Raw genomic sequence first — 115,343 nt, 5'->3', positions numbered from 1 at the left:
CGCAAAATAGCTTCCTATGCTTAAATCCTTTCGCTCCGGCGCACTGCCTTTGCGCCAAGTGCTTCCAAGTTCCTCTCCGAAGTCCTTTTCACCGACTTTTTTCATATCAGGGGTAAATCCCAGCATTCCATATATATCGGTTCCTTCTTTTTTTTCAAGCGGCGGGAGAGGCGCCCCGTTTTCCGTTCTTTCATCCGATATATGCTGGTCAGGCACGATTTCATCTACATCCGCTGGATAGCTGTAACCGGGCAAAATCGGTTCATAGACGAGTCTGGGCGACTGTTCATCATCAATGACGTCATACATGAGCCGTAAAGACATGGTATTGACATAATGGGAAATGACCTTCTCTTTCTCTACGAATTCCTTTGGGATGTCGGCTTTGTTCCCTTGTCCGTAATATAAAAAATGGACAATCTGTCCGCTGCGGGTGATATCTATTAAAAATCCTGAATTAGGAAGCGAGAGGCCCAGCTGTTTTTTTGTATAAACAAACCGGATGTGATGCCCTCGTTCTTCCTTGGCTTGAAAATGAAATTTCATAAATGTGGCCGGATGGTGGGCTGCGGCAAACTGAAGAGCTGTCAGCTTCAGCTCGGCATCTGGGAGCTTTTTGTCCTGCTCGAGGCCGGCGGCTGTTGAAAATGTGAGCAAAGCACCGTCGTTCGAGAGTTCCACGATAATTTGCTTTTCCGGATCTTCGGGGTCCTTCCAAATGAAGTATGCATGCCCCTTCTTCTTTTGTTTTTGAGCATAATCTTCGATCTCAAGCTCATAATGCGGCGGTACATTTCCGATCTCTTGCGCCTTCTTTTTCAGCTGTTTGTTTACCAATGAAGTCATCCTTTCAAAGAGTCTACGACAAAGAGAACCTTGTTTATTATATAAAAAGACCCTTCTTCTTTTAAAGTGAAGAAAGGTCCTTTTCTATTAAGGAAACTGGGTTTCCATATCCTTTCTATTACTTTTTTCACACACCAGCCAGTACACACGCTGAAAATGTGTGACTTTTGACTGTTTTACAATGCACTTATGACAGCCTCACCAGTATGGGCATCAATCAATCTCGGATATACCGGGTTGTAGACGAGCCGGTAGCTGTTTTCTTCATCTTCTTCGTATTCTCTCTTCCAGCCAAGCTCGACTTTAAAATGGCGCCAAAAGATAGACTTGGCTTGTTCCGGTGAAATGGATGGAACAGGGTCAATCGCTTGGAGCACTTCAGGGTCAATGTCCGGTCCCATGTAAACGGTAATAAGTCCTGTCTGGCGGCTGACGCAGATTTTGACCTGCCCAAACCGAAGCGGAACTCCGTTACAGTGCACGTCAAACGTAAAGACGGCTGACGAGCTTTCTTCATCCTGTTCAGCGTATTTGATCTTAAAATATTGATCAGCATTCGGAAACAACGCAAACAGAAAACGAATGGCGATTTTTTCGCACTCTTCCTCGCTTACGGTATACGGCCCTTTTTCGTCTATAAACGACATAACACCTTCAAGTTTTCCGGTTTCTTTGTTATGGATGGTTTTCAGCATTTGGTGAATCCGTCCTCTTAACCAGCTGTCCATGCTTTTATCCGCCGGTTGATACACAGGATTATCCGGATTCCGCCAGACGATCCCGATTCTCCCATCCCCTAGATCCGTTTCCCGCTCTTTGACTAAGCCTTTTTCGACCCCGATCATGCTGCCAGGATCGGCCTTTTCGTGAATGCCCTCGAATAAAGGGAGAGGAAAGCTTTCCCGCTCCCTGTAATCGTCATTATCAAATTCTTTTTCTTCTCGAACCAAATCAGCAGGCACAGCAATGCCCGCGTTTTCAAACTCATACACCAAATGCGGCTGATCGTCTCCGTTTTTGTAGACAGAGCGATGAAGGATCTCAAACAGGAGAGTGACATCTACATCTTTCTTGAAATAAGCCAGTGCTTCTTTTTCATCTGCGACCTGTTCCGGCTTGATTATATTGCACGCTTTCCCGTAATACCGAAAATACACCACCTCCCCTGATAAGGAGACATCAGCCATAAATCCGCTCATAGGAAGCGGCAGCCCGTCTTCCATTTGAACATATGAAAACCTTACTTTATCATCATACGCCTCATCATTTTCTTCACGGACAAATGCAGACGGAGTTTCAGGATAATGAGAGTTCACGAACTGAATCAAGATATCCTCTATTTGGTCTTCGGACAGCTTCTCATCGCTTTCAAGCTCAATATCACGAGAAAGCCCTTCCAGCTGTCCGTCCGGTCCAAGCTCTACGATGATCCCTTTGTGTTCATCCTGCGGATCTATCCAGCAAAAATACGACCTTTTCCGTTCATCACCATAATCTTCAATTTCCAGCTTTAAGTGTGTCGGCACACGGCCGATTTCCAGTGCTTTTTGTTTCAATTCCTCTTTTTTCACCAAGGCGGCCCCCTTCTTCGTTCGAATGTCACCCTTCGACTGATCACAAAGTAATAGTCTAATATACACAAATTTCTGTGTTTTCCAGTTTTACCAGAACATTTTTCACCAAAAATAGTATGATGAACCTATTCAATATAAAAGCTAATAATCTTAAAATTAATTCCGTTGCAACTTTTTATAGGTCATCAATCGCAAAGAAGGACGGAGTTTCCATAAATCTGGGTAAAACCGTGAGAAAAGAACCGATTTTTTTGGCTGGATGATGTCAATCCATTCAAAAAAATCCAATTCTCGAAGACAAAAGACTCCCCTTTCCTAAAACCATTTGAGGAGGAAAAATGAATGTTTCAGAAAAAAACGTACGCTGTTTTCCTTGTTCTCCTGCTGATGCTGTTTACAGCTGCTTGTTCCGGAAGTAAAACAAGCGCGGAGAAGAAAAATTCAGAAACAGAAAAAAGCGCAGATATAGCTCAAGTTAAGATCAAAGATGTCTCTTATACACTTCCGTCTCAGTATGATAAGTCAACTTCAGATGATCAGCTCGTGTTAAAGGTAAATGTCGCTGTGAAAAACACAGGGAAAGAACCGCTTAATGTAGACAATATGGATTTCACTTTGTATCAGGGTGATACCAAAATGTCTGACACAGATCCTGAAGACTATAACGAAAAGCTGCAGGGCAGCACGATTAACACTGACAAATCCGTTGAAGGAAATCTTTTCTTCGTTGTAGATAAAGGCGAAAAATACGAGCTGAATTATACGCCGGAATCTTACGGTGATAAGAAGCCAAAATCAGTTACATTCAAAATTGATGGAAAAGACAAAAAAATCCTTGCGACAGCAGATCAGCTCCAAGACTCTGCGAAAGCTTTATCGGCATATATAGATGTCCTTCTTTTCGGTAAAGATAACAAAGATTTCGAAAAAATCACCGGCGCTAACAAAAATGAGATTGTGAACGACTTTAACGAGTCAGCAAAAGACGGCTACCTCTCAGCATCAGGCCTTTCAAGCACATATGCGGACAGCAAAGCGCTTGATAATATCGTGAACGGCATTAAAGCGGGATTAAGCAAAAACTCATCGATTCAAGCGAAAACAACTTCAATCTCTAAAGACGAGGCAATTGTTGAAGCCACAGTTAAACCTGTAGATGCATCTTCTCTTTCAGACCGTATCGAAGACAAAGTGAAAGACTACTACAGTAAAAACTCTAGTGCTAGCTATGAAGAGGCAGTGAAATACGCGCTTCAAGTCTATCCAGAAGAGTTCAAAAAGCTTGGCCCGGCTTCAAGTGAAAAAACAGTTGAAGTGAAAATGAAGAAAAATGACATCGACCAGTGGCAGCTTGATATGGACGATTACAGAGCAGCAGAATTAGTTGAAGCATTCATTAAAGAATAAACATCAAAAGGAAATAGCCCCAGGGCTATTTCCTTTTTTATTTAAAAATCCTGCTGATGAACTCTGCTTCATCATCCGTCAGTTCAACATCTAAGGTTTTTAGGTTAGCCTTCAGCTGTTCCGGGCGCTTAGCACCTGGAATGATGGCGTCTACAGCCGGTCTCGTTAACAGCCAAGCCAAGGCGACATGAGCCGTTTCCGCATTCTTTTCCTCAGCTACCGCTTTGAGCTTGTCCACTTTTTTCAGGTTTTGAATAAAGGTTTCTCCCTGGAATTGCGGGTTGTTCTTTCGATTGTCGTCAAAGGCATCATCTTTTGTAAACTTTCCGGTCAGCAGCCCGGATGCGAGCGGGAAGTACGGAATAAAGGAAATCCCGTGTTTTTCACAGTATGGGAGCAGCTCCTTCTCAGCATCACGCTGAATTAAAGAGTATTCTGACTGAAAGACCTCCAAATAGCCGTCCGCATTAAATTCCTGCAATTGCTGATAATTGAGGTTCGAAGCCCCGATCGCTTTGATTTTCCCTTCATCCTTCAGTTCCTTCAGCGTGCCCGCGACTTCCGCAAGAGGTGTCTTGCCATCCGGAAAATGAACATAATACAGATCGATGTAATCTGTCTTCAGCCGCTTCAGGCTCTTTTCTACCTCGCCGCGAAGAAAATCGCGGCTGTTGTCTAATTCAATGCGGCCGTTTACTTCTTTATGGGCTCCTTTAGAGGCGATAATGAGCTGATCCCGGACACCGTGTTCATGAACGACCTCACCGATTAATTCTTCGGATCGCCCCAATCCATATATAAAGGCGGTATCGATAAAGTTCACGCCGCCGTCCAGTGCCGTGCGAACCAAGTCCTTGCCAGTTTCATCATTCAGATTCGGAAACAGATTATGCCCGCCGACCGCATTTGCGCCGAATCCGATCCGTTTCACCTGTAAATTCGTTTGCCCAAGTGCACGTGTTTGATCCATTGTCCCTTCTCCTTCCGAAAAGATTTGATGAAAAATAGCGCAGGTTCCACTTTCTGTATTAGATATCCTTTTTCTATTTTCCTTCTTTTTTCAGCATACACAAAAAGGAGAAAGTGTATTTCTGCTTTTGCAAGTTTATTTTGGCAGAACCCATTTGTCTTTTAAGAAGCAGGCTCTGGCCAGTAAAAAGAAAATGGCGATGAGCACGACGATGGTTCCGCACGTGTATAGAATGGCAGCCGGATTTATCATCCCGAATAACAGCTGTTTAAATAAGGCGTGCAGGTTTAGGAATGGGATGAAAAAGTAGGATAGATCGATTTGATTCGGCGCCTTATTGAAGATGAAAAACATCGGGAATATAGGCAGAAAGACGACAAGAGACATATAGCTCTGCGCTTCTTTTACCGTGCCGGAAATGATGCTGATCATAAGCTCCATTGCGGCGATCAGCATTGCAGAAAGCACGATGATCAAAGCTGAAGCTCCGATAATGACCCATAAGTGATCTCCCAGCTGAAAGGCTGTTCTTAACTTTTCCGTAAATAAGACGGTGCACAGAATCAGAAAGATCAGTGACAATACGCCAGAGGCTATCCCGAAGGTAGAAACCGCAAGCCACTTGCCGACTAACACTTTGTTTCTGCTGACCGGGGTTAACAGCAGCGCTTCTATGGATTTCCGGTCCTTTTCTCCGGCAATAATATCAAGAGCGATCGGCATGGCACCGGAAACGATTGATGTTAAAAGCAACATCGGAAGAATGGCGGAAAGCATGATCGCGGAAACGCCTTGCTCTTCATCTGCTTCTTTTTGCTGAACCGAAAACGGCTGGATCACCGAGTGGTCAATATGTTTACTCGTTAAACGTTCTTGCACAATTTCATTTTTGTACTGCTCTAAGGCAGATTGCACAAGCTGCATAGCATTTGATGAACCTTGATCGACCGAGCTGCCGTAAACGTCAACCTCAAAAGATGTCATACTGGTGATATAAGAATCAAACTCTTTCGGGACGTTCAGATACACATCCGCTTTGCCGTCATCGACCGCCTGTTCAGGTTTTGCGAATGTCTTTACACTGATTTCGTCAATCGCATTCAGCTTATGTTCCAGCTCAGACGGCAGGGACTGGCCGACAGCGATCGTGTACTGCTCCCCTTTGCCCGAAAGCATGCTTTCGTAGAAAAACACAAGGCCCAGCATCGTAATCATCGGAACCAAGATCGTCAGTAAAATTGTTTTTCTGTCCCGTAATGCATCGATCATCTCTTTTTTATAAATCTGTCCTACCATTTATGAAACCCCCCTGACCAGCTTAGACATAAAGATGTAGTTCAAATCGTCGCTGCGTTCGCTCTCGTATAGTGTTTCAAGTGCTCCTCTGTAAATGACCTCTCCGCTGTGCATCATAATGACACTGTCACAGAGCGCCTGCACCTCCTCCATAATGTGGCTGGAGAACAGGATGGTTTTGTGTTCTCTTTTCAGCTGCTGAATAAATTCACGAAAGATATTGCTTGACGTAATATCTAGTCCTGTCGTCGGCTCATCAAATAAAATGATATCCGGATCGTGAATCAGCGCCCTGGCAATGGCGACTTTCTGCCTCATTCCTTTTGAAAACCCGCCCACTCTCCGGTCCATATAATCACGCATGCCGAACCGTTTTGATAAATCTTCTATTCTCGCTTTGATTTCGTGGCGGTTCAGCCCGTACAGCCGGCCAAAGTACTGTAAATTTTCTTTTGCAGTCATCCGGTCATAGAGTCCTGTTTCTCCCCCGAATAAGACGCCGATTCGTTTCTTGACCTCCGCCGGCTGCTTGGCCGTGTCAAAGCCGTCTACTGCGATCGTGCCCTGTGTCGGTTCAAGCAGGGTCGCGATCATTCTCAGCATCGTTGTTTTGCCGGCTCCGTTTTCTCCGAGAATGCCGACGACTTCTCCTTTTTGAATCGTTAAGCTTACATCACGCACAGCTTTGACTACTTTTTTCTTATCTGTAAACCTGCGGCTGCAATCCGTCAGTGTAATCATGTCACAATCTCCCTTTTTGTTATTTCTAGTAATGACTATATACGAAAAGCTGGATTTGTTGGATAAAGTTGTCGCGAAGAGTTCTTTTTATGTCGCGAAATGGGATAAAATAAAGGTGATTCTATTTAACTAGGGGAATGATAATGGTAAAAGTCGGACTAGTCGATGATTATCGAGTAGATTTAGAGAAGCTGGAAGCAATCGTGTCCAGAATGCAGGATGTCGAAATTGTCTTTGCCACCGATTCGGCGGAGGAAGCTTACAGCCGGGTGAAGAACGGGGACATTGATCTTCTGCTTGCCGATATTGAGATGCCTCACATGTCAGGCTACGAGCTGGCGGATTTAATCAGATCTCATTCGCTGGATGTGGATGTGATTTTCGTCACCGGCAACAGCGGCTATGCGGTTCACGCATTTGATCTGAACGTCCACGACTATATTATGAAGCCGTACCACGCCGATCGTCTCAGCTCTTCCTTCGAACGTTATTTCAAAAAGAAAACGGAAACGAGCTTGAACGGGCGGATTTTGATTAAACAAAAATCTAAAATGCATGTGCTGCAAAAGAAGGATATCATTTTCGCCGAACGCACAGGACGGTCGACGACGATTGTGACAACAGCTGAAGAAGTGCAAACGTATCAAACATTAAACGATATTAAAGGCGATCTGCCGGAGAAGGATTTTCTTCGTTCGCACCGCTCCTTTATTATCAACATTCATTACATTAAGCATTTTTCCGCTTATACGAAGCATTCGTTTACGGTTTCGTTTGAGGGAACATCTAAAAAAGCGATGATTACCAAGCAGCAGCTTGATTATTTTCAAAACTATTATTTTTGAGGAGCGCAGGTTGTGATAACTCTGTTTCAATGTCTTTATTTGTTTTTATTCAGTTTCCTATTTTATCAGTCGGCTGCCATTATATCGCACAGCACAGCCGTTTCTTGGCTCGCCGCTGCTTTAGGCGCGGCGGCAGCGGTTTTATACATATGGAAAACGAAGCCTATGCGGGATCGCTGTCCGCTTCAGCTCTATTCATGTATCGCCGTGATTCACATTCTGTCGGCGGCGTTTTTGCTGATCGCCCCCTCTGGATTGGCACTGCTGCTTGTGATTGTGATATTCGCAACGTGTGAATGGCTCCGCATCGGGCTGTGCCGCTCGCTGACAAAGCTTTTTGAACAAATCGATCGGCTGACTCAGGCTGAACAGCACGCCAATCGAATGCTGATGGATGTCAGGAGCCGGAATCACGATACAATGAAGCATATCACAGCGCTCAGCTCGGCGCAGTCAGAGCCGGACACACAAACATACATAAAACATTGGGCGGGCCAGTACAGTCAATATGACCGGTTTTTGAAAGGAGAGAGTGCGTACATCGCAGGGGTGCTGTATGACTTTCTGGAAAAAGCAAACGCTTCGAATGTGAACGTTTCACTGCATTTGCATACACCGCTTTCTTCCCTCCCTTTCTCTCCCGCTGATCAGGTCAGCCTGGCCGGCAACATATTAGAAAATGCGCTCGACAGCGCTGCAGAGGCCCCTGAGAAAGCGGAGATCAAGCTGGAGACAACACTGCGAAGCGGGCTTTATGTGCTGATTTGTGAAAATACAACACCCGGCATGGAACCGAAAGTGCTCGATACACTGTATCAGTCATTCGGCCATACGACGAAAAGCGGCACTCATGAAGGAATCGGCACTTATGTGATCCAAAAGCTGGTGAACCAAGCTTTTGGCAAGCTTGATTTCACATATCGCCACCCTGTCTTCCGTTTAGAAATCAAAATTCCGTTCCAAAAATAAAAAACCTTGAAAAGCTTGGCTTTTCAAGGTTTTTTGTTCGTCATTAAGATGTTAATGATTGTGCAAAGCGATCCGCTTCATCTTGAAGCGTGCTTTCAATTTCTTTGTAGCGGCTTGAAATCGTTGATGCGCTTACGCCGTATTTTTTCGCCAGTTTGGCTTGGGAAACGGTTGCGCCGTTAAGTGAGATTGCATTCACATAATATTCAACTGCCGCCGCAAAAGCTTCCGGCTTTCTGATGACAGGTGATTTTTTCTCGCAGAACGATTTCCAAATGTCAATGACTGCCGGAATCAGCTCATTCGGATATCCATCTCCGCTCATGCCTTTTTCGATCGCCGCCGCTGTTTCTTTCTCCATGTCGTTTGCCCACTCAACGCTGCTTTCTTGAACAGGCTCCGCTTGCTGCGGCTGTTCATCTTTTTCAGCTAACAGCGCAAAAAGTACGTTGTTGAACTCCTGCTTCATGAAGTCCTCCGGCGTTTTGCCGTTTTTCACTGCAGCATCCGCATATGTCTTCACCTTGCTGATCAGCTCTTCCGTTCTCTTCACTGGGAAGATTGTGAACTGCATGAAGAATTCCGCTTTTTCCGCTTCGTGAATCGGATAGCCGAGAATCAAGCTTCCCACTGGAGGGAGGTCTTGACTTGTGACGTCCATTTCCACGTCGAATTGTTTTTTCGTAATGACATCTTCAAAATGAATAACTGCTTCTTTCATATCCTTCAGCAGCAATAAAGCAGGCGTCATGCTCTTCCAAGATTCAACGATCTCACGTGTTTTCGGGCGGGTGATCGAATCGCCTTTTTTCTGAAGGTACTCTTCAAAGATCGTTTTGTCACCAGCGAGCGGGTGAAAGAAGATTCCCCAGATTCCTAAATTAAATACACTGATGTCCTTTGTCTGCCTGTCCATAGAAGAAAGAAAATCATGCTGGTTGATAAAACCTGAAATGCTTTCTCTATGTACTGTGAAGGCATACTCCACTAAGTCTTCCTGAATTTGTTTTGCTTCTTTTGCCGCTAATTCTGTCGGGAAGTCGACAACTTTATTTCCGCAGCATTTTTTATATTTCTTACCGCTGCCGCATGGGCAAGGGGCATTTCTTTTCACTTTTCCCACAATAAACCCTCCGAATTCTGTTGTAACTTTTCTATTTTAACAAAAATAACTTCTGAGGGCTTGGTTTCGGGCTAAAAAAGAATTTGGTAATGTGACAGCCTGGTTCATTATGTAAATTTACCTATGACTTTTTCATCAACTTTTGTGATTTAAGACTTATAACCTATTCCCACTTTAGGCCCTTCTTTTTTACAATCGTTAGGTGTTTATCTAAAATTTTTAAGGAAGTGTTTATGTTGGAACTAGCTGGTTTTATGCTGCGTGCCTGCGCTCTTGTGCTTGACGTGATCATTGCGGCCGCAGTGATTTTAGCATCCGGATTTATGTTTGGCGACGGGTCCGCTGGCGTCATCGTTGTCGCCATATTGATGCTGCTTGTGTATCCTTTGCTGATGCCGCTGACAAATTGGAAGGGTACGCTGGGCAAAAAAATCATCGGGCTGCAAATCGTGAGAGATGAAACACACGAGAAAATCTCCCTCCCTCAGGCCATTGTCCGTTACCTGATAGCGTGGGTGCATGTGTTTTCCCGCCTGATCTATTTAACAGCCGCATTTACGAAGAAAAAACAAACCGTTCATGATATGGCTGCGAAAACAATTGTGCTGAAAGCAGAATAACCTTGAAGAATAGGATTCTTCAAGGTTATGTTTCTCATTAGTTCGTATTTTGTCCGCCGCCGTTCAGCCCTTCTTTAATCAGGCTGTTGACTTGGCTGCTGTACAGAAGGCCGATATGTCCGACACCGTTGATACGAACATTTTTTGCCCCTTCTAAATTAGACAGATAGTTCATAACAATCATGTCCGCCGAGCTGTAAATGGACGTATATAAAATCTTTTGATTTGGGTCCGTTCCCGGAAGCGCCTTGTTTGAAACGAGACGGTTCGCGCCGCCAAGCGTTACGACGTTTTCAATTTTATTACCGCCGTCCAGTTTTTTTATGTAATAAAGCGTGTTGGCGCCCCCCATGCTGTGAGCGACAATGTCCACTTTTTTCGCACCGGTTTCATCTAATACCTTTTGCACAAAACGTGATAATACTGGGCCGTTGTTTAGGTTATTGCCTGTCTTGTCCCAAAAATCTACAGCATACAGCTTGTCCCGTGACCAGCCTTGTGATGCCAAATACGTTTTAATACCGGCAAAGTTAAAAGAAGCTCCGCCAATTCCGTGAACCATCACCACCGGATTATGTTCAGCGGCTTTCGCTGACGGCTGCATCGCAAACATGGATGTAACTGACAGCGCAACAATTGTTACAAGTGCAATGATCTTACCTCTTAAAAGTTTCATATTTTCCTCCTTTTTTTGTAACAAATTCTTAAATTATAATACTTTGCCAAATTAATTAAGTAAAGGGTAAATTTGACTTATTTTTAAAGAAATTTTAAGGTTGAGAGAACATTTCAGCTGTTTATGATCCCGAAAACGCACAAAAAGAAGGCTTTTCCGCCTTCTTTTCTTTAATATTCATTAAAATAGTCTTGGATTTTTTTAGGATCATCTGTTTTGGTGAGCGCGAGCATTAACAATATCCGGGCTTTTTGCGGATTTAAGGAGTTTGAAGCCAAAAGGCCGTTTTTCACATAGTCGCCGTTCGGTGTGACGACACCATTTCCCGTACGGGTTGAGCGAACCACTGTGACGCCTTTTTTGACCGCACTGACTGCACCTTTTTCGGCTGCGTCAGATAACGATCCGTTGCCTGATCCTGCGAAGACTATGCCTTTTGCTCCGGCTTTCACAGCCGCATCAAACAGATAGCTTCCGTCATTTTGGTAGCCGTACAGAATGTCTACTTGCGGCAGTTTATCAAGACCGGAAATCGAGAACTCCGTATCCTTTGTATGCTTGCGTGTCATTTCATTATGAAAATAAATGTCATCGGCAATCGTTCCGATGTATCCCATTTCTTCTGATTTAAAGGTGTCTGTTGCGGTTGTATTGGTTTTTGTAACGTACCGTGCTGAAGCAATGCGGTCATTGAGAACGACGAGCGTCCCTTTCCCTTTTGCATCAGGTGCGCCTGCCACTTTAACTGCGTTATACAAGTTGGACGGGCCGTCAGCACTGATGGCTGTGGATGGCCTCATCGAACCGGCAACAACAACCGGTTTATCGCTTTTTACAATGAGGTTCAGAAAATAAGCCGTTTCTTCTAATGTATCTGTTCCGTGGGTCACGACAATACCGTCAACATCATCTGAAGAAAGCAGTTTGTTGACTCGGTTTCCGAGCTTCAGCAATGTTTTGTTATCAATGTTTGTGCTTCCGACGTTAACCACTTGCTCGCCGCTGACATTCGCAATGTCCTTCATCTCTGGCACCGCTTTGATCAGAGACTCAACGCCGACGACACCTGCTTTGTATTCAGTTGTAGAGGTTTTTGATTTATCGGCTCCGGCAATCGTACCTCCTGTCGCCAGTATTTTGATATTTGGAAGGTCATTTTTTTTGGAAGCAGCAGCTGAAGAAACTTTTTGTGTCTGCGGTTTTTCTTTTGGGGATTCTTTTGCTTCAGGAGATTGTAAGCATCCGGTAAAAGCAAGCAATAGTGCGGTAAAAAGGGTCAGTAAGAGGAATCGTTGTATTTTCATGTTTTCTCTCCTTTTGTTTGGTAACGTCTTTACACCTTTTAATAATTGAATATTTCATTTATTCAGTCAAAATGTGCGTCAGGTTATCTCTCAGCTTTTTTATATGCTCATTTTATTTTCTTATTCGAGTTCCTTTATCTTGACATTCGATGGGTGAATCATGATAATAGACCAGTCACTATATTTTATGATCGCAATCAGTAAGGTGGGAATGTTATGAGCTATGGAGATTCTCGTGAGAAAATCCTTTCTGCAGCTACCCGGCTTTTTCAGCTGCAAGGGTATTACGGCACGGGACTGAACCAGATTATTAAAGAAAGCGGTGCACCTAAAGGCTCTCTTTACTACCACTTTCCCGGGGGTAAAGAACAGCTGGCAATTGAAGCCGTGAATGAAATGAAGGAATACATCCGCCAGAAAATCACAGACTGCATGGACGTGAGTACTGATCCCGCAGAAGGCATTCAAGCCTTTCTGAAGGAGCTCTCCTGTCAATTCTCATGCACAGAGGACATCGAAGGCCTGCCCGTCGGCTTGCTTGCGGCAGAGACATCATTAAAAAGCGAGCCTTTGCGAAAAGCCTGTGATGAAGCCTACAAAGCGTGGTCCCTTGTGTTTGAGGAAAAATTGCAGCTGTCGGGTTACAGCGAGAGCCATGCCAAGGAATCAAGCATCATCATTAACGCGATGATTGAAGGCGGCATTCTTTTATCATTAACGGCAAAAGACAGCACACCGCTTCTTCATATCTCCAGCCGCATTCCCGCTCTGTTGAAGAAATAAAAAAAGAGACATACTACTACAAGCTGAGTGAATACATTCAGATGAACGAGAGGAGAAATAGATTTGGAAACAGCAGCTAAAGCATCTCAGCAATATAAAGTGATGCCAATTATGATATCTTTGCTGACAGCCGGTTTTATCGGTATGTTCAGTGAAACAGCGCTGAATATCGCGTTAACCGATCTTATGAAGGAATTGAACATTACAGCGGCAACCGTTCAATGGTTAACAACAGGCTATTTGCTTGTGCTCGGTATTCTTGTTCCTGTTTCAGGTCTGCTATTGCAGTGGTTTACAACTAGACAGCTTTTTACTGTGTCACTGATTTTTTCAATCATAGGCACCTTGATTGCGGCGCTTGCGCCTAGCTTCTCATTTTTATTAGCGGCGAGAATCGTTCAGGCACTTGGAACAGGACTCTTATTACCGCTCATGTTTAATACGATTTTGGTGATTTTCCCGCCCCATAAACGGGGAGCGGCCATGGGAACAATCGGACTTGTCATTATGTTTGCGCCGGCAATCGGCCCTACATTTTCCGGGTTGGTTCTTGAGCACCTTAACTGGCACTGGATTTTCTGGATCTCTCTTCCGTTCCTTGTGCTTGCGCTCATTTTCGGTATCCTGTACATGCAAAATGTGTCTGACATCACAAAACCGAAAATTGATGTCCTGTCTATTATTCTGTCGACGATCGGCTTCGGCGGCATTGTGTTTGGATTCAGCAATGCGGGTGAAGGCTCTGGCGGATGGTCCAGCCCGACTGTGATCGTTTCACTTATTGTCGGTGTTATCGCCCTTATTCTATTTTCAATCCGTCAGCTGACGATGAAGCAGCCGATGATGAACCTGCGTGCATTCAGATACCCGATGTTTATTTTGGGCGTCATTATGGTCTTTATTTGCATGATGGTCATCCTGTCATCCATGCTGCTTCTGCCGATGTATCTGCAAGGCGGCTTAGTCTTAACAGCATTTGCCTCAGGACTTATTCTCTTGCCGGGCGGTATTTTAAACGGATTTATGTCACCTGTCACAGGCCGTCTGTTTGATAAATACGGACCGAAGTGGCTTGTTATTCCGGGATTTTTGATTGTGACTATTGTTCTGTGGCTCTTCTCAAATCTCACGACAGCTTCAACAGCAGTGCTGATTATCGTGCTGCATACCTGCTTGATGATTGGGATCTCCATGATTATGATGCCTGCTCAGACAAACGGTTTAAACCAGCTTCCGCGTGAGTTTTATCCGGACGGCACTGCCATTATGAACACACTTCAGCAAATGGCGGGCGCGATCGGGACAGCGGTTGCGGTCAGCATCATGGCTGCCGGTCAGCATGACTACATGAGCAGCGTAAAAAATCCAGCCGATCCGGCAGTCATTCCGCAAGCATTGACAGCTGGCGTTCAGCATGCATTTGTCTTTGCGATGATTGTTGCGATTATCGGTTTAATTGCCGCTTTCTTTTTGAAGCGAGTAAAGGTTGATCATCAATAAGAAAACCCCCTGATCTTGAGGTCAGGGGGTTTTTTATACCTATATCGGACAACACACTCAAGCAAGACGCGAGCGGCGCCGAAGGAGGTGAACATCTATTTTTAGGCGATCGCTTTTAACGCGCGGATAAAATCGCCGCCATTTCATCAATCACATAACGCAGTTCGCCCTTCGTATTATAAAAGTGAGGAGCGAGACGGATGACATTGTCCCGCGGAGCGCAAATCACGTTTTTCTTCTTTAGTAACGCCGCCGTTTCAGATGCCCGTTCATCCCGAATGGAAACCATGCCCGGCTGCTGTACCGATGGCGCCCCCGCAAGCTCCAGCCCTTTTTCAGCTGCATATTGAAACGCATCGGCACTCACTGCTTTTATATGATCGCGGATACGGGACATTCCGATATGATTCAGCAGCGATAAAGCCGCAGCCGCTGCATACACGCTTATAAAAGCAGGGGTTCCTGTTTGAAAACGCCTCGCGCCTTCTGCATAAGACGACGCCCCAAACCCGTTTTCCCGCCCGAACCAAGCAGATGCTTTGGGCTTCAGCTCGTTCGCCAGCTCTTTTCTCACATAAAGAAACGCCATGCCCGGTATGCCGAGCATATACTTTCTGGTGCCTGCCGCCAGCATATCTATGCCCCATTCTTTCACATCAATAGGAATATGCCCGGCAGATTGATAAGCATCCACAAATAACATCGATCCCTTTCTCTTGGTGATGGCAGCGATGGCTTTTATATCCTCAATGCAGCCGTCACGGTAATGAACGTGCGGAACACAGGTCAGCACCGTCTCTTCCGTGATATATGTTTCATATTGTTCGAGCGGCTGCTCACCGTCTATTGAAGGGATCACAGATACATTATAATCAGATTGCGCCTGCCAAATATGAGACACCGCCGGAAAATCCATCTCCGTGTATACAAGATGTTTCTTTTTAACAGCAGACAAGGATGATGCCACGGAAATCATCGCATCAGAAACTGACGGCACAATCGCAATCTCATCCGGCTCAGCCCCTACCAGTCTCGCAAACTCGTTTCTGGCACTCTCTGTCTTTTCAATCGCTTCATTCCAGTTCGTCCCCCTATGCAGCAAGCTGTCATGATAATCTTGTATCGCCTTTGACACCGGCTCTGCCAACGCGCTCTGTGAGCAGCTGGCAAGCATGATGCGGCTCTGCACGGTTGGGAATAGATGTCGGTATTGCTGCGGCAATTGTTCCATTCTGATTCACTCCTTTTTATTATTTTGATGAAAAATCCAGAAATAAACAATAGAATAATAAAAGGAGATGGTAACCATGAGAAAAAAAGTGCTTTTCACAGGTTTTGATCCTTTTGATCAGGAAACTGTCAATCCATCGTGGGAAGCGGTGAAACGGCTGAATGGCTTTGAAACGGATCAGGTGATCATCGCTTCGGCACAAATCCCGACTGTGTTCAGAACCGCTCTCGACACTTTGCGGCAAGCGATTCATAAACATCAGCCGGACATCGTGATCTGCGTCGGGCAAGCCGGCGGCCGGATGCAGGTGACACCGGAACGGGTCGCGATCAATCTTGCAGACGCGCGTATCCCGGATAATGAGGGAAACCAGCCGATTGATGAGGAGATTTCTCCCGGCGGGCCTGCCGCTTACTGGACAGGGCTTCCGATTAAACGCATCACATATCAAATGAAGGAAAACGGTATTCCGGCGGCTGTTTCCTTTACGGCCGGCACATTTGTATGCAACTATCTGTTCTACGGGTTAATGGATCACATCCACCGTACGTCTCCGCACATTCACGGCGGGTTTATCCACATTCCGTACATTCCGGAACAAACAATCGACAAAACAGCGCCGAGCCTCAGCCTCGACATGATCGTCAAAGCATTGAGGATCGCCGCTGTTACGGCCGCACAATATGATCAGGATACGAAGTCACCCGGCGGCGCGCTGCACTAAGCGGCGGCCGCTTCACTGGTCAGTCTCTTTTTGTATACAAACGCTGATAGTGTGACACTCACTTCGAACAGGACAAGCAGCGGAATCATCACGAGAAAATCAGAAATAAAATCTGGCGGGGTAATCAATATGGACACCACGATCAGCAGAAAATAGGACAGCTTTCTCGCTTTGGCCAGCCGGTATGGATTTAAGATGCCTAACCTTGTCAAAAACATCACCACAAGGGGCATTTCAAACAGAAAACCGAACGGCAGGCTCAAATTCACCATAAACCTGAAATAGCGGTCAGCGGTAAACATCGTTTCAAAATGGCCGGCAGACAAATGTGTCAAAAAGCCGAGAACGATCGGAAACAACACAAAATATCCGAACGAGATGCCGGCCAGAAACAGGGCGAATAATCCCGGTATGTACATCAGTGTCACGTTGCGCTCCGTTTTTGTCAGCGCCGGCGCTACAAAACGCCAAAGCTGATAGGCGGCAACGGGGATGGAGGCGGCAATCGCACAAATGCCGGCAAGCATCATATATACCCAGAGAATTTCACTCGGTCCGAGAACAGCTAATTTTCCGTCAAAATCTCTGATCAGCCAATCATAAATGTCCTCCACAAACAAAAAAGCCGTAATTAAAAACAGAAGAAAAGCCGCAAGTGTGAAGATGATCCGACGGCGAAGCTCTTCTAAATGTCCAATCAGATGAGTTTCTTTTTTATCCATTCAAAAAAGCCCTCCCTTTCATGAGAAAAAGAGGCAGACCATGCGTCTGCCTCATCAGCACTCAGCCTGCGTTTTTGTCCTGCTTGACCGCTGACAGCTCAGCTGATTTTTCTTCTTTTTCATCACCAGACACAAGTGATTTTGTGGCGCTTTTGAATTCCAGCAGAGTCCGACCGGCGGCTCGCCCGATTTCCGGAAGCTTTGAAGGGCCAAAAATAATGAGGGCGATGACAAAGATCAGAATCAAGCCTGGTATTCCAATGTTTGAAAACATTATGTTTCACTCCTTAATGCGTGATTTTTGCCCGTTTTTTGATCATTTGTTTTTCATGGGCTTTGTTGTGCTCAAAGAAACGATCCTCTTCGACTTCATTGGATTGTTTCACTCCGCCTTGAACCATTGTCGAGGATACCTTTCTCAATCCGGTTTGGTCTTTTTGATAAACGAATGAAGCCCGTGTGGAAATGGCTGCTCCCGGCTCTGTCACAAATGGCATTACCCGATAATCAGCTTTCCACTGGTGAGGCGTTACTGTACAGCGGACATATCCGCGGTAATCGTTAAAGAACTTGATATGTGGATTTTCCTTTAAAATTTGATCGGTATCCGCCCGCTTATCCGCTCCGTTTCCTCCGGATGTGATGGAGGTGCCGACAAATTCAGCCCCGAAAATTTTTGAGCTTGTTTTATTAAAATCAACATGCAGATTCGATGCCCAGCTTGCGTGTACATCTCCTGTCAGCACGACAACATTATTTAAATTTTTGCTGTTAATGTAATTGACGACCCGTTCGCGCTGAGCCGGATAACCGTCCCATGAATCCATGCTGTAGATCGGGCTTGAGCTTGTCCCGAAATTCCACTTTGCAAAGAAGATTTGCTGTGCCAGCACATTCCAATATGCAGTCGAGCTGCTCAAATTGTTAAAAAGCCACTGCTCCTGTTCTTTTCCTAACAAGGTCCGATTCGGATTGAGCGATTCATCAGAAGGCGGCTTATTGCCGTCGTTATTGGCTTGGTCATCTCTGTACTGGCGTGTATCCAGCACATTAAATGATGCCAAATTTCCATACGTAAAGTGGCGGTACAGCTGCATATCCGGGCCATTCGGCAGAGAGGAGATGCGGAGCGGCATATGCTCATAATAAGCCTGATACGCCGCCGCACGGCGCAATACAAACGCGTCAACCGACTGCCCTTTTTCCGGGATTTTATTGGCATAGTTATTTTCAACTTCATGGTCATCCCACGTGACAACCCAAGGAAACGCCGCATGTGCCGCTTTTAAATTAGCGTCTGAACGGTATTGGGCATGGCGGTTTCGATAGTCCTGCAGCGTAATGATTTCTGCGCTGTTGTGCGTGCGGACATTGCCCGTTTTCGATACATATTCATTCGGCCCGTACTCATATATGTAATCACCGAGATGGAAGACAAGATCAAGCTTTTCCTTCGCCATATGCTTGTAGGCTGTATAATAGCCATGCTCATATTGCTGGCAGGAAGCGAAGGCAAAGGTCATTTTCGGCACATTGGCACCTGGGGCGGGCAGTGTTTTTGTTTTTCCGACAGGACTTAGCTCATGTCCGGTTTTGAATCGGTAATAGTACACTTTGTTCGGCTCAAGCCCGTCCGCTTCCACGTGGACAGAATGGGCGAGGCTCGGTTTGGCCATTTCTGTGCCCTTTCTTACGATCTTGCGGAAGTGCTCATCCTTTGCCACTTCCCATTTGACAGGCACAGCCTGGTTCGGCATCCCCCCGCCGTTCAGCGGATCTGGCGCCAAACGCGTCCAGAGCACGACGCTGTCAGAAAGCGGATCTCCTGAAGCGACGCCGAGCGTAAACGGATAACTAGAGAACTTAGGCGCAGCATTTACTTCAAATGCTCCTACCGACTGAGCAATGGTTAATCCAAGAGAAAGCCCCGCAATTTTTCCAGCCCCCTGAATAAATTTGCGGCGGTCAAACGTATTATTCTGAAAGCTTTCGTCTTTCAATTTCTGTACCCATTCGTCAAAACGACTGTCATTTGCCATTCCAGATCCCCTCTCTTCTCATTGATCGCTTTCATTATAGGAAACCATTGTTAATTAGCTGTGAAGAAGTGTGAAGGGATTGTAAGCACTGAACATGGGAAACAGGACTTCATTCACAGCCCTTTCGCCGAAACATGCCGACAGCTGGCAAAACGGCGTGTTTTCTGCATATCCTGTCGTTTGCAAGCCGCCCTTTTTACCCATTTTTCTTCACATGATCTTAAAAAAACAAAAACACCGAGCGATTTTGCAAAATCACTCAGTGTTCGGAAAAGCTGTCTGTTATTTAGAAAACAATCTGCTGAAAAAGCCCTTCTTTTCCGGTTTTGCAGCTTCAGGCTCTTGTTCTATTAAAATTCCTTTTTCCTTCACTTCTTGCAGCCAAAATGGAAATTCAGTAAGCAACGCATCATAAAGCTCATCATCAGAGATGCGTTCAATGTCTTCGATATGCAGGAAGTTTGCGTTATCAACAACACGCCCTTCTAGCGTATCCAGTTTATTAAGAAAATCGAAGTTGCCGTTTCCGATGCCGACAAACTGCCAAAACACCGGTTTATCAGAGGCAGCTTCAATAATAGGTTTGATGGATTTTTTACACCCTCCATCATTAATAAAAACGATAAAAGCGGGATATGAACTCGGTTCTTCCACAACATATTTATGTAACACATCTTTTATGACCGGCGGCTCATCATTTCTCCCGAATTTATGCAAGAGTTCATTATTCAAAATTTCGCGATCAACATAGCCTGAAAAATCGATTTCATTGACTGGTTTTAACCGGGAGAATTCATTATCATAAACCCATACATCAAGCAGGCCGTTATCATCAAACTGATCAGCCACAGCCAAAATCCGCTCCACCACTTTTTGAACCGTTCCGTTTTTATACAGCGTTCTCATTGAACCGGTAATATCCAGCACCAGCCCGACACGAGCCGTCACCTTGGTTAACTGCTTTTTCTCCAGTACGATTTTTACGCTCTTCTTTTGCAGGTCAATTGTCGCCATTTTGTCATCTCCTGTAGTTCTTTTATCCGATTATCTCACAGAAATATTTACCATTGGTATAACTTTTTAAAGAAAAAACACCGTTCAGATGTGAACGGCGTCTCTCCTTAAAATGTGTTATATACATTTTCACATGTTTCGCCCGTCGGCTGATAAAAACAATGTGATTTGAATCTGGCCACAAACGGCTGGTTATACCAGGTCGGCGGGCAGTTTCCTCCCGGCTTGAAATACCACAAGCTGAATTTTGCCGGCCAGAACCTCTCCCCGTTTATCGTCCGGCGTGCCAAGGCCCGCTCGCTTTCCCGCGGTCTTTGATAAAAGTATCCATGGGTCACCGCTTCAAACGCATGCGGCTGAAAAATCATCTGCCTGATGGTGCGGAGGCCTTTAAAATCAGAGCAATTGGCCCTCAGCCGATTAATCCCAACATTTCCGACAAGCAGCATCCCCTGCTTTCCTTCACCTTCCGCTTCCGCTCTGAGCAGCCGTGCCATCAAGTTGACATCAGCGCTTGTTGCTCTCACAACCGCCATCACGTCACCTCCCCTTTTTCTCCTTTCATCATATTGCAATACCCAAAGAGTGATGACGGAGGGACAGGAGAAGTTTTAAAATTTATTCTCCCGGTGCTGTCACAAACCATAAAGATCGGTAATTGCAGAAGAAAAATGGACATCTGGCCGTCAAGGAAATCTCCGGTAAAATCCCGGATTCCACGGGCATGGCAGCTGCCGCTTCATCCCCTGATTCATAACAGTTCTTCAGCCTTTTTCCACCTGTAGCCGAAAACGCTTTGTAAAGAACACAAAGTAATGTTTAACTTTCCGTATTTGAGGAATCATACATAACAAATCAGATAAAAGAAGGAGGAACCTTATCATGACACATGTGAAAGCGCTCGCGATTAAAGGTATTATGACGATTATTGTTTTGTATTTGGTGCTGGGTCTTGGCTTTGGTTTCACGTTTGGTGATACGCTGCTGATGACGGTTGTGTTAGGGGTCATTTCTTATTTGCTTGGAGACCTTTATGTATTGCCCCGATGGAACAATATGATCGCCACTTTGGCTGATTTCGGTTTGGCATTTCTCGTGATTTGGCTGATGGGCATGCCGCTTTCTATGGGGATGACTGGCGGAGAAATTGCGCTGGCGGCTCTATTTGGAGCAATCGCCATGGCCATCGGTGAATATTGCTTCCATTTCTATATGATGAGCAAAGAAATTGGCAAAAAGCATTATCTTGAAACAAGAACAGATTCATAATCAAAAGGCCGGTGCTGACAGCATCGGCCTTCTATCATAAAGCATCTTCCCGGTCTATGTTTCGGACAGACCAAATCGCTATCAAGATGCCGATCGCACCTAAAGAAAGCGGAATGTAGATAATCGTTGCCAGCGATAACTCGGGGCTTTGCTGGCTGATCAGTATCGTCAATATAACCGATGAAATGATAGCAGCCGGAACAGAGCGTTTCCTCATCCCAAAATATAAAGGAATAAAACTCAAGCACGCAGCCGAAGCGGCATATATCGCCATACTGCCGACCTCTTGCCCGATAGTCTGGACTGATAACATCGCAGGTGTAAGTTGATAATATTGATTGATTTGCGCAAAGATGAATGAAAGCGCAATTTCAGACACCATAATGGTGATAAACGTCAGTCCGCCTGTAATCAGCAGCTTGGCAGCAATCAGTTTTTTCCGGCTGATGGGATATGTAAACATGACGGTAATCGTTTTATTTTTGTACTCGCTAATAATCAATTTGGCAATCAGCACACTGGCGAAAACAACAAATACAGATCTTACAAACGTTCCAAGCAAAAATAGCGTGGATGCCGCATCAGTCATCACCTCCGGCTGCGGGAGTTTTTTTTCTTCTGATGCGATCAAGCATATAAATCCGAGAATACATAGATTTGCAATAACGGCGCCTCTGTAATACCAGCCTAATTTCATTTTTTTTAATTCAAGTTTCATTAAATTCAACATGTTGTTTCAACTCCGTATTTAAGCATCTTGCCGGTCTGCTTTCCTGACTGCCATGTACGAAAAAAACAAACCGACAGCAGCTAGAGATAATGGAATATATACAATGGAAGAAATGGACAGGCCCGGGCTTGTTGAACTCATCAGCATGACGATCACGACAGATGAAATGATGGTTGCCGAGACAGAGTGCTTACGCATCCCAAAAAAGATGGGAACTAAACTGGTGCCAGCGGCGCCAAAAGCGAAAACCGCCATTTTTACCGAATGCTGAGAAATGACATCGGCGCTCAATTCTCCCGGAATGACATGGCAGATCGAATTGAGCATATAGAAAGCGGCTGCTACGAACGCATTTGAGACTAAAATAGTGATAAACGTCAGCCCGCCTGAGATGCTAAGCTTAGCAGCAAGCAGTTTTTTCCGGCTGATCGGGTACGTAAACATCACTTGAATCGTTTTGTTTTTATATTCCGATATGACTAATTTGGCGATCAGTACAGCGCCAAAAACGATAAACACCGCTCTGACAAAAGTGCCAATGACGAGAAATGCATCATCCATGCTTTGGAACGATTCAGTGCCCTCCGCTTTTTCTATGTAACTGACCAACCACATAAAGCCAAGGATAATCAGGTTAGCAATGATGACTCCTCTCACATACCATCCCATCTTCATTTTCCTTAATTCGATTCTGATCAAATTCAGCAACGGTCTCGCCTCCTTTACGCACTGATGTGATTGCCGTTGATCAAGCTGATGAAGTAGTCCTCCAGTGAAGTATACTTTTTATTCATTGATTCAATGTCTACATCATTTAAAATCAGCGCTTTTGATATGGCACCCTGTGATCGTTGAGCATCATAAATCCGAATGGTTTTATCATTTAAGATTTTAAAGTTGGCAATGTGAAGTTCTTTCTCAAGCACAAAGCAGGCTTTTGTCTGATTCGATGTAACGAGTTCGATGTATTCTGTGTTTTGTCCCCTTACATCTTCCATCGACACCTCTTCCAGCAGCCTGCCGTCACGAATGACGCCGATTGTGTCCGCAATTTGTTCGATTTCACTCAGCATATGGCTGGAGATCAGCAGTGTCATTCCATACTCTTTGCTTAATACTTGAAATAAGTTTCTGATCTTTTTAATGCCGACAGGATCAAGGCCGTTTACCGGCTCATCCAATATAAGCAGATCAGGTTTGGTGAGGATGGCGCGCGCTATGCCGAGGCGCTGCTTCATTCCAAGCGAAAATGTTTTGACGGGTTTCTTGTCGATCTGTTTTAAATTCACCATATCGAGCACTTCTTGAATGGCTTTTTTATTGTGGTATCCCATGTATGCACAATGCAGCTCTAAATTTTCGATAGCCGTCAGATTTTCATAGAAAATTGGATATTCAATCATGCTGCCGATCTTGCCAAGCACCTCATATGACGTATGAGTGAGATTGTTTCCGAGGATATTGATTTCACCGCTTGTCGGTTTTACAAGACTTGTCAGCATTTTCATGATGGTTGTTTTCCCTGCTCCGTTCGGGCCGAGAAAGCCGTAAATTTCACCTTTTTTGATATGCATGCTGACATCTGATACGACTTCTTTGCCTTGAAACGTTTTGGTCAGTCCGTTTGTTTGTACGATGTAAGTCAACGTTGTTGCTCCTTTCCTCTTTTTCCTGTTTTCTATTGTAGCGGCGGGCCCTGTCATTTTTATTTCTTCATTCTTAAGAAATTCTTACGATTGTTAATAGGTCATTCGTTTTAATGTAATCGTAAACGCTGTCCGTTCATACGGCTTGCTTTGAAGAGAGATGGAGCCCCCCATTTTTTCCACAAGCCTTTTCGTGATCGTCAAACCGAGACCGCTCCCTTGGAATGCTTTGTTTCTTGATTCTTCAAGTGTGTACAGCCTCTCAAATACCCGCTGCTGGTCTGTTTCACTGATTCCTTTTCCGCGGTCCCATACGGAGATGGCAATGCTTGTCTCATCATAAGAAAGTGATAATCCGATAAACTTGCCAACCGCGCCATATTGAATCGCATTGGATAATAAATTTTGCAGGATACGGTCCAGCGCCTCTTCATTTGCATGCGCGTATACCGGTGTATCCGGAATATCAATCTCCGCGTTAAAACCTTTTGCCTGAACGGCATCATAGTAATGCAGGATATTTCGTTTGCATACTTCGTTGATATGTATTTTTGTGATCGGGATTTGTTTGTCTTCAGATTCCAATTTGGCTAAATCAAAAAAAGAGTGGATCATTTGGATGAGTTCATTTGTTTTTTGGTGCAGCTTCTCAAGCAGTCTTTCCCGCTCGCTGTCCGGCATATCCCGGTCACTTTGGATGGCTTCGATATAACCGAGAATGACCGTCAGAGGTGTTTTGAGATCGTGTGACATATTGGTCAGCATCCGTCTCATGGATTGCTCTGTTTTTGCAAACCGGGCGTTAATATGCTGATGATCCTCAGCGAGCAGATTGATGTTGACGAGCAGATTCCTGAGCGCACGGTCATCTGTATGAAGTAAAACCTGATCGGCCGATTCGTTGTCAAGCATGGCGCTAAGCTTTTCTGCCGTATACGTCAAATTCCTGTCCCGGTTCTTTTTCATCATATATTGAATGACATTCAGACACGCTAAAGCGATGATAGCAGCAATCGTTAATACTGCCATTCTAAAACTCTCCCCATTTATAGCCGATGCCCCATAATGTTTTGATATATTGAGGAGACGATGGATCATCTTCAATCTTTTCTCTCAGCCGTCTCATATGTACATTAATGATGTTTTGGTCGCCAAAGTACTCCTCATTCCATACGGAACGATAGATTTGTTCTTTCGTAAACACCTTTTTAGGATTTGCTGCAAATAGTGTCAGCAGCTGCCATTCGGTTGACGTCAGCTGAAGCGGTTCGCCGTTTTTCAGAACGGATACATTGTCTATATCGATCGTAAGCTGGTGAACACGAATCACCTGATGTTCAGCCGGTTCACTCGACGAATATTGCGTCGCCCTCCGTATCGCTGCTTTGACTCTGGCTGTCAGTTCAATCATCGAAAACGGTTTGGCGATATAATCATCCGCCCCGAATCCCAGCCCCAGTGCTTTATCAACATCTCCGTCTTTTGCTGAAATCATTAAAACAGGAATCTTGCTTTTTTCCCGAATGATTTTTAAAACATCCATTCCATTCAGCTCCGGAAGCATAATATCAAGCAGAATAAGGTCGTACGCCTGCTCTTGAAACCTCCGAATGCCCTCTTCACCGTCGAAAGCATGCACGATTTCAAAGCCTTCTTTTGTTAAATAATGGTCCACCATTTCACTGATGGAATGGTCATCCTCCACAAGCAATATGCGCTGCATCCTCTCACCTAACCTTTTTCATAGTCAAAAAAACACACATGTCATTACGCTTATTGTAATTGAAAAACATGTGTGTTTTACAAAATTTATTCTTTTTTTCCTGTTTTCAGCTTTTACCTGCAGCCGCTCAGCTCAGCTTTTCTCCTTTACTTGTTCATATGTTTTTGGATAAAATCCAGAAGCGTATTTCCTTGTCAGAATGACGCCCTTCCCGCTGCATGCCGGGCAAGGTTTGCCTTCTATTTCTCCGGCTCTTTCACAATGCGGACAAGCAACCTCCAGATCATCAGTTGCGATCACCATTTGAATTCCTCCTTTCCCATTGATTAAACATGGACCACCAGCCTTCTTCCATTGGCCGTCACCTCCTTTAAGAAACACAAAAACCCCCGTCCTATCAAAGGACGAGGGTCTCGCGGTACCACCTTTATTAACAGCTAAAAAGCCATTCGCTCATCAGTACAGAAAACGTCAGTTTCGATACTCCTCTCTTGGTAACGGGGAGAGCATCCCGGCATTGCCTACTATCTATTCAGCAAAGCAATTCAGAAGCCCATTCGGCATCAGGGGAGGATCGGTTCACACCTGCCACCGACTCTCTGAACCCCGCTCACTGATGCTTACTTGCTCTTCCTCACAATTGTTAATCCGTTCTTTCGTTTGTAAAATTTATAATACTCCGTCAATTTACAGAAGTCAATTCTTAATCCAATTTAGATTCGCCAAGTGCTTCCAGAGCCATATTTACGTGCTCCTCCTGCTGTGTCTGAAGAGCGAACTTGGCAATTTCCAGCGGATACGCCGCCTGCATCTCTGAGATGTGAGCCTGCATTTTTGACCATACACGGCCGCCTGCTTGATCATAGCATTCAAGCAAACGGGCTGTTTCTTTTTCTCCGAAAATCATGTGGTAAAAGACAAAATCCTTGGCTGGATCGGCGACTTTCGCTTCTGTCCAATCCAGAAGGCCTGTGACGTGTTCATTTTGATCAATAAGGATATGCGGCGGATGGAGATCGCCGTGTATCAGCGCGGAGAAACCGGGCCAGTATGCATCATCATTGATCCACGTTTGCCATCTTTCCCAAAGCTGCTTAGATACGCCAAACTTATTCTTCACATCAGCCATAGATTCAGCTGTCATTTTCCTGAAATCTTCTGGCATCACCACTTCTATTCCGGATTGGTCGGCAGATGTTTGATTCATGCCATGCAATTCTGCCAGTATTTCGGCAAGTGTATGAACAAAATCGTCTGACGGCGGCTGATGATTCATATTCCATACATATTGTTTCTGTTCCAAATCAATTCCAGCAGCAGGCGTTCCGCTAAGCTTCGGGTAAGCGATCAATTCCGGCGTATGAATTTTCCAATCCGGCACATCAGCTGTGAGATTCGCGCGGAGAAAGGCAAGCGTTCTGCCTTCTGAAGCTGCTCTTTCAACAACATCGCTTCGCCGCGGTTTTCGCAGTACCCATGGCATACCTGTATCATCCTCGGCAAATACAACTTGAAAATCCATTCCCGTTTCATTCAATTGAGCGTTATCAGAGTGAACCGTCAAACCTTGATTGCGTGCAAGCGCGACAATCTCAGTGATTAGCTGCCTTTCGTTCGGGTTTGTCATCTCTTTTCCCCTTTCTCATATTCCGCCTGTCGTTAGAGAGAAGGGATGTTTTTAAGGAACAAAAAAAGAGGGCAGCATCGCCACCCTCTTTTCATTACAATATAAGGGTACATACATAGGCAGATTCATCCCGATTCCCCGCATCCAGGCGAGTGTCGTTCACTATTGAATTCGTGTTAATCGGAATCTATTGAATGCCATGTCGGAACCCCTCCGTTCATTGTAGTTGATCTCCATGTTACATCATATTCCAGTTTTGATCTACTATAAAAAATGAATCAAGTCACAGGCGCGGGGTTAAACAAACACAAATCATTATGAAGGCCCCAATGGTCCGCCCATGTTTGTTTCCTGCCGCTCGCTACATCTAAGACCATCCGAAAAATCTCCCAGCCGACTTCTTCGATACTAGCCTCTCCGGTAGCAATTCGCCCGGCATTAATATCGATTAAATCCGCCCAATGCTCTGTTAATGAATGGCGTGTAGATACTTTCAGCACCGGCGCAGCAGCCAATCCATACGGTGTTCCTCTGCCTGTCGTAAAGACCTGCAGATTCATGCCTGCCGCCAGCTGAAGGGTTCCGCACACAAAGTCGCTTGCCGGCGTCGCTGCAAACAGCAAACCCTTTTTCTCCGCCTTCTCCCCAGGCCCGAGCACACCGGAAATGGGGCTTGTGCCTGACTTTGCTACCGATCCTAACGCTTTTTCCACCACATTGGATAAACCGCCTTTTTTATTGCCAGGTGACGGATTGGCGCTTCTGTCTGCTTCCCCCCGCCTCAGATAGCTGTCATACCACTTCATCTCATCGATCAGCGAACGTCCGACCTCTTCGCTGACAGCTCGCGGCGTTAATAAGTGAATCGCATCCCGCACCTCAGTCACTTCAGAAAACAAGACCGTTGCGCCTGCCCGAACCAATAAATCAGCCGCATATCCCACTGCCGGATTCGCCGTCACGCCGGAAAAGGCATCACTGCCGCCGCATTGAAGGCCAATTACCAGGTCAGAAACAGGGCAGGTTACACGGACTCTGCTGTTGAGTCTGATTAACCGCTCCTCCGCCATTTCCATGATCGATTGAATCATATTCGCAAAGCCTTGATGATCTTGAAGTGAAATGATGTGATCTTTTTTCTCAGGTGCAATCCGTGCCGGGAGGAGCTTTTCACATCCTAATCCGACCACCATCACTTCTCCGCCGAAGTTCGGATGCTTTGCCAGATTTTGAATCGTGCGGATGGGAATCACGGCGTCTGGGGCATTGATGGCCACGCCGCATCCATATTGGTGATGAAGCGGCACGACATCATCGACATTTGGATATTTCGGAAGAAGCTCTTCTTTTATCCGTTTTACCGCATAATCCAGCACGCCGACGACACATTGAACACTTGTGGTGATACCGAGAATATTTTTTGTTCCCGCACTGCCGTCAGCATTTCGATATCCTTCAAACGTATAGCCTTCAAGAGGCGGCAGCGGTTCAGGCACTTTGTTTGCGATAGGAAGGTCATGGAGTTCCGGAGGGGCGGGCATTCTCACCAAAGCTTCCCGCACCCAGCTTCCGCGTTTGATCGGCTGATCTGCAAATCCGATCACTTCTCCATAACGCAGGATGGCATCCCCCTGATTCAAATCGGTTAGGGCCACTTTATGGCCTTGAGGAACATCTTCTTCAAGCATCAGCCCGCATGGAAAAACAGTGCCCTTTTTCAGTCCGCCGTCATTTACAATAATCGCCGTGTTATCTTTTACATTCACTTTAATGTAAAGAGGCGCTTGATTCTGTCTGAGGTTCATCACCATAGGAACATCACTCCTCAATATTGTAAACGCTTTCTGATTTTGGTTTAAAAAAAGCCGCAAATCCCGATGTCAAACTGCGGCTGTCATAACAATTATTTTTCATCTATTCCATTCAAAATTTTGTCACGGACAAATTTCAAATGCTCATACATGTGGTAATGAGCCTGGTAAGGATCTCTTTTGGCAAGGGCGTCGTAGATTTTTTTGTGGTATTCAACCGTAACATCCCTTTCCCTGTACGGAATCTGGCTGTCGATTTTCGCATGTGTGATCAGCAAAGATTGAATCATTCCTTCAACAACGGGATTATTAGCGCTTAATGCAATAATTCGGTGAAATTCTTTATCTGCTTCTCCATAATTGTTGTCAGTGCTGCTGGCGATGTCGTCGATTGTTTTTTGTAAACGCTCAAGCTCTTCTTCATTTATCTTTTCCGCGGCAATCGTCACCAGCCCGAGTTCTAACGCCATCCGCGCTTCAATAATGGCCGGAAGATTATCAGTCGCCAAAGCAAGCATGACGGAAAAAGGCTGCATCCCGATTTTGTCATTGAAATACGTGCCGCCGCGGGTTTTTCTCGTGATAACGCCCAGCGTCTCTAGTGAGCTAAGCGCTTCGCGAAGCACCGGTCTGCTGACATGTAAGATATCCATTAGCTCCATTTCCGTCGGTAATTTGTCTCCGGCCTTTAATTGTCCGCTTGACAGTAAATGGACAATCCGTTCAATGACCTGCTTGGCTAATGTTTTCCGATTGACTGTATCCACCTTCAGATCTTCTAAACCTTCGTACACGAACAACTCTCCCTTCAGTTGTTCAATTGTAAGACAAAATATTCGTTATGACAATATTTAGAATAAAACTTATCGCACCAGACACGGGCGCTTGCGGTCAAACTCCCAATTGCTGATCAGAAACTGCATAGGGATTGCATCGTTCCGTGCGCCTAAATTCATTTTTCGATAGAGATCATGCGCTTTTTCCACTTGTTCCATATCAATTTCGATGCCAAGCCCAGGCTTATCAGGCACCTTCACACAGCCATCAGCAATTTCTAAAGGCTGTTTGGTTAAACGCTGTCCGTCCTGCCAGATCCAATGGGTATCAATCGCCGTGATGCGTCCCGGAGCTGCGGCCGCGACATGGGTAAACATGGCAAGGGAGATGTCAAAATGATTATTGGAGTGCGAGCCCCACGTCAGCCCCCAATCATGGCACATCTGTGCAACCCGCACCGAACCCTGCATCGTCCAGAAATGGGGATCAGCCAGCGGAATATCGACCGCATGCAGCTGAATCGCGTGCCCCATTTCCCGCCAGTCAGTCGCAATCATATTTGTCGCGGTCGGCAGGCCTGTCGCACGGCGGAACTCAGCCATCACTTCACGTGCGGAATAACCGTTTTCCGCCCCGCACGGATCTTCGGCATAAGCAAGTACATCATGCTTTCCTCTGCATAATGTAACAGCTTCTTCTAGCGGCCAAGCCCCGTTCGGATCAAGGGTAATTCTCGCCTCAGGAAAACGTTTTGATAACGCGGTGACGGCTTCCATTTCTTCCTCGCCCCGCAATACGCCGCCTTTCAGCTTGAAATCTTGGAAGCCGTAGCGCTCTTGTGCCGCTTCTGCAAGACGTACAACGGCCTCAGGAGTCAGCGCTTCCTCATGGCGGAGGCGGAACCACTCGCAATCTGACTGCTGATTGCTTTGATACGGCAATGTCGTCCGCTTTCGGTCACCAATGTAAAATAGATAACCGAGCATCTTGACTTCATCCCGCTGCTGTCCTTCTCCAAGCAAAGCCGCAACCGGTTCATTGAGAAATTTGCCGAGCACATCTAACAAAGCGGCTTCCAAGGCTGTGACCACATGCACCGCAGTGCGCAAATCAAATGTCTGGATTCCGCGGCCTCCCCTGTCCTGGTCCCCAAACTGCTTTCTGACTGTTTGCAAAATCGACTGGTACGCGCCGATCGATTTTCCGACAACAAGCGGCTCTGCAAGCTCCAGTGTGCGGCGGATCGCTTCCCCGCCCGGCACCTCGCCGACACCCTGATTCCCGCTGCTGTCCGTTAAGACGACAAGATTTCGGGTAAAAAACGGGCTGTGGGCGCCGCTTAAATTCAGCAGCATACTGTCATGACCCGCGACTGGAATGACTCTCATTTCAGTAATTGATGGAATATTCGTTCTTTTTTCTTTTTGAACCTGTTCCTGTATTGGTGAACTCATCTGTCATCCTCCTTTGATAAAGCGCTTTCATAAGTATTAGACAGGCAGTGATTGATCGGGGTCTTGCTCTTGTTTCTTTAGTACGACTCGTTTGATCGGCCCGACCAGCAGCAAATAGCTGAGGACTGCTGCAATCGCATTAGCGCCGACAAAAACGAGGGCGCCATTAAAAGATCCTGTGGCATTCACGATGTAGCCGATAATAATCGGAGTCGTAATCGAGGCGATGTTTCCGAATGTGTTGAACAAACCGCCGCTTAATCCCGCACACTCTTTTGGCGACGTGTCCGACACGACAGCCCAGCCCAAGGCGCCAAAGCCTTTTCCGAAGAACGCGAGTGACATGATTACAACGACGAGCCACGCTGATTCTGTATAGTTGCAGATAATCATGCTGCAAGACAGCAGCATGCCGACAATGATCGGTCCTTTTCTCGCGAAGGTGAGAGAACGGCCTTTTTTCAGTAAAAAATCAGACACGATGCCTCCAAGCACGCCGCCCGCAAATCCGCACAGCGCCGGGAGGGAAGCCACAAACCCCGCTTCAAGAATGGACATTCCGCGGGCCTGAACCAAATATACCGGAAACCATGTGAGAAAGAAATAGGTGAGAGTCGTAATGCAATATTGCGCGATGTACACGCCAATCAGCATGCGGTTGGTTAATAACTGTTTGATATACGGCCATTTTGATTCTTTTTCCTGCTTGCTTTGACTGTCATCCATTGAAATCAGCCCGCCGCCTTCTTCAATGTACGCAAGCTCGGCTTTGTTGACCTTCGGATGTTTTTTCGGTTCATATACCGTTTTTAACCAGATAAAAGCCAGTAGGATTCCCGCGGCCCCCATCACTACGAAGACGGAATGCCAGCCAAAAGAGTGGGTGAGCCAGCCCATTAAAGGAGAAAAAATGACGATTGCGAAGTATTGAGCTGAGTTAAAAAAGGCTGAAGCTGTACCGCGTTCGGAGCTCGGGAACCAGGAAGCAACCACTCTGCCGTTTCCGGGAAATGAAGGCGCCTCAGAAAGCCCGACTAAAAAGCGCAGCGCAAACAGCAGGATAATCGCTGTGCCAGCGGTAAAAAATCCAATCGCCCCTTGCAGCAGCGTAAAAAATGACCAGAAAAAGATGCTTAACGCAATAACCGTTTTTGATCCAAATCGATCCAGCAGCCAGCCTCCGGGAAGCTGTCCGATGACATAGGCCCAGCCGAATGCAGAAAAAACATACCCCATGGCAACCGAATCCAGTCCAAGGTCATGCTGGACGGAATCACCCGTAATCGAAAGCGTCGCACGATCTGCGTAGTTAATAGACGTCACAAGAAACAGCATAAATACGATGAACCAGCGTACAGATGTTTTTTTGCCCGCCGGCGAAACATTCGCATGGTCTTTTTTCATAATATCTTCTCCTTTGTCAAAGTAGAGAATCTATGCTGGCTGGTGATAAGGCTTGGAAAGAGACAAGCGCCTCTTTCCAGCACCTTTACTGCTTCACAAATACGGTTTTGATCGCCGTGAAGAAGTCCTTCGCGGCCTCACCCTGTTCGCGGGAGTGGGAGCTTGATTGCTTCATGCCGCCAAATGGCGCCTGAAGCTCAACCCCTGCGCTTTCCGCGTTGACCCTGACAAGCCCGGCTTCAATCTCATCAACGAATGAAAGCATACGGCCGATGTTTTGCGTAAAAATAGATGCACTTAATCCGAACTTCACATCATTGGAGATGTCTAAAGCCTCCTCCATCGTGTCCACCTTTGACAGAGCGATGACCGGTCCGAAAATTTCCTCCTGGGCAATCGTCATGTCAGATGTCACGTTGTCAAAAATGGCAGGCTGCACATAATATCCGTTTAGATACTTTCCATCCTCCAGCTTTTCTCCTCCGATCAAAAGAGAAGCGCCTTCCTGCTTGCCTTTTTCAATATACGATAGACAGTTATCAAGCTGATTTTTGCTTGCGATCGGTCCCATCCAAACGTTTTCTTTCAAGCTGTCTCCGATCGTGATCTCCTTTGTGCGCTGCAGCAGTTTTTCTTTAAAGCGGTCGTAAATTCCGCTTTGGACAATGACACGGCTCGTTGCGGTGCACTTCTGGCCCGTTGAACGGAAAGCGCCTGTCACCACGGCTTCCGCTGCCGCTTCAAGATCAGCATCATCCGCTACGATCACCGGGTTTTTCCCGCCCATTTCAAGCTGATATTTGGCGCCTCTCGCTAAAGCGGCTTGCCCGATGATTTTCCCAACCTGATTCGAACCCGTGAACGTAATGGCATTGACCCCGTCATGTTCGGCAATACCTTGGCCGACAACTGACCCTTGGCCAGTCACCAAATTGATGACTCCCGCCGGAAATCCCGCTTCTTCAAAACAAGCGATGATCTTCGCACATGTAACGGCAGTTTCTGTTGCGGGTTTGATGACAACAGTATTGCCGTACACCAGTGCCGGCGCCATTTTCCAAATCGGGATCGCTATCGGGAAGTTCCACGGCGAAATCACGCCGACGACACCAAGCGGGACACGAGTTGTAAACATCAGTGCATCTTTGTCAGTAGACGGAATAACATCGCCTGTTTTGCGCATGCCCTCGCCGGCGTAATAGCGAAGAATCGCAATGCCGCGAGCGGTTTCTCCTTTTGCTTCCGGCAGGGTTTTTCCCATTTCACGCGTCGCACATGCGGCGATGTCCTCTAAGCGCTGCTCCATGATATCAGCTGTTTTGTACAGCAGTTGGCCCCGTTCTGCACCCGTCAGCTTTCTCCATCCCGTTTTTGCCTCATGAGCGGCGGCGACGGCCCGGTCCACATCATCAGCCGTTGATCTCTGCACATAGCCGACGATGTCGTTCACATCGGCAGGATTTTCCGATTTGATCATATCGCCTGATTGAGCTTTGACCCACTCTCCATTAATAAAATTGAGATATGTGTTTTTTTCCGTGATTACAGACATGCCCATTGCCCCTTTCATGCTTTTTATGTTTGTCAAACCGTCGCGGCCTTCTTCGGGAAACGATCCGCCGCTTGCTTCAAAATGGCTTCTAATTCCTGATAGTGTTCTTTTTCAACCGGCCCGACAGGCGGTCTGGCTGTATTTCTCACATTCATCCCCATAATCTCCATTCCGGCTTTGATCAAGGACACCGCGTACCCTTTCCGCTGCTTCCGGATGTCGTTGATCGGCAGAATGACATGCTGATAGAGTTCCTTCACTGCATCGTTGTTTCCGTTTTTCAAAGCTTCATAGAACATCCGGGAAATATGCGGAATATAATTCGAAATGGCTGAAGAATAAGAGTGGAAACCGATTGGCAGGTAGGACGGCATCGTCACTTCAGCCATCGGCATTCCGTTAAGCCATCCCAAGCGGTCACCAATTGTATAGGCGAGGTTGATATTCAAATCCATGTTCCCCACCCCGTCTTTCACACCAACAAGCTGTTCCAGCTCCGTCAGCCGCTTGATCTGTTCAAGAGAAAATACGGCATTGTCGCGCTGATACAGAATGGCATTCAAGTCTGTGCTTTCAATAATCGTTTTGGCGTACTGATACAGCCCCTCCTGTTCGCCATGCACCAAATACGGAGGAAGGATCAAATAGCCGTCAGCGCCTTTTTTCTCCGATATACGCGCCCAATCAAGCGCGGTGCTGAGATTGCCGCCCACTCCCGTATAGACCGGGACCTTTCCTCCCGCAGCCGAAACTGCGACTTCGACCATGTTTTCGTATTCTTTCTGGCTAAGGGACTGAAATTCCCCTGACCCGCAGGCGATAAAAATCGCTTCCAAGCCTTCTTCGAGCAAAAACTCGATATTTTGAAACAGAGCTTCTTCCTCCAGCTTTCCTTGTGTATTAAAAGGCGCAACCGGAAAACCTAAAATCCCTTCAGGTGCTTTTCTTATACGGCTCATGTACAAAACCTCCTGTCATTTGTGTAAACAGCTCATTTGAAAGCGCTTTAAAATCATGTGGTTGCATATCCTCTCCTTTCAACATATCCTTTTGTTTAATTGTAAGACAAATAAACAATAAGTCAATAACTTTATTTTCAGACTTTTCACAAAAACGCTGAAAGCCCCCGTTTTTCCGCATAAAAAAACAGCCGCTGCTAGCCGGCTGTTTTTTCACATACTTCTTTCTTTCATCGTTTCGTTCAAAAGCTTCGCTTCCAAAAAAAATACGTGTATAAATTTTTTCATATTCACTCTGGCAGGTGCGAGGGGTTTTGCCTCTTTGGATTGAATTTCTTTCATTTTTTGGCTGACGACCGGAAAATCAAAGAATTTTGATGCGTAGGTTTCGAATTTAGGATTCGAAAAATCAGTTGTGCCCAATGAGGCAAAATGGTCCAGCGAATGAATAATGGCTCTGCGGATTCGCTGTTCCGAGGCTTTCACTTCGCGGTTGATTTCCGTTTGTGATGCCGCAGCTCCAAGCTTTCGTTCCGCTACTTGTGTGAAGATTTGTTTTAAAGAAGGGATATTTTTTTCGTAAGGCTCAGATTGTTCATGCTCAGTTAAATACTGAAGGACCGCCATCATATCATGAGCGCCGCCTTCCCCCATCATACCGAGCTCGGATAGCAAAAATGTTCCCGCTTCTTTTAAGCTGTTGTCATTTTTATACTGAGACCGTGCTTTCCGTTCGGTTCGGTTGACCAGCCGGCTTAAAGAGTTTTGGATATCTCCGATCGAGTTTTCAAGCTCGATTCGTTCCTTCACCTTTTGCAGAACAGTCACAATTTCAATACGGTTAATTGGTTTATGAATAAAATATTCAATGCCGAGAGAATACGCTTCTCCGACCATTTCTTTAGCTTCCACTTGTGAGATCATTACGATTTTCCCGGAATAAGAGTCCTTGATCCGGCGTATGGTCTCAATTCCGTCCCGCCCGGGCATTAATAAATCGATTAACAAAATATCAATCTGCTTAAATTGCAATATATGCCCTTCCACTTGGCTTCCGTCTTCCGCTTCACCCGCAGCCTCTCCAAGGTCCTCATCCTCTATGATCTGCCTTAAAATCGACCGCACCGCGCGGTCATCATCAGCGATAAAAAAACGCATATTATCCGTTCATCCTTTCTGAATCAAATGTCTGGCAGGCAGCCTGATGGTAAAGACCACTCCTTGCTGCTGGTTGTGAAACTTGATGTCTCCCTCAAGCTCTGTCACGATTTCCTTGACGTAGGAAAGCCCAATTCCGGTTGAGGGCGTGCCAAACTTGTCATACGTTGAGGTAAAGCCCGGATCAAACACAATATCTCCTATTTTCTCCGAAATGCCGGGACCATTGTCTTCCACCTGAAATTCTATCATACTCTCATCTGGCTTACGGAGCCTCAGGCTGACCGTTCCCTCATCCCCCATCGCCTCCACCGCGTTTGCCGTCAAATTATTAATGATAGAAAGAACAATAAATACATGATAATCGTCATGCTCGCCCTCTATTGAACAATGAAAATTGATCTGTTTGCCCAATGATTCAGCGTACTTTTCATTCATTCGAATGACAAGCCGGAAAAGGTCCGAGGCATTCATATAATCTTTAAAACTTTCATTAGAAATCAGTTTCGAAAGCCCGGCATATATCCTCTGGTTGTCCTTTTTCACTTCATGAATTTCCCCTGCCAGCCTTAAAATCCTGCCGCCGAGCTGATCGTCCTTGCCCTTCACTTCCCGGTAGAGCTGATAGGATTCATTTGTCACGTGCTCTGTCGTTTTCAGCGTCTTTTTTAAATGCACTGTTTCTTCATATAAATTCGACACAATCATCAGCATGTGCTCATTTTGCCGCCTTGTCTGCTTTTCTCTGGACTGCGTTTCATACAGCTTCAGCACGTTAAAAAAGCTGATGACAATAAATGTATGAGAAATCGCAACAACCGCGATATCCGTTATTTTCTCAGGCGTCACCACCGTATGAAAAATAAGAAACTGAACGGCCAGCTCGACGCTATCGGAAGCAATTTCAATCATAAATCCATAAAAACCGAGCATTACCGGCCGATCACGATAGCGGTTCGCCTGCAACACATAAAACAGACATGCAAACGTCATGTAAAAGAAAAAGCCGGACGCTTGATCATACAGGATTGGAATCAGCCCTGCGTGTCTTCCGTCCCATAATTCCAATAAAACACGAAATACGAAAACCGATGTTCCAGTCAAAAATCCCGGCAATACAGCGGACACATGCCGCAGCAGCACTAAGAAAAAGAAAAAAGCCGGCGCGCCGAAGCTGATTCGGAACTCTTCATTGAGGGGATAAAATTTCAGTTCGCCTGCAAGCGGCACAGTAACGAGCATAAGCGCCATTATATATGCGTCTTTCTCAAAAAAACGTTCCAGTTTGATTATGATCACATCCTCATTTTTTATTTTGAGGAAAGGACAAAAAACCTGCAAATTTCTTTCGACCCAGTATGTAAGCTTTTTATAAAACCAACGGCTTATTTTCAAAAAATTTTTGTCGTATTTTGTATGATTCTGTAGTCTCCATTATACAGTTATGATACCTTTCCGCATTCTTGAAAGCGTTTAACGCCTCGCCTGTCTTCGATTTTACTCCGCCTCAGTCCCCAATAGCAAAAACAGATAGGAGGAATTTGATGAAAGAACTGATAAAAGAACGCCCGGAAGAAAAGAATCTGGCGTCACAGCTGTATGAATGGGTAGAACATTACCGCCCCTTTGCCGCCAATGGACAAAGCGCAAATTATATCCCCGCGTTAGGAAAAGTTAATGACTCACAGCTCGGCATTTGTATATTGGAGCCTAATGGAGCAATGATACATGCCGGCGATTGGAACGTCCCTTTTACCCTGCAAAGCATTTCAAAAGTCATCAGCTTTATCGCTGCGTGCATGAGCCGCGGCATTCCCTATGTGCTTGACCGCGTCGATGTCGAGCCGACAGGTGACGCCTTTAATTCAATTATCCGTCTTGAAATGCACAAGCCCGGAAAACCGTTTAACCCTATGATTAACGCTGGCGCCATTACAATCGCCTCGCTTCTTCCGGGAGAGACAGCCCGCGATAGGCTGGAGTATCTGTACTCTGTCATTGAAACATTAATAGGGAAACGGCCCAGAATACATGAGGAAGTTTTCCGGTCTGAATGGGAAACCGCCCACCGTAACAGAGCACTGGCTTACTACTTAAAAGAGACAAACTTTTTAGAAGCCGATGTGGAAGAAACGCTGGAGGTTTACCTGAAGCAATGCGCTATGGAAGGCACGACAGAAGACATTGCATTGATCGGCCTGATCCTTGCTCATGACGGTTATCACCCGATTCACCGCCAGCAGGTGATTCCAAAGGATGTGGCAAAGCTCGCCAAGGCTTTAATGCTGACATGCGGCATGTATAACGCCTCAGGCAAATATGCGGCGTTTGTCGGGGTACCGGCCAAAAGCGGTGTCTCCGGCGGCATCATGGCGCTGGTTCCTCCAAGCGCCAGAAGAGAGCAGCCTTTCCAAAACGGATGCGGCATCGGCATTTACGGGCCTGCCATTGATGAATACGGCAACAGCCTGACTGGCGGCATGCTGCTGAAGCACATCGCGCAGGAGTGGGAACTCAGCATTTTTTAAAATAAAAAACGAGGTGATTGTATGCAGCAATTCCTGGAACATATCGTCGGTTTCGCTAATGATTTTTTGTGGTCAAAGCTATTAATTGTATTGCTTCTTTCTTTGGGAATCTATTTTACGTTCAGGCTTAAATTTTTGCAGGTTCGCATGCTGAAGGAAATGGTCAGGGTATTAAAGGAAGGCGCTGCATCCCGGTCGAAAAACAGCATCTCTCCGTTTCAAGCATTTTGTATCAGCATGGCAGCCCGTGTCGGCACCGGAAACATTACGGGTATTGCCATTGCGATTGCGCTGGGCGGGCCCGGTGCGATTTTCTGGATGTGGATTATTGCCATTATCGGGTCAGCGTCAAGCTTTGTCGAAAGTACACTGGCTCAAATTTATAAGGTGAAAGATGCAAACGGCTTCCGCGGCGGTCCTGCTTATTATATGGAAAAAGGACTGAACAAAAGATGGATGGGCGCCTTGTTCGCCGTTTTAATCACGCTGTCGTTCGGTATCGTCTTTAACTCGGTTCAATCAAATACGGTCAGTCTCGCGTTTGAAAACGCGTTCGGCACAAACCGCCTGACACTTGGACTCATTTTAATTGCTGTGTTTGGAACGATTATCTTTGGCGGTGTCAAACGCATCGCAAAACTGGCAGAATATATTGTTGTTGTTTTGGCTGTCCTGTATATCGGAGTCGCTTTTTTCGTGATTCTCACAAACATCACCCAGCTGCCTGCCGTTTTTGCGCTTATTGTCAAAAACGCGTTTGGATTTGACCAGGCGGCCGGCGGCGCTTTGGGAGCGGCTTTAATGCAAGGTGTCAGACGGGGGATTTTTTCAAACGAAGCGGGAATGGGAAGCGCACCGAATGCCGCTGCCACCGCGACGACAAGCCATCCTGTAAAACAAGGACTGATCCAGGCATTTGGTGTGCTTACTGATACGCTGGTCATTTGTACAAGCACGGCCTTTATCATCCTGTTTTCAGACGCCTATCATACACCGGGACTGAGCGGAATCGCATTAACTCAAGCCTCTCTCAGCTCCCATATCGGACCATGGGCATCAGGCTTTCTCGCCATCCTGATCCTCTTATTCGGATTCTGTGCCTTGATCGGCAACTATTATTATGGCGAAACCAATATCGGCTTTTTGAACAAAAGCAAAAAACTGATCTTTGTTTACCGTATCGGCGTGCTTGCAATGATCGTGTTTGGCTGTGTAGCCAAGGTGCAGCTTGTATGGGATTTGGCCGATTTGTTTATGGGCTTGATGGTCGTCGTCAACTTAATCGCCATTTTCTTATTGTCGAAGGTGGTTTTTGCGGCTCTCAAGGACTATACCCGGCAGAAAAAAGCGGGCAAAGATCCCGTTTTTTATAAAAATGTCATAAAAGATCATGAGCGGATTGAATGCTGGGAGCTTTCAGAAACGCCTGCTGATCCTCATAACAAACAAATATCATAACGCAGAAGGTGTTCAGATCAATGGAATCTGAACACCTTTTATCTTTCGGTTGATTGACAAACATCAAGACGTCCTTTACCATTTTCATATCTTTTCAAAAAATCAGAAAGAAGGAACGGAACAGCCTATGAATCCAATTCAGCACCTATTAGATACATACCCGCTTATCGTGTTAGACGGCGCGATGGCAACCGAGCTTGAGCGCAAAGGCTGCGACTTGAATGACAGTCTCTGGTCGGCAAAAATTCTGATGGAGCAGCCAGACCTGATTAAACAAGTTCATACTGATTATTTTGCGGCAGGCGCCGACTGTGCGATCACCGCCAGCTATCAGTCTACGTTTGAAGGCTTTGCCGCACGCGGGCTCAGCGAAGCGGAAGCCCGCCGGCTTATCCAGATGTCCGTCAGCATCGCGGCCGAAGCCCGTGATGAATTTTGGGCACAGAAAGAAAACCGTTTGAATCGGCCAAAACCGATCGTTGCGGCCTCTGTCGGCCCGTATGGCGCCTATCTTGCGGATGGCTCTGAGTATCGCGGAAACTACGGAATCTCTGAGGATGAGCTGGCTGAATTTCACCGCCCCCGTATGAAAGCCCTGATTGACGCCGGTGCGGATGTTTTGGCATGTGAAACGATTCCATGTCTTACTGAGGCAAAAGCAATTGTCCGTCTGCTGAAGGAATTTCCTGAAACATATGCGTGGTTCAGCTTCAGCGCGAAAGACGGTCTGCATATCAGTGACGGAACCCCTGCCGCTGAATGCGCGTCATGGCTTGATCAGCACAGCCAAGCGGCGGCGGTCGGGATCAACTGCACTCCGCTTCAGCATATCCCTTCATTGATTGCCGAGCTAAAGAAGAACACTTCTAAACCGATTATCGTCTATCCGAATTCAGGCGAACAGTATGATCCGGACACCAAAACATGGAACGGCGCAGCATGCGGCGAGCCTTACGGACAAAACGCGCGCATCTGGTATGAAAACGGAGCAAAGCTGATTGGCGGCTGCTGCCGGACAAAACCGGAGGATATTAAAGAAATCGCCGGCTGGGCCCGAACTTTAAAAACCACTTGACTTATCGGAATAGTTTGTATATTCTAACCTAAAAGCCGGCTTGCCGGAATCTCGTGTCACCCGCTGACATGAGATTTTTTATTAGGAAGCCATCAAATCGCCGTATAGAAAGTTGGAAAAAGATGAAATCCGCTCACAACAAGAATGAGACAAACTTTCAGAGAAGTATGAAAAGCAGACACCTCTTTATGCTTTCATTAGGAGGCGTCATCGGAACCGGTCTGTTCTTAAGCTCAGGCTATACCATACAGCAAGCAGGCCCTGCCGGAACCATCCTTGCGTACTTAGTCGGGGCGGGAATTGTCTATTTGGTCATGCTGTGCCTTGGCGAATTGTCTGTAGCCATGCCAGTGACAGGCGCGTTTCATACCTATGCAGCAACATACATAGGGCCGGGCACAGGTTTTACGGTCGCCTGGCTGTACTGGCTCACATGGGCCGTTGCATTGGGATCTGAGTTCACAGCGGCAGGCCTGCTAATGCAGCGCTGGTTCCCCGATACGTCTGTTTGGATGTGGAGCGCCGTTTTTGCTTTGTTGATTTTCTTGCTCAACGCGTTTTCAGTCAAGTTTTTCGCTGAATCAGAGTTTTGGTTTTCCAGCATTAAAGTATTAGCCATTGTATTATTTATTCTTTTAGGCGGCGCCGCTATGTTCGGCATCATCCCGATCAAAGACGGGGGCGCTGCTCCGATGCTGTCAAACTTCACAGCGGAAGGCGGGCTCTTTCCGAATGGATTTGTCCCCATTTTCATGACCATGCTGTCTGTCAACTTTGCCTTCTCGGGAACTGAGCTGATCGGAATTGCCGCGGGAGAAAGCGTCGATCCCGACAAGACCATACCAAAAGCGATTAAAACAACGGTCTGGCGTCTCTCACTCTTCTTTATCGGAACCATTTTTGTACTCTCAGGGCTGATTCCGATTCAAGAAGCGGGCGTTATCAAAAGCCCATTCGTTGCAGTCTTTGACAGAGTCGGTGTACCATACGCAGCTGACATCATGAACTTTGTCATTCTGACAGCCATCCTGTCAGCCGCTAATTCCGGACTTTACGCTTCGTCCCGTATGCTTTGGTCACTGTCAAAAGAACAGACGCTTCACCCAACATTTGCAAAGCTGACATCAAAGGGAATCCCGCTAAACGCGCTGGTGTTCAGCATGATTGGCGGCATCCTGTCATTACTGTCCAGCGTATTTGCGCCAGACACGGTGTACGTTATACTCGTGTCGATTTCCGGCTTTGCCGTCGTTGTCGTTTGGATGGGCATCGCCGCTTCTCAATTCATGTTCAGAAAACGTTATCTGGAAGCGGGAAACAAGGTCACAGATTTGAAATACCGAACGCCTTGGTACCCATTTGTGCCGATTGCCGCATTTCTTTTATGTCTGGCATCCGTGATTGGCATTGCCTTTGATCCGAATCAAAGAATCGCGTTATATTGCGGTGTGCCGTTTATGGCCATCTGCTATGCGGTGTATTACACGAAAAACCGCAAAAGCCGTCCGGCCGCTGATATGACCCATTCAAAATAAAAGAACCTGCTCCAAGGCAGGTTCTTTTTCTATCCTCATACTTCCACTGTCCAATGAAACGGGTCTTTCACTTTTCCAAGCTGAATGTCAGTTATCGTTTGATACAGCTTTTTTGAGATTTCTCCTATTTGCCTGTCGTTCACAATCACCGTTCTTCCATGAATATTGAGTTCGCCGACAGGCGTAACAACCGCAGCCGTACCTGTGCCGAATACCTCTGTCAATTCCCCTCGTGCGGAGGCTGCATAAATATCATCGATCGATATCTTTTCTTCCCGGACCGGGATGCCCCAGCTTCTGATCAGCTCAATAGCAGAAGCTCGTGTAATCCCGCTCAAAATGCTTCCGCTTAATGCAGGAGTCACAACTTCTCCATTTATGACGAAAAAGATATTCATGCTCCCTACTTCTTCCGCGTATTTCTTTTCAATGGCATCCAGCCATAGCACCTGATCATAGCCTAATTCATTCGCCTTCTGCTGCGCCTGAAGACTCGCCGCGTAATTTCCTGACGTCTTGGCATTTCCGACTCCGCCATTAACTGCCCGCACAAACTCATCTTCCACATAGATGTTAATCGGCTGCAGCTGATCGCCATAGTAAGAGCCGACAGGCGAAAGCACGATCATAAATGTATAGTTTTTTGACGCCTTTACACCGAGACTCGGTTCAGTGGCAATAACAAACGGACGAATATACAGCGACGTTCCCTTTTCCCTCGGAACCCACTCTTTTTCCAGCTCGACCAATTGCGTCAGTGCCTCCAGCACCAGCTCTTCGTCTACAGGAGGCATACTCATTCGCTGACATGATCTGTTCAGCCTTTTAATATTTTGCTCCGGCCTGAACAGCAGCACCCTGCCATCTTCAGTTCTGTATGCTTTCAAACCTTCAAAAACAGCCTGGCCGTAATGGAAAACAGAAGAGGATGGATCGAGCATAATCGGTGCATAAGGAGTAAGTCTTGGACGATGCCAGCCCTTTTCCTCCTCATAATCCATCACAAACATATAATCTGTAAAGTATTTGCCGAACCCTAAGGATGAAGGGTCTGGTTTTTCCTTCTTTGATGTGATTTTCTCTCGTTCAATAAGCTTGTTCACTGATAAGCACACCTTTCTAGATGAATTTGTTTAAATTTTCTGTCAATTTTGAGCTGCAAATCGGTAATGCCTTTCTTTTTTACAGGCGGTTTTCCGTTCTCATTTGATATAAGAGGGCTCAAATATAAATGTCAGAATATTCTTTATCGTCTTCGGCTATTATACACTACATTTAGTGTAAGATGAAGGTGAAGTTAAAGAAAAAACAGCCAGAGATTTTTCCGGCTGTTTTCGTTAAACTGCTAAAAACAAAATGACGGCATGACCAATCAGCAGAATATAAACCGCGATCCCTAACTGCCAGTTGACCTTCCGCGCCAATGCAAAAACAATCATCAAGGCCGGCAAAATAGCTGTTCCAGCCAGCTTATTGACCGTCAAATCCGGGCTGTTCGTTACATCATAATGAATCGGCATATCTGCCGGAAGAAAAGGATAAAACACCATAGAGAGTATGACAGCCGCAATGACAGACCCCCACACCACTTTCTCATTCATCAATAGAAACATAGAACCAGTCCTCCTCATTACATCCTAAAACAATAAAGCGTTTTCTTTATCTTCAATTGCTTTACGATTGATATGACTGTTCTACGGTGAATTTCGTTCGGTCTCCTCGTGTAATAATTTGTGCATATTCTACTACATCTTCATTTTTGTCATAGGTGAGGGATTCCGATAAAAATGCAGGCGCTCCAACATTGGTTAACAGGTGCCCGCTGATCGTTTCATCCGTTAAAATCGGTTCGATCGATTCCGTCCCCCTGCTGATTTCGATATTGTATTTTGTTCTTAATAATTCAAACAGAGATCCGGTGCACTCTTCCTGCGCTAATCCCGGTGCCGCTTTCCAAGGTATATATGAGGTATGGTACTGCAAAGGTTCACCCTCGGCGTATCTGACTCTGACAAGCTTGTTAACAGGCTCATTCTCTTTCATTTTCAGCAGCTCGGCTATGGAATGATCGGCAGGGATCACCACAAGTTCAAGCACTTTTGACTCAGAACGCAGCCCCCTCATTTGTTCTGCAAAACTCGTAATCTTATGCGGAATCGGCGTTTGGATTTTAGCTGCCGATACAAATGTTCCTTTTCCTTGGATTCTCTGAATATATCCTTCAAGCTCAAGCTGCTGCAAAGCCAGCCTTACAGTTGTTCTGCTGACATCATATTGCTCGCAAAACTCGCTCTCTGTCGGCAGCTGATCATTCGCCTGATATTTGCCCGACTTGATTAATTCAATGATTTTAAATTTGATAACAGAATATAAAGCTGCCATTTCATCCTCCCCATTCTGTATGTAAACCGATCTTTTTGAATGAAACCATAATACCATCTGCATTCCTATTTTGAAAGATTTGTACTTCCTTTTGTAACAAATTTTCAGAAAATAACGTTGACAATTTTATGGCGATGGTGCTAAATTCGTAATGACAAATATCATAAATTGATCATAACAAATATGATGCTTGTCTATTTCATTGAGGGGGTGTCAGATGAAGATCATCGTTGCTGATCATTATGAAGATCTCTGTAAGTTAAGCGCTAACATGATTAAGGAATATGTACAGGCAAAGAAAGATGCCGTTCTTGGTCTGGCTACCGGCAGCACGCCGATCGGCTTGTACAAACAGCTCATTTCAGACTATCAGGCAGGCGAAATTGATTTTTCAAAGGTTATAACATTTAATTTGGATGAATACGCAGGCCTGTCTCCATCTCATCCACAAAGTTATAACAAATTTATGCACGAGCATCTTTTTCAGCATATCAATGTTCAGCCTGACCATATTCATATCCCGCAAGGAGACAATCCCCAGCTTGAGGCTGAGTGCAAAGTGTATGAGGAACTTATCCGCCAGGCGGGAGGCATTGATGTTCAAATCCTTGGCATCGGCTCGAATGGCCATATTGGCTTTAATGAACCCGGCTCTGATTTTGAGGACCGGACACGAATCGTCAGGCTGTCTGAAAGCACGATACAGGCAAATGCCAGATTTTTCGGCGGCGATCCTGTACTTGTGCCGAGGCTTGCCGTTTCAATGGGCATAAAAACGATCATGGAATTCAGTAAACACATTGTGTTATTAGCAAATGGCGAGGAAAAAGCGGACGCGATCCAAAAAATGGCTGCAGGCCCTGTGACGCCGGACGTACCGGCCTCGATTCTTCAAAAACACAATCATGTAACCGTTATCGCCGATCAAAAAGCAGCTCAAAAACTGAAGAACTTATAAAACAAATAGAAGGAGACTGTTATGTTTAAAAAGGCATTTCAAATTCTGCAACAGCTCGGCCGCGCTTTGATGACTCCGGTTGCCGTCCTGCCGGCAGCCGGTCTGCTGCTCCGTTTCGGTGACAAGGATTTACTTAACATTCCTATTATAAAGGATGCGGGCGGCGTTGTATTCGATAACCTGCCGCTGATTTTTGCCGTAGGTGTCGCGATTGGTTTAGCTGGCGGCGAAGGAGTAGCCGGACTTGCCGCTGTCATCGGATACTTGATTTTAACCGTCACCCTGGATAACATGGGAAAACTACTCGGCCTTCAGCCTCCTTATGAAGGGGCCGAGCATCTGATTGATATGGGGGTATTCGGCGGCATTATCATCGGGCTGCTTGCCGCATATTTGTACAAGCGTTTTTCATCAATAGAGCTGCACCCCGTCCTTGGATTTTTCTCAGGAAAACGATTTGTCCCGATTATTACTTCGGTCAGTTCATTGGTCATCGGCGTTATTTTCTCATTTGTTTGGCCGCTAATTCAAAACGGAATTAACGCCGCCAGCAGCTTAATTGCCGATTCAACGGTCGGCCTGTTCTTTTATGCAACAATCTATCGCTTACTGATTCCTTTTGGACTGCATCATATTTTTTATACACCTTTCTATTTTATGATGGGCGAATACACAGATCCATCGACAGGCAATACCGTAACCGGCGATCTGACAAGGTTTTTCGCCGGAGACCCGACTGCGGGACGTTTTATGATGGGCGATTTCCCTTACATGATTTTCTGTCTGCCGGCAATCGCGCTTGCCATCATCCATACCGCGCGGCCCGAAAAAAAGAAAATGATTTCCGGCGTCATGATTTCAGCAGCGCTTACGTCTATGCTCACTGGAATTACAGAGCCAGTTGAATTTGCTTTCTTGTTCGTCGCGCCTGTGCTTTATTTAATAAACTCTATTCTTGCCGGCATCATCTTTGTCGTGTGTGATCTGTTCCATGTCCGTCACGGCTACACCTTCTCCGGCGGCGGCATTGACTATGTGCTGAATTACGGGCTTTCGACAAACGGCTGGGTCGTCATTCCTGTCGGGATCGTCTTCGCCTTCATTTATTACTATTTGTTCCGTTATGCGATTTTGAAATGGAATCTGAAAACACCCGGCCGTGAAGCAGATGAAGATGATCAAAGTGAAGCCAAATCTCCTGTTTCAAAAGACCAGCTCGCCTTCCACGTATTGCAGGCGCTGGGCGGCCAGCAAAATATCGCCAACCTCGACGCATGTATTACAAGGCTGCGTGTCACCGTTCATCAGCCAAGCCAAGTAAACAAAGACGAACTAAAGCAGCTTGGGGCGGTAGGTGTGTTAGAAGTGAACAACAACTTCCAAGCGATTTTCGGCACAAAGTCAGATGCTTTAAAAGATGATATCAAAACGATTATAGCTGGAGGTGTCCCGGCCGCCGCCGCGGCGCTTGGTGCTGAAGCCGAGCCCCAGAAGGAGCCTCCTGCCGAAGAGTCTTTTATATATCCGATACAAGGAGAAAAACTCTCCCTATCCGACGTGCCTGACCAGGTATTTTCAGAAAAAATGATGGGTGAGGGCTTCGCGATTGATCCAACAGAAGGAAAAGTCGTTGCCCCCGCTGACGGCGAGATTGTATCGATATTTCCGACAAAGCACGCCATTGGCTTTACAAGCGCTGGCGGCACGGAAATGTTGATTCATGTCGGCATTGATACGGTGAAGCTGAACGGAGAAGGCTTTGAAGCTCATGTCACGAGCGGCCAAACCGTCAAACAAGGCGAACTGCTTCTAACCTTTGATCTGAATTACATTAAGCAGCATGCTGCTTCCGCCATAACGCCTATTATTTTCACAAATGTATCTGAGGAACAAATGAACCGTATGAACATGAAGTAAAAAAGTCCCCCTGACGCGGGGGACTTTTTATCCAACATAATGAAAGCGCTATCAAAATAAATTTTTAAAAAAGGGGTTTGCATTTGATTCACGAATGGTATGAATAAGCCTCATCATATCATTCTAAAGGGGGATTCATTTGAAAAAATTTATCGCGTTTCAAATTTTAATCGCATTGGCTATCGGCGCAGTAATCGGCCACTTTTTTCCTGATTTCGGAATGGCGCTCAGGCCTGTCGGTGACGGATTTATCCGCTTGATTAAAATGATTGTCGTGCCGATTGTATTTTCTACCATTGTCATCGGAGCTGCTGGAAGCGGAAGTATGAAAAAGATGGGCAGCCTCGGCGTAAAGACCATTATCTGGTTTGAAGTGATCACCACTTTGGTGCTGGGCCTGGGACTTTTATTGGCAAATGTCTTAAAACCAGGCGTCGGGCTGGATCTTTCTCACTTAGCGAAAAAAGATATTCATGAACTTTCGGGCTATACAGAGAAAGTCGTGGATATCAAACAAATGATCCTCGATATTATCCCGACAAACATTATTGATGTCATGGCCAGAAACGATTTACTCGCTGTCATTTTCTTTGCGATTTTATTCGGTGTTGCCGCCGCTGGCATCGGCAAAGCCTCTGAACCAGTGATGAATTTTTTTGAATCGGTCGCTCAGATTATGTTTAAACTGACGCAAATCGTCATGGTGACCGCTCCTATCGGCGTGCTTGCCCTGATGGCCGCCTCTGTAGGCCAATATGGCATTGAACTCCTCCTCCCCATGTTTAAATTGGTCGGTACTGTTTTTCTTGGTCTGTTTCTGATCCTCTTTGTCCTCTTTCCGCTTGTTGGTCTCATCTTTCACATTAAGTATTTTGAAGTGCTGAGAATGATATGGGATCTGTTTCTGATTGCGTTTTCTACAACCAGCACCGAAACCGTTCTTCCTCAGCTTATGGATCGAATGGAGAAATACGGCTGTCCGAAACGGGTGGTATCATTTGTCGTTCCCTCCGGCTTATCGCTGAATTGTGACGGATCAAGCCTATACTTATCGGTTTCCTGTATATTTTTGGCACAGGCCTTCAATGTAGACATGACGCTGTCACAGCAGCTTCTCATGATGCTTGTGCTTGTTATGACCAGCAAAGGCATCGCCGCTGTTCCGTCGGGCTCCCTTGTCGTTCTTTTGGCGACTGCAAACGCTGTGGGGCTGCCTGCCGAAGGCGTCGCCATTATTGCAGGCGTGGACCGCATCATGGATATGGCCCGAACAGGTGTTAATGTACCGGGACACGCGGTCGCCTGCATCGTGGTTTCTAAATGGGAAAAGGCCTTCCGCCAAAAAGAATGGGCCGCCGCAAACGGACAAACGGAAAGCATGTAAAAAAAGAACACCTCTCTGCATGAGAGGTGTTCTTTCCATATTATTCAGCAGCAGCGTGCTCTTCTTTTTCAATCGCTGCAAGTCTGGCGCTAACTTCTTCCGCCGTCATATTGTGTTCTTGTACATATAAGTTTCTTGGGTTCGTGCGGCATTCGTGGCTGCAGCTGCGCATATATTTGTATTCATTTTCCGGTGTGCATATGATTTTCTTATTGCATGATGGATTTGCACAGTTGACATACCGTTCACACGGTTCACCTGTAAAGTAGTCTTTTCCGACAATGACATGCTCGACACGGTTGACCGGCACGCTGATTCTTTCATCGAATACGTAGCATTGGCCGTCCCAAAGCTTTCCTTGCACCTCAGGATCTTTTCCGTATGTGACGATTCCGCCGTCAAGCTGTGATACATCTTCAAAGCCTTGCTTCATCAGCCAGCCTGAGAATTTTTCACAGCGCACGCCGCCCGTGCAGTATGTCAAAATCTTTTTGCCTTCAAGCATCTCTTTATTTTCTTCGATCCATTCTGGCAATTCACGGAACGCCTCGATGTCAGGACGGACAGCTCCTCTAAAATGGCCGAGATCATATTCATAATCATTACGCGCATCAAGGACGACTGTATCAGGATCCTGCATCTTTTCAAAGAATTCTTTAGGCTTCAAATGCTTTCCTGTTGTTTCATTTGGATCCACATCATCCTCAAGGCGAAGCGTCACAAGCTCTTTTTTATGACGGACGAACATTTTCTTGAACGCATGATTTTCTTCTTCATCAATCTTGAACACCATATCCGCAAATCGTGGATCAGCTTTCATCGCTTGCATATATTGTTCAGTCTGCTCAAACGTACCTGATACCGTACCGTTAATTCCTTCAGCTGATACAAGAATACGGCCTAACAAACCAAGCTCCTTACAAAAAGCCAGATGCTGCTCTCTAAACACCTCCGGCTCTTCAATCGGAACATATTTATAGTAAAGTAATACTCTGTATTGTTTTTCCATGATATAAACACCCTGTTCAATGATATAGTTAGTTGTTATGCACACTCTTACTATATCATACAGGAAAACATCTCAAAGATGAACACATCCGCCCAGACTGATAAAAATATCCAAACTCTTACAAACCCAGGAGGCGAGCGGGTTCGGGGAAAAACAATAGTATTTTCCATTCATTTACTAATAAAATCACATGTATTTTTCAGATAACTATACTTATAATTCTTCCTCAAACGATAAATTAACAGGCTCATCTAAAAGCTCTCCCGGCATTTCAAGATTTGTTGAAGGAACGCTCTCATCTACCTCTTCAAAAACAACATGATCCATCCACACTTGGCCTGGTCCCGATAACTGAACGCCGAATGAAATGACAGCACTATTTTCAGGAACATCCAAAACAACAGCGTAATGATTCCAATTGGTTGTTCCTGTAATTGGCCTGTTGCTCATATTATCAAATTGAAGAACATCTTCAGCCGCACTGTCAACCCGCATCCAAAGCGATGCGAAATGCTTTACGCCTTTTGTTTTGATAAAACATGATAGACGCAATCTTTTCCCGAGATAACGGTCCGCCTTAAATTGCTGCATCATCGTCGCAAATTCCCCGATGTCCTGCACCATTGTTGATTTTAAATACCCCGACGCCTTGCCCTGATGCACATTTTCCCGATCAACCCCTATTTCAAATTGAAATGGATGACTACCGCTTAATACCCAGCCCTTCATTTTTTTCTCCATCCAAGATTCCTCCTTTTTTGCAGTAAAACGTTTCATAAATGTTCGATATGCTCCCGGCGGCATGTGATACGTTTTTTTAAATGCCCGAGTAAACGCCTCTTGAGATTCAAACTGATAATGCAAGGCAATGTCGATAATGCGAACATCTGTATAAAGCAAAGCAGCTGCCGCATTCGCAAGGCGTCTTAAACGTATATAAGAAGCAACCGACATGCCTACTTCTTTTTGAAAAATCCGATGAAAATGAAATTTAGAAAAGCCTGAAACGCTTACAATATCCTTGCCAGATATCGGCTCATGCAAATGTGATTCAAGCCAATCAATGGTTTGCTGAACAGCTTTTTCATAATACATGGAACACTTTAATCTCCTTTCTGTTTCAGAATAAAAGATCCCGCCTTAAATGTTTTGATTATTTTTGCGATATGTAAAAATCCCCTGTGTGTTTACACAGGGGATCTTCTTTCCTCACTTTATAATAACAGAAGGCGTTATATGCTCCAGCCAAATCACACCGTCATATTGTTCCTTCAATATCATTTGCTCCTCCTTGAAACCCCAATACAGCGCTGTACGCGGCGTATACATCCATGAAGTTCCTTTGCTTTTTTTGGTATGGAGAAAATCAACAAAGACCGATGGATGGTTCGCAGCTTTCAGCAAGTCTTCAAGACTTCCAGCCGGCGGCGGGCTTGTTACCGGATTAACGGTCTTATTATCGGTGCTATCCAGACTGGCTCCAGAGTACGCATAGATTCCAATGGTATAGGTCTGTTTTTTCAGCCGCTCAGGCAAATAATCACCCATGTTAGGTCCGTTTAGCTGTACCCAGTCCTTTATCATTTTGGTATTCTGTTTGCGAAGATGGTAATTGTGCCCCCAGACGATGATCTTCTTTTTTGGATAAAGCGTTTCTGCAACCCACTGAAATTGTTCAGCCATCATGCGGTCTCTCATAAAGAATGAAAAATCCTCCATATTCTCCGGATAATCCATTAGCTTTTCTTTCATTTCTTCCAGCATGTATGTTTCCATTACGTCAATTCTCAGCTGAAGGGAATGCACAAAGATCTCATAAGCTTTCGGCTCTTTCGGAAGGTGCGCTTTTAGCGTTGAAGCATGTGTGTCAGCGAACTTGATAAGCTCCCTGTAGTTTGTCACAAACGCTTCTTTCTTTTGCGTAAATTCTTCCATCGTTTTGCTGTTTGACACTAAGCTGAAAAAATCATTTTCTGATTGGGAAAGCAGCTCGGCTTTTTCAGGGTCCACCGCCTTTACCCATTGATTCGCAGCACCGTCGAATGAATTCTTCAGGCTTTGAATATCAAATCCAGTGAGAATAAGCGGATCACCTTTCTCTTTTTGCTCTTTCATATAATCAAACAGTTCAACCACATCTTCTGTGTGCCATACGGGGTAAATGGATTGTTTCATCATGCTCTTCGGGGTTAATTGATCCATGTGAAGGTAGGATGCATTTACTTCGGGAAAGCCAGACTCAAAGGCCAGTACATCATATCCCAGTTCTTCGTGGAGGTATTTGATCATGCGGACCTTTGTTGCATTCATCTCACCTGAGCCATGTGTGGTTTCTCCTAACTGGACGATTCGTTTTCCTTTCAGCACTTTCTTCAGAAATCGAAGATCTTTGTTTGAAGCATCGGAAGAATCCAGCGGATGGGCATTCCGTTCAATCCAGCGATCCCAATGTTTTTCTTCAGAAGCAGCACGGGCGGGCGCCGCAAAAGAAGAAAACGCCAGACAGACGATCAGCAGCGGCAAAGTCATTTTTACTAACTTATGTTTCAATTCTATCTCTCCTTTTCTGCTAGGTTCTCTAGTAGTTACGAGATAGTTATAGAAAAAGTTTCCTTTTCAGTTATATATAAAAAAAGCTTCTGCTGATAGAAGCCGTTTTTTTAAGAGCCTTTCATTGCCTGATGAAAATAAAACCGATACGTATTTCTCAAAAACGTTTCAACCGGAAGCTGCACATCCGATTGGTATTTGCTGATGATGAATGGAAACCGCTCCAATCCTTTTTGGCGCAAATCGTTCACTTGCTCTGCATCAGTTGCCGCCTCTTGCAGAACTGTTTCCACAATCGGCCAGCACGCTTCCTGCACCTTGTGAAGAGCCGCTCCATCTCCGGTTTGCTGATAATGTGTGATCCAGCTGACGATTTGTTTTTCCATCACTCTCACCTTTCTTCAAAAAAAGAGGCGCCGCTTCCATTTGCGAGCTCCTCTTCTTTACTCTCCATAACCTATCAGTTGCCCGACTTGGACTTCTTGGCCTTCTGTTACATCAGCAGACGGCCGGAACGCGTCTTTTTCAAAGATCAAAATGACGGTTGAACCAAATGAAAAGTACCCCAGCTCCTCGCCGATCTTCAATTGATCACCTGTGCTGGTCTGCACGATGGAGTTAATATTCATCGCGCCGACAGGAATCATCAGCACGTTTCGATTGCCGCTATTCAACTCATAAACAACTCGGTAATTTTTCGACAGTACATCTTTTCCGTATTTTAATCCTAACTGATTCACCGGGTATGAACGGTTCCCGAGTTCTGCCAGCTTTTGATATGTGCAGCTGATCGGGGAATGAAAACGGTGGTAATGCCGCGGACTTAAGTACAGCACGACGAAATATCCACCGTTGTATTGATGATCAGCGCTTTTACAGCCGGTCAATTCAGCAAATGAGTAGTCTTTTCCCTTTACCGTAAAGGTTTGATTATGATTGATAGTCCCTATCGTCTGAACGACACCGTCAACGGGGCTGACCACAGCATGCGCCTCTTTTGAAACAGGGCGCCGCTCCAAATTAATATTCCGAATAAACAATTCGGAAAGCGAACCGTAGTCAGCAGCCGTTCCGTCTACATCATTCCAGTTAATCTGAAAGTGTTTAGAGAAGAGCGGAATGACCGGCTTACTGATTTTCGATTCGCAAAACCCTTTGATCAGGCAGGATGATAATCGATGGTTTGTCAGTTCTATCAATGATCGGTACAGAATCTTTACAGCCGTATTAAACATGAATAATCCCTATAACCCTTCCGATTGTAATAAAAATAAAGCACCACAAAAAGGCGCCGATCGCTGCATACGCGATATACGTTTTCAGCTCCATTTTGCCGATTCCCGAAAAGTAACACGTCACATGCCGGACGCCTGGAATAAAATAACCTAATATAAGAGAATACGGTCCGTATTTCTTCATCCATTTTTCTACTTTCAGCATTCTCTTTTCTTTCAAACCGACCCATTTGCCATACTTATCGATAAACGGACGCCCGGCCTTTCTGCCGATCATGTAGCTGATCATCATCCCTAACAGGGCTCCGACAAAGCTGATAAAAATGGCAAGCTCATAATTCAGCACATCAATATGCGTAAAATAACCGACGATTGTCATCATGACTTCGTCGGGTATCGGCAATCCAATAATTCCAAGAACAAGCATTAAAAAAATAGCGAGATAACCATAATCCGCTATCAGCTGCTGCACTAATTCCATCTTTCGGACTCCAGATTTTCTGCTGCGTGTTTTTTAAAATGAGGAAATTTCACTTTGCTCACCATTAAATAAGACAGCCCGCATGTGCCGAGCGCCAGCAGAATCGGGTTATTCACAAAGCATAAAATGACGAGACACATTGCCGCAAATGGAATCGGCATTCCGATAAACGTCGGAAGCTTGCTTTGTTCAACATTAAATTTAGAGAGCCGAAGCATTCCGCAAATACTGTAAGCCAGCGCGCATAGTATCCCGATAAACGGCAAGGCATATAAAGCGACACTGTAGGCGAGCATGGATGGCGCCACGCCAAATGTAACCAGATCCGCAAATGAATCCAGTTCTCTCCCCATATCAGATACAGCATTCAGCTTACGAGCAGCCATTCCATCGAAGAAATCGAGAAACATGCCGGTAAAAATGAAAATCACTGCTGAATGGATGTTGTGAAATATTAAGGAATGAACCGCCAAAAGCCCGCAAATAAAGTTTCCTATCGTAATCATACTGGGTATATAATTCACAGTGTAACCAAACCTCCAATTGAAAAAAACCTTATATCAACACGACGTTGTATATCGAATCAGCGTTACAGGAAAAATCTCTCTATTAAACATGATAACATAGACTGCCAGAAAAAAAGCAGCACTCAAATTCTATTATTATACAACATTTGTTACCTTTTGAACAATGAATGCCAGTCTTTTCAATTTATGTACTCATTTCATTTTCGCCTAAAAATGACATTACACGTTTATTGACATAGTCCGGCTGCTCCAGAGGTAACAGGTGTCCCGCATTCTTGACCATTTCCGTCTGAATCCCCGCGACTAATACAGAAGCTCTTTCTAAAGCCATTTGCTGATGGTACATCACTTCATGCTCGCCGAACATCAGCAGTATCGGAACCGTGATTGACTTTAACTCCGCGTCTGTGAACACGTAGGGAAAGCCATTTTCTTTCGGTGTCAGGCTTCTTTTCTCATCCTGCCACTTGACTCCAGCCTTGATCTGCTTTTGCAGCTTGGGATGAAGCTGATAGCGGCCGGCCGTCAGCCACTTGATGTAAGCATCAGCCCCGTTCGGCTCACTAAGGCCTGCGGCATATTTATAGACATCCGGATGAAATGATATAAACGCTTCAGCAGGACTCATGACAACCGCTCGTTCCACTCTTTCAGGCATATCAAGCAGAAAGTTCACTGTATGAAGCCCGCCAAGGGAAAACCCGGCCAGATGTGCTGTCTTAAGTCCAAGCGAATCAAAAACATCTTTCAGCCAGTGAGCGCAATCAGCTCTCGTATCCAGAGAGGCTGATGGTATACTTTTATTTTTGTCTCCTATTATATCGACTGCATATGTACGATATTGACCGCTCCACTCGGCGATATTCGGATACCACATGACAGAGCTGAAGAGCCCCCCGTGAAGCAGTACGAGCGAAGGTGCGTCCTTTGGCCCACTTGCCATGATATGTGTTTTTCCGAAACGAGTAGAAACATAGAAAGCTTCCGAATCAATCGGCCACAAAGAAAGGCTTTCATCATAAGCCTGGTAAAAGCATGTACCGCCTTCAGCCGCGGCAAGCTGCATCGAATCCTGTTTCATCTTTTTCTTTTTCCTCCGACTTTCATTTATATATAGAGAAAGGAGACTGCCCTTTCTTGTAAGAAAAAATACCCATTCTTATTATCTCATATAACAATTTTCCAGTATATAGTTTGATCGTATACGAAGATCAATAAAAAAAAAGACGCTCTTCCTAAACTTGAAGGAAAACCGTCTATTCTTTAAAGACTAATGGAATAACCTTATCTTTTTTGTCCTTTGTTAATGACACTTGATGTGTCACAGACGTTTCATTCTTCGTCAAGGCGATGGAATAGTCACCCTTTTTCCCGGTATCCCATGTGATGTCTCCGTTTTTGTCTGTCAAACCGAGAATCTCACCGATCTCTGTATTCGGCTCCTGATCTGATGCCGGCGCTTTGACAATCGTTACTTGAACGCCTTCCATCGGTAACCCGGCATCGTCTTCCACATGAAGGGTCACAGGAATCGTTGTTTCTTTCTGAGCAGAATCTGAATGCGCCTGAGAGCTGCATCCGCATAAAAACAAAATAGAAATGAAAACGGCCAGTTTACCGTATTTATTGCTTTGCCCAATATTGAATATTGTTGAATACATCATTCGTCACCCTTGTTCCCAAGTTATATGACGATCCTCCGTTGGTATGGATTGCAATGGCCGTCTGCCCCGTATCACTATAATTGCGGTAAACAGGCGAGCCGCTTTGGCAGCCGTACGTATCAGTTGTATAGGTCAGCTTATACGTTTCCGCAGAGCGAATCGGCTTTGTATCAGACCACATGGTGCCGAAGGTCTTGTCACACGGAAATCCTGTAACTGATGTAGAGAGGCCGACGGGGCTGCTGCTGTTTGTTGTTCTATAACCATACCAGCCAACCGTGTTGCCAGGAGAACCATTTAGTTTTATTGCACCGTAATCATAATTGGTATCTTTGCTTTCCGTCCATCCTTTAACGGAGTAAAACATCGTGCCGGAATAAGTGCCGTATGGATAGGATGAACCATTGCGGCCCGGCGCAGCAGTGATCGAAGAAGCCCACCCGTGATCCTGGCTGTACACACAATGTCCGGCCGTTACCACAGTATTCGGGTTCACTAAAAAGCCTGTGCATCCATAAGTGCTTGAGGTATTGGGATATTTGACAGATAGCTGAACCGTTGCTCTGTAAGGAAATGACGTAGTGCCTGAAATTCTGACGCGTTCATCAGATCCAATTACACTTGATGGCTTTAAGGATTTAATGTTTTTTTCTGATTCTATGAGCTCGTGTAATGTTTTGCTTGTTTTTCCGGTTCCTTCATAAGGATCAGAAACCAATTCCGCTTTCGACGTCTGGTTATTGCTGACTTCAGCTTCCTTTCCCGTATTGGAGACAGAGGTTTGCGGGTTCTCCGCCGCTTCTGCCGGCGTTCCGAAAGATACCGCCGCTGCCGTTGCCAAACACAAAATCGTAAACCCTGCAAAGCATTTTTTTCTGAATCTTGAGACTACTCTCATTTTAGTCATCCCCCTCCTTTTGTGTCAACCAGCCTTTTCGTTGGAAGACTTTTACATTATAATCAAGAATTTGATTCTTATGATACAATTTTTGGCGGTGATGATAAAAAAAACGGGCCATGTATCAAGACAAGGCCCGTCTATTTCATGTCTATTGAATCGATAGTTGATCCAGCGCTTTCTTTGCGTTCTCTCGCGCTTTTCCAACAGTGTCAGCCGCAGAAAGCGCAACCGCCATACGGCGTCCGACCTTCGTTATCGGCTTTCCAAACACGCGCACTTGTGTATTTGGCACTGCCAGCGCGTTTTCCAAACCTTCAACAGTGTAATCCGCTGACTCTTCCGGTGCTTTGAGGGGCCGGCTGGCGCCTGGAGAAAGCTGTGTGATTTCTGTAATCGGAAAGCCGAGAATCGCCCGAACATGCAGCGCGAATTCCGACAAATTTTGCGTCACCAGCGTCACAAGACCTGTATCATGCGGTCGAGGAGACACCTCACTGAAATACACCTTGTCTTTCGCAAGGAAAAGCTCAACACCAAACAGACCGTACCCGCCAAGCTCATCAGTAATGGCTTTCGCAATATGCTTCGCCTCTTCAATTTGCTGCTCTGTCATATGATGAGGCTGCCATGATTCGATATAGTCTCCATCCTTTTGCTCATGGCCGATCGGCGCACAAAATACCGTACCGTTCACTGCACGCACAGTTAAGAGTGTAATCTCTGATTCAAACGGGATAAACTCCTCGACGATCACGCGTCCGTTCTTCACTCGTCCGCCTTCCATCGCCGTCTCCCAGCAGCTCTCCAAGTCCGCTTCTGAGCGGCATACGCTTTGGCCTTTTCCCGAAGAACTCATCAACGGTTTGACGACACAAGGAAAGCCGATATGAGCTGCCGCCTGTACAAATTCTTCATATGTATTCGCAAATTCATAGCCTGCCGTCGCAAGCCCGAGCGTTTCTGCCGCAAGCCGCCTGATGCCTTCCCGATCCATCGTCAGCTTTGCTGCACGCGCATTTGGGATAACGTGAAATCCTTCCTCTTCAAGCTTCAGCAATTCATCCGTCGCGATTGCCTCAACCTCAGGCACAATCAAATCAGGTTTTTCTTTCTCAATAATGTGTCTGATCTGCTCACGATCCAGCATGTCAATGACATAGCTTTTATGCGCCACCTGCATCGCCGGAGCATGCTCGTAGCTGTCTACCGCCACCGTCTCTACCCCGAGACGCTGGGCTTCAATCACAACCTCTTTCCCCAGTTCACCTGACCCTAACAATAAAACCTTCTTTGATTGATACATCTTTGCCCCTCCTATCTGTTCAAAAACCATTATAACTGAAATATTCAAAAAAAAAATTTCGCAATAAAAAAGCTAAAATAAGAAAACCCTTATTTTAGCTTATGATTCCAATACATTAATTGCCGCCACAACATCCGCTTCACAAAAAGAACCCATCAAATATAACGATTCTTCCGGCTTGCACGCATGAGCCGCAATGACTTTCTTCGCTTGCTCTTGATCCTTATGAATGCCTAAATCACTCAGTTTCACCGGGAAGCCAAGCTGCTGATAAAACGGAATCAGCTCTTCAATTTCCTGATTTCTCTTCTCAAGCGCAAGCTGAATCAGTATGCCGTACGCCACCTTTTGTCCGTGCAGTACATGATGGGTTTCCGGGATAAAACTCAGACCGTTGTGAACCGCATGGGCACCCGCCATCCTGCCGAAGCGTCCGGCATAACCGCCTACAGTTCCTGCCAAAGTAATAATGGTTTCTGCTACAGCTGTGAAAGAAGCCGAGGCTTCCCCTCTCTCAAGGCTTTCAACAGCCTTAAGGCTTTCCTGCAGCAAAAGATCACGAATATAGACAGACTGCCTAAGCCCTGCTTCGACCATTAATGAAACAGGCTCCTTCGTATTTCTGATAATGGCTTCCGCTTCATACCACTTCGCAAGCGTGTCGCCAATTCCGCTTTTGACATATTCGATAGGAGAAGAAAGCAGCAATAACGGATCAACGAGTGTCAAATAGCTGGAACGTTTATGATAATCGACTCGGATAAAGTTGCCTTCTTGATCATAGATCACGCTCAGCGGCGTGCTTGCCGCGCAAGTTCCAGGGATTGTCGGAACAGTTATGACTTCGATATCCATATGATCTGCAACAGCTTTTGCCGTGTCTAACACTGTTCCGCCGCCAATCCCGATAATGAGATCAGCAGATGCCGCTTGTTCCGCAATCTCCCTTATTGCTTCAGGCGAGCTGTACCCTTTATGCTGAATCACTCTCCACTCTGGCGGAATCGCAGCATACTTTTGAAACGCCTCATACGACTTGATGCCCGTTACAACAACAGGATGCTTCCATTCCTTCACAAATGCCGGCAGCTCTTTTACAATTCCTTGTTTGCATATGTATTGATTCGGACCGCTTCGGACAATATCTTCTGGCTGCATCTCTCATCTCTCCTCCATTTTTTCATCAATCATCTCACTCTCTTTAAAATGGTGTCAATCCGCTTACCCGCAAACCACCCGCCAATGGCATAAGCGCTGAAAAATGGTGCAACCCCTGTAAATCCTGCCTCATAGAGCTGTTCCTCTGCTATGCGGCAACTGGATGAGTACTGACGCCTATTGAATCCTCAAATGTCTCCCAATCCTCCCTGAGAAATGCCATTGGCTAATGGCGAAACATAAGTTTAGTAGCAGGTAATGAAAACCATCTGCTTTCTCCTTTTAGCGCTTATAATTACATGATGCCGATTATCACAATCATCTCTTCTATCTTGATTCTGCAGGAAAAAATGACACGGATTGCTCTTCTGGAGGGGCGCTTACACTAGGACTCTACTTTTCAGAGCTGAAAGCGAAATGGAAAGAGGAACGGGTTTTAAAGATGCCGTATTGGCATCCTTTTTTAAACTCGTCCTACGTTTGCCACCTATAAATGAACGCGATCTAAAGAAGGAGGAATCGAAATGGATGAAATGGTTTTAATCACACAGCAGTGGCTGAATGAGACGTACAGGGGCAAACATGGGTATAACCCAGTAGAAGAAAGCGGGAAAACTGGGTGGGATACGATCTACGGTCTGACTCGGGCGCTTCAAATTGAACTAGGTATCTCAGAGCCAGCTGATAACTTCGGGTCGACAACACAGCGCTTATTTAAGCCTCTTAAACGCCAAGCTCCAGATTCAAAACCAAGCAACATGAATTTTATTTTACAGGGGGCTTTATGGTGCAAAGGCTTTAATCCCGGCGGTTTTACAGGCGTCTTTTACGAAAAAACAGAAAATGCGGTGAAGGAGTTTCAGAAAGCTGCAGGACTGACAACTCAGGACGGAATTGTCACCACCTTGATTATGAAAGCCTTATTGGACATGAGCGCTTTTAAACTAGTGTCTGGGGGCGATTCAAGAATCCGTCAGATTCAACAAAACTTAAACCGGGACTACAATGACTATATCGGTTTAATGCCTTGTGACGGACTGTATGCCCGCGATACCAACAAGGCCCTTATTTATGCTTTGCAAAAAGAAGAAGGTATGAGCACAAGTGTCGCCAATGGATTTTTCGGAAACGGCACAACAAGCTTATGCCCTACTTTAACTCCCGGTGATTCAAGAACAGGCTTTATTTTAATTGTTCAGTACGCCCTTTATTGCAACGGAAAATCATTCGACCCTGGTGAGTTTGACGGCAAATATGGCGTCGGTGTTGTTTCAGCCGTTAAAGCATTTCAAGAGTTCATGTGCCTGCCGCAAACAGGTTATGCAGACATGCCGACCATTAAAGCTTTATTATCAAGCTCAGGAGACACAACACGCGCCGCTTCAGCTTGTGACACCGCTACTATTATTACTGCAGAAAAAGCCCAAACACTGCGGAATAACGGTTATAAAACAGTTGGCAGATATTTAACCGGAAATGTGCGGACAAGCAATGGCCTCACATCAAAAGCCCTGACGTCTGAAGAACTTGCAGTTATTTTTGATACCGGATTAAAGGTCTTTCCGATTTATCAAGACGGCGGCTATCAATCTTCTTATTTTGTAAAAGACCAAGGCACAAGAGATGCTTACAGTGCGGCATCAGCAGCTCGCAGACTAGGCTTCCCATCCGGAACGACCATTTATTTTGCTGTCGATTTTGATGCCTACGATTATGAAGTAACAGATAAAATTATTCCTTATTTCAAGGAAATCAAGTCAGCTTTTGCGAAAATGCAGACATTTTCTACTGCGCCTAAATACGAAATAGGCGTATACGGACCAAGAAATATTTGTATCCGAACCCAAGAAGCAGGACTCACAAAGTATAGTTTTGTAGCAAATATGTCAACTGGCTTCAGCGGCAATCTCGGCTATCCGATGCCAAACAACTGGGCCTTTGATCAATTTTATGAAGGAACAATCGGAAGCGGTTCTGGAAGCATCGGGATTGATAAAGACGGCTTTTCAGGAAAAGACTCTGGAGTAAGCCATGTAAATCCACCGTCTGATCCGGTATATGATGCAAGACTGCGTACACTGACAGACATTTTATCTACCATTCCAGCTTTAGAAAATCTATCAGGTCTCGCAAACGCGATGTTTGAATTTGATACGACAGAAACCATTTTCACATCACCAGAGTTGGATATTATTCTATCCACATCACTTCTGGCAACCATACCAAGTGAAGGCTCACCAAACACAATTACCATTACAAATGGTAAACCAGGTGCCTATATCACGGGTTTATTGGGCGATACCCAAACGTCTCTCACTGCGTCACAAATTGATTCTTATCAAAACCTTTTAAACAGTCTCAGCTTGTCAGTACGTAATGGTTATCTGGAGGTTTATGTAAATCCAACTGCTCAATCATTAAATATTCAATTTAAAATCTATACGCCTGATATTCCAGTAGGTGACAGTGCTACAACTGGACTTACGACTACGATTACGTTTAAAATAAAACAGAAGCACTTTAGATTACCAGATTCGGAAGAAGAAGTATACACACCAAATTGGGATACTATTGTAAACAACATGCTGCTGGTAGGTACAGGTATTATTGTAGTTGTAGGTATTGGTGCTTTAGTACTCTTAGCACCTGAGGCAGGAGCAGCGGCAGTACTGTTCGGTTCGTTATTAGCAGCTTTTAGATAGTTTTATAATCCATGAATACTCTATGAGTATTCATGGATTTATTTTCAAGGAGGATTCTACATGAAAGTTGATATGCAAACTTATAGGAAAACAGTCAAAAAAATTGAAACTGAATTGTTTCCTGTCAGAAATAATGATAATGAATTATTGACATATCTTATGAAACAAGATTCATTGACATTAAATCAAATGAAAATGTGCTTAACTGAACCTGAACTCACATTCAAGCATTCTATTAAAATCGTATTTTCCGTCACATTAATAACACTATATATATTTTTTTTCAGCACTCATTATAATGACTTAATAGCCATGTCTATACAAATGTTGTTTGCGTTAATCGGCTTGTTTTGGATTGTTGCATCTTTTGCAAATGCTAAAAGAATTCAAATCTCCCAAAACTTCAAACAAAAAGCCGAAAACACCCGCATTGTCGGTATGATCGACTTCGTATTAGAACAAAAATACAAAAAAAGCATCTCTGAATAATCCTCGCCAGAGATGCTTTTTCTCTCTTATCCCTTCTCCATCACAGCCGCACTGTCACGATTCATCGCCGCAGGCTCCCTCAGCATCATGTTCATCACGCTTGCAAGCACAAGCATTCCAATCGATAAATAAAAAGCCAGCGTATACTCACCTGTTACGGTATAAATGACGCCGGGCACATACGCTCCGAGGGCAGAGCCAATTTGATGGGCAAGTGACAGCCAGCCGATCATGAGGCCGATCGAGTAATTCTGAAAGTACTGGGTGGCAAGCATTTGCGTCGGCGCTACCGTTGCAAAGTCCACCAATCCAAACAGAACCGCAAAGCCTAAAAGCAAGTAGGGTTCGTGGCTGTAAATCAGAATCACAATCGACAGCGCGCGCACCGCATATAAAAAACAGAGGATTTTCCGGCTGCTCCACCGATCCGCTATGATTCCGGACAGTAAGATACCAGCGATATTAAAACCGGCCAGCAGACTGACAGCGGCGCTCGTAACAGTCGTAGAAAAACCGTGATCATGAGAAAAGGGAATCAAATGGGTATCCATCAGCCCGACGGTCGTAAAGCCGCAGATTAAAAATGGAAGGATCAACAGCCAAAACTGCTTCATACGAAACATCGCGGTTACTGAGCCTGCTTTGGTTTTTGATCCTGTTTCTAACTCCTCCTCAGCAGTCCCGCCGATCGGCTCTTCATTTTTTTCTGAAGGATGATTTCGCAGCAATAAAAGGGCTGCCGGAAGGACAATGACCATTAACAGCAACCCCAATGCCACAACCGTCAGCTTCCAGCTAAACCAATGGATCAGCATAAGCGAGCCGGGAACCAGCAGCATTTGCCCCGCTCCAAAGCCCGCTTCCATGATTCCAAAGGCAAGGCCGCGCTTTTTGCTGAACCAATTCACCACCAGCACACTTGTTGCTACATTCGACGCTCCGCCAACTCCGAGTGACACCCCCAACCCGTAAAGCAGAAAGAGCTGCCACGGTGAAGTGATAAAACATGTCGAGAAAATGCTGATCCCGGTCAGTAACGTGCTCCATGATAAAACTGCCCGTGCGCCCCATCTGTCCACAAGCCGCCCGATCACAGGCTGGGATATCCCGTAAACGATAAAGCTCAGCGTTGAAATCAGCGAGATAGTGCCCCTATCCAGCGAAAACTCCCGCTCCCAAGGCTCGACAAACGCACCAAACGACAGGCGCACACCTTGTACGGCCAATAAAATCAAAAAGGTGATAAAAACGATGATCCAAGCATAGTGGAGTCTTTTCATGACAGCTCTAAATCCCATCGTTCTTCTGTCAGATGCTGTCCCCATAATGGCGTTTCTTCTTTCACTTCACTCAGTCTGAATCCAAATTTCTCGTAAAGCGGGCGGGCTTCAGCCATACTGCTCACTGTCCAAAGAAAAATCCGTTCAAACTTCCTCTCTCTGCTATATGTAACGAGATGCTCAAGCAGTTGTGTGCCCAGCCCTCTGCCTCGAAACGCGGCATCAACCAAGAACCATCTCAGCTGCACCGTCTTTTTATCTAGTTTGACCAATCCCACACAGCCTGCAAATTTTCCGCCGCTTTCCGCAATCCATATCTTCTCAATTTCCGCATCAAATGTCTCATGGAGATAAGCTAAAAATGTATCATCCCAGCCATGAGTCTCTGCATAAAATTGCCTTTGCTTTTCAATGAGAAGGTGAATATCATCCGAAAGATAATAATCTCTGATTGAAATGCCTGATGACCTGGATGAGAGCGACTGAGACAATATGGCTTCAATCTCCTCCATAGCCGTCGCAAGCTTGTGCTGCTCTTTGTCATCGATTTCCTTCAGCATCAGCTCAACCTGTTCATTCGCTTTCTTCTCAAGCTTTTTATAAATGGCTTCCCCCGTTTCCGTCACATATATATAATGATGGCGGGCATCAGCTTTGCTCTTCTCTTTATAAATCAAATCTTCTTTTTCAAACTGCTTCAGTATTCTGCTGACATATCCCCGGTCAAGCCCCAGCTTATCCTGAAGATCTTTCGCCGTACAATTTGGCGTATTGTAAATCTCAAACAAAATCCGTGTCTCCGTTAAGGAAAACGGGCTGTCATAAATGTGTTCGTTAAGGAAGCCAAGAACATTCGTGTAAAAACGATTGAACTTTCTGAATTTTAAGCCCGTTGCTGATTCATTGGTTTTCAAACTTCTCCCCACTTTCTTATATCGTTGATTAAAGCAATTATAATCACATATAGTTGCTATAGTCAACGATATGTCAAAAAAGCGGAGGAAAATTTCATTTTCCAGATGCCTTCCTCTTCCTCAACACCATCAATGTAATATACGATAAAATCAGCGAAAGCAAGCTATAGACAACGGCCCATCCCAAAAAAGATTGATTAAAAACCGTAAACGTAAGCACGAGAGAAATGATCAAACTAACTAACGGCATCATATATACATTTTTACAAACATAAGTCCCGGCGACCGATAACACAATAATTGCTAACGGTAAAATGCCGAATGCGATATCTAATTTATCCACCTGCAACAGCCTCCCCCCAGATTTTTATGTTATTTGTAAAAAACATAACTACCAAAAGGATAACATTTACTTTTTCACACAATTTAAAATTACCCGTTTACATTCACTCCAGACTATGATAATTTAAGAAAGCGCTATCACGATAAGTTAATAGCTTGGATGGAGATGAGGAGAGCCAGGAATTCCACCCCTTTTGACAAGGGGGTGTTTTCTGGCTCTTTTTGTTTTTTCAGAAGGAGGGCACGCCACACATCCAACACAAACAGCAAAGGGGATGATTTGATGTTTCACTTATTTAAACCGGCTCCGCACATTGAGAGACTGGATGATTCAAAGACGGATGCAGCTTATAAACGGCTCAGGCTGCAAGTATTCTTAGGTATTTTTATCGGCTACGCAGGCTATTACCTGCTGCGGAAAAACTTTGCTTTTGCCATTCCTTATCTGCAGGAACAAGGTTTTTCAAAAACCGAGCTTGGATTGGTGCTGGCCGCCGTATCCATTGCATACGGCTTTAGTAAATTTATTATGGGCATGGTGTCCGACCGCTGCAACCCGAGGTATTTTCTCGCGACAGGCTTATTTTTATCTGCAATTGTTAATATTCTTTTTGTTTCTATGCCCTGGGTAACTTCGAGCGTCACCATCATGTTTATTTTTATGTTTATCAATGGATGGTTCCAAGGAATGGGCTGGCCTCCATGCGGCAGAACGATGGCCCATTGGTTTTCTATTAGTGAACGCGGCACGAAGATGTCGATTTGGAATGTCGCTCACAACATTGGCGGCGGGATTCTGGCTCCGCTTGTCACTCTTGGGATTGCTATGTTTGTCACTTGGAAAAGTGTATTTTTCTTCCCTGCCATTATTGCGATTCTGATTTCATTTTTAATTGTCCTTTTGGTGCGGGATACCCCTCAATCTTGCGGGCTTCCGCCAATTGAAGAGTACCGGAACGACTATCCAAAACACGCTTTCAAAGATCAAGAAAAAGAATTAACGACAAAAGAAATCCTTTTTCAATATGTACTTAATAATAAGTTTCTTTGGTACATCGCATTTGCAAATGTATTTGTTTACTTTGTGCGGTATGGCGTAGTGGACTGGGCGCCTACTTACTTAACAGAAGCCAAAGGGTTCTCTCCTGAAGACTCCCGGTGGTCGTATTTCCTTTACGAATACGCCGGCATACCGGGAACGATCCTGTGCGGCTGGATCAGCGACCGCTTCTTTAAGAGCCGCCGCGCACCGGCAGGCGTTCTGTTTATGGCAGGTGTTTTCATTGCCGTATTGGTGTACTGGCTGAATCCGGCCGGCCATCCGCTGGTAGACAACATCGCTCTGATCAGCATCGGCTTCTTAATCTATGGACCTGTGATGCTCATCGGTCTGCAAGCCATTGATCTTGCTCCGAAAAAAGCAGCCGGAACTGCAGCTGGTTTGACCGGGTTTTTCGGATACATCGGCGGGTCTGCTTTCGCAAACGCGATTATGGGATTTGTCGTTGACCGATTTGATTGGAACGGCGGCTTCATCATGCTGATCTCATCTTGTATACTGGCCATCGTGTTCTTGGCTTTGACATGGAATACGGGAAAACGGGCGGAGCATGTTTAAGAAAAGATTATAAAAGATTAATATTTTTCCAACATGCCATTTACATCCGTTTTCTAACATAAAAGCTGTTACTGCTTGTTCATAAGGAGGAAGAAAAGATGAGAAAAAATAGATTACTAGCTTTGGTTCTGCTATCTTTTGGTTTGCTGTCGTTTATGGTTACACCAGTTTCAGCAGCCTCAAAAGGAAACCTGCTGTCTCCTGACCGTATCCTGACAGTCGCGCACAGAGGGGCTTCCGGATATGTGCCTGAGCACACGATCCTGTCTTACGAAACCGCTCAGAAAATGAAAGCCGATTATATTGAGTTGGATTTACAGATGACAAAAGACGGGCAACTCATTGTTATGCACGATGAAAAACTGGACCGCACCACAAACGGCACGGGCTGGGTGAAGGATCATACGCTCGCGGAGATTAAGAAACTTGATGCCGGCTCTTGGTTTAATGAAGCTTACCCGGCAAAAGCGAAGCCGCAGTACGCCGGCCTTAAAGTTCCTACATTAGAAGAGGTATTAAACCGTTTTGGCAAACATGCGAACTATTACATTGAAACAAAATCGCCTGACACCTATCCAGGCATGGAGGAAAAACTGATTGCTTCCTTACAGAAGCATAAACTGCTAAGCAAGCATTCAAAGCGCGGCCAAGTGATCATCCAATCGTTCAGCAAAGAAAGCCTGTTAAAAATTCATCAATTACAGCCTAACCTGCCGACTGTTCAATTGATGGAAGCAAAGCAGATAGCTTCAATGACAGATGCTGATTTGGAGGAAATCAAAACCTACGCTGTCGGCGCAGGTCCGGATTATAAAGCGTTGAATGCAGAAAATGTCCGCATGATCCGCAGCCACGGTCTGCTTTTGCATCCTTACACAGTCAATACAGAAGCAGATATGCGCCGCCTGCTGGACTGGGGAGTGACAGGAGTGTTCACCAACTATCCTGACCTCTTCCACAAAGTAAAAAAGGGTTATTAAAAGAAAAAACCTTGCGCCCACAGCGCAAGGTTTTTCTTCATTTATTCTTTTCCCGCAGCAGCTTCTGACTGTGCGCTTACCAGCTGGCTATTAATCTCCTTCGCATCTTTCAAATACTCTGTCTTGAATCCGCTCTTCAGCGCCCACACATAGAAACCGAGCGATACAAAGGCAATCAAGGCCATATCCCAGCCATACGTAATGACGTTCAGACCGCCGAATTTGTCACTGCCCAAATAGGAAATCATCATCATGACAAGCAGGTAAAACACCATCCATATGCCACCTTTAAAGTTTTGGCCAAATCCTTTCCATTTCGCCTTGGCCTGGTAATAGAAATAAATCGGAAGTCCGATCAAAATAATAAACAGAACCTGCCCTGTTAACGGCCAGCGCGCCCAATACAGCACGAGCGACGCAAAGATAAATCCAAGCGGCGCAATCACGCTTAAGCCTTTTAATCGAAGAGGCCTGTACAAATCCTTCCCTGTCCGTCTCAATGTCATCACTGTAACCGGGCCGGTGATATAAGAAATTAACGTGGCTACAGAAATAATTTCCGCTAACACACCCCACCCCCTGAACAGGAACAAAAAGATAAACGAAACAATCAAGTTAAAAAACATCGCTTGGCGCGGAACGCCGTAAATCGGATGAAGCTTGCCAAACACGCTCGGCATGTATTTGTTCTTCTCCATTCCGTAAATCATGCGGGAAGTCGTCGCCGTATACGTAATACCTGTTCCGGAAGGTGACACAAAAGCATCCGCATATAATACGATGACAAGCCAGTTAATATTTAATGCAATCGCCAAATCAGCAAAAGGAGAATTAAAATTAAGATGGCTCCAGCCGTGAGCGATATCAGACGGATTCACCGCTCCTATGAAAGCAATCTGCAGCAGCACATAAATGACTGTCGCAACTAACAGAGAACCGACAACCGCAATCGGGATCGATTTCCCGGGATTTTTGGCTTCTCCCGCCATATTGATCGGGCTTTGAAATCCGTTAAACGCAAATACGATACCTGAAGTCGCAACCGCAGTCAGAACACTTGCCCAGCCATTCGGTGCAATGCTTTGTCCCGCTGTAAAGTTTTCTCCATGAAATCCGACAAAGAGCAAAGCGCCAATTGTCAGTCCTGGAATAATGATTTTAAAAATCGTAATTAATGAATTCGCTTTCGAAAACAAATTGACTGTCCAGTAGTTCAGCAGAAAATAAATCAGAAGCAAAACAGAAGCGAACACCAATCCTTCTCCTGTCAGCGTTCCGTTTTTCACCAAACCGCTTGTCCATTTCGCCCATTCCCATGGCCACGAACTCATATATTGAACAGAGGCTACAGCTTCAACAGGAATAACGGATACAATTGCAATCCAGTTGGCCCAGCCTGCAATAAATCCGATAAACGAACCGTGTGAATATTGCGTATATTTCACCATTCCTCCTGCCTCAGGGAACATAGAACCTAATTCACTGTAAGAAAGAGCAATAAATAAAATAACAATCATGCCGATAACCCATGAAATAATAGCAGCAGGCCCCGCAATTTGGGCAGCGCGCCACGCCCCAAATAACCAGCCTGACCCGATCATCGACCCGAGCCCGACCATCATAAGGGCAAACGTTCCCATTCTTCGATGTAACTGATTCATATCGTAAACACCTTTCATGTATGATGACATTCTGTTGCTAAGTTATATTATTATTCTGATTACTTTACTTTGTCAATATTTATCGAATGATAACTAAAATAATAAAAAATCAATGTACCTCGTCTTCCAATATAGGAATTTAGTAACTATCTTTACCTAAAATAGAATTTACTGTAAAAAAATCAATAAAATACACAGAGGTTTAGCCTTAAGCAGAACGGGAATGATACAGGAAACATTATTTTTAAAATAGAAAGGAGTTATTACCATGAAACAAAAGCTGTTACTTTCCGGTCTCGCTGTTTCAACTGTCGGCATCACTTCTTATCTATTAAAAGACCCGTCAAACCGCCAAAAGGCAAGAGAATTCATTCACAGCATGAAAATGAAGATAACAAAACAACCAGACATGGAAACGTTCCCAGTCGATAAAGCCGGTCACCCGCACCCGCATGACATTGAGGACAACAAAATGGTATCCGAAGGCTCCATGTATCCTGTTCAATACTACGATGAAAAAAAGAAGTAATCAAAAAGCTCTCTTCGAAAAGGAAGAGAGCTTTTATATTTAGATTTTCCGTCTAATGCTGCTCATCACAAAACCGCTTTCAGGCAATGACGGCATTCTGGCAAGACTGTAATGCAGCGATTGTGTTGGCACGTCATATTCAACCTGATTCACGAGAAAATCCAGGCTCGCTTTCATCACTTCAATGGTAATCCCTTCCCCCGGACAGCGGTGGCCCTTCTCCGCGTTGCCCCCGCCTTGAGGGATGAAATCAAACGGATTGTCCTCCCGCTCTTTAAATCGCTCAGGCCGGAACTCATCAGGCTTGTCCCACATACGGGGATCATGATTCGTTCCATACACATCAAGCAGCACTGATGCACCCTTTTTAAACTCACAATCATTCCATATAAAATCTTTTTTGACAACGGCTCCTAAAAACGGTCCGAACGGATAAAATCTGCGCACCTCCTGCACAAACATTTCTCTTTCCTGACTGCCTCCAGAACGAAGCCATTCCTTATACTTCGGGTGTTCATGCAGCGCCAACGCTGAAAACGAAATAAAGTAAGCTATCGCTATAATCGGACGCAGCACATTAATGAGCTCGATGGCTGCCATGCGGGCATCAAGCCGGCTCCCATTCTCTTGCGTATAAAAAGCCATTTCATGCAGCGCTGAACCATTTTCAGTTTTCAGCCTGCCGCCGCGGACCTCTTCAATCATTTTTTCAATCCACTCTTCTGTTCGGGGTCTCGCTCTTCTTCCCTTCCAATGCCGCGGTCCCACAGCACCGAACGCGTCTACCATGTCGATGAAATCGTCCGCTCTCTCTTTCACTTCCGTTTCCTTCAGCGGAACACCCGCCCAATAGCAAGCCACCCGGCATAAGATTTCTTTTGCTTCATCAAACAACACAACCTGATCCGCCATTTCCCATCTTGTAACAGCCGCTTCCCACTGCTCTGTCATCAGCTCAGCCAGCCGTTTTTGATGCGGCGGTGTCATTAATGACAGAAAAAGCAGCTTCCGATGAATATGAGCGTCGCCATCCATTGTCTGGATTGCATTTGCGCCAAACAGCGATTTCTGCACTCGTTTCGGGAGAGCACCCTGCCGCTGAAACCGTTCGGTATCATAAAATACCTTCGCAGCCTCCGCGCCGCTCATACAAATAAATGTTTTTCCAAGCAAGCGTGCCTGGAACAAATCCGAATGGTAATGCTCTTTTCTATTCTTTATAAACAAATATCCTTCCCGCATCAAAGCCACACTGTTATCGAGGCTTTTGTCATGTGGAATCTGCTCATTCATCCCGCAACCCTGCCTTCCTTTTTTACTTCTGTTTTCACGTTATCTCACGAAGATAAACCCCATTACAGTATTTGTCTCCAAGCATTTTTTCATTACTTTTAAAGGTAGAAAAGCAGAAATGGAGAAAAGATAGATGATCAAAACAAAGGGGAGATCAAAGTGAAGAAATGGATATATGCTTTTCTTGTGCTCGTCATTGCCGTGACAGGAGGTTTGTCCGTTCATGCAAAAGCGCCCGCCAATGAAACAAAAAAACACCTGAATGTCAGCCGAATGGATGTGGATAAGGAGTTCAAGGATACTGACGGAACCTTCATCCTTCATGATCTAGAAAAGGATAAGACATTTGTCTACAACAAGGAACGGGCCAACAAAAGACAAACTCCGCAATCTACCTTTAAAGTGACCAATGCCTTAATCGGCTTGCAGGTAAAAGCCGTCCGGGATGAATACGATGTCAAACGCTGGGATGGCGTCAAACGCGAATTCGAATCATGGAACCGCGACCATACACTTGGCTCAGCCATGCGGGAATCTGCCATATGGTATTACCAGGCATTAGCGAGGGACATCGGCGAGGAAAGAATGAAAACATGGCTTCATACCCTGTCATACGGAAACGAAGATATCAGCGGCGGAATCGACCAGTTTTGGCTGCAAAGCTCTCTGACAATTTCTCCGTTGGAACAAGAAGCCTTTATGGAGAAGCTTTACAAAGAGAAGCTCCCGTTTGACAAAACGGTCATGAAAACGGTCAAACGCATGATGATTCAAGAAGAAGGAGATCATTATACGCTTTACGGTAAAACCGGAACCCGCCTGACAGACATGGGATTAGGATGGTTTGTCGGATTCATCAAAACAGAGCACGGCTCCTATACGTTTGTCACAAATGTTGATGATACCGGTACAACAGCCAAAAACATCACAATTGATATTCTAAAAAAATATGGCCTGATCACTTCATAAATGAATGAGCCCTGCAAACGTACAGGGCTCTTAAATGTCATGCTCAAAGCAATAATGATTCACAAGCTCTTCAATCAAATCATGACCCGGGTAATTTCCGTTAAACTCGAATTCAATTTCTTCAACAAATTCTCCATGATGATACACGTGGATCGCCCCATTTTGCCGGACGACACTAAACTCCGGCTGAAACGTATATCCGCTTCGTTCAATCGCACCCAATTTCATTCCCGCCTTTCTCAAAGCAGTAATTCATACACCTCATTTAATTCCTTGGCCCGTTTTTGATCCTGTTCGTCTTGGGCATACTTAATTTCCTTTTCCAGCACCTGATTCAAATATGACATCTCATCGTCATCCAAATCCTTTACAAACTCCTCTTCATTGGCATAGCGCTTCGCCAGCATCTTCTTGCAAATCCGCAGACAGACTTCGTTTTCAAGATGATTTGAAAGTGATTCGCGCAAATAACCGAGTGTAACATCCATAGTATAAGCACCTTTCCTTTGCGTTCTATATCCTATAGGTTGCTGAAATGAGAAAAATCCATACGTAAAAAATGAAAAAAGAGACATCAGTCAATGTCTCTTTTTCCTGTATTATTCAGCTGCTTGATTTCTTTTTGTAAGATCCGCCTGCACGCGCTTCCCAATTCCAAAAGCATAATAACTGATGACCACAAGAGCTAAGAAAATAACCCCTACAATTAAAGATATCCGAGTATCATCATTAAACCACATGCCGACAAGAACCATCAGCAAGAAAGCAATCGTCAAATAATTTGTGAAAGGTGCAAACGGCATTTTGAACGGATGTTTATCTAACGCCGCGCCCTTCGCTTTTCTGAATCCGAGGTGGCTGATCAAAATGATAAACCAAGGAATCATCCCCGGCAGCACGCTTGCGCTGTATACATAAACGAAAATCTTCGGCGGCGCAACATAGTTCAGCACAACGCCGACAGCTAATCCGATCAGCACCGCGATTGTGCCATACAGCGGCACACCATTGCGAGAAATCTTCGCAAAGAATTTCGGTGCCTGTCCATTGACACCTAATGTATAAAGCATACGTCCCGCGCTGAATATCCCGCTGTTGCAGCCTGACATCGCCGCCGTGATAACGACAAAGTTAATAATGCCAGCCGCTGCTGTAATTCCAACTTTAGAAAACGTAGACACAAACGGGCTTCCAAGTGAATTCAGCTCATCCCAAGGATATACCGTCACGATCACAAAAATAGCACCGATATAGAAAATCAAAATACGCCAGATAATGCTTTGAATCGCGTTGCGCAGCGTGTTTTGCGGGTCCTTTGCTTCTCCGGCAGTAATCCCGATCAGCTCAACCCCTTGATAAGCCGCAATAACCAGAGACAATGCAAAGAAAAATCCTGAGAAACCGCCCGCAAAGAAGCCTCCGTGAGACCACAGATTAGACAAACCGATAGCATCTCCGCCGTTGCCAAAGCCAAAGAAGATAATCCCGATTCCGGCAATAATCATTAAGATAATCGTCACGATTTTAATCATCGCAAACCAAAACTCAAACTCGCCGAACGACTTAACAGAAATTAAGTTCGCCGCACCGAGAATTGCCATAGCTACGATACCAGGTATCCAAGCAGGCAAATCCGGGAACCAATATTTCATATAAGAACCGACTGCGATAATTTCTGACATGCCGACGATAATCCACTGGAACCAGTTGCTCCACGCCGTCATATAACCAGCAAGGGGATGAATGTATTTATGGCCGAATGTTGCAAAAGAACCGGTACTCGGCTCCACATACAGCATTTCACCCATTGCACGCATGATAAAAAAGATAAAAATTCCGCAAATCGCATAAGCCAGAAGGACAGAAGGGCCAGTCCATGAAATCGTGCTGGCAGAACCCATAAATAAACCAACACCGATCGTACCGCCCAAGGCAATCATCTGAATATGACGTGCGCTCAAACCCCTCTTCAATTCTTTATTTTCCACTCCGCTTCCTCCTCTTAAAAACGAATACATGTACAGCTCAACCGAAATAGGATCAAGGCCGGCCAGCCTCCAAAACGTTCTTCATTTCTTATTAAGCTGCAAATATCAGAAAATTCAATCATAAAATTGTTAGATAATCTCCAAAATTACTTATTTCATCATAATAAATTTCTCTGGAAAATACAATTGTTTTTTTCGGGTAAACACTTTCATTCAATGGGTTTGATCTATCACTTTAATTAAAATCTTTTATATGAATATAATGAAATCATGACAATATTGAAAACGATGCATGATACAGCTGCTTTCATGAGATGGGCATAAAAAAATAAGCTGTTCACGATGAACAGCTTACCTAATAATTCACGCCGGTTTGACGTTTTAATGTTTCAAGCCACTCTGTATCACCTGTCCCATAGACCTTGCTTTGCCCCAAATCTCTCAAAGACCCATTCCTGTAGCCAATTGACAGAATGAAATCAGGGATGGCATCATACCCGATTTTCGCAATGTTACTGAGCTGTGAACCATAGTGAGATATAGCATAGGAAGCAGTTTGTTTTTGCATAGGATCATTCTCAAGTTTTTCTTTATATACCTCTAATAGATCTCGTCCGTCAGGTGTGATGTATCGGCCATCGACAACTTCTAAATCCTTCAAATGGTAGCCTGTGACTTCGTACATCTCACGAACTGCTTGGTACTTTTGATACGCCGCTTCGGAATATTGTGCTGAATCGCTGGTCTGGCTTTTCAAGATATGTAAAAACAGCTCTTTGCTGTTGTCTCCAGATTGCAGCAATCGCTCAATTTGACCGATGAGCTCCTTGTCGTCTGTTCCGCTCACCTTTACCTTATAATCGATGGGTGTAATGGTAAACGTAAGTTCTGTACCCGCCGGGATTTGAATATGGTTCCGATTCAGGAGCACTTGAAGCTGTTGGTTAACTTGGCTTCGCTGGAACACCTTTGCATTCTCGGATTCCACTTCCCCATTAAACGTAAGATTGCGAAACGCTGCATCCTGGAGGTTATAGTTTTGCGCCTTTCCTTTGAATAGCCATTCTGTTTCATTATCGTAAGCAGCCTGTCTTTCTGCAGCTGACAGATCACTTCTGAAATAAGGAGACTTCGAATTTTGATACTTATCCTTTATATAACCTAAAGGATCGGACTTCGTTTTGTTTATCGCATTCAGCCGACTGTACTTTTCATCTAGAATTTTGATTCGGATATCGCTCTCAGATTCATAAGGATTATTGGATCGAATCACAGCTTCTTCCCCTGTGTCTTTCACTGTTCGGTCATTTGCTGATTGAAACATTTTGCTGAAAGTCCCGTTGTTCCCCGCTACACTGGTTTTTGAGTAATTGAGCTGATCGATTCCCTTCTCAGAGGGCCGTGTCTCAAGCCGGCTGTATGCCTTTTCCAGCACCTCTGCAGATGTACTCCTGCCTTTATCAGCCGAAACCTTTTTTGTGATATTCTGTGCCATGAGCTGGGTGCGGATATATTGACGATTCAGACGCATTCGATTCCCTCCTGAATAATTCTCTCCTCTCTATTTATCGGCAAATCTCTTGTATATATTAACCTCTTAAAACATTTATTTACACTTGAAACTTTATTATGTATGATGGAAAAAAAAGGAGGTTTTCTCATGGCTAAAAAATGGATCATTCAATTCGCTCTCATGCTGTCAGTTCTATTTACTTGTACTTATTCTGCTTCCGCAGCCGGAATCACTGCCATTACAGGGAACAATTCATTTGATACAGCAGTCCCAATCGGATATTGGAAATATAAGAATATAGACACAACGATACTGGAAGCCGGACAAGATGAAGCCTATTTCACATTTACAGCCAATAAGGGAGAAAAAGTATACGTAAGAAGTACATACCAGAGTGCGTACACAGGGATGAAAATTGAAATTTACGATAAGAACAGAGTACCTGTTTCGCAAGGCACAGAAGTCATTAATCCTAATACATTTTCTTCTTTTATTTATGCAAACGCCGACGCCCAAAACACCACTGATACATTCTATGTGAAAGTGTCCCGCGGCACCTATACTGGAAACATGTATTTCACACTTTCAATTGAAGACCGGATCAAATCCGGCAGCGGAACGTTCCAATTCAGCGGCGTGGCTGAAAATAAAGGAAATACAAACCTTAGCCCCTCAGGTTCTGACTCCAGCGTCATCAAGCTTGACTTAACAAACCAATCAGGAATTCCTCGTGATGCCACTGTAACAAGAGTCCAAACAACCGCTACTCAAACACCAAGCCAGGGAAATACACGACATATCATCATGACGAGTGAAAACAGCGAATGGCGCCGTGCTCTTGTGAATAGCTCAACTTCGGGATCTTATGATATATCCTTAACAGACCAACTCAGTGTGGCAAAGGTATGGAGTTTTAAATACAATACATTAGCGACTGCGAAATCAACGATGAGTAATGTAAAGGCAAAAATAGATTATCAATACGATGTCACAAAGCAGTTTTAATGTCATACTGAGCTGGCTCAGATTCCATGATCCGGCTCTTTTTTATGCTAAGCTTCCATAGAATAGACTTAGCCCAAGATGCAATTGTTTTGATAAACTATAATCAGTACAACCAAGGGAAGTGCATTGCAAATGGCATTAAAACAGTTAAAAAAGCTATTATTTGACCGCCCACTGAAGAACGGCGTCATACTGAACAACCAATACAAAATCGAAGAATGCCTCGGCATGGGCGGCTACGGCTTGGTTTATGTGTGCACCGATATCCATACGCAAACACCGTACGTCTTAAAACAGCTCCGTCCGACAAAAGCCAAAAAACAAAAGGAAAGAGTCCGATTTCAGCAGGAAATTGGTCTGCTCAAAAGCATCAGCCACCCGCAAATCCCGGCCTTCATAGAAGACTTCAGCTTAGACGGACAAGCCTGCTATGTCATGCAGCTGGTCGAGGGCGATAATATAGAGGAATTGTTATTTTTTCAAAAACAGCCGTTTAGAGAGCTGATGGCATTACAGCTGATGTCTCAGCTGCTGGACATTGTAGAATACCTGCATGAACGTCTCATTTTTCACACTGACATCAGAACGCCAAACATTATGATGAATCACGGTAACGTATATCTTATCGATTTCGGCCTTGCCAAACAGTTATCTCATGAAGAAGATGAGGAATTAAAGCTCAGAAAGCAGGATGACTTCTTCGATCTCGGAGAAACCCTGTTGTTCCTGCTGTACTCTCAATATAAAGGGAAAAAGAAGAAAAACGCCACTTGGCTGGAGGAATTAACGCTGACAAAAGAAGTAACGCTGCTGCTGAAAAAATTATTGGGCATTGATGAAGAGTATCAGCACACGGCTTCCATTCGCGAAGACCTGAAGCGTGCGATTCAATCAGTGACATAAAAAAACCCTTGTCCCAATGCGGAACAAGAACTTTTTTTGCGATTAACTGCTGCTGTAGCTCCGGCGTTTGTAGCGGTGGCTGCCGCCATAACGATCGTAATGTCTTCTTCTGCCAGAACTGCTGCTGTAGCTCCGGTAATGGCGGCGCCGGCTGCTGCTGTAGTGCCGGTGTCTGCGATGGCGATCACTCGAGCTGCTAGAGAGGTACTTGATCGTTTTGATGATTTTTTTAAACATATGCTGTTCACCCCTTTTCTGCTTCCTATTATATATAATTGTTCGGTAGAAAGAAAAACATAGCCCGATCACTTTTTTGAAAACAAAAACGCAGTCCCATTTTCATTTGTCTGCAGCTCATAGCTAATATGAAGCAACCGGCATATATCCTCAATAATCTTCAACCCAAGCCCGTTACTATCTTGATCTCTATCAAATCCAATGCCATCATCGCGAATCGAAACAGCGCCGTTTTCTATCGTGACTTCCAGCTTTTCAGCTTTCGAATGCTTTAGCGTATTTTGAAAAATGTTATCGAATAACCTTTGGATCCATAAACTGTTGCTCATCCATATCAAACTTTGGTCTGACGGCTTAAATTGCAATTCTATGCCATTGATACTGTATAAATAATCCCACTTTTTCACTGTGGTTTCTAATAGATCAGAAATATTGACTTCTTCATTTACAATATAAGAACTCTCTAACGTTTCGGCTGAGTAATGATTGAATTCATTCGTTAATTCCGCAATATATTCAATTTGCTGGTACAAAGATTCAAATGCGGTTTGATCCTGGCACTGGCTCTCCAAATAAAATAACTGCAGCCTGAGAGCTGTTAAAGGTGTATTGATATCATGCCTTAGTTTTTGCAGCAGCTCCTTTTTTATTTCCTCTCGCTGTCTTAGTTCCAGTTCCCGGTACGTTGTCCGTTCAATTAACAAGTTGACCGACTTGATCAATTCGCCAATTTCATCAGCGCGTTTCACTTCTATTTTATCGGGCACCTTTTGATCACTCGCCAGATGCCGAATGGTTTGATTCAATAGATTGATTTTACGCAGCAGAGAATGGATCGATTTTGAAAATAAAAAAGCTAACAATAAAAGTGATAATAAAAATACGGCCAGCATTGCCGGATACGCAAAAGACCTGTGAAAAGGCATGCCATGATTGATCGGTTTAAACAGGCTGTCATAAATCACCGACATCAAAATGCTAACCGCCAGCAACAGTACCGGGACACTAATGACGGCCGTACATAATAACAGCTGATATTTTGTCTTTAGCTTCATTTCTTCACAACGGTATTCAGCCGATACCCTTCTCCATAGATATTTTCAATGATCTCACCCGCTACATCATTAATTTTCGCTCTGATTTTTTTAATGTGCACATTCACGATATTCGGATTTCTGTCTTCAAGCTGCCATAGATAATCAAAGAAATGTTCCTTTGTTAAAATATTGTTTCTGTTTTCATACAGATAAAAGAATATTTTCCGCTCAATCGCGGTAAACAGCACTTCATGGTGCAAACTCCCATTGAATACCTTTTTGGTGTCTGCATCAATATACAAATGTTTGATTTGCGTAAAGGTGCCATAATGATGCTCAAGCATATTTTTCATTCTCAGCAGCAGCTCTCTCGGATCAAAAGGCTTTACCATGTAATCCTCGCCAATTTTCAACCCTTGAAGCTTGCTGTCCATGTCATTGCGGGCGGACAGAAAAATAATAGGAAGGTTTAACCCTAAATCTTTAATTTTCTTAGACATTTGATACCCGTCCTCACCCGGCAGCATCACATCCATAATGACCAAATCCGCCTTCTGAATCACCGAAAGCACATCCGCTCCATCTGTTTTCCACATCACATGATATCCCTCACGCTGCAAAATCTTCTGCAGCAGATCACCAATCATGACATCGTCTTCCACGATTAAAATATGATAACCCTTCATCTTAGCGAACCTTTCATTTCAGTTTTTGTTTGAGAAACTTCATAGAAAGCTGATAGATCTGATCAGGCTGGTATAAATATATGCTGTGTGTGCCCCTTAACTCTTTCACTTCTGATACTTCTAATTGGTCTGCAAGTTCTTTATAATCTTTACGTTGCTGTTTTGTATATTTTGAGTTTTTATATTGATCAGCGATGGCATCTAAAAATAAAATCGGGGTTTCTTTTGGTACCGGAAGATTCACTGATTTGCTGCCGTTTTGGTCAGACTGTAACAGCTCATGCTCCATATCAGCATTAAAAAATTGCTTAAAATTAATGGCTTTATAGATTTCTTTTTCTTCATCAGTTAAAAACGACTGCCGAATCACCTCAGAATTGTATACTGCGGAAGGCATAAATCGATGAAAACCGATCGAAGTCAACAGATGGAACCCCCTCACTTTCAGTCTGTCAATCTCGCTCATTTTATGCGTGACATACTGCTGAGGCAATCCAATATCCATCGCAACAATCGCCTTAATTTCCTCAGGATATTTCTGCGCCCAATAAATCGCTTCAATCCCGGATATGGAATGAGGCATTAAAATATAAGGAGGCTTATTCCCGCTTTGCAGAAGCGCTTTTCTCGTCTGTTCTAATATTGTATCAATATCCCTGCCATCATCATACACGTCGCTGTAGCCATAGCCTGCACGATCCACTACAGCAATCTTGTTTTCTTTTGAAAACTTGCTGTACAACCCCTTCATCTCATAAGCAGGCGCAGCAATCCCCGAACCAGACATAAACACAAACGTATCCTTCCCGCTTCCCTCTTGATACACATTCATCTTTTTACCGTCAACATCGACTAATGTGCCTTTTTCTTTAAGGAGTGCTGCTTCCTTATTTAGCTGGTAATGGTGATAGATAAAGACCGAGACGGCTGCAAGCAAAATCAAAGCACCTATGCTGCCAAAAAAGATTTTTACGACTTTCCATAACGTTTTCATATGATGCTCCTTTCACGTGATACTGAAAGGATACGATATGAAAATAAATAACTGATTAACTTTGGAACAGTTTTATTTTCATATTTGACTTTGCCCTTACAGAAAGGTGTACATTTGGAGCATAGCAGAACATTTGATGAATTTACCCACTAATAAAAAAATATTTCATCATTAAAAAAACCTTCCTGCTTATAGGAAGGACCGTTTGCCGTACATACTGACAAGAATGTCAAATCATTCTGTGATTGATTCAACCAGGGCAAATGAATTGGCCATTCTTTTATTATTTGTTCAGCTTTCATCCTTTCAATCCTCCTTATCTTTAAGCTGAAAAGCAATCAGCTTTCCTAATGCCTCTTCAGCCGCAAACGGAGCAACCATTCCTGAAGGATGTTCATGCTCATGTTTTAGGCATTCATACATCTTCGGTTCAATGTAAGAAGGATCGATCCATGCAATACACCAGGATGCCCAAAAACGAGATTGTCCTTCACTTTCTTGAGCGATTTTGATGACAAAGGGCAGACTGGCCTTCCCGATTCTCATAAGTGAAATGGCCGCAGCCATCCTTGTATCTTCGGCATGACTTTTTAATAAACATGACAGTTCCTCCGCTGCTTCACCCGCACCTTCCCCAAACTCGCCTAAAACGGCCGCCGCAATATTACGCAAAGAACCTTCCTCTTTTAAGGCCTCAACCAAAACAGGTATTGCATCTTGTCCTGATTTCTTTAGCTCCCCTATCGCTTGAACAATTGTGATCTCATTTGTATTCGCTAAATTCTGAACAGACAACGACAATTCATCACCATTTGATTTCATAAAAGAGCCCCTCTCTCGTTTGAAAACAGATACTCAGCATATTTTCCACAAAGATATATCAGTAAGCGCCTTAACTTCCAATTAACTTATAAATACCACAAACACTGTAAATACTCCTGTGAGGAGCTAATAAAACGACTAACAAACTGACCATTTTGACATCATATATACTACTGTTAACTTGTTTGTCAGTTAGTATCAGTAATACTACTATAAGAATCTCGGCTGCCCTTTGAGTGAGATGATGCAAGTGTTTACTCCCCAAGTGGCAACTTCCTTGACATTTACGCGGATGTTGAGGTTTACATGCTCTTGTGTTTCCAGTTTTCGAGCAAGGCAATCGTGCCGTACTTCACCTCACCGCCGGCAAAGCCTTAAGAAATCTCTTTCAGCTTCAATGGCCTTTGACACATACAGAACGATACCGGCCCTTGGAAAGCTTATGGACTGACTTTGATAAAAAAACATCCGCTTGATAACAAGCGGATGTTAGATCTTTCGAAATGAACCCATTGAATTTTAAACAGTAAAACAAAGCAGTATATTATTGATTAATATCTTTTAGCGCCTGTTTCGGTTGTGAATGAAAAATCATCAATGATGCAATAATTGCAATCATAACCCCTAATGCACCAATCCAGGTAATCGAGGCCAATGATACGTTTTCTACAAAAACCCCTCCTATCCCTGCGCCGACTGCCATGGCGAATTGCATCATTGACTGATTCATGCTAAGCAAAACACCTGACATTCCCGGTTCTATTGTGGCCAGGTGAAATTGCTGTGTCGGACCGGTAGACCATGCGGCAAACGACCATAATATCAGAATCACCAACACTCCGATATGGGAATGGGTGACAAGTGACAGCAGAATCAGTGTGACGATATGCAATGTCATCCCGCCAACGAGTGTAAAGGGCACTCCCCATTTATCGGTGCTATATCCCCCAAACTTTGATCCAACCAAACTGGCTATTCCAAATATAAGCAAAACACCGCTAAGCAACTTGCCGCTAATTCCTGAAATGTTCAAGAGATACGGTGACAGATAGGTATAAGCAACAGAATATCCCCCAAGCCAGAAGAAAGTGATTGATAATCCCATCGCCACTTTCCGTTTTCTGAAAAGAGCAAGCTGTTGAAGCAAAGGTACAGGTTTATCCCCTTCAGTATGCGGAAGAGTAAAGAATATAACGGCCATTGCGATCAATCCCAACAAAGCAATTGCACCAAATACAGACTTCCAGCCTAATGCTACTGCTATCATTCTTCCAAGCGGAACACCAATGATTAAAGAAGCGGTAAATCCCATAACGACCGTAGCGATGGCACTGCCCTGCTTCCCTTCCGGCGCAATCTTAGCGGCAATCGTTAATGCGGTTACAACAACCACACCTGCTCCCATCGCCATAATGATCCGCGCTGCAATAAACCAACCATAACCAGGCAGAACAAAGGCCAAGATATTGCCGAACACAAACAAACCGAGAGCATAAATCATCAATCTGCGTCTATCCATACTTGCTGTCAACGCCATGAGTACGGGTGTTAAAAGAGCATATACAAGTGAAAAGATCGTAATGAGCTGGCCCGCGGCGGCCAAGGTGATCCCGAGTGTATGCGCAATGTGATCCAAAATACCGGAAATGATGTACTCTGAAGTTCCGACTAAAAAGCTGACAATGGCTAACATATAAATTTTCCAGGTGTTTGACATAAACATTCACTCCTTAATTTTTATTAAAACAACATATCACGAATTATCGATATGTTAATTTAAAAAATAAACACATCGTAATATGTCGATATGTATGGCGTAAAAATAAACATCTTTTGATGTTTATTTTTATATCTCTGTTTTAAGAAAGTCCGCAAGTTTCCCAATGGCTTCTTCATCTCTTTTGTAATAAGTGTACTTTCCGATTCGTTGAGCCTTAATCAGGCCGGCTCTTAAAAGGATAGTGAGATATTGGGAAGCCGTTGATTGCGTCATTTTCAATTTGTCTGTTATTTGACTGACACATACCCCGATTGTGTTCATATCAATCCCTTCATGGGGTGAAAAATGACGATCAGGTTCCTTCAGCCATTGCAAAATTTGCAGCCTTGATTCATTTGATAAGGCTTTGAATACTTCAATGGGTTCCATATCGTTTATTATATCGTTATATTCCGATATGTCAATTCGTTTTTTCGTTTTTGATGACTGACTTCTTTTTAGACATTAAAAATCTGAAGACTTATTTCAGTTCAGTTGGAGGTATTACAGAACTTAACTTTCGCATATCTACTGTTAGATTGACCATTAGAAAGCGCTGCTTTATATATACTTTGCTCTCATTCTGCTTTTTTATCTCTCCAAATATTATAGATTTTTCTCAAGATCATTACATAATTTAAATACCATCACTCGTTCGCCTGTCCGAGAGCTTAAATCGGTATGAAAACTTTTCACTTCTTCTCCAGTTATCGTTAGGATAATATCCTTTAGACCCTCTATCCCTGATTCAACTAGCTCCGAACGAGTTTGTTTGATAGATAACATACCCTCTTTTGATCCACAAACTGCATATTCTGCTGGTGTTAAAATTCCTTTTAAATTAACGATGATCATATCCCGCAGTATATCAGTTTTAACAGATACAGACCCACGCCCAAGATAATCCTTCTCCCATTGCGTAATGGACTTACTGATCTCTGATTCAATAGAACCTTTCGTTTTTTTCATATATAACACATCTCCTGGCAAAATAATTGGCATATTCTATTAGTTATTTCGTCTCATTAATATTCTCTTACAACATGTCCTTCATATACACCTTCAATATCCAAATCAGTTGTGCCGTTTCTTGTGACCGCTACAATTTTGGATAACACATTTTCTTCCATCATAGAGTGTACATGCAAAAATCGAACGCTCCCTAAATGGGTTTCCTCAACTTCTTCATAAGATTTTAAATGATAAAAATGAATTGCTTTTCTTATTACTTTTTTCATACATTCCATATTTTCTCGATCAAACGAGCTCATTTCCTCTATTGTTTTCGTGACAAAATCAGTTATACTAGCGCCCATTACATTCTCCTTAAATCTGCTTTCTCCCCATATATGGGTGTAGAAGCTGACCACTTCACTCCATCATGACAAGCAATGATCGGGTAAGGCTTGACCTGTTTTAGTAGAAGGAACCTCCACAATTGAGGATTCCCCATCCTTATGATCAACGATTAAACCTCTGACTTTAACATATGACGGCACCAGTGGATGTTGACGAATGATATCAACACTTTTTTCAATACCATTGCTTTTTTCATTTAGCCATTCATCGACTGTACCGCCTAAAAATTCAGGCTTGCAATTTTGAAAGAGATAATCCAATGTTTGTATTTTATCTTTCATTGTTTCAAGTTGAGTTAGTCCATGACCTGTTGAAGTCTGTTTATCTTTTGTTCCTACTACAAAGACCTCCTCAACATCTTCCTGGTAAATCGCAAAAATAACAGACCTCATGATTTCTCCATAAGGATGTGAGATAGCGGCACCATAGCTTTGGATAGTCAACATATTTTCTGCTGGAGTGTTAGTCACTTCTTGTAAAATAGGCTCCAAGCCGTTTTCAATGTCCGTCAAAAATAATACTTTTTTATCTACATTCATATAACACACCTCTTCCTTATGTTTATCATTTTTATATTGAGTAACAAATCCATTTGAGAAATGTTTAGATTCATCATTACCAGCTTTCCCAACATCCTTCTGGATCAATACTAGCCAGTCGAACCCATCCATTTTGAACTTTTTGCAGAAATACTGGGTCATTATTTAATAACCGTTCTACATGCTGTCTAGGCGCTTGGATAACAATCAACAAACGAAGAGGAGAATGATAAGCCTCATGGTCTGATTGCATGACCGATTGCCAAGGCAGTCCGGCTAACAAGTCACTTGCATTCCCCTGCATCACTCCGAGACCTGCAGTAACGGTTTGAGTTGCTTTATTTCCGCTGCCATAATAATGGGGTGCTACTGTTGATGCGTAATATTGTAAATTAATCCATTGGGCCACAGTTCCAGGTCCTGCAATAATATTTGCTAGGAGATCACCGCTTTCATCCTGCTTCCAATCATAATTATGAAGGAAAGCTCTTCCTTCCAAATCACAATCCTGTGTTAGTTCACGTTGGCCGATAATAAAAGCGGCATTACGAGCCAGTCCCCATTCCGGACGTATCTCACTCCAATCTTCCGCAAATCGGTGTGCCTCAGCCTTCGGGTTTTTAAAGTTCGATTGGACATTCGGTAATTGGGCCAGTCGTTCTGCATTTGCATGATGTTTTACTTTCGGCATAACAGCTTCAATATGATCAAATGCTTCCTGTGCAGCTTCAGAAAGCTCTGGCACATAAATCCAATGTAATTCATCCACCGTTGTATTATGTTCAGCGGCAGCGAACACCGTATTCTCAGGGATTTTCATTCCTTCAGTTAATAGAGCTTCTCTTACCTCTGAAAGATTACATAAAGCAGCTAAAACTCTTGCATTGAATCCGCCGGCCGCTCCACCGCAGGCACCACAATCAAGAGCCGCGGCATAAGGATTATTGGTGCTTTGACTGCCATGTCCGCAAATCACGACTAAGGGTGCAAAATTCTCTGTTAATCCCATCATTTTTAGTGCTTGCCGAGCATAGTTCACTTTTTCTTCTTCAGTAAAACCCACTGGTATCTCTGCCTCTGTGTCATTAACATGATGAAGCGAGAGTTTTGTATCAGGTTTCCGTAACCAAGTCTCACGAAGATTACGAATAAAACGTTCTGCTCTTCTTGGCGCAAAGCTGCGTGCCACCATTTGCAAACTAAGCCAAGGTCCACTTAGCTCAGGTAGAAGTAAGCTCGTAAGTACATTCTGTTTCATCTTTTTAAATGTATAGCTTAAGGAATGAACTGCCTGCTTGCGTTGGTTGTATTTTTCGAGTACATCTTCATCTGCGAACTCTTTTATTTTGTTTTGCGGTTTTTGTATGACCGGCAAAGAGGCATGACTGTGTTTACTGCCAAGTTCACAAGTTGCAATCGGCACCCCGAAGAAACCAGCAACACCAATCGTTTCAAACGGGCCTGCTTTTTCTAGTTGACGACGAAAAGGCTCTGATCGTACATCGATACAGAATGCGAATTGAGCTAATGCAGATTTTTTACCGTTGGTTTCACGTTGTTTCGAGATGATCTTCTGACTTAATCGATCAGTGTGTGTTTGCTCCCATGCTTCTAACCAAAGTTTCCTGCGAAGTTTCTCATCAAAGCTGTAGGCAAATGATAAATATTCGTTTTGTTCATTGGCCGGCATCTGTGACCATTCTTCTAATGTAAGGCCCCCCCAATGAATCCAAGCTGCTATAAGGGGAGTAATTGAAATTTTATTCTCAAATCGTTCATTATTAATAGGTAAATATGGCTTTATAAGAGCCCACTCCATGGATATCCGAACTGCTAAATATTCTGTTAGAAGTGCATGTTCATGGCTCGATTGTTGGGAGCGCCAAAGCATCATCCCTGCCCATCCGGGTAAGGAAAGTAAATGGCCTTCAAGATAACGCTGTATTTCTGATTCTGGGATTTCTAGTGCGAATAACGCTTCTTGTAAAGCCAAGTGTGCCTCTTGCGGCCAACCTTTTAACCTTTCACGCTGCTTTTTACTAAGTGCTGGATCATACTGAATGAGATGCTGCCAGGCACGATAGAAACCTTTCTCACGGTTGGGCATTGTCCAACCTGCTTGAGAGTCATCAAGATATAATTTACTCCACTTAATGACATGATGATCTAGGATATTGATTAACCTTTCACCATCTTGATTTTCTATATACGAACTGATTGGCTGCATAAAAACATTCTCGATATGATCCACTCCACTGCATTCATTCACCAATTTCTCCAGCTTATGTGATGATAAAAGGTCGGAAGGCAGTGGTTCTAATTGTAATCCAGCATGACAAAATCGCTCTGCCGCATCCCTTGGGATATGAAAGGAATGTGAATCAAGCCAATGCTGCAGCCCCATTTCTACAAAATCTTCATCAATCTCACCTTTATTCTTTGCTGAACGGATCATAGACGCACTAGGATATATATCAACATCACGAGTATGTTTCAGCCAACTTGCAACCTGATCAAAAGATTGGTTTTCAAGTCCCATCCACGGGTTACGTGCAGCGAATGTTGAAATAGGCCAAAGTGGTGCAATGACTCGGCTGGCAGATTCAATTAAAACGTTAATATCTCTTTCTTGAACATCAATATCTGTCTCTTTCTTTTTTACATTTTCTTTCATTAATACGGATGTAATGCCCAACACTTTTACCTCCTTATGATAAATATTGTTTAAGGTAGTCTGGATGACTCTCTACTGTCTTGGGTTTTGCTTCACCTAATCGCACTAACCAAAGATAGAGTACTGCGAAGAAAACTGAAGAACGATGACGAGCAACCCAAGTACCTAAAGCACTGCCAAATAGTAAGAGACATACGACAATGATGACAGCTGACATTGGAGGTTGAACACTTTGAAAAACGCTTGTATGCAGCCACTTATAGAAGAGGTTATGAATGATAAAATATACAAAGGCTGCTCCTCCTAAACATGTTAAGCCAGCAATTCGACCCATTCTTCCCTCTCCAAAAGCTACAAGCTGAGTCCAAGAAACGGACAATGACCACCCTAAGATCAGCGCACTAATGAATTGATACCCCTCTCCAGGAGCAGCGAGCCAAAAAGCAACGCCTATAACTAAGGATAAAATCCGACCAGCCATGACCCATAAATAGGATGTTCTTTCATTAGTACGATCCGATACTTCATGACGCCCTACTGCTGAACCAGCTTGTAGAAACAACGTAGCTTTGAATAAACCATGTAAAATAAGATGAATAATGGCTGCTGTATAAGCCCCTAGTGCACACTGAATGAGCATAAATCCCATTTGTCCAATCGTGGAGCCTACTAGCTGGCGTTTATAGTCAACCTGGACCAAACTAATACCCGTTCCAATCAATACAGAGATGCCAGCAAGCAGAAGTAAAATAATCGATGCTATACCACCATTAAATAGAGGTGAAAATCGAGTTAGTATAATCCCGCCTGCATTTACTAAACCTGCGTGCATAATCGCAGAAACAGGAGTTGGAGCAACAATAGACTCAATTAACCATCTGTGGAATGGCCATTGAGCCGCAGGAATGATCACTGCTAATACAATCAATAGATTAATCCCTGTTCTCTCCCATGCCCCCAGTTGAGCTAAGCTTTCATTTGTTAAAACCAATGATAACTGCCATTGACCTGTGACTTGAAAAAGCCAAACTATCGCGAAAAACAAAGAAAGCCAGCTTAACAAAAATAATCGGCCAGTAACCTTGGCTGCTTCACTAGCGACTTGCCAAGCACTGTTTAATCTTATAAGCAGGGTTAAACCGACAAGAGTTGCTCCCCAAGAAATAACCATCAAGCGGAGGTCACCACTTAACCACGCAATTGAAGCAGCACCTGTAGTGAAAGTAAAAAGCGTAAAATATTTTCGATAAGATCGATCACCCATTAAGTAACGTACAGAAAAGCGCTGAATGATTAGGCCAATTGTCAAAACAAAGAAAGTCATTAACCAAGCTAATGAATCGAAGTACCAAGGGCCAACATTTCCATTCACACTCCTATTGGCAAGAATCACTAAGGAAACCAACGGCGGTAAAGCCAAGATACCAATATGAATGCGAACAAAACTCAAGGGTACGCGTGGATGTAAAAACAATAGTCCACTTATCCCAGAAGCAATAAGCATAATAAAAAATAATGTTAATAATGATGACAAACTCAGCGAAACTAACATTTCAAATTCTCCCTTTTTAAAAGTCGTTATTGCTCAAAAGACCTTTAGATCAGATCATATTTTCTATAATTTAATACAAATTTTTTATATCTCTATTTTTTCCCAATAAAAAAGCCGACAATTTCAAAATTTCAATGATGTTTTTAATCATTGAATCTTGAAAATTGTCGGCTTCACTTCAACTAACTTCTGCGAAGTTTTTTGAAGAGCTACCTTATTATTGGTCATTTTACTATATGCTATGTTTTAACTTCCTTCTAAAGGAATGAAATCATCGCTACATTTTAATATAGTGCTTAATTATCAAATAAAATCGACTTATGTTTCTCCTCCATTTAAATTAGGATACTTTTTCATCCTGTCAAGATTAGTTGAAAGAATGCTAAAGACCTAATAATTTAACAAACGAAAATAAACATCTGGGCCGATTATTAAGTTAAGTATAAGATATGCTAAATTTTAAACATTGTCAACCAAAACTCATATTCTAATCCATTGGAAATCAAATTTGATGTCGGAGTTCAGAGAATGCAGTATCAAACTTCCTCCCTACATGGTAACTACATTTCTCTTTAATAGATTCGGAAAAATGCTTGTACCTTTTATTCGGTTCGAATGTAAAGTGAAATATCCTCAACCTCTTGGACAGTGAGTACAGCTTCAATGAATTATTGCTAATTCTTCTGACCAATGGTACATATTTTTTGAATCTTGACGTGATTAAATGTTTCGTTGCTGCACCTTATTATAAAGCATCCGTCCTCACCATTGTTAAATGAGATCCATACAAACCCACCTGATAAAATAAAACTATCCGTTCACTTATAAACGAACAGATGTTAGCCCTTCTATAAAAAAACCCCTTTGGCTAATAACCAAAGGGGTTAAACATTTATTATTCCACAGTAACACTCTTCGCAAGGTTACGCGGCTTATCAACATCACAGCCGCGATGCAGTGCAGCATAGTAAGCGATCAGCTGCAATGGAACAACAGATACCAACGGAGCAAGCGCTGGGTTTACTTCCGGTAATACGAATCTGTCATCCGCATCGTCTAGGCCTTTCAGTGAGATGATGCATGTGTTGGCTCCGCGAGCGGCAACTTCTTTGACGTTTCCGCGGATGCTTAGGTTTACGTGCTCTTGTGTTGCAAGTGCGAATACTGGTGTTCCTTGTTCGATCAAGGCGATGGTGCCGTGCTTCAGTTCGCCGCCGGCAAAGCCTTCTGCCTGGATGTAAGAAATCTCTTTCAGCTTCAATGCGCCTTCGACACATACGAAGTAGTCGAGGCCGCGTCCGATGAAGAAAGCGTTTCTGGATACAGTCAGGTATTCACGAGCGATCATTTCCATTTCGTCTTTCTGGTCGCAAAGGGCTTCCATTGCGTTTGCTGCGATACCGAGTTCTTTGACAAGATCAAATCCGATATCGATGCCGTTTTTGTCAGCAGCTACAGATGCAAGAACCGCAAGAACTGCGATTTGTGCTGTGTATGCTTTTGTTGACGCAACAGCGATTTCAGGGCCTGCATGAAGCAGCAATGTATAGTCAGCTTCACGGGAAAGCGTTGATCCCGGTACGTTTGTGATCGTCAGCGCTTTGTGTCCGAGTGCTTTGACTTGAACAAGAACCGCGCGGCTGTCTGCTGTTTCTCCGCTTTGAGAAAGGAAAATGAAGAGCGGTTTCTTAGACAGAAGCGGCATGTTGTAAGAGAATTCACTCGCTACATGCACTTCAACCGGCACGTTTGCCCACATTTCAATGTATTGTTTACCGACAAGTCCTGCGTGATAGCTAGTTCCGCAGCCAATGATATAGATGCGGTCCGCTTCCGCTACAGCCTCAGCGATATCGCCAGGCACAGACAGTTTGCCGTTTTCGTCTTGGTACGTTTGGATGATTTTGCGCATCACAACTGGCTGCTCATCCGTTTCTTTCAACATGTAGTGAGGGTACGTGCCTTTTTCGATATCACTGGCATCCAGCTCAGCGATATAAGACGCACGTGAAATAACGTCGCCATCAAGGTTTTTGATAACAACTTGATCATCAGTCACGATGACCATTTCTTTATCCATCAGCTCTACATATTCGTTTGTAACTTGAAGCATTGCCATCGCGTCAGACGCCACGACGTTGAATGTATCTCCAAGTCCAACTAATAGAGGGCTTTTGTTTTTCGCTACAAAAATCGTTTCTTTGTTATCGTTATCGAATAAAGCAATTGCGTAAGAGCCTTTTAACAGTGTAAGTGTTTTGCGGAACGCTTCTTCTGTATCAAGTCCTCCGTTGACAAATTGCTCGATTACTTGAACGACTACCTCTGTATCGGTATCACTTTTGAGCTCTACATCTTGTAAATAGTCCTGTTTCAGCTGAACATAGTTCTCGATCACGCCGTTATGAACAAGTGTAAAGCGGCCCAGTGCGCTTTGATGCGGGTGAGCGTTCAGATAGCTTGGTTCGCCATGTGTTGCCCAGCGAGTATGGCCAATTCCTGCTTTTGCTCCTACATTGGCATCCACAACTTCACGAAGATCGGCAATGCGTCCTTTTTCTTTAAACACATGGATCCCCTGTTCGTTGGCAACTGCGATACCCGCAGAGTCATAGCCGCGGTACTCAAGCTTCTCCAATCCTTTTAACAAAATTTCCTTCGCATCAAGCTGACCGATATAACCTACGATTCCACACATAATTTCTTCCTCCTAAGATTGTAAAAGGAGACGAAGAAAGTCATTTTTCAAGGGGACTTTCAATCGTCCCCTCCTACATGTTTTATGGAAGATCATGTGATTTCCCTTTGTTCAAGGAGTCGCCTCCTTGGTTTGAAGAAATCCTTACGGCTGTGATCTGCATACTCAGCCGGGAGGCATCCGCCGAAAAATCGATAACCTCCATCCTCGTCAACTAAGCCTTTTTTCGGGCGCTTAGTTCGGGCGCTATAATTATAAGTGAAACAAAATCCCGTCTTTCCTGCCTCTAGAAAACAAGAACAAGACAAGCTTGATTTTACAGCATGTGCCAAGAATGGTCAATTGTTTTTTAAACAACTTTGCCGCCTGTCTCACAATTATTATATGTGAGTCGCACTTGTCTTGTTCGCTCTCTGTTTATAGATTTCGTTACTCTAATCCCATTTCTGACCGGACGACTTCAACAATGCGATTAACATATTCATCGCACAGTTCTTTCGTCTTCGCTTCAGCCATCACACGAACGAGCGGTTCAGTGCCAGATGGGCGCACTAAAATCCGGCCGTTGCCGTTCATTTCTTTTTCAACCTCAGAAATAACGGCTTTTACTTTTTCGTTTTCTTCGACTTTATATTTATCAGTTACTCTCACATTGACTAAAAGCTGCGGAAACTTCTGCATTTCAGCCGCAAGCTCTGACAGCGGCTTGCCTGTCGCTTTTAATGTATTCATCAGCATAATGGCGGACAATAATCCGTCACCTGTTGTGTTGTAATCAAGGAAAATTAAGTGGCCGGACTGTTCACCGCCGACATTGTAGCCGTCTTTTTTCATCGCCTCTACCACGTAGCGGTCGCCGACAGCCGTCTGCACGCTCTTTATCCCTTCTTTTTCAAGCGCTTTATAGAAACCGAGGTTGCTCATGACTGTGGAAACAACCGTATCATCCTTTAAGCGGCCCTCTGATTTCAGGTATTTTGAGCATATGTACATAATTTGGTCGCCGTCAACGATATTTCCTTTTTCGTCGACTGCGATCAGTCGGTCGCCGTCACCATCGAACGCAAGGCCGATATCAGCATTTTTCTCTTTTACAAACGCACTGAGCGCTTCGGGATGAGTCGATCCAACTCCGTCATTGATGTTTAATCCGTTCGGAGAAGTTCCCATTGTCGACACGTCTGCGTCTAAATCGGCAAACAAGTGTGTCGCAAGCGATGACGTCGCTCCGTGTGCGCAGTCAAGCGCAACATGAATGCCTGTAAAATCTTCGTCGGCAGTCTGTTTTAAGAATTGCAGGTACTTTTGGCCGCCTTCAAAATAGTCGTTTACAAGTCCCAAGTCAGCTCCAACCGGTCTTGGCAGCTTATCCTCCGGTTCATCCATCAGACGCTCAATTTCAGCCTCCTGTTCATCAGAAAGCTTAAATCCGTCTCCTCCAAAGAACTTGATTCCGTTATCCTGCACTGGGTTATGAGAAGCAGATATCATGACGCCCGCCTCTGCATCCATCGCTTTTGTTAAATAGGAAACACCAGGTGTAGAAATGACTCCCAGACGCATGACTTCTGCGCCAATTGATAAAAGTCCGGCGACAAGGGCTCCCTCCAGCATATGGCCGGAGATGCGTGTATCGCGGCCTATCAGCACTTTTGGACGTTGTTTGTCTTTTGTCAGCACATACCCGCCGAAACGTCCGACTTTAAAGGCCAGCTCAGGCGTAAGCTCGCTGTTGGCAACACCTCTTACACCATCTGTTCCAAAATACTTGCCCATTTTATAATCGCTCCTTTTTTATTCTGATGAAGATTGTGAACCTGTATTTGATTCATCTTCATCCTGATCCTGATTTTGATCTTGGTTTTCGTCTTGATTTTGATCATCATTGTTTTTATCGCTGTTCGTTGTATCTTCTCGCTGATTATTCTCTTTGTCATTCGTCTTGTCATCAGTGTCATCCTGGTTCCCTGACGTCGTATTGCTGTTATCTTTTGTTGTCGTATTCGTTTTTTTAGACGTAAGCTTGATTTTTGCATTTTTCTGCCCCAAGGACCAGGTTACATTTTGAGGCCCGTTTACTTCAAGCTTCACACTGTGCTCTCCGTCATCTAAATCAGATACATTCACATACAATTCTATGTCTGATTTCTGCAGTTTTTTTATGTTGCCGGGAGAGCCTTTGGCCGTAACATCTATCGTTTGTGATTCCGGATCCAGAAATTCAATGTTCTGTGAGCTGCTCAGCCCCACAGTCTTAATAGGGACATTCTCAAACGTCTGATCCGCTTCACTATCTACTTCTATATGCAACGTCACCTTTGACGGCGAGATTTTTTTGACGCCGTCAGGAAGCGGAATATCTGCCTCGATATCAGAATCCTTTTTGATTTTGCTTAAATCTAAGCTGACACCGTCTATAAATTCAAGAGAATCCAAGACATCCTGCGAGCCGTAAACCGTCACCTCACTGGGACTTGATTCGATATTCGCTATGCTGACCCCGTCAGGAAGGCTTCCTGTCCGCTCAATTTTAAAGGGCAATTTTTTACTCGGACTTGTCACCGGAACGGTAATTTTGATGACCGAGGGCTCCACATCGACAGGAAGCGCGTTTCCGTCTTTATCATAGACAGTCACTTTCGCTTCCTTTTCAATCGTTTCATCTGCATTTTCCAGGTTTACCGAAGCTTTCACAAGAGAAATATTATCAATCACAGCTTTAGAACCGGTAATCTGTACATTTTTAGGACTGACAATCGGCTGCTCCGGAGAATAGCCTTTTTTCATCTTGCTTTTGTTGTAATACTCCACTTCAACAGGAAAGCTTTCTGTCGTGCGTTCTTGAATGGTGACGGTCGTCACGGACGGATTAATGGATATCGTCAGCCCATCCGACACGTTTTTGGCCTTAAGCTCGACCTTATGCGTGCCGGTTTTCAGCTTCTCCATATCCGCGTATATCTCAAAATTCTTTGTCTGTCTCGCCTTCTTCACGGCGCTTGTCGGACCTTTTATCGTGACATTCACCGTTTGCGGAACGCCCGTCACGACATAATTTTCATCATCGTAATATGCTTTAACCGGTATATCAGTCAGTGTTGCCTCATCAGTTGTAGATGTCGGAAAAAATGATTCACCTGGTTTTTTCGGAGTTGGTGCTTGGTTGCTGTTAACCGCTACATAAAGCAAGAGCGCGAAAAGCAGCGCAATGACTTTCACAGCCCAGCGGTTGTTTAAGAATTTATCCATTTTTCTTGCCCCTCCAATACCAACGGTTAGAAGAAGTCTCTCTGGTGTTCTTCTTAAACTCTGCTTCAAGCATTTCTTTCAGCGCTTCTTCCGTCAGCTCTCTGTGAAGGTCGCCATTCCTCGCCACACTGACGCCGCCGGTCTCTTCAGACACGATAATCGTCAAACTGTCTGTAACTTCACTGATTCCGACAGCCGCTCTGTGCCGCGTTCCCAGTTCTTTTGAAATGAACGGGCTTTCAGAAAGCGGCAAATAACAGGCGGCAGCGGCAATTTCATTATTTTTCATAATGACCGCTCCGTCATGAAGCGGTGTATTCGGGATAAAAATATTGATCAAGAGCTCAGAGCTGACCTTTGCATTCAAAGGAATGCCCGTTTCAATATAATCCCCCATACCCGTATCCCGCTCAATGGTTAAAAGGGCGCCGATCCGGCGTTTCGCCATATAATTGATCGCTTTCGTTATAGCCTCAATTGTTTTCTGCTGCGCTTCCTCCACCGGCGTGCCGCTCCTCGAGAAGAAACGGCCCCGTCCAAGCTGTTCAAGCGCTCTTCTCAGCTCAGGCTGAAAGATAATAATAATTGCTAAAAATCCCCATGTTATCGCTTGGTCCATCAGCCACTGAAGCGTGCTGAGGCCCAAATATTGACTGGCCATACGGACAAGCACGATCACAACGATTCCTTTTAAGAGCTGAACCGCCTTCGTGCCGCGTATCACCATAATCAGTTTATATATCACATACCAAACAAGGAGAATATCAACGGCATTGCCGAGGTACTGCAAAAAAGGGATATCCTCAAAAGCCATTTCCTCGTCCTCCAAGAATTCAGTCATTTCGTATTTTGAAGTTTAATGTGTTACGCATATGTACTTTACATAGCGAGCCCATTATACCACATTTCGTTTTGGCAAGTGAAATATGCCAGCCGTTTGAGAACCTAAAAAAAGAGTAAAGCGCACCACACGCTTTACTCTTCTCCGTTCGGATCTAATGCATTGAATACACTTTTCCCCGCAGACTTCATTTTATACCATGTCCAGTCGAATAATTGATTAATCTCCTCAATTTGACCGGTGACTTGTCCAGCAGAGGCCATATACTTTTCTCCGTTTACAACGGTTACATCCCCGTCTATTTTCCCTTTAATAATCAGCTTGCCGTTTTTGACGGTGACATCACCTTTGACCGTCTCACCTTCAGGCACGATCACAGTGTTGTTCTGCACGACCAGATTCGGCTGCTTCGACACGCTGAAGTTGTGGTCATTGTGCCAGCTGTTTAACAATCCTCCGCCCATCAAAATGATGAATACCGCAGCAGCCGCGATAACCGGATGGGATCTGAACCATCTTTTCACAGAAGCTCTTTTCTTCTCCTTAGGCAATTTTGCCATGACGTTAGCGGTAAAATCGGCGGGGGCTTCGACATGCGATGTGCTCCGGACGAGCGCAATGGATTTTTCCATCTCATAAAAATGCTTTCTGCATTCCTCGCATGCCTCCAGATGTTCTTTTAATACTTGTTCATCTTTCGGAAGGATATCTCCATCAAGATGCATATGCATAAGCTGCACAATTTGTTCAGGACAGCTCATTTCATCACCCCACTTAAAGATCCCTTAATTGTTTTCTAAGAGCCTCTCTGCCTCTGTGAATCCGCGTTTTTACAGTCCCCACAGGAATGTTCAGAATCTCGCCGATTTCAATTAATGAGAGTTCATCAATATACTTTAATACAATGACAGTTCTGTATTTGTCAGGAAGCTTTAATATTTTCTGCTGAATCGTGTGTGAAAGCTCCAGCGATACGACTGCATCTTCAGGCAAAACTCCATCTGCGGCGATTTGGGAATACATCGTCAAGCCTTCTGTACCCGCCACTTCTGCATCGAGGTAATAATCCGGCTTCTTTTTGCGAATGCGGTCAATGGTCAAGTTGGTCGCAATTCGATAAAGCCAAGTTGAAAATTTCCGGTTGATATCAAAACTGTCGATATTGACGTACGCTCTGATGAAAGCCTCTTGTGCGATATCTTCCGCCTCATGCACATTGCCAAGCATACGGTAGCAAAGCTGATAAATTTTATCCTTGTAAATATCTACGATGTCCGCAAATGCATTTTGATCGCCTTTTTTGACTTGCTTAATTCTCTTTTTAATCATCATTTCCATATTTATCTAACCTCTGCCTTCACCGGTCTGTATGTATACGAGCTTCGTTTCTAAAGGTTTCAATTTTTTTATAAAATAAGTTTAACAAATTTTTGGCAGGGTGTAGATGGCAATTTGTGAATAAACTACCTTAACATATTTTTAAAATTATTATACAGACTGAACAGTTAGAAGTTGGAATGATTTTTTCAAAAAGAAAAAAGACACCTTTTGATCAAAGGTGTCTGTGACTGGGCTAGCTGGATTCGAACCAACGCATGACGGAGTCAAAGTCCGTTGCCTTACCGCTTGGCTATAGCCCAATGATGGTGGAGGGGGGCAGATTCGAACTGCCGAACCCTGAGGGAGCGGATTTACAGTCCGCCGCGTTTAGCCACTTCGCTACCCCTCCATATTTTCAAGAAAAACAGTGCCGGCAAGAGGACTTGAACCCCCAACCTACTGATTACAAGTCAGTTGCTCTACCAATTGAGCTACACCGGCAAGATGGTGGAGGATGACGGGCTCGAACCGCCGACCCTCTGCTTGTAAGGCAGATGCTCTCCCAGCTGAGCTAATCCTCCAAATGGTGACCCGTACGGGATTCGAACCCGTGTTACCGCCGTGAAAGGGCGGTGTCTTAACCGCTTGACCAACGGGCCGTTTCTGTTCTCGTCGAGCTGACAAAAGTTATTATATACAGGTTCCCCCCCTTTTGTAAAGAGGAAATTTAAATTTTTTATTTTCAAACTTTTTAACCCCTTTTTTAACTGAAAAAGCCTCCTACCATTTATCATTTATTTTAAGATAGATATAGATCGAATTAAGAGAGGAGAAACCAATATGATACTAGTCAGCTCTTGCCTCGGCGGCATTGAATGCAGATACAACGGTTCGCATGCCGCATCAGAGAAAATCCGAAAACTGATTGAAGAAAAACAAGCAGTGATGGCTTGCCCTGAACTTCTCGGCGGCTTCTCCACTCCCCGAGAACCAGCAGAAATCATCGGAGGCACTGGTGAGGATGTTCTTAGTGGAGCCGCGAAAATCATAACGTCTTCAGGAGAAGATGTAACAGATTTATATATGAAGGGCGCGGCCCAAACATTGGCCTATGCAAAAGAAATCAACGCCTCTGCCGTCATATTGAAAGAAAACAGCCCATCATGCGGAAGCAATTTCATCTATAATGGCTCATTTTCAGGCAAAAAAATCGCTGGAAACGGAGTAACCGCCGCGCTATTAAAACAAGCGGGGTACCGTGTAATTTCTGAAAACCAGTTAGACGACATATTATAAGGAGGCTCATCATGACGCAAGATATCTCTTTATCCTTCTATAAGCCTGAGCATTTGCCGGAGCTTTACGCATTTACTTTACACAATGATGACAAACGCTTTACCGCTCTCCCTAAAGAGGTGCTGAGCCAGGCCCTAAGCATTCAGGAGCGCTATCCGGTTGTTATCTTAAAAGGTGATCTGCCAATAGGCTTTTTCATTCTACATACGTCAAAAGAAACCATTGCTCCCTATTCCAACAATCCATTTGCTTTATTGCTCAGTTCCTTATCATTAAACTCTGCCCACCACGGACAAGGCTATGCGAAAAAAGCCATGCTTCAGCTCCCCTCTTTTGTTAACGGATATTTCCCATGGTGCGATGAAATCATTTTAGCCGTCAATCACCTGAACACCCGTGCAAAGCAGCTATATATGAAAACCGGATTTCTTGATAAAGGACGCCGAAAAATCGGGCCGCTTGGCGAACAGCTGATACTTCATTATTTCTTATAGCCTCTTTTGAAATAAAGTTTCAAAAATTAAAAATGATAGTTGAAATATCATAACAGAAATGAATATACTGAATATTGAGATATATTTATTTTTACACAGGGGGCATCCTCATGTCAGAACAATTGAATCTTCACAATCTTACAACGGAATCACGCAATAGCCAAACATCGGAAATACACAAAGCTAATACCCTCGATATCTTAAAAATGATTAACAATGAAGATATCAAAGTCGCTGCCGCCGTTCAGCGTGTCCTTCCCGATATCGAAGCAGCCGTCGAATGCGCGTATGAATCCTTTCAAAATGGCGGACGGCTCATTTACGCAGGTGCAGGCACTAGCGGCCGACTCGGTGTGATGGACGCAGTTGAATGTCCTCCGACCTACAGCGTCAGTCCTGATCAGGTAATCGGATTAATGGCCGGCGGTCCCAACGCATTTTTGCAGGCGGCTGAGGGGATTGAAGATCATGAAGAAGCAGGGGCCGAGGATTTACGATCCATCCATCTCACCTCAGCCGATACAGTGATCGCGATTGCAGCAAGCGGCCGTACGCCTTATGCAGCAGGTGCGCTGAAATACGCCCGCAAAATCGGAGCAAACACCGTCTCCCTTACCTGTAACAGTCAATCTGCCATCAGCAAACACGCTGATCACAGCATTGAAGTCGTCGTCGGGCCAGAAGTCATTACAGGCTCGACACGTATGAAAGCCGCAACCGCTCATAAAATGATTCTAAACATGATATCCACCGCTGTAATGGTCAAAATCGGCAAGGTCTACGAAAACTTGATGGTGGATGTCAATGTCAGCAACAAAAAACTAAAAGAACGCGCCATCAGCATCGTTCAAAGCCTTACAGACGTTTCTTATGAGAAAGCGCAATACACACTTGAACAGGCGAATCTTCATGTCAAAACAGCAATTGTTATGCTCAAAACCAGCACAGATCAAAACAAAGCGAAGACATTGCTTGATGAAGCGAACGGTTTTATAGACAAAGCAATTGAAAACTACCATTCATGATAAGGAGAGACAGTAATGGCGACAGGCGGTTTAGCTATCATTCAATCAATGAAACACAAGCTGCCACAATCAGAGCGTAAGCTTGCGGACTACATATTAGCCCATCCCCACAAAGCGATAGAAAGCACAGTCAGCGAAATCAGCGCCTTAGCTAATTCAAGTGACGCTGCCGTCATCAGGCTCTGCAAGTCACTGGGACTAAAAGGATTTCAGGATTTAAAAATGAGGGTAGCGGGCGATCTGGCAAAACCTGCTGTTCAAGGCTACCGGGACATCGCTCCTCATGAATCGCTGCCTTCCATCTCTGAAAAAGCAGCCGGCAATGCTATTCAAGCAATTCAAGACACCTCAGATCTCATTGATTATCAAGAGCTTGAGCGCGCTGTTTCTCTGCTGCTTCAAGCGAACACTGTACATTTCATCGGCCTGGGCGCCTCGGGAATTGTCGCCAAGGATGCACAGCAAAAATGGCTTCGAATTCATAAACAGGCGACTGCTTTCACGGACACTCATCTTGTGGCATCTTTAATCGCAAATGCAGATAAGAAAGACATTGTATTTGCCATTTCATTTTCAGGTGAGACACAGGAAATCATCGAGCTGCTTTCGATGGCAAAGGAAAAAGGCGTCACAATCATCAGCCTCACACAATTCAGCCAAACCTCCGTCTCTGCATTATCCGACGTTTCATTATATACAGCCCATTCCAACGAGGCCCTGATTCGAAGCGCAGCCACTTCCTCCCGTCTCGCCCAGCTTTTTATGATTGATGTTTTGTTTTTAAGCATGGCGGCCGAGCAGTATGAAGAAACGGTCGGCTACATTGATAAAACGAGAGAAGCAATCAAATCTATGAGAAAGACATAAGGCATCTTGAAAGGGAGGGGTTTGTATGAGCAAAGAAAAACACTACAATACTCTGGCGGAAAAAATCCTTGAGCTATGCGGGGGGAAATCCAATATTTCTTCCTATACGCATTGCATGACCCGCTTGCGCATTACGCCTTACGATGTCAGCAAAACGGATAGTAAGGCGTTAAGAGAACTTGATGGCGTCCTTGGAGTCGTCGAAGCTGAAACCCTGCAGATTATCCTCGGCACTGGTGTCGTTAATCATGTCACCGCCGCTTTTTCGAAGCTGGTATCATCAGAAGAAGATTTTAATCTAAAAGAGGCCGCAGCCAAAAAGAAATCCGATATCAATCGTAAGAACGCCACCCCGTTTAAGCTTTTTTTACGTAAAATAGCCAGCATCTTCATACCTCTCATTCCCGCACTCGTCGCTTCAGGCTTAATTACCGGGATTACCAAAGCGATAATCCAAGCCGGCTGGCTCTCTGCAGAATCACAAACGGCTATTGTCCTCACAGTCATCGGATCAGGCCTGTTCACTTATCTCGGCATTCTCGTCGGCATTAACGCGTCAAAAGAATTTGGCGGGACGCCCGCTCTCGGCGCTCTGGCAGGGATTCTGATCATTAACCCGGAAATCGCAAAGATCAGCTTATTCGGAGAACAGCTTCTTCCCGGCAGGGGAGGCCTCATCGGTGTTCTATTCGCAGCTATATTCATTGCTTACACAGAACAATTCGTCCGCCGCTTTATTCCTCAATCACTCGATATCATCGTAACGCCAACAGTTTCACTTTTGATCACTGGAATATTGACGTATGTCGTTTTCATGCCTTTAGGCGGGTTCATTTCAGATGTCATCACATCCGGTCTTCTGTCCATCTTAGACATCGGCGGAATCGCTGCAGGCTTTATTCTGGGCGCGACCTTCCTCCCTCTCGTTGTCACCGGGCTACATCAAGGCCTGACGCCGGTGCACATGGAACTCATCAATTCGATTGGTGATGACCCGCTTCTCCCTATCCTTGCTATGGGAGGCGCGGGACAAGTGGGTGCAGCCTTCGCCATCTTCGTTAAAACAAAGAAAAAAACGCTGAGAAAAGCGATCACAGGGGGTCTTCCTTCAGGACTGCTCGGCATCGGTGAACCGCTTATATTCGGTGTAACGCTGCCGCTTGGCCGTCCGTTTTTGACAGCATGCTTAGGGGCGGGGATCGGCGGAGCTTTTCAAGCTTATTTTCAGGTAGCCACAGTTGCGATCGGTGTCTCCGGATTGCCGCTCTCTTTTCTGGTGCTACCTTCACAAATCATCTTATATATCATTGGTCTCTTTATTTCGTATACGTTCGGCTTTTTATTGACCTACGCTTTCGGATATAAAGATGAAATGGCTGCCCAGTTCGATTAAATGATGACGTTTTAGGAATAGTAACGGCATAGAAACACGGAAAGGAGCAAGCTTGTGAGAACGAAGACATTAGCATTACTCAGCGCTATTTTAACCGTGTCCATTCTGACGCCGAACGAAGCCTTCGCACAAACCGCCCTTCATCAAGCAGACAACCAGGTTGAGCCGAAAACAATAAATCCAGAAACTGCACAGTTTTCGTCGAAGAAACTAAGGAAGGTTGATCAGATGATTGAACGGGACATTGCAGCAGGATTCCCCGGCGCCGTTCTGATCGTCGTGAAGGACGGCCGTATGATCAAAAAAGAAGCATACGGCTACAGTAAAAAATATGACGGGGCTGAACTGTTGCGCCGTCCGGCAAAAATGAAAACCCGCACGATGTTTGACTTGGCATCAAATACAAAAATGTATGCAGCCAATTTTGCTTTACAGCGCTTAGTCAGCCAAGGCAAACTCGACGTTTATGAAAAGGTATCTGCTTATTTGCCTGATTTCAAGGATCAGCCTACAGATCGCATCAAAGGGAAAGATAACATTCGTGTCATTGATGTCCTGCAGCACCAATCAGGGCTTCCATCCAGCTTCTACTTTTACAGCCCGGAAAAAGCCGGAATGTATTATTCGCAAGAGCGGGAGAAAACCATTGAATACTTGATGAAAATCCCGCTGGATTATGAAACAGGAACAAAACACGTATACAGTGACATTGGATACATGCTTCTCGGCTGTATTGTCGAAAAACTCACCGGCAAACCGCTTGATGTCTATACGGAACAAGAGCTCTACAAACCGCTGAAGCTGAAACATACGTTGTACAATCCGCTGCAAAAGGGCTTTAAAGCAAAACAGTTCGCAGCCACTGAACGTATGGGCAATACACGAGACGGTGTTATCCATTTCCCTCATATCCGCACAGACACGCTGCAAGGAGAAGTACATGACGAAAAAGCATTCTATTCGATGGAAGGCGTTTCAGGCCACGCCGGACTGTTTTCAAACGCTGATGATATGGCGATTCTGCTTCAAGTCATGTTAAACAAAGGAACGTACCGAAACGTTTCATTATTCGATCAGAAAACAGCTGACCTATTTACGGCGCCATCAGCAACAGATCCGACATTCGGCCTTGGATGGCGGCGAAACGGCAGTAAAAGCATGGAATGGATGTTTGGCCCTTATGCAAGCGAAAATGCGTACGGACATACTGGCTGGACAGGAACGGTTACCATCATTGATCCGGCATACAATTTAGGCATCGCTTTGTTAACAAATAAAAAGCATTCACCTGTCGCTGATCCAGCGGAAAATCCGAACGTGTTTGAGGGTGACCAATTTTCAACAGGCAGTTACGGAAGCGTCATTACCGCGATTTATGAAGCAATGAAATAATCGACGATAGGAGGAAGTTGTTATGAAACCTGTCATTTCGCTTATCCTTTCCACCGTCCTTTTTCTTTCATGTTTTCTCGGCGTCAGTCAGACAGCTGAAGCAAAACCCCGCAGCTCCGATGATGCCAAACAGATAGTTGATCGTATGACGTTAGATGAAAAACTTGGCCAGATGCTGATGCCGGATTTCAGAAACTGGAAAAAGGAAGGTGAGTCTTCTCCGCAAGCCTTCACAAAAATGAATGAGGAAGTCGCTGGCCTCATCAAGAAATATCAATTCGGCGGCGTCATACTATTTGCAGAAAATGTAAAAACAACTGAACAAACGGTACGGCTGACAGACGCATATCAAAAGGCCAGCTCTAAGATTCCGCTCTTACTCAGCATTGATCAAGAAGGCGGGATCGTGACGAGATTAGGGGAGGGCACTAATTTCCCAGGCAATATGGCGCTTGGCGCAACAAGAAGCAGAATCAATGCATATCAGACCGGCAGCATGATTGGAAAAGAGCTTTCTGTCTTAGGCATCAATACAGATTTCAGCCCAGTCTTGGACATTAATAATAACCCTGATAATCCCGTGATCGGTGTGAGATCATTCAGTTCTGATCGTGAACTGACAGCACGACTCGGTTTATATTCCATGAAAGGTTTGCAACGGCAACATATCGCCTCTGCTCTTAAACATTTCCCGGGACATGGAGACACTGACGTTGACAGCCATTATGGGCTGCCGCTCGTTTCTCATAACCAGGAACGGCTTCGTGAGGTTGAACTCTATCCTTTTCAAAAAGCGATTGATGCCGGAGCAGATATGGTGATGACAGCTCATGTTCAATTCCCAGCCTTTGACGACACCACATATAAAAGCAAGCTTGATGGATCAAATATTATGGTTCCCGCTACACTTTCAAAGAAAGTAATGACCGGGCTGCTTCGGGAGGAAATGGGATTTGGCGGTGTAATCGTCACTGATGCTCTCAATATGAAAGCCATAGCAGATCATTTCGGTCAGGAAGAGGCGGTCGTCATGGCCATAAAGGCCGGTGTTGATATCGCGTTAATGCCTGTCTCAGTTACATCTTTGAAAGATGAACAAAAATTGGCAAGCGTGATTGACTCCTTAAAAGAAGCTGTTAAAAATGGAGACATTCCCTTACAGCAAATCAACAAATCTGTGGAAAGAATCATTTCCCTGAAAATAAAGCGCGGTATTTACCCCGCTCAGCATGACAGCAGCATAGATAAAAAGGTGAAGAAAGCGCTCAAAACAGTGGGAAGCAAGCACCATACGAAGACAGAGCAAAAAATCGCTGAAAAGGCAGTGACAGTATTAAAAAATGATCAGCATACCTTGCCGTTCAAACCCAAAAAAGGCAGCCGAGTTTTAATTGCCGCACCTTACGAGGAACAAACAGCATCCATTGAAAAAACCATTCACGATTTAATGCAGCGAAAAAAAATCAAATCTGTTTCTCTTAACAAAATCAACTTTGCAGAAAAGGTATTTAATGCTGAGCATGAAAAACAAGTAAAAGAAGCTGATTATATTATTACAGGCTCTTACGTTGTAAAAAATGACCCTGTCGTCAACGACGGTGTCATCGACGACACGGTAACAGATTCAAGCAAATGGGCCACCGCTTTTCCGAGAGCTGTCATGAATGCCGCACTGCAGCACAAAAAGCAATTTGTCTTAATGAGTCTGCGCAATCCATATGATGCCGCCAATTTCGAAGAAGCAAGTGCTTTGATTGCCGTCTATGGTTTTAAAGGATATGCAAACGGGCGTTATCTTCAGCCGAATATTCCGGCCGGCGTTAAAGCGATCTTCGGACAATCAAAGCCAAGGGGCACGCTGCCAGTCGACATTCCATCCGTCACAAAACCGGGAGACATCCTTTATCCATTTGGCTATGGAGTAAACATCAAAACGGGAAAACCGCTTTAATAAGGAGGAGCATATGAAGAAAACGGTATTGGTTCTTCTCGCAGGGCTTATGATGTTCGGGACAATGACGGCTGCCTCAGCTTCGCCTAATTCAGAAAAACAAACAGCAAAAAAACCTAAAGTCCAGACCGGCATTGATATCCTCTTGTCACGACACAAAAAGCAGCTAATGGGAAAAAGAGTTGGACTGATTACCAATCCAACAGGTGTGAGTGTATCCCTTAAAAGCAGCGTAGATATTCTTTACGAAGACCCCGATATACAGCTGACAGCTTTATTCGGGCCCGAGCACGGCGTTCGCGGCGACGCTCAGGCAGGAGACGAAGTAGGCTCTTACATTGACGAAAAAACCGGGGTTCCCGTATACAGCCTTTACGGAAAAACGAAAAAACCCACTCCTGATATGCTGAAAAATGTCGATGTTCTTCTATTTGACATCCAAGACGTCGGGACTCGTTACTATACGTACATTTATACAATGGCTTATGCAATGGAAGCCGCTAAAGAAAACGGAATTCCTTTTATCGTGCTGGACCGTCCGAATCCCCAAGGCGGAAAAAAGGTTGAAGGACCAGTGCTGGAGCCCGAGTACGCATCCTTTGTCGGACTCTATCCCATTCCGTTAAAGCACGGGATGACCATTGGAGAATTGGCTTTACTATTCAACAAGGAATTTAATATTAATGCCGATGTGTCAGTCGTAAAAATGAAGCACTGGAAACGCTCTATGGATTTTGACGAAACCAGACTGCCATTCGTCCTCCCTTCACCTAACATGCCAACCGCAGAGAGCACATTTGTGTACCCTGCAACAGGGTTAATTGAAGGAACGAATGTAGCTGAAGGACGGGGAACGACTAAGCCATTCGAGTTGATCGGGGCTCCCTTTATCAAAAGCACAGAGCTTGCAGAAAAAATGAACAGTCTTGATCTGCCTGGCGTTACGTTCAGAGCTTCCTCCTTCACTCCAATGTTCTCTAAACATCAAGGAACACTTTGCCACGGCGTGCAGCTCTATATTACGGACAGAGAAAAATTTGAAGCGGTTAAAACAGGACTGTCGCTTATTAAAATGATACATGACCTCTATCCTGATGATTTTCAGTTCCTAGCGTCTGGCTCATTTGATAAATTAGCAGGCAACGGCTGGATTAGAACGAAAATAAAGAACGGTGCTTCAATTGATGAAATCATTGACACCTATCAAAAACAGCTGAAGCAATTCAATAAAACCAGAAAACAATATCTCCTATATTAAGACTTAAGAATGGTATGTTACACGTGTAACATTTTCTTACCCAACAAAAGCATGGTCATTTTCCCTTGCCCGCACATTGCGGCAAGGGTTTTTTAAATCCAAAAACAACACGCTTTATATAGGAAAACTTTCATTTATTTGGTACAATCTTATTGAAAATGATTATCAATTAAGAAAGCGTTTCTGAAAAGGTGGTCTTCTCCTTGCAAAACTCAATGATTTATCATCCGGTACAAATTGAATATATGAAGAAAACGAGTGATCTCTTCTCAGAACAGCAATTGGCCGACTCATTCGTACTGATCTTTCATTTAAAAGGAGATGGACATATTTCTATCGGAACAAGAACCGCTCCTCTCCAAAAAAAGACACTGTATGTTTGTCCGCCTCATGAGACATTCGGCATTACACCTGCAGAAGAGAGAAATATAGATGTGTGTCTGATTAGGCTTCACTGCTATACAGCGGAAACCCGGCAAGATCTCTTAAAACCATGCACTGAAACTGATTTATCCAGTCTAAACCTTGTGAATGTTTCACATATCGAAAACCTTTCAGCCCGGCTTCAAGAACTTGCAGAAATATGGACAGAATCAGCTCAGCTTTCTCAATTAAAATGTGTGATAGAGGTTCAAAGCCTGATTTATGATCTATTCACAGCTAATGTATCCGATCAAAACGATACACAATCTGCGATTGAAAAAACAAAACATTACATTGAAACTCATGCCGATACAAAAATTACACTTGCCCAGCTCTCAAAAATGGCAGGAATCAGCGCCAAGCATTACAGCGAAACCTTTAAAAAATGGACAGGCCAGAGCGTAACAGAATTCATTACAAAAACTCGGATTACCCGAGCAAAGCGGCTTATGGCAAGATCCAACTGTAAACTGAAAGAAATCGCCCATCAAACCGGCTATCAAGATGAATTTTATTTCAGCAGAATCTTTAAAAAGCACACAGGTTCTTCACCTACAAGCTATATGAAAAAACGCAGGCAAAAACTAGCCGCCTATGGAAAGGGAACAATGGGACAGCTCATTCCTCTGCATCACATACCGTTTGCAGCCGCACTCCATCCAAAATGGACGGCTTACTATTATCAGCATTATTCAGCAGATATTCCAGTACAGCTCAGCGCATACCGGTTTAATGAAAAATGGGAGGAAAACCTGCAGACGTTGTCCCAAGCTGAACCCGATATCATTTTCAGCATGGATTCTGTTTCTTCAGAAGAACAAAAGCGCCTGAACAGCATTGCAGAAGTATGTTACCTTCCTGCAGAAGAAAACTGGAGAGCACACTTTCTGCACACCGCCTCGTTTTTAAAGGAAGAATCGGAAGCTGAAAAGTGGCTCGCAGCCTATGATAAGCAGACGGCTGCCGCTCAAAAGACATTGCTGCACGCCCAAGAGTTTCGTTATCTCTTTCTTCGTCTGCATAAGCAGCGCTTTTATGTGGCGCATAATCGCAGTATCCGCGAAGTTTTCTTTGAAGATTTAGGATTCAAACCGGCTGACACGCCTTCAGAACAAGCGATTTCATTAGAAGACATCACAAATTGCCAAGCTGACTGTATCATGCTCTTTCTTTTTAAAGAGCCGGAAACCATTGCTTATTATCAGCAATTAAAACAGTCGGAAATATGGCAAAACCTAAGCGCAGTGCGGAACGGACGTGTGTATCACCTCTCTTCAGACCCATGGAATGAGTACTCGGCTTGCGGGCACGAGCGGATTGTTCAGCAAACCATTTCTATGCTATCCGGTGATAGTCCATGATAAATATGGAATTTGTCCATGGTGTTATGTCTGTTCATTCTCTATAATTCCAATTGATAATAGTTATCAATTGAACAGGAGGCACTATAGATGAAAAAGCTATCTCTTACCTTATTAATCTTGCTTCTCGCACTCACGGCGGCAGCTTGCGGCAGCAAGGAAGAATCCTCTGCGAGCAAAGCGAGCGGCACAAAGTCCGAGAAAAAGAAAATCGAGTATTTGGATAAAACGTACGAAGTAAACGTACCGACAGATAAGATTGCCATTACGGGAAGCGTTGAATCCATGGAAGACGCAAAACTGCTGGACGTTCATCCGCAGGGTGCAATCTCATTCTCCGGAAAATTCCCTGAAATGTTCAAGGACATCACAGATAAAGCAACACCTACAGGGGAAAAAATGGAACCAAACATTGAAAAAATTCTTGAGATGCAGCCAGATGTGATCTTGGCATCTACAAAGTTCCCTGAAAAAACCCTGCAAAAAATAAGCACGGCCGGCACGACCATTCCGGTTTCCCACATCTCATCAAACTGGAAGGAAAACATGATGCTGCTTGCCCAGCTGACCGGAAAAGAGAAAAAAGCCAAAAAAATCATTGCCGACTATGAACAGGATCTAAAAGAAACAAAAACGAAAATCGATAAACAAGCAAAAAATTCAAAAGCGCTTGTCATCAGAATCAGACAAGGAAATATTTACATTTATCCTGAACAAGTGTACTTCAACTCAACTCTTTATGGCGACTTAGGCCTTAAAGCGCCGAATGAAGTCAAAGCCGCAAAAGCGCAAGAGCTGATTTCATTAGAAAAACTCAGTGAAATGAACCCTGACCACATTTTCGTCCAATTTTCTGATGATGAAAATGCGGATAAACCTGATGCATTAAAAGATTTAGAGAAAAATCCAATCTGGAAAAGCCTCACAGCAGTCAAAGAAGATCATGTGTACGTCAATTCAGTTGATCCTCTTGCACAAGGCGGTACGGCTTGGAGCAAAGTCCGCTTCCTGAAAGCGGCATCTGAAAAATTAACACAAGACTAAATTAGAGTAGGTTTTTGTATGTATTCAAAACAGTGGACACGTATCATTTTGATTACTTCTCCATTTGCTATTGCATTATCATTGCTGCTTTCCGTCCTCTATGGCGCAAAGCAGCTTAATGCTGATATTGTCTTTGCATCACTTTTTCATTTTGATCCGGGAAACACAGACCATCAAATCATATGGCATTCCCGGATTCCAAGGGCTGCCGGCGCTCTGCTCATTGGGGCAGCCCTTGCTGTATCTGGAGCGCTCATGCAAGGCATCACACGCAATTATTTGGCATCGCCCTCAATTATGGGTGTTTCAGATGGTTCCGCGTTTATCATTACGCTTTGTATGGTTCTGCTTCCGCAATCATCTTCGCTTGAAATGATCATTTACTCTTTTATCGGCTCCGCATTTGGAGCTGCATTGGTATTCGGCCTGGCAACAATGCTGCCTAACGGGTTTACGCCCGTACAGCTAGCCATCATTGGCACAGTCACAAGCATGCTGCTTAATAGTTTAGCGGCTGCCATATCGATCTATTTTCAAATTTCACAGGATCTGAGTTTCTGGTACAGCGCCAGACTTCATCAAATGAGCCCCGACTTTCTAAAGCTTGCCGTTCCATTTTTCCTGGCTGGTATCGTCATAGCTGTCTCTCTCAGCAAAAAGGTGACCGCTGTATCACTAGGCGACGATATTTCTAAGAGTTTGGGCCAAAAGAAAAAAACGATCAAAATCATGGCAATGATCTCTGTCATCATTTTAACCGGAAGTGCTGTAGCGCTTGCCGGAAAAATTGCGTTTGTCGGTTTAGTCGTTCCGCATATCACGAGATTTCTCGTCGGCTCAGATTATAACAGACTGATTCCTTGTTCCTGCATCTTGGGCGGCGTCTTTTTAACGCTGTGCGATCTCGCCAGCAGATTTATCAATTATCCATTTGAAACACCGATTGAGGTTGTGACTTCTATTATCGGCGTTCCTTTCTTCCTTTATTTGATCAAACGAAAAGGAGGAGAGCAAAATGGCTAAAAAATATGCAGTGTTAATCGTATTGATACTCCTCGTCAGCTATTTCAGCATGACCAGCGGATCATTTTCTGTTCGTCCGACAGAGCTGCTCTCCACTCTTTTTCAGATCAATCCCAATCCGCAGTATGAAGTTTTGCTGTTTGACTTAAGACTGCCGCGGATTGTCATGGCAGCCATTATCGGACTCGGACTTGGCATAGCAGGAGCTGTCATTCAGGCCATCACACGAAACGGTCTTGCAGACCCGGGAATATTGGGAATCAATGCGGGAGCAGGGGCAGGTATTGTGGCGTTTATGCTGTTGTTCCAAGGCCAGAAAGAAGTAACTTCAATCGTCGCGGCTATGGGAATGCCGTTTTTCGGTCTGATCGGCGGACTGGCTGCTGCAGTCATGATTTACATATTCGCTTGGAACAGAGGCAATTTAGATTCAGGCAGAATTATTCTGGTAGGAATCGCGATTAATTCAGGCTTCAGCGCCTTGTCTTTGTTTTTATCATTAAAAATGGACCCGCAAGATTATGAAATGGCCATGGTATGGAAAAACGGCAGCATCTGGTCGGCAAACTGGACATATATTACAGCTGTTCTTCCGTGGATGCTGCTGTTTATTCCGATTCTTCTGGCCAAGTCTCGTTTGCTCGATACCATCCGCTTTGACGAAGACACAGTCAGAAGCCTTGGCATTTCATCAAATAAAGAAAAAACCATTCTGCTCGTCGCCTGTGTCGCCATCATTAGCGCCTGTGTCTCTGTGGCGGGAAGCATGGCATTTGTCGGCTTAATCGCGCCCCATATTTCCCGGAGAATGGCCGGTGTCGAACACCGCTATATTTTGCCTTTGAGCGGTTTGATCGGCATGCTGCTTGTATTGAGCGCAGACTTTGCTGGAAAACTGTTTTTCCAGCCCGCAGAAGTGCCAGCCGGCATTATTTTGGCGATACTCGGTGTTCCGTATTTCTTATACCTGCTTTTCAAGCAAAAAAAGGGGGAGAATGTTTGAACGGATCTTTATCAGAGCATAAGGCGGGCGACAGGATGTTTAAGCTGTATCTTCCTCCTTCCTACAGTACGGACAGCAGGGCATTTCCTTCTGTTTACGTACAGGATGGCGGTTCTTTGTTTCAAGATCAACTAGAATTGATAGAAAACAGGTTTCATCAAAACAGGGTGCCTGAGCTCGTTCTGATCGGCATAGAGGCTAAAAATCGGCTCGACGAGTACACTCCTTGGCCCGCCGCATCACTCAGTGATCAGTTTCCAGACTTCGGCGGTAAGGGGGCTGACTATCTTTCTGAAATAACAAACCGGCTCATTCCGTTTGTGGAAGAAAATTGGAATGTCTCCAGAAGGGCTCAATCCAGAGGTATGATCGGCGCCTCATTAGGCGGTCTCATCTCAATGTTCGCCTTTCTGAGACATTCATCATTATTTGGAAAAATAGGATCTCTCTCAAGTTCATACTGGTACGAGAACGCAGCAGAAACTATCTATACTTCCTCTGTAAGAGCGGGTTCAACGCGTATTTTTATGTCTGTCGGCAGTGAAGAAGGCGCCGGAAAACAATCGATTCAGCAGACGATGCTCCAAAAAACAAAATACGTGCACGAGAGCCTAATAGAAAAAGGGTTCACTCAAGATCAGCTGTGCCTCGTCATTGAAAAAGGGGCGGTGCATCACCGCAAGCATTTCTGCAAACAATTTATCAATGCGCTGGAATGGCTATACGGAAAAAACCGCTCCAACATATGAGCGGTTTTTTCATGCCTTCTGCAAGACCGGTTTTAATTCGAAACGGTTCAGCATATAGCCGAACAAGGCAGCCAGGATTTGCTGAAACAGCATGCCAATCACAACCGGAACAGCCACCTGAGACGGAAAGAAAGTGACGGCAAGAACAGCGCCGGCACTGATATTCCTCATGCCTCCCGTAAAAATAAGAGAGACAATTTCCTCCTGCCGCCTTTTCATCATTTTTCCGATAAACCACGCCGCAGCATACCCGGTTAACGCGATACAAAAAACAGTGACAGCAATCCCTAAAAATCTTAAATCAATCGCTTTGAAATAAGGAGCTATCGCAGAGCTGTTAATCGCAATCACGGCCATCAGGCACAGCTTTGAAAAGGGAGACAGCGTACTGCTCAACGCCGCGGTTCTTTCTGGAGATGACATCTGATTAAACAGCATGCCCAGGAATGAAGGAATCACTACCATCACAATCAGACCCTTCATCATTCCCCAGATATCCATGTGAACCTGGGCACCGGCCAGCACAGAAAGACTCAGCGGAACGATTAACGGCGACAGCACGGTATCAATCAATATGATAGAAAGCGTCAAACCAACATTTCCTTTGTACATTGCAGCCCAAATCAAGCTCGTAATTCCTGTAGGGATGACAACAGCTAATGTCAAACCCGTGATCGTTAATGGATCACCTTGAAATATGAGATGTCCGCTGCCCCAGGCGAAAAGCGGCATAAAAATATGAAGAACAAATAATGCAAGAATCATAGGAAGAGGATGCGCCAAGGCGTGTCTTAAAGACTGAAAGTTCGCGCTCAAGCTGCCCGCAAACGTAATAAAAGCAAATATCCAAGGCACTGCGCTTTCATATCCATTTAAAAACTGAGACAGCAGCACGCCAAGCACAACACTAGTCGGTGTCAAAAGCGGCATGACTTTCCCCAATACACGGTTCAGCTTCTGAAGCATCATATACAAGTCCCCTATTAAAAATTTCTTTCTCTCTATTATATCAATGCAGTTCAACCATATGTTATATAAAAAAGCCCAGATCTCATCAATCTGGACTTTCATACTTTTATGCCATCTGTTTCATAAGGGCTTTACTTGCATTATTCAGCCCCTTTAATTCAGCTTCAATTCCTTGCTCTTTAAACTTCGCAACAATTTTATCAAGCGCAGCCGCTCCTGAATCATCCCATATGTGAGCATCGGTCAAGTCAATGACAACTCGCTCGATATCCTCTTGATAGATAAACGCATTCGTAAGATCAGTTACTGACGCAAAAAAGATCTGTCCCTTCACTTGATACGTTCTCAGCTTTTGATCTTCTGCATGAGAAACGATCTTCAGCTTCGAGATTTTGGCTACGAAGAATACGGCACTTAACAGAACACCGACGAATACGCCTTTCGATAAGTCATCCGTCACGACAACCGTAATCACTGTCACAACCATTACAATTGAATCTGTAATCGGCGCTTTTTTCAAGCCTTTTAAAGAAGACCAATCAAATGTGCCGACAGATACCATAACCATAACAGCCACTAACGC

At 44.5% G+C, this 115,343-nt stretch carries 109 protein-coding genes, 5 tRNA genes, 6 pseudogenes and 1 other annotated feature (2 of these 121 cut by a window edge); of the genes and pseudogenes, 39 read left to right on the top strand and 81 right to left on the bottom strand.

From position 1 onward, the window contains the following. On the bottom strand, positions 1–837 hold the 5' portion of the coding sequence (locus NSS75_RS01940; RefSeq protein ID WP_188323504.1) for a YcdB/YcdC domain-containing protein. 525 nt of this gene lie to the left of the window's left edge; 837 of the gene's 1,362 nt are visible here — the first part of the coding sequence; its start codon is at positions 835–837; its stop codon lies beyond the left edge, outside the window. 185 nt (positions 838–1,022) lie between these two features. Further along, complete coding sequence (locus NSS75_RS01935) at positions 1,023–2,444, bottom strand: YcdB/YcdC domain-containing protein (protein ID WP_339237533.1); 1,422 nt, start codon at positions 2,442–2,444, stop codon at positions 1,023–1,025. A gap of 160 nt (positions 2,445–2,604) precedes the next feature. Between NSS75_RS01935 and NSS75_RS01930 the strand changes: the two are divergent. After that, positions 2,605–2,739 (top strand): annotated as a pseudogene (locus NSS75_RS01930) (hypothetical protein). A 23-nt stretch (positions 2,740–2,762) separates the two neighbouring features. Beyond that, entirely contained in the window at positions 2,763–3,827 is a 1,065-nt protein-coding gene (locus tag NSS75_RS01925; protein WP_024120114.1) for a DUF4352 domain-containing protein, read from the top strand. Positions 3,828–3,864: 37 nt separating this feature from the next. On the opposite strand, the gene NSS75_RS01920 is transcribed toward NSS75_RS01925, so the two are convergent. The 3 genes from NSS75_RS01920 to natA all read right to left on the bottom strand — a co-directional run bounded on the left by NSS75_RS01920 (position 3,865) and on the right by natA (position 6,834). Then, positions 3,865–4,797, bottom strand: a complete 933-nt coding sequence (locus NSS75_RS01920; RefSeq protein WP_024120113.1) for an aldo/keto reductase — start codon at positions 4,795–4,797, stop codon at positions 3,865–3,867. A gap of 135 nt (positions 4,798–4,932) precedes the next feature. Further along, positions 4,933–6,093 carry an ABC transporter permease gene (locus NSS75_RS01915; protein ID WP_103672206.1) on the bottom strand — a complete coding sequence of 387 codons (1,161 nt, stop codon included), beginning with the start codon at positions 6,091–6,093 and terminating at the stop codon, positions 4,933–4,935. Next, entirely contained in the window at positions 6,094–6,834 is a 741-nt protein-coding gene (gene natA / locus NSS75_RS01910; RefSeq protein ID WP_024120111.1) for a sodium ABC transporter ATP-binding protein NatA, read from the bottom strand. A gap of 143 nt (positions 6,835–6,977) precedes the next feature. Between natA and natR the strand changes: the two genes are divergently transcribed. Together natR and NSS75_RS01900 are read left to right on the top strand one after the other, a co-directional pair. Further along, entirely contained in the window at positions 6,978–7,679 is a 702-nt protein-coding gene (gene natR, locus NSS75_RS01905) for a two-component system response regulator NatR (protein WP_024120110.1), read from the top strand. Positions 7,680–7,691: 12 nt separating this feature from the next. Next, on the top strand, positions 7,692–8,648 hold the full coding sequence (locus NSS75_RS01900; RefSeq protein ID WP_024120109.1) for a GHKL domain-containing protein: 957 nt from the start codon (positions 7,692–7,694) through the stop codon (positions 8,646–8,648). A 43-nt stretch (positions 8,649–8,691) separates the two neighbouring features. On the opposite strand, the gene NSS75_RS01895 is transcribed toward NSS75_RS01900, so the two are convergent. Continuing rightward, on the bottom strand, positions 8,692–9,771 hold the full coding sequence (locus NSS75_RS01895; protein WP_326365649.1) for a helix-turn-helix domain-containing protein: 1,080 nt from the start codon (positions 9,769–9,771) through the stop codon (positions 8,692–8,694). Between the two features lie 236 nt (positions 9,772–10,007). On the opposite strand from NSS75_RS01895, the gene NSS75_RS01890 reads away from it, so the two are divergent. Next, positions 10,008–10,391, top strand: coding sequence for an RDD family protein (locus NSS75_RS01890; protein ID WP_024120107.1), 384 nt, complete (start codon positions 10,008–10,010; stop codon positions 10,389–10,391). 37 nt (positions 10,392–10,428) lie between these two features. Here the strand turns inward: NSS75_RS01890 and NSS75_RS01885 are convergent, their stop codons facing one another. Together NSS75_RS01885 and NSS75_RS01880 are read right to left on the bottom strand one after the other, a co-directional pair. Further along, the gene (locus NSS75_RS01885; protein ID WP_095714483.1) at positions 10,429–11,067 is read right to left on the bottom strand and encodes a triacylglycerol lipase; all 639 of its coding nucleotides are present in this window, start codon (positions 11,065–11,067) and stop codon (positions 10,429–10,431) included. Between the two features lie 170 nt (positions 11,068–11,237). Further along, entirely contained in the window at positions 11,238–12,371 is a 1,134-nt protein-coding gene (locus NSS75_RS01880; RefSeq protein WP_339235608.1) for a type II asparaginase, read from the bottom strand. Positions 12,372–12,587: 216 nt separating this feature from the next. On the opposite strand from NSS75_RS01880, the gene NSS75_RS01875 reads away from it, so the two are divergent. Continuing rightward, on the top strand, positions 12,588–13,154 hold the full coding sequence (locus tag NSS75_RS01875) for a TetR/AcrR family transcriptional regulator (protein ID WP_024120104.1): 567 nt from the start codon (positions 12,588–12,590) through the stop codon (positions 13,152–13,154). A 57-nt stretch (positions 13,155–13,211) separates the two neighbouring features. Further along, positions 13,212–14,654, top strand: coding sequence for a lincomycin efflux MFS transporter Lmr(B) (gene lmr(B) / locus NSS75_RS01870; protein ID WP_063623076.1), 1,443 nt, complete (start codon positions 13,212–13,214; stop codon positions 14,652–14,654). A 115-nt stretch (positions 14,655–14,769) separates the two neighbouring features. Here the strand turns inward: lmr(B) and NSS75_RS01865 are convergent, their stop codons facing one another. Then, positions 14,770–15,885, bottom strand: coding sequence for an aminotransferase class V-fold PLP-dependent enzyme (locus NSS75_RS01865; RefSeq protein ID WP_339235605.1), 1,116 nt, complete (start codon positions 15,883–15,885; stop codon positions 14,770–14,772). A 76-nt stretch (positions 15,886–15,961) separates the two neighbouring features. Here NSS75_RS01865 and pcp point away from each other — a divergent pair, with 76 nt between their 5' ends. Continuing rightward, on the top strand, positions 15,962–16,609 hold the full coding sequence (gene pcp, locus NSS75_RS01860; protein WP_024120101.1) for a pyroglutamyl-peptidase I: 648 nt from the start codon (positions 15,962–15,964) through the stop codon (positions 16,607–16,609). On the opposite strand, the gene tatC is transcribed toward pcp, so the two are convergent. The 6 genes from tatC to NSS75_RS01830 all read right to left on the bottom strand — a co-directional run bounded on the left by tatC (position 16,606) and on the right by NSS75_RS01830 (position 20,920). Next, the gene (gene tatC / locus NSS75_RS01855) at positions 16,606–17,331 is read right to left on the bottom strand and encodes a twin-arginine translocase subunit TatC (protein ID WP_024120100.1); all 726 of its coding nucleotides are present in this window, start codon (positions 17,329–17,331) and stop codon (positions 16,606–16,608) included. The two genes, pcp and tatC, sit on opposite strands and share 4 nt — an antisense overlap. Positions 17,332–17,392: 61 nt before the next feature. Next, entirely contained in the window at positions 17,393–17,605 is a 213-nt protein-coding gene (tatAD, locus tag NSS75_RS01850) for a sec-independent protein translocase protein TatAD (protein WP_010332899.1), read from the bottom strand. A gap of 13 nt (positions 17,606–17,618) precedes the next feature. After that, complete coding sequence (gene phoD, locus NSS75_RS01845; RefSeq protein ID WP_103672210.1) at positions 17,619–19,370, bottom strand: alkaline phosphatase PhoD; 1,752 nt, start codon at positions 19,368–19,370, stop codon at positions 17,619–17,621. Between the two features lie 54 nt (positions 19,371–19,424). Beyond that, entirely contained in the window at positions 19,425–19,574 is a 150-nt protein-coding gene (locus tag NSS75_RS01840; RefSeq protein ID WP_049809871.1) for a hypothetical protein, read from the bottom strand. 78 nt (positions 19,575–19,652) lie between these two features. After that, complete coding sequence (locus tag NSS75_RS01835; protein WP_101860208.1) at positions 19,653–20,384, bottom strand: VWA domain-containing protein; 732 nt, start codon at positions 20,382–20,384, stop codon at positions 19,653–19,655. 107 nt (positions 20,385–20,491) lie between these two features. Beyond that, positions 20,492–20,920 (bottom strand): cell wall hydrolase, encoded by a 429-nt coding sequence (locus NSS75_RS01830; protein ID WP_024120097.1) that lies wholly within the window; start codon positions 20,918–20,920, stop codon positions 20,492–20,494. A gap of 346 nt (positions 20,921–21,266) precedes the next feature. Here NSS75_RS01830 and NSS75_RS01825 point away from each other — a divergent pair, with 346 nt between their 5' ends. Then, positions 21,267–21,653 carry a YndM family protein gene (locus NSS75_RS01825; protein ID WP_010332895.1) on the top strand — a complete coding sequence of 129 codons (387 nt, stop codon included), beginning with the start codon at positions 21,267–21,269 and terminating at the stop codon, positions 21,651–21,653. Continuing rightward, positions 21,625–21,687, top strand: a pseudogene (locus NSS75_RS01820) (hypothetical protein); the annotation flags it as partial. The gene NSS75_RS01825 and the pseudogene NSS75_RS01820, both read left to right, overlap by 29 nt. Here the strand turns inward: NSS75_RS01820 and NSS75_RS01815 are convergent. The 15 genes and pseudogenes from NSS75_RS01815 to NSS75_RS01745 all read right to left on the bottom strand — a co-directional run bounded on the left by NSS75_RS01815 (position 21,688) and on the right by NSS75_RS01745 (position 37,736). Next, positions 21,688–22,383 carry an ABC transporter permease gene (locus tag NSS75_RS01815; protein ID WP_095714487.1) on the bottom strand — a complete coding sequence of 232 codons (696 nt, stop codon included), beginning with the start codon at positions 22,381–22,383 and terminating at the stop codon, positions 21,688–21,690. 18 nt (positions 22,384–22,401) lie between these two features. Beyond that, positions 22,402–23,088 (bottom strand): ABC transporter permease, encoded by a 687-nt coding sequence (locus tag NSS75_RS01810; RefSeq protein WP_095714511.1) that lies wholly within the window; start codon positions 23,086–23,088, stop codon positions 22,402–22,404. A gap of 17 nt (positions 23,089–23,105) precedes the next feature. After that, positions 23,106–24,029, bottom strand: a complete 924-nt coding sequence (locus NSS75_RS01805) for an ABC transporter ATP-binding protein (protein ID WP_095714488.1) — start codon at positions 24,027–24,029, stop codon at positions 23,106–23,108. 93 nt (positions 24,030–24,122) lie between these two features. Continuing rightward, positions 24,123–25,058, bottom strand: a complete 936-nt coding sequence (locus NSS75_RS01800; RefSeq protein WP_024120095.1) for a HAMP domain-containing histidine kinase — start codon at positions 25,056–25,058, stop codon at positions 24,123–24,125. Between the two features lies 1 nt (position 25,059). Further along, positions 25,060–25,740, bottom strand: a complete 681-nt coding sequence (locus NSS75_RS01795) for a response regulator transcription factor (RefSeq protein ID WP_081638226.1) — start codon at positions 25,738–25,740, stop codon at positions 25,060–25,062. A 158-nt stretch (positions 25,741–25,898) separates the two neighbouring features. Then, positions 25,899–26,055 (bottom strand): annotated as a pseudogene (locus NSS75_RS01790) (tryptophan RNA-binding attenuation protein). 94 nt (positions 26,056–26,149) lie between these two features. Further along, positions 26,150–26,399: a binding site (T-box leader), on the bottom strand. A gap of 56 nt (positions 26,400–26,455) precedes the next feature. Continuing rightward, positions 26,456–27,379 (bottom strand): macrolide 2'-phosphotransferase MphK, encoded by a 924-nt coding sequence (gene mphK / locus NSS75_RS01785; protein ID WP_339235598.1) that lies wholly within the window; start codon positions 27,377–27,379, stop codon positions 26,456–26,458. A gap of 278 nt (positions 27,380–27,657) precedes the next feature. Further along, complete coding sequence (gene garD / locus NSS75_RS01780) at positions 27,658–29,190, bottom strand: galactarate dehydratase (protein ID WP_326323778.1); 1,533 nt, start codon at positions 29,188–29,190, stop codon at positions 27,658–27,660. A gap of 92 nt (positions 29,191–29,282) precedes the next feature. Beyond that, the gene (locus NSS75_RS01775; RefSeq protein WP_024120090.1) at positions 29,283–29,984 is read right to left on the bottom strand and encodes a FadR/GntR family transcriptional regulator; all 702 of its coding nucleotides are present in this window, start codon (positions 29,982–29,984) and stop codon (positions 29,283–29,285) included. A 69-nt stretch (positions 29,985–30,053) separates the two neighbouring features. Continuing rightward, a complete protein-coding gene (gudD, locus tag NSS75_RS01770; protein WP_216394840.1) occupies positions 30,054–31,421 on the bottom strand; it encodes a glucarate dehydratase in 1,368 nt (455 codons plus the stop codon). 36 nt (positions 31,422–31,457) lie between these two features. After that, positions 31,458–32,825, bottom strand: a complete 1,368-nt coding sequence (gene gudP / locus NSS75_RS01765) for a glucarate transporter GudP (protein WP_024120087.1) — start codon at positions 32,823–32,825, stop codon at positions 31,458–31,460. An 85-nt stretch (positions 32,826–32,910) separates the two neighbouring features. Continuing rightward, positions 32,911–34,377, bottom strand: a complete 1,467-nt coding sequence (gucD, locus tag NSS75_RS01760) for an alpha-ketoglutaric semialdehyde dehydrogenase GucD (protein ID WP_216394841.1) — start codon at positions 34,375–34,377, stop codon at positions 32,911–32,913. A gap of 32 nt (positions 34,378–34,409) precedes the next feature. Continuing rightward, positions 34,410–35,336, bottom strand: a complete 927-nt coding sequence (gene kdgD / locus NSS75_RS01755) for a 5-dehydro-4-deoxyglucarate dehydratase (RefSeq protein WP_095714492.1) — start codon at positions 35,334–35,336, stop codon at positions 34,410–34,412. Positions 35,337–35,549: 213 nt separating this feature from the next. Then, a complete protein-coding gene (locus NSS75_RS01750) occupies positions 35,550–36,494 on the bottom strand; it encodes a DNA-binding domain-containing protein (protein WP_024120083.1) in 945 nt (314 codons plus the stop codon). A gap of 9 nt (positions 36,495–36,503) precedes the next feature. Further along, a complete protein-coding gene (locus NSS75_RS01745) occupies positions 36,504–37,736 on the bottom strand; it encodes a sensor histidine kinase (RefSeq protein WP_101865339.1) in 1,233 nt (410 codons plus the stop codon). Positions 37,737–38,038: 302 nt separating this feature from the next. Between NSS75_RS01745 and NSS75_RS01740 the strand changes: the two genes are divergently transcribed. From NSS75_RS01740 to mmuP, 4 genes are all read left to right on the top strand, one after another. Further along, a complete protein-coding gene (locus NSS75_RS01740) occupies positions 38,039–39,022 on the top strand; it encodes a glutaminase (protein WP_024120081.1) in 984 nt (327 codons plus the stop codon). Between the two features lie 21 nt (positions 39,023–39,043). Continuing rightward, positions 39,044–40,480 carry an alanine/glycine:cation symporter family protein gene (locus tag NSS75_RS01735; RefSeq protein ID WP_044162103.1) on the top strand — a complete coding sequence of 479 codons (1,437 nt, stop codon included), beginning with the start codon at positions 39,044–39,046 and terminating at the stop codon, positions 40,478–40,480. A gap of 127 nt (positions 40,481–40,607) precedes the next feature. Then, positions 40,608–41,555, top strand: coding sequence for a homocysteine S-methyltransferase (gene mmuM, locus NSS75_RS01730; protein WP_339235589.1), 948 nt, complete (start codon positions 40,608–40,610; stop codon positions 41,553–41,555). Positions 41,556–41,677: 122 nt separating this feature from the next. Continuing rightward, a complete protein-coding gene (gene mmuP, locus NSS75_RS01725) occupies positions 41,678–43,090 on the top strand; it encodes an S-methylmethionine permease (RefSeq protein WP_101860213.1) in 1,413 nt (470 codons plus the stop codon). A 35-nt stretch (positions 43,091–43,125) separates the two neighbouring features. Here mmuP and NSS75_RS01720 read toward each other — a convergent pair whose 3' ends face one another. The 3 genes from NSS75_RS01720 to gamR form a co-directional block, all read right to left on the bottom strand. Further along, a complete protein-coding gene (locus tag NSS75_RS01720) occupies positions 43,126–44,193 on the bottom strand; it encodes a branched-chain amino acid aminotransferase (RefSeq protein ID WP_024120077.1) in 1,068 nt (355 codons plus the stop codon). Positions 44,194–44,427: 234 nt separating this feature from the next. Further along, entirely contained in the window at positions 44,428–44,703 is a 276-nt protein-coding gene (locus tag NSS75_RS01715; RefSeq protein WP_024120076.1) for a DUF1648 domain-containing protein, read from the bottom strand. A gap of 61 nt (positions 44,704–44,764) precedes the next feature. Beyond that, positions 44,765–45,472 carry a transcriptional regulator GamR gene (gene gamR / locus NSS75_RS01710; protein ID WP_339235586.1) on the bottom strand — a complete coding sequence of 236 codons (708 nt, stop codon included), beginning with the start codon at positions 45,470–45,472 and terminating at the stop codon, positions 44,765–44,767. 217 nt (positions 45,473–45,689) lie between these two features. Here gamR and nagB point away from each other — a divergent pair, with 217 nt between their 5' ends. The 3 genes from nagB (at position 45,690) to gltP (ending at position 49,731) form a co-directional block, all read left to right on the top strand. Beyond that, entirely contained in the window at positions 45,690–46,430 is a 741-nt protein-coding gene (gene nagB / locus NSS75_RS01705) for a glucosamine-6-phosphate deaminase (RefSeq protein WP_339235583.1), read from the top strand. Between the two features lie 21 nt (positions 46,431–46,451). Next, positions 46,452–48,347: a glucose-specific PTS transporter subunit IIBC gene (ptsG, locus tag NSS75_RS01700; RefSeq protein WP_339235580.1), complete on the top strand. Its 1,896-nt coding sequence runs from the start codon at positions 46,452–46,454 to the stop codon at positions 48,345–48,347. 139 nt (positions 48,348–48,486) lie between these two features. Beyond that, on the top strand, positions 48,487–49,731 hold the full coding sequence (gene gltP / locus NSS75_RS01695; RefSeq protein ID WP_326374443.1) for a glutamate-aspartate/proton symporter GltP: 1,245 nt from the start codon (positions 48,487–48,489) through the stop codon (positions 49,729–49,731). A gap of 40 nt (positions 49,732–49,771) precedes the next feature. Here the strand turns inward: gltP and NSS75_RS01690 are convergent, their stop codons facing one another. The 12 genes from NSS75_RS01690 to NSS75_RS01635 form a co-directional block, all read right to left on the bottom strand. Continuing rightward, positions 49,772–50,740 carry a rhodanese-related sulfurtransferase gene (locus NSS75_RS01690; protein ID WP_024120071.1) on the bottom strand — a complete coding sequence of 323 codons (969 nt, stop codon included), beginning with the start codon at positions 50,738–50,740 and terminating at the stop codon, positions 49,772–49,774. A gap of 213 nt (positions 50,741–50,953) precedes the next feature. Beyond that, positions 50,954–51,835, bottom strand: coding sequence for an AraC family transcriptional regulator (locus tag NSS75_RS01685; protein ID WP_326365644.1), 882 nt, complete (start codon positions 51,833–51,835; stop codon positions 50,954–50,956). A 114-nt stretch (positions 51,836–51,949) separates the two neighbouring features. Beyond that, a complete protein-coding gene (locus tag NSS75_RS01680) occupies positions 51,950–53,290 on the bottom strand; it encodes an erythromycin esterase family protein (RefSeq protein WP_339235570.1) in 1,341 nt (446 codons plus the stop codon). A gap of 110 nt (positions 53,291–53,400) precedes the next feature. Beyond that, complete coding sequence (locus NSS75_RS01675; protein WP_024120068.1) at positions 53,401–53,676, bottom strand: hypothetical protein; 276 nt, start codon at positions 53,674–53,676, stop codon at positions 53,401–53,403. 57 nt (positions 53,677–53,733) lie between these two features. Further along, positions 53,734–54,525, bottom strand: a complete 792-nt coding sequence (locus tag NSS75_RS01670; protein WP_024120067.1) for a phosphatidylserine decarboxylase — start codon at positions 54,523–54,525, stop codon at positions 53,734–53,736. Then, a complete protein-coding gene (locus NSS75_RS01665) occupies positions 54,518–55,006 on the bottom strand; it encodes a DedA family protein (RefSeq protein ID WP_024120066.1) in 489 nt (162 codons plus the stop codon). Before NSS75_RS01665 ends, NSS75_RS01670 begins: the two co-directional genes overlap by 8 nt. Beyond that, positions 54,997–55,530 carry a CDP-diacylglycerol--serine O-phosphatidyltransferase gene (gene pssA, locus NSS75_RS01660; protein ID WP_024120065.1) on the bottom strand — a complete coding sequence of 178 codons (534 nt, stop codon included), beginning with the start codon at positions 55,528–55,530 and terminating at the stop codon, positions 54,997–54,999. The genes NSS75_RS01665 and pssA overlap by 10 nt, the downstream gene beginning before the upstream one ends. A 187-nt stretch (positions 55,531–55,717) precedes the next feature. Continuing rightward, positions 55,718–56,614 (bottom strand): alpha/beta hydrolase, encoded by an 897-nt coding sequence (locus NSS75_RS01655; protein ID WP_339235566.1) that lies wholly within the window; start codon positions 56,612–56,614, stop codon positions 55,718–55,720. A gap of 175 nt (positions 56,615–56,789) precedes the next feature. Beyond that, positions 56,790–57,194 carry a DUF2606 family protein gene (locus NSS75_RS01650; protein ID WP_024120063.1) on the bottom strand — a complete coding sequence of 135 codons (405 nt, stop codon included), beginning with the start codon at positions 57,192–57,194 and terminating at the stop codon, positions 56,790–56,792. Next, complete coding sequence (locus tag NSS75_RS01645) at positions 57,157–58,095, bottom strand: serine protease (RefSeq protein ID WP_024120062.1); 939 nt, start codon at positions 58,093–58,095, stop codon at positions 57,157–57,159. Before NSS75_RS01645 ends, NSS75_RS01650 begins: the two co-directional genes overlap by 38 nt. Before the next feature lie 151 nt (positions 58,096–58,246). After that, positions 58,247–59,401, bottom strand: coding sequence for a phosphoribosylglycinamide formyltransferase 2 (purT, locus tag NSS75_RS01640; RefSeq protein WP_095714504.1), 1,155 nt, complete (start codon positions 59,399–59,401; stop codon positions 58,247–58,249). Positions 59,402–59,500: 99 nt separating this feature from the next. Then, entirely contained in the window at positions 59,501–60,559 is a 1,059-nt protein-coding gene (locus tag NSS75_RS01635) for an iron-containing alcohol dehydrogenase family protein (protein WP_339235560.1), read from the bottom strand. A gap of 284 nt (positions 60,560–60,843) precedes the next feature. Between NSS75_RS01635 and NSS75_RS01630 the strand changes: the two are divergent. From NSS75_RS01630 to NSS75_RS01620, 3 genes and pseudogenes are all read left to right on the top strand, one after another. Beyond that, positions 60,844–61,052: pseudogene (locus NSS75_RS01630) on the top strand (hypothetical protein); the annotation flags it as partial. Between the two features lie 31 nt (positions 61,053–61,083). Then, the gene (locus tag NSS75_RS01625) at positions 61,084–63,261 is read left to right on the top strand and encodes a glycoside hydrolase domain-containing protein (protein WP_339235558.1); all 2,178 of its coding nucleotides are present in this window, start codon (positions 61,084–61,086) and stop codon (positions 63,259–63,261) included. A 60-nt stretch (positions 63,262–63,321) separates the two neighbouring features. After that, on the top strand, positions 63,322–63,750 hold the full coding sequence (locus tag NSS75_RS01620) for a hypothetical protein (protein WP_101860220.1): 429 nt from the start codon (positions 63,322–63,324) through the stop codon (positions 63,748–63,750). A gap of 26 nt (positions 63,751–63,776) precedes the next feature. Here the strand turns inward: NSS75_RS01620 and NSS75_RS01615 are convergent, their stop codons facing one another. The 3 genes from NSS75_RS01615 to NSS75_RS01605 form a co-directional block, all read right to left on the bottom strand. Then, positions 63,777–65,030 (bottom strand): MFS transporter, encoded by a 1,254-nt coding sequence (locus tag NSS75_RS01615; protein ID WP_024120057.1) that lies wholly within the window; start codon positions 65,028–65,030, stop codon positions 63,777–63,779. Further along, complete coding sequence (locus NSS75_RS01610) at positions 65,027–65,944, bottom strand: helix-turn-helix domain-containing GNAT family N-acetyltransferase (RefSeq protein WP_127696108.1); 918 nt, start codon at positions 65,942–65,944, stop codon at positions 65,027–65,029. Before NSS75_RS01610 ends, NSS75_RS01615 begins: the two co-directional genes overlap by 4 nt. Before the next feature lie 94 nt (positions 65,945–66,038). Further along, positions 66,039–66,287, bottom strand: coding sequence for a YbeF family protein (locus tag NSS75_RS01605; protein WP_268497033.1), 249 nt, complete (start codon positions 66,285–66,287; stop codon positions 66,039–66,041). A gap of 282 nt (positions 66,288–66,569) precedes the next feature. Here NSS75_RS01605 and glpT point away from each other — a divergent pair, with 282 nt between their 5' ends. Together glpT and NSS75_RS01595 are read left to right on the top strand one after the other, a co-directional pair. Next, on the top strand, positions 66,570–67,904 hold the full coding sequence (gene glpT, locus NSS75_RS01600; RefSeq protein ID WP_024120054.1) for a glycerol-3-phosphate transporter: 1,335 nt from the start codon (positions 66,570–66,572) through the stop codon (positions 67,902–67,904). A gap of 98 nt (positions 67,905–68,002) precedes the next feature. After that, entirely contained in the window at positions 68,003–68,884 is an 882-nt protein-coding gene (locus NSS75_RS01595; RefSeq protein WP_095714522.1) for a glycerophosphodiester phosphodiesterase, read from the top strand. Positions 68,885–68,925: 41 nt separating this feature from the next. Here the strand turns inward: NSS75_RS01595 and NSS75_RS01590 are convergent, their stop codons facing one another. After that, the gene (locus NSS75_RS01590; RefSeq protein WP_024120052.1) at positions 68,926–70,545 is read right to left on the bottom strand and encodes an APC family permease; all 1,620 of its coding nucleotides are present in this window, start codon (positions 70,543–70,545) and stop codon (positions 68,926–68,928) included. Positions 70,546–70,813: 268 nt separating this feature from the next. Here NSS75_RS01590 and NSS75_RS01585 point away from each other — a divergent pair, with 268 nt between their 5' ends. Continuing rightward, entirely contained in the window at positions 70,814–71,074 is a 261-nt protein-coding gene (locus NSS75_RS01585) for a hypothetical protein (RefSeq protein WP_024120051.1), read from the top strand. Between the two features lie 39 nt (positions 71,075–71,113). Here the strand turns inward: NSS75_RS01585 and NSS75_RS01580 are convergent, their stop codons facing one another. Continuing rightward, complete coding sequence (locus NSS75_RS01580) at positions 71,114–72,367, bottom strand: cytochrome P450 (RefSeq protein WP_339235552.1); 1,254 nt, start codon at positions 72,365–72,367, stop codon at positions 71,114–71,116. Positions 72,368–72,526: 159 nt separating this feature from the next. On the opposite strand from NSS75_RS01580, the gene blaOXA reads away from it, so the two are divergent. Next, positions 72,527–73,336: a class D beta-lactamase gene (gene blaOXA / locus NSS75_RS01575; protein WP_339235549.1), complete on the top strand. Its 810-nt coding sequence runs from the start codon at positions 72,527–72,529 to the stop codon at positions 73,334–73,336. 30 nt (positions 73,337–73,366) lie between these two features. Here blaOXA and NSS75_RS01570 read toward each other — a convergent pair whose 3' ends face one another. The 4 genes from NSS75_RS01570 to NSS75_RS01555 form a co-directional block, all read right to left on the bottom strand. Next, positions 73,367–73,558: a DUF5370 family protein gene (locus NSS75_RS01570; RefSeq protein ID WP_024120048.1), complete on the bottom strand. Its 192-nt coding sequence runs from the start codon at positions 73,556–73,558 to the stop codon at positions 73,367–73,369. A gap of 17 nt (positions 73,559–73,575) precedes the next feature. Next, on the bottom strand, positions 73,576–73,824 hold the full coding sequence (locus tag NSS75_RS01565; protein WP_010332841.1) for a sigma-G-dependent sporulation-specific acid-soluble spore protein CsgA: 249 nt from the start codon (positions 73,822–73,824) through the stop codon (positions 73,576–73,578). 111 nt (positions 73,825–73,935) lie between these two features. Continuing rightward, positions 73,936–75,324: an amino acid permease gene (locus NSS75_RS01560; protein ID WP_024120047.1), complete on the bottom strand. Its 1,389-nt coding sequence runs from the start codon at positions 75,322–75,324 to the stop codon at positions 73,936–73,938. A 355-nt stretch (positions 75,325–75,679) separates the two neighbouring features. Further along, entirely contained in the window at positions 75,680–76,855 is a 1,176-nt protein-coding gene (locus NSS75_RS01555; RefSeq protein WP_339235544.1) for a DUF4885 domain-containing protein, read from the bottom strand. Between the two features lie 129 nt (positions 76,856–76,984). Here NSS75_RS01555 and NSS75_RS01550 point away from each other — a divergent pair, with 129 nt between their 5' ends. Both NSS75_RS01550 and NSS75_RS01545 read left to right on the top strand, forming a co-directional pair. Next, entirely contained in the window at positions 76,985–77,842 is an 858-nt protein-coding gene (locus NSS75_RS01550; protein ID WP_101860227.1) for a hypothetical protein, read from the top strand. A gap of 132 nt (positions 77,843–77,974) precedes the next feature. Beyond that, entirely contained in the window at positions 77,975–78,745 is a 771-nt protein-coding gene (locus tag NSS75_RS01545) for a protein kinase (protein ID WP_024120044.1), read from the top strand. Here NSS75_RS01545 and NSS75_RS01540 read toward each other — a convergent pair. The 25 genes and pseudogenes from NSS75_RS01540 to NSS75_RS01420 form a co-directional block, all read right to left on the bottom strand. After that, entirely contained in the window at positions 78,730–78,993 is a 264-nt protein-coding gene (locus NSS75_RS01540) for a hypothetical protein (protein ID WP_255238365.1), read from the bottom strand. The genes NSS75_RS01545 and NSS75_RS01540 overlap by 16 nt on opposite strands. 57 nt (positions 78,994–79,050) lie before the next feature. Beyond that, positions 79,051–80,037, bottom strand: a complete 987-nt coding sequence (locus tag NSS75_RS01535; RefSeq protein WP_339235538.1) for a HAMP domain-containing sensor histidine kinase — start codon at positions 80,035–80,037, stop codon at positions 79,051–79,053. After that, positions 80,034–80,705: a response regulator transcription factor gene (locus tag NSS75_RS01530; RefSeq protein WP_101864815.1), complete on the bottom strand. Its 672-nt coding sequence runs from the start codon at positions 80,703–80,705 to the stop codon at positions 80,034–80,036. Before NSS75_RS01530 ends, NSS75_RS01535 begins: the two co-directional genes overlap by 4 nt. Positions 80,706–80,718: 13 nt before the next feature. Beyond that, positions 80,719–81,699, bottom strand: a complete 981-nt coding sequence (locus NSS75_RS01525; RefSeq protein WP_024120040.1) for an alpha/beta hydrolase — start codon at positions 81,697–81,699, stop codon at positions 80,719–80,721. Positions 81,700–81,923: 224 nt separating this feature from the next. Next, positions 81,924–82,001 (bottom strand): annotated as a pseudogene (locus NSS75_RS01520) (TlpA family protein disulfide reductase); the annotation flags it as partial. Between the two features lie 4 nt (positions 82,002–82,005). Further along, on the bottom strand, positions 82,006–82,521 hold the full coding sequence (locus tag NSS75_RS01515; protein WP_101860228.1) for a HEAT repeat domain-containing protein: 516 nt from the start codon (positions 82,519–82,521) through the stop codon (positions 82,006–82,008). A 228-nt stretch (positions 82,522–82,749) separates the two neighbouring features. Beyond that, positions 82,750–82,919: pseudogene (locus NSS75_RS01510) on the bottom strand (hypothetical protein); the annotation flags it as partial. A gap of 146 nt (positions 82,920–83,065) precedes the next feature. Continuing rightward, on the bottom strand, positions 83,066–84,238 hold the full coding sequence (locus NSS75_RS01505; protein ID WP_213418248.1) for an MFS transporter: 1,173 nt from the start codon (positions 84,236–84,238) through the stop codon (positions 83,066–83,068). A 129-nt stretch (positions 84,239–84,367) separates the two neighbouring features. Then, complete coding sequence (locus NSS75_RS01500; RefSeq protein WP_024120036.1) at positions 84,368–84,670, bottom strand: metalloregulator ArsR/SmtB family transcription factor; 303 nt, start codon at positions 84,668–84,670, stop codon at positions 84,368–84,370. 216 nt (positions 84,671–84,886) lie between these two features. Further along, positions 84,887–85,249, bottom strand: coding sequence for a DUF2294 domain-containing protein (locus tag NSS75_RS01495; protein WP_003241432.1), 363 nt, complete (start codon positions 85,247–85,249; stop codon positions 84,887–84,889). Between the two features lie 56 nt (positions 85,250–85,305). Beyond that, positions 85,306–85,596, bottom strand: coding sequence for a DUF6407 family protein (locus tag NSS75_RS01490; RefSeq protein ID WP_339235529.1), 291 nt, complete (start codon positions 85,594–85,596; stop codon positions 85,306–85,308). Between the two features lie 63 nt (positions 85,597–85,659). Then, positions 85,660–86,178, bottom strand: a complete 519-nt coding sequence (locus tag NSS75_RS01485; protein WP_339235527.1) for a carbonic anhydrase — start codon at positions 86,176–86,178, stop codon at positions 85,660–85,662. Between the two features lie 76 nt (positions 86,179–86,254). Next, on the bottom strand, positions 86,255–88,873 hold the full coding sequence (locus NSS75_RS01480) for a YbcC family protein (protein ID WP_339235524.1): 2,619 nt from the start codon (positions 88,871–88,873) through the stop codon (positions 86,255–86,257). A 13-nt stretch (positions 88,874–88,886) separates the two neighbouring features. Then, the gene (locus NSS75_RS01475) at positions 88,887–90,404 is read right to left on the bottom strand and encodes an NADH dehydrogenase subunit 5 (RefSeq protein ID WP_339235521.1); all 1,518 of its coding nucleotides are present in this window, start codon (positions 90,402–90,404) and stop codon (positions 88,887–88,889) included. An 895-nt stretch (positions 90,405–91,299) separates the two neighbouring features. Further along, on the bottom strand, positions 91,300–93,102 hold the full coding sequence (gene glmS / locus NSS75_RS01470) for a glutamine--fructose-6-phosphate transaminase (isomerizing) (protein ID WP_024120031.1): 1,803 nt from the start codon (positions 93,100–93,102) through the stop codon (positions 91,300–91,302). Between the two features lie 429 nt (positions 93,103–93,531). Beyond that, positions 93,532–94,878 carry a phosphoglucosamine mutase gene (gene glmM / locus NSS75_RS01465; RefSeq protein WP_095714759.1) on the bottom strand — a complete coding sequence of 449 codons (1,347 nt, stop codon included), beginning with the start codon at positions 94,876–94,878 and terminating at the stop codon, positions 93,532–93,534. 18 nt (positions 94,879–94,896) lie between these two features. Then, a complete protein-coding gene (locus NSS75_RS01460) occupies positions 94,897–96,351 on the bottom strand; it encodes a YbbR-like domain-containing protein (RefSeq protein ID WP_101860236.1) in 1,455 nt (484 codons plus the stop codon). After that, positions 96,344–97,165 (bottom strand): diadenylate cyclase CdaA, encoded by an 822-nt coding sequence (gene cdaA / locus NSS75_RS01455; RefSeq protein ID WP_024120028.1) that lies wholly within the window; start codon positions 97,163–97,165, stop codon positions 96,344–96,346. The genes NSS75_RS01460 and cdaA overlap by 8 nt, the downstream gene beginning before the upstream one ends. Positions 97,166–97,326: 161 nt before the next feature. Continuing rightward, positions 97,327–97,953, bottom strand: a complete 627-nt coding sequence (rsiW, locus tag NSS75_RS01450) for an anti-sigma-W factor RsiW (protein WP_059292084.1) — start codon at positions 97,951–97,953, stop codon at positions 97,327–97,329. A gap of 13 nt (positions 97,954–97,966) precedes the next feature. After that, positions 97,967–98,530: an RNA polymerase sigma factor SigW gene (gene sigW / locus NSS75_RS01445; protein ID WP_010332813.1), complete on the bottom strand. Its 564-nt coding sequence runs from the start codon at positions 98,528–98,530 to the stop codon at positions 97,967–97,969. Positions 98,531–98,760: 230 nt separating this feature from the next. Continuing rightward, positions 98,761–98,832: transfer RNA gene (locus NSS75_RS01440), tRNA-Gln, on the bottom strand. Positions 98,833–98,836: 4 nt separating this feature from the next. Beyond that, positions 98,837–98,921, bottom strand: a tRNA-Tyr gene (locus tag NSS75_RS01435). A gap of 19 nt (positions 98,922–98,940) precedes the next feature. Next, positions 98,941–99,013 (bottom strand) — tRNA-Thr (locus tag NSS75_RS01430). 4 nt (positions 99,014–99,017) lie between these two features. Further along, positions 99,018–99,093: transfer RNA gene (locus tag NSS75_RS01425), tRNA-Val, on the bottom strand. 3 nt (positions 99,094–99,096) lie between these two features. Further along, positions 99,097–99,171: transfer RNA gene (locus NSS75_RS01420), tRNA-Glu, on the bottom strand. 181 nt (positions 99,172–99,352) lie between these two features. Between NSS75_RS01420 and NSS75_RS01415 the strand changes: the two genes are divergently transcribed. From NSS75_RS01415 to NSS75_RS01355, 13 genes are all read left to right on the top strand, one after another. Continuing rightward, a complete protein-coding gene (locus tag NSS75_RS01415; protein WP_024120027.1) occupies positions 99,353–99,808 on the top strand; it encodes a DUF523 domain-containing protein in 456 nt (151 codons plus the stop codon). 11 nt (positions 99,809–99,819) lie between these two features. Further along, positions 99,820–100,302, top strand: a complete 483-nt coding sequence (locus tag NSS75_RS01410; RefSeq protein ID WP_339235509.1) for a GNAT family N-acetyltransferase — start codon at positions 99,820–99,822, stop codon at positions 100,300–100,302. 110 nt (positions 100,303–100,412) lie between these two features. Beyond that, entirely contained in the window at positions 100,413–101,327 is a 915-nt protein-coding gene (gene murQ / locus NSS75_RS01405; protein WP_103672603.1) for an N-acetylmuramic acid 6-phosphate etherase, read from the top strand. Positions 101,328–101,342: 15 nt separating this feature from the next. Continuing rightward, on the top strand, positions 101,343–102,194 hold the full coding sequence (locus tag NSS75_RS01400) for a MurR/RpiR family transcriptional regulator (RefSeq protein ID WP_213418239.1): 852 nt from the start codon (positions 101,343–101,345) through the stop codon (positions 102,192–102,194). Positions 102,195–102,219: 25 nt separating this feature from the next. Next, on the top strand, positions 102,220–103,587 hold the full coding sequence (locus NSS75_RS01395) for a PTS transporter subunit EIIC (protein WP_339235503.1): 1,368 nt from the start codon (positions 102,220–102,222) through the stop codon (positions 103,585–103,587). Between the two features lie 54 nt (positions 103,588–103,641). Then, positions 103,642–104,979 carry a penicillin binding protein PBP4B gene (pbp4b, locus tag NSS75_RS01390; RefSeq protein ID WP_339235500.1) on the top strand — a complete coding sequence of 446 codons (1,338 nt, stop codon included), beginning with the start codon at positions 103,642–103,644 and terminating at the stop codon, positions 104,977–104,979. 22 nt (positions 104,980–105,001) lie between these two features. Further along, positions 105,002–106,930, top strand: coding sequence for a glycoside hydrolase family 3 N-terminal domain-containing protein (locus tag NSS75_RS01385; RefSeq protein WP_339235496.1), 1,929 nt, complete (start codon positions 105,002–105,004; stop codon positions 106,928–106,930). Positions 106,931–106,943: 13 nt separating this feature from the next. Next, entirely contained in the window at positions 106,944–108,188 is a 1,245-nt protein-coding gene (locus tag NSS75_RS01380) for an exo-beta-N-acetylmuramidase NamZ domain-containing protein (RefSeq protein ID WP_198097819.1), read from the top strand. 203 nt (positions 108,189–108,391) lie between these two features. Then, entirely contained in the window at positions 108,392–109,972 is a 1,581-nt protein-coding gene (locus NSS75_RS01375; RefSeq protein ID WP_339235491.1) for an AraC family transcriptional regulator, read from the top strand. Between the two features lie 90 nt (positions 109,973–110,062). Further along, the gene (feuA, locus tag NSS75_RS01370) at positions 110,063–111,016 is read left to right on the top strand and encodes an iron ABC transporter substrate-binding protein FeuA (RefSeq protein ID WP_103672608.1); all 954 of its coding nucleotides are present in this window, start codon (positions 110,063–110,065) and stop codon (positions 111,014–111,016) included. 18 nt (positions 111,017–111,034) lie between these two features. Then, positions 111,035–112,039 (top strand): iron ABC transporter permease, encoded by a 1,005-nt coding sequence (locus NSS75_RS01365; protein ID WP_024120017.1) that lies wholly within the window; start codon positions 111,035–111,037, stop codon positions 112,037–112,039. Further along, positions 112,032–113,042: an iron ABC transporter permease FeuC gene (gene feuC / locus NSS75_RS01360; RefSeq protein ID WP_216394862.1), complete on the top strand. Its 1,011-nt coding sequence runs from the start codon at positions 112,032–112,034 to the stop codon at positions 113,040–113,042. The genes NSS75_RS01365 and feuC overlap by 8 nt, the downstream gene beginning before the upstream one ends. Next, on the top strand, positions 113,039–113,791 hold the full coding sequence (locus NSS75_RS01355; RefSeq protein WP_095714748.1) for an alpha/beta hydrolase-fold protein: 753 nt from the start codon (positions 113,039–113,041) through the stop codon (positions 113,789–113,791). The genes feuC and NSS75_RS01355 overlap by 4 nt, the downstream gene beginning before the upstream one ends. Positions 113,792–113,800: 9 nt before the next feature. Here the strand turns inward: NSS75_RS01355 and NSS75_RS01350 are convergent, their stop codons facing one another. Continuing rightward, positions 113,801–114,721 (bottom strand): bile acid:sodium symporter family protein, encoded by a 921-nt coding sequence (locus tag NSS75_RS01350; protein WP_081638220.1) that lies wholly within the window; start codon positions 114,719–114,721, stop codon positions 113,801–113,803. A gap of 145 nt (positions 114,722–114,866) precedes the next feature. Next, a protein-coding gene (locus NSS75_RS01345) for a SulP family inorganic anion transporter (RefSeq protein ID WP_101860246.1) crosses the window boundary here: on the bottom strand, positions 114,867–115,343 show its 3' end. It continues 957 nt past the right edge of the window; the window shows 477 of its 1,434 coding nt (coding positions 958–1,434); its start codon lies beyond the right edge, outside the window — the gene reads right to left on this strand; it ends in the stop codon at positions 114,867–114,869.

This window comes from Bacillus sp. FSL K6-1012, assembly GCF_037964915.1.
GTDB classification, from domain to species: domain Bacteria; phylum Bacillota; class Bacilli; order Bacillales; family Bacillaceae; genus Bacillus; species Bacillus halotolerans.
Note: the sequence above shows the minus strand (reverse complement) of the source record. Positions and strands in the feature narration are given on the sequence as shown.

Bases quoted from the DNA above. Each gene is read 5' to 3' on its own strand.
- NSS75_RS01925 (WP_024120114.1), top strand. From the start codon at position 2,763: ATGTTTCAGAAAAAAACGTACGCTGTTTTCCTTGTTCTCCTGCTGATG.
- NSS75_RS01920 (WP_024120113.1), bottom strand. From the start codon at position 4,797: ATGGATCAAACACGTGCACTTGGGCAAACGAATTTACAGGTGAAACGG.
- NSS75_RS01915 (WP_103672206.1), bottom strand. From the start codon at position 6,093: ATGGTAGGACAGATTTATAAAAAAGAGATGATCGATGCATTACGGGAC.
- natA (WP_024120111.1), bottom strand. From the start codon at position 6,834: ATGATTACACTGACGGATTGCAGCCGCAGGTTTACAGATAAGAAAAAA.
- natR (WP_024120110.1), top strand. From the start codon at position 6,978: ATGGTAAAAGTCGGACTAGTCGATGATTATCGAGTAGATTTAGAGAAG.
- NSS75_RS01885 (WP_095714483.1), bottom strand. From the start codon at position 11,067: ATGAAACTTTTAAGAGGTAAGATCATTGCACTTGTAACAATTGTTGCG.
- NSS75_RS01880 (WP_339235608.1), bottom strand. From the start codon at position 12,371: ATGAAAATACAACGATTCCTCTTACTGACCCTTTTTACCGCACTATTG.
- NSS75_RS01875 (WP_024120104.1), top strand. From the start codon at position 12,588: ATGAGCTATGGAGATTCTCGTGAGAAAATCCTTTCTGCAGCTACCCGG.
- NSS75_RS01865 (WP_339235605.1), bottom strand. From the start codon at position 15,885: ATGGAACAATTGCCGCAGCAATACCGACATCTATTCCCAACCGTGCAG.
- pcp (WP_024120101.1), top strand. From the start codon at position 15,962: ATGAGAAAAAAAGTGCTTTTCACAGGTTTTGATCCTTTTGATCAGGAA.
- tatC (WP_024120100.1), bottom strand. From the start codon at position 17,331: ATGGATAAAAAAGAAACTCATCTGATTGGACATTTAGAAGAGCTTCGC.
- tatAD (WP_010332899.1), bottom strand. From the start codon at position 17,605: ATGTTTTCAAACATTGGAATACCAGGCTTGATTCTGATCTTTGTCATC.
- phoD (WP_103672210.1), bottom strand. From the start codon at position 19,370: ATGGCAAATGACAGTCGTTTTGACGAATGGGTACAGAAATTGAAAGAC.
- NSS75_RS01840 (WP_049809871.1), bottom strand. From the start codon at position 19,574: ATGGGTAAAAAGGGCGGCTTGCAAACGACAGGATATGCAGAAAACACG.
- NSS75_RS01835 (WP_101860208.1), bottom strand. From the start codon at position 20,384: ATGGCGACAATTGACCTGCAAAAGAAGAGCGTAAAAATCGTACTGGAG.
- NSS75_RS01830 (WP_024120097.1), bottom strand. From the start codon at position 20,920: ATGGCGGTTGTGAGAGCAACAAGCGCTGATGTCAACTTGATGGCACGG.
- NSS75_RS01825 (WP_010332895.1), top strand. From the start codon at position 21,267: ATGACACATGTGAAAGCGCTCGCGATTAAAGGTATTATGACGATTATT.
- NSS75_RS01815 (WP_095714487.1), bottom strand. From the start codon at position 22,383: ATGTTGAATTTAATGAAACTTGAATTAAAAAAAATGAAATTAGGCTGG.
- NSS75_RS01800 (WP_024120095.1), bottom strand. From the start codon at position 25,058: ATGGCAGTATTAACGATTGCTGCTATCATCGCTTTAGCGTGTCTGAAT.
- mphK (WP_339235598.1), bottom strand. From the start codon at position 27,379: ATGACAAACCCGAACGAAAGGCAGCTAATCACTGAGATTGTCGCGCTT.
- garD (WP_326323778.1), bottom strand. From the start codon at position 29,190: ATGGTGATGAACCTCAGACAGAATCAAGCGCCTCTTTACATTAAAGTG.
- gudD (WP_216394840.1), bottom strand. From the start codon at position 31,421: ATGAGTTCACCAATACAGGAACAGGTTCAAAAAGAAAAAAGAACGAAT.
- gudP (WP_024120087.1), bottom strand. From the start codon at position 32,825: ATGAAAAAAGACCATGCGAATGTTTCGCCGGCGGGCAAAAAAACATCT.
- gucD (WP_216394841.1), bottom strand. From the start codon at position 34,377: ATGTCTGTAATCACGGAAAAAAACACATATCTCAATTTTATTAATGGA.
- kdgD (WP_095714492.1), bottom strand. From the start codon at position 35,336: ATGAGCCGTATAAGAAAAGCACCTGAAGGGATTTTAGGTTTTCCGGTT.
- NSS75_RS01750 (WP_024120083.1), bottom strand. From the start codon at position 36,494: ATGCGTTTTTTTATCGCTGATGATGACCGCGCGGTGCGGTCGATTTTA.
- NSS75_RS01745 (WP_101865339.1), bottom strand. From the start codon at position 37,736: ATGCTCGTTACTGTGCCGCTTGCAGGCGAACTGAAATTTTATCCCCTC.
- NSS75_RS01740 (WP_024120081.1), top strand. From the start codon at position 38,039: ATGAAAGAACTGATAAAAGAACGCCCGGAAGAAAAGAATCTGGCGTCA.
- NSS75_RS01735 (WP_044162103.1), top strand. From the start codon at position 39,044: ATGCAGCAATTCCTGGAACATATCGTCGGTTTCGCTAATGATTTTTTG.
- mmuM (WP_339235589.1), top strand. From the start codon at position 40,608: ATGAATCCAATTCAGCACCTATTAGATACATACCCGCTTATCGTGTTA.
- mmuP (WP_101860213.1), top strand. From the start codon at position 41,678: ATGAAATCCGCTCACAACAAGAATGAGACAAACTTTCAGAGAAGTATG.
- NSS75_RS01715 (WP_024120076.1), bottom strand. From the start codon at position 44,703: ATGTTTCTATTGATGAATGAGAAAGTGGTGTGGGGGTCTGTCATTGCG.
- gamR (WP_339235586.1), bottom strand. From the start codon at position 45,472: ATGGCAGCTTTATATTCTGTTATCAAATTTAAAATCATTGAATTAATC.
- nagB (WP_339235583.1), top strand. From the start codon at position 45,690: ATGAAGATCATCGTTGCTGATCATTATGAAGATCTCTGTAAGTTAAGC.
- ptsG (WP_339235580.1), top strand. From the start codon at position 46,452: ATGTTTAAAAAGGCATTTCAAATTCTGCAACAGCTCGGCCGCGCTTTG.
- NSS75_RS01690 (WP_024120071.1), bottom strand. From the start codon at position 50,740: ATGGAAAAACAATACAGAGTATTACTTTACTATAAATATGTTCCGATT.
- NSS75_RS01685 (WP_326365644.1), bottom strand. From the start codon at position 51,835: ATGTATTATGAAAAAGCTGTTCAGCAAACCATTGATTGGCTTGAATCA.
- NSS75_RS01675 (WP_024120068.1), bottom strand. From the start codon at position 53,676: ATGGAAAAACAAATCGTCAGCTGGATCACACATTATCAGCAAACCGGA.
- NSS75_RS01670 (WP_024120067.1), bottom strand. From the start codon at position 54,525: ATGTTTAATACGGCTGTAAAGATTCTGTACCGATCATTGATAGAACTG.
- NSS75_RS01665 (WP_024120066.1), bottom strand. From the start codon at position 55,006: ATGGAATTAGTGCAGCAGCTGATAGCGGATTATGGTTATCTCGCTATT.
- NSS75_RS01655 (WP_339235566.1), bottom strand. From the start codon at position 56,614: ATGAAACAGGATTCGATGCAGCTTGCCGCGGCTGAAGGCGGTACATGC.
- NSS75_RS01650 (WP_024120063.1), bottom strand. From the start codon at position 57,194: ATGTATTCAACAATATTCAATATTGGGCAAAGCAATAAATACGGTAAA.
- NSS75_RS01645 (WP_024120062.1), bottom strand. From the start codon at position 58,095: ATGAGAGTAGTCTCAAGATTCAGAAAAAAATGCTTTGCAGGGTTTACG.
- purT (WP_095714504.1), bottom strand. From the start codon at position 59,401: ATGTATCAATCAAAGAAGGTTTTATTGTTAGGGTCAGGTGAACTGGGG.
- NSS75_RS01635 (WP_339235560.1), bottom strand. From the start codon at position 60,559: ATGCAGCCAGAAGATATTGTCCGAAGCGGTCCGAATCAATACATATGC.
- NSS75_RS01625 (WP_339235558.1), top strand. From the start codon at position 61,084: ATGGATGAAATGGTTTTAATCACACAGCAGTGGCTGAATGAGACGTAC.
- NSS75_RS01620 (WP_101860220.1), top strand. From the start codon at position 63,322: ATGAAAGTTGATATGCAAACTTATAGGAAAACAGTCAAAAAAATTGAA.
- NSS75_RS01615 (WP_024120057.1), bottom strand. From the start codon at position 65,030: ATGAAAAGACTCCACTATGCTTGGATCATCGTTTTTATCACCTTTTTG.
- glpT (WP_024120054.1), top strand. From the start codon at position 66,570: ATGTTTCACTTATTTAAACCGGCTCCGCACATTGAGAGACTGGATGAT.
- NSS75_RS01595 (WP_095714522.1), top strand. From the start codon at position 68,003: ATGAGAAAAAATAGATTACTAGCTTTGGTTCTGCTATCTTTTGGTTTG.
- NSS75_RS01590 (WP_024120052.1), bottom strand. From the start codon at position 70,545: ATGAATCAGTTACATCGAAGAATGGGAACGTTTGCCCTTATGATGGTC.
- NSS75_RS01585 (WP_024120051.1), top strand. From the start codon at position 70,814: ATGAAACAAAAGCTGTTACTTTCCGGTCTCGCTGTTTCAACTGTCGGC.
- NSS75_RS01580 (WP_339235552.1), bottom strand. From the start codon at position 72,367: ATGAATGAGCAGATTCCACATGACAAAAGCCTCGATAACAGTGTGGCT.
- NSS75_RS01565 (WP_010332841.1), bottom strand. From the start codon at position 73,824: ATGGATGTTACACTCGGTTATTTGCGCGAATCACTTTCAAATCATCTT.
- NSS75_RS01555 (WP_339235544.1), bottom strand. From the start codon at position 76,855: ATGCGTCTGAATCGTCAATATATCCGCACCCAGCTCATGGCACAGAAT.
- NSS75_RS01550 (WP_101860227.1), top strand. From the start codon at position 76,985: ATGGCTAAAAAATGGATCATTCAATTCGCTCTCATGCTGTCAGTTCTA.
- NSS75_RS01545 (WP_024120044.1), top strand. From the start codon at position 77,975: ATGGCATTAAAACAGTTAAAAAAGCTATTATTTGACCGCCCACTGAAG.
- NSS75_RS01535 (WP_339235538.1), bottom strand. From the start codon at position 80,037: ATGAAGCTAAAGACAAAATATCAGCTGTTATTATGTACGGCCGTCATT.
- NSS75_RS01530 (WP_101864815.1), bottom strand. From the start codon at position 80,705: ATGAAGGGTTATCATATTTTAATCGTGGAAGACGATGTCATGATTGGT.
- NSS75_RS01525 (WP_024120040.1), bottom strand. From the start codon at position 81,699: ATGAAAACGTTATGGAAAGTCGTAAAAATCTTTTTTGGCAGCATAGGT.
- NSS75_RS01515 (WP_101860228.1), bottom strand. From the start codon at position 82,521: ATGAAATCAAATGGTGATGAATTGTCGTTGTCTGTTCAGAATTTAGCG.
- NSS75_RS01505 (WP_213418248.1), bottom strand. From the start codon at position 84,238: ATGTCAAACACCTGGAAAATTTATATGTTAGCCATTGTCAGCTTTTTA.
- NSS75_RS01500 (WP_024120036.1), bottom strand. From the start codon at position 84,670: ATGGAACCCATTGAAGTATTCAAAGCCTTATCAAATGAATCAAGGCTG.
- NSS75_RS01495 (WP_003241432.1), bottom strand. From the start codon at position 85,249: ATGAAAAAAACGAAAGGTTCTATTGAATCAGAGATCAGTAAGTCCATT.
- NSS75_RS01490 (WP_339235529.1), bottom strand. From the start codon at position 85,596: ATGGGCGCTAGTATAACTGATTTTGTCACGAAAACAATAGAGGAAATG.
- NSS75_RS01485 (WP_339235527.1), bottom strand. From the start codon at position 86,178: ATGAATGTAGATAAAAAAGTATTATTTTTGACGGACATTGAAAACGGC.
- NSS75_RS01475 (WP_339235521.1), bottom strand. From the start codon at position 90,404: ATGTTAGTTTCGCTGAGTTTGTCATCATTATTAACATTATTTTTTATT.
- glmS (WP_024120031.1), bottom strand. From the start codon at position 93,102: ATGTGTGGAATCGTAGGTTATATCGGTCAGCTTGATGCGAAGGAAATT.
- glmM (WP_095714759.1), bottom strand. From the start codon at position 94,878: ATGGGCAAGTATTTTGGAACAGATGGTGTAAGAGGTGTTGCCAACAGC.
- NSS75_RS01460 (WP_101860236.1), bottom strand. From the start codon at position 96,351: ATGGATAAATTCTTAAACAACCGCTGGGCTGTGAAAGTCATTGCGCTG.
- cdaA (WP_024120028.1), bottom strand. From the start codon at position 97,165: ATGGCTTTTGAGGATATCCCTTTTTTGCAGTACCTCGGCAATGCCGTT.
- rsiW (WP_059292084.1), bottom strand. From the start codon at position 97,953: ATGAGCTGTCCTGAACAAATTGTGCAGCTTATGCATATGCATCTTGAT.
- sigW (WP_010332813.1), bottom strand. From the start codon at position 98,530: ATGGAAATGATGATTAAAAAGAGAATTAAGCAAGTCAAAAAAGGCGAT.
- NSS75_RS01415 (WP_024120027.1), top strand. From the start codon at position 99,353: ATGATACTAGTCAGCTCTTGCCTCGGCGGCATTGAATGCAGATACAAC.
- NSS75_RS01410 (WP_339235509.1), top strand. From the start codon at position 99,820: ATGACGCAAGATATCTCTTTATCCTTCTATAAGCCTGAGCATTTGCCG.
- murQ (WP_103672603.1), top strand. From the start codon at position 100,413: ATGTCAGAACAATTGAATCTTCACAATCTTACAACGGAATCACGCAAT.
- NSS75_RS01400 (WP_213418239.1), top strand. From the start codon at position 101,343: ATGGCGACAGGCGGTTTAGCTATCATTCAATCAATGAAACACAAGCTG.
- NSS75_RS01395 (WP_339235503.1), top strand. From the start codon at position 102,220: ATGAGCAAAGAAAAACACTACAATACTCTGGCGGAAAAAATCCTTGAG.
- NSS75_RS01385 (WP_339235496.1), top strand. From the start codon at position 105,002: ATGAAACCTGTCATTTCGCTTATCCTTTCCACCGTCCTTTTTCTTTCA.
- NSS75_RS01380 (WP_198097819.1), top strand. From the start codon at position 106,944: ATGAAGAAAACGGTATTGGTTCTTCTCGCAGGGCTTATGATGTTCGGG.
- feuA (WP_103672608.1), top strand. From the start codon at position 110,063: ATGAAAAAGCTATCTCTTACCTTATTAATCTTGCTTCTCGCACTCACG.
- NSS75_RS01365 (WP_024120017.1), top strand. From the start codon at position 111,035: ATGTATTCAAAACAGTGGACACGTATCATTTTGATTACTTCTCCATTT.
- feuC (WP_216394862.1), top strand. From the start codon at position 112,032: ATGGCTAAAAAATATGCAGTGTTAATCGTATTGATACTCCTCGTCAGC.
- NSS75_RS01350 (WP_081638220.1), bottom strand. From the start codon at position 114,721: ATGCCGCTTTTGACACCGACTAGTGTTGTGCTTGGCGTGCTGCTGTCT.